Source organism: Marinomonas sp. SBI8L, from assembly GCF_001624705.1.
Lineage (GTDB): Bacteria > Pseudomonadota > Gammaproteobacteria > Pseudomonadales > Marinomonadaceae > Marinomonas.
On record NZ_JSEO01000009.1, the window covers coordinates 115,343 to 222,613 of the forward strand.

General features: G+C 42.1%; 93 protein-coding genes, 2 tRNA genes and 1 riboswitch. Of the genes, 48 read left to right on the forward strand and 47 right to left on the reverse strand.

Annotated elements, in window-relative coordinates:
- Positions 1-62 precede the first annotated feature (62 nt).
- Positions 63-959, forward strand: coding sequence for a LysR family transcriptional regulator (locus tag OA91_RS14670; RefSeq protein WP_063339032.1), 897 nt, complete (start codon positions 63-65; stop codon positions 957-959).
- Between the two features lie 9 nt (positions 960-968).
- Here OA91_RS14670 and OA91_RS14675 read toward each other — a convergent pair whose 3' ends face one another.
- Complete coding sequence (locus OA91_RS14675; protein ID WP_063339033.1) at positions 969-1,850, reverse strand: DMT family transporter; 882 nt, start codon at positions 1,848-1,850, stop codon at positions 969-971.
- Between the two features lie 138 nt (positions 1,851-1,988).
- On the opposite strand from OA91_RS14675, the gene OA91_RS14680 reads away from it, so the two are divergent.
- Complete coding sequence (locus OA91_RS14680) at positions 1,989-2,852, forward strand: LysR family transcriptional regulator (RefSeq protein WP_063339034.1); 864 nt, start codon at positions 1,989-1,991, stop codon at positions 2,850-2,852.
- A gap of 79 nt (positions 2,853-2,931) precedes the next feature.
- On the opposite strand, the gene OA91_RS14685 is transcribed toward OA91_RS14680, so the two are convergent.
- The 8 genes from OA91_RS14685 to OA91_RS14720 all read right to left on the reverse strand — a co-directional run bounded on the left by OA91_RS14685 (position 2,932) and on the right by OA91_RS14720 (position 11,943).
- Positions 2,932-4,905: a TonB-dependent receptor domain-containing protein gene (locus OA91_RS14685; RefSeq protein WP_063339035.1), complete on the reverse strand. Its 1,974-nt coding sequence runs from the start codon at positions 4,903-4,905 to the stop codon at positions 2,932-2,934.
- A 101-nt stretch (positions 4,906-5,006) separates the two neighbouring features.
- A complete protein-coding gene (locus OA91_RS14690) occupies positions 5,007-5,966 on the reverse strand; it encodes a LysR family transcriptional regulator (RefSeq protein WP_063339036.1) in 960 nt (319 codons plus the stop codon).
- Positions 5,967-6,181: 215 nt separating this feature from the next.
- A complete protein-coding gene (locus OA91_RS14695) occupies positions 6,182-7,027 on the reverse strand; it encodes an SDR family oxidoreductase (RefSeq protein WP_063339037.1) in 846 nt (281 codons plus the stop codon).
- A 122-nt stretch (positions 7,028-7,149) separates the two neighbouring features.
- On the reverse strand, positions 7,150-7,914 hold the full coding sequence (locus OA91_RS14700) for an iron ABC transporter ATP-binding protein (RefSeq protein WP_063339038.1): 765 nt from the start codon (positions 7,912-7,914) through the stop codon (positions 7,150-7,152).
- A 12-nt stretch (positions 7,915-7,926) separates the two neighbouring features.
- A complete protein-coding gene (locus OA91_RS14705; protein WP_063339039.1) occupies positions 7,927-8,877 on the reverse strand; it encodes an iron chelate uptake ABC transporter family permease subunit in 951 nt (316 codons plus the stop codon).
- Positions 8,870-9,820, reverse strand: coding sequence for an ABC transporter permease (locus OA91_RS14710; protein WP_063339040.1), 951 nt, complete (start codon positions 9,818-9,820; stop codon positions 8,870-8,872). Before OA91_RS14710 ends, OA91_RS14705 begins: the two co-directional genes overlap by 8 nt.
- Positions 9,821-9,866: 46 nt before the next feature.
- Complete coding sequence (locus OA91_RS14715; protein ID WP_063339041.1) at positions 9,867-10,787, reverse strand: siderophore ABC transporter substrate-binding protein; 921 nt, start codon at positions 10,785-10,787, stop codon at positions 9,867-9,869.
- A gap of 244 nt (positions 10,788-11,031) precedes the next feature.
- On the reverse strand, positions 11,032-11,943 hold the full coding sequence (locus OA91_RS14720) for a LysR family transcriptional regulator (RefSeq protein ID WP_063339042.1): 912 nt from the start codon (positions 11,941-11,943) through the stop codon (positions 11,032-11,034).
- 97 nt (positions 11,944-12,040) lie between these two features.
- On the opposite strand from OA91_RS14720, the gene OA91_RS14725 reads away from it, so the two are divergent.
- The 4 genes from OA91_RS14725 (at position 12,041) to OA91_RS14740 (ending at position 14,885) form a co-directional block, all read left to right on the forward strand.
- On the forward strand, positions 12,041-12,547 hold the full coding sequence (locus OA91_RS14725) for a nuclear transport factor 2 family protein (RefSeq protein ID WP_082827959.1): 507 nt from the start codon (positions 12,041-12,043) through the stop codon (positions 12,545-12,547).
- A 133-nt stretch (positions 12,548-12,680) separates the two neighbouring features.
- The gene (locus tag OA91_RS14730) at positions 12,681-13,064 is read left to right on the forward strand and encodes a hypothetical protein (RefSeq protein WP_063339043.1); all 384 of its coding nucleotides are present in this window, start codon (positions 12,681-12,683) and stop codon (positions 13,062-13,064) included.
- Between the two features lie 268 nt (positions 13,065-13,332).
- Positions 13,333-13,638: a helix-turn-helix domain-containing protein gene (locus OA91_RS14735; RefSeq protein WP_063339044.1), complete on the forward strand. Its 306-nt coding sequence runs from the start codon at positions 13,333-13,335 to the stop codon at positions 13,636-13,638.
- Positions 13,635-14,885 carry a type II toxin-antitoxin system HipA family toxin gene (locus OA91_RS14740; protein WP_063339045.1) on the forward strand — a complete coding sequence of 417 codons (1,251 nt, stop codon included), beginning with the start codon at positions 13,635-13,637 and terminating at the stop codon, positions 14,883-14,885. Before OA91_RS14735 ends, OA91_RS14740 begins: the two co-directional genes overlap by 4 nt.
- 139 nt (positions 14,886-15,024) lie before the next feature.
- On the opposite strand, the gene OA91_RS14745 is transcribed toward OA91_RS14740, so the two are convergent.
- Entirely contained in the window at positions 15,025-15,891 is an 867-nt protein-coding gene (locus OA91_RS14745) for a YicC/YloC family endoribonuclease (RefSeq protein ID WP_063339046.1), read from the reverse strand.
- A gap of 215 nt (positions 15,892-16,106) precedes the next feature.
- Here OA91_RS14745 and rph point away from each other — a divergent pair, with 215 nt between their 5' ends.
- The 4 genes from rph to OA91_RS14765 all read left to right on the forward strand — a co-directional run bounded on the left by rph (position 16,107) and on the right by OA91_RS14765 (position 20,027).
- Positions 16,107-16,826 (forward strand): ribonuclease PH, encoded by a 720-nt coding sequence (gene rph, locus OA91_RS14750; RefSeq protein WP_063339047.1) that lies wholly within the window; start codon positions 16,107-16,109, stop codon positions 16,824-16,826.
- A 391-nt stretch (positions 16,827-17,217) separates the two neighbouring features.
- The gene (locus tag OA91_RS14755) at positions 17,218-18,396 is read left to right on the forward strand and encodes an acetyl-CoA C-acetyltransferase (protein ID WP_046015325.1); all 1,179 of its coding nucleotides are present in this window, start codon (positions 17,218-17,220) and stop codon (positions 18,394-18,396) included.
- Between the two features lie 268 nt (positions 18,397-18,664).
- Positions 18,665-19,177 carry a hypothetical protein gene (locus tag OA91_RS14760; protein ID WP_046015324.1) on the forward strand — a complete coding sequence of 171 codons (513 nt, stop codon included), beginning with the start codon at positions 18,665-18,667 and terminating at the stop codon, positions 19,175-19,177.
- Positions 19,178-19,514: 337 nt separating this feature from the next.
- Positions 19,515-20,027, forward strand: a complete 513-nt coding sequence (locus OA91_RS14765) for a hypothetical protein (RefSeq protein ID WP_046015323.1) — start codon at positions 19,515-19,517, stop codon at positions 20,025-20,027.
- Positions 20,028-20,196: 169 nt separating this feature from the next.
- Here the strand turns inward: OA91_RS14765 and ushA are convergent, their stop codons facing one another.
- From ushA to OA91_RS14800, 7 genes are all read right to left on the reverse strand, one after another.
- Positions 20,197-21,804 carry a bifunctional UDP-sugar hydrolase/5'-nucleotidase UshA gene (gene ushA / locus OA91_RS14770; RefSeq protein WP_063339048.1) on the reverse strand — a complete coding sequence of 536 codons (1,608 nt, stop codon included), beginning with the start codon at positions 21,802-21,804 and terminating at the stop codon, positions 20,197-20,199.
- Between the two features lie 278 nt (positions 21,805-22,082).
- Positions 22,083-23,192, reverse strand: coding sequence for an ABC transporter ATP-binding protein (locus tag OA91_RS14775; RefSeq protein WP_063339049.1), 1,110 nt, complete (start codon positions 23,190-23,192; stop codon positions 22,083-22,085).
- Positions 23,193-23,284: 92 nt separating this feature from the next.
- Positions 23,285-24,187 carry a carbohydrate ABC transporter permease gene (locus tag OA91_RS14780; RefSeq protein WP_442919128.1) on the reverse strand — a complete coding sequence of 301 codons (903 nt, stop codon included), beginning with the start codon at positions 24,185-24,187 and terminating at the stop codon, positions 23,285-23,287.
- The gene (locus OA91_RS14785; protein WP_046015320.1) at positions 24,180-25,109 is read right to left on the reverse strand and encodes a carbohydrate ABC transporter permease; all 930 of its coding nucleotides are present in this window, start codon (positions 25,107-25,109) and stop codon (positions 24,180-24,182) included. The genes OA91_RS14780 and OA91_RS14785 overlap by 8 nt, the downstream gene beginning before the upstream one ends.
- 216 nt (positions 25,110-25,325) lie before the next feature.
- The gene (locus OA91_RS14790; RefSeq protein WP_063339050.1) at positions 25,326-26,573 is read right to left on the reverse strand and encodes an ABC transporter substrate-binding protein; all 1,248 of its coding nucleotides are present in this window, start codon (positions 26,571-26,573) and stop codon (positions 25,326-25,328) included.
- Between the two features lie 609 nt (positions 26,574-27,182).
- On the reverse strand, positions 27,183-28,046 hold the full coding sequence (locus OA91_RS14795) for an urea carboxylase-associated family protein (RefSeq protein WP_157203848.1): 864 nt from the start codon (positions 28,044-28,046) through the stop codon (positions 27,183-27,185).
- Between the two features lie 74 nt (positions 28,047-28,120).
- Positions 28,121-28,555, reverse strand: a complete 435-nt coding sequence (locus tag OA91_RS14800; RefSeq protein WP_063339051.1) for a VOC family protein — start codon at positions 28,553-28,555, stop codon at positions 28,121-28,123.
- Between the two features lie 367 nt (positions 28,556-28,922).
- Between OA91_RS14800 and OA91_RS14805 the strand changes: the two genes are divergently transcribed.
- The 10 genes from OA91_RS14805 (at position 28,923) to OA91_RS14850 (ending at position 37,680) form a co-directional block, all read left to right on the forward strand.
- Positions 28,923-29,891, forward strand: coding sequence for a TRAP transporter substrate-binding protein (locus tag OA91_RS14805; protein ID WP_046015317.1), 969 nt, complete (start codon positions 28,923-28,925; stop codon positions 29,889-29,891).
- 70 nt (positions 29,892-29,961) lie between these two features.
- Positions 29,962-30,498 carry a TRAP transporter small permease gene (locus OA91_RS14810; RefSeq protein ID WP_046015316.1) on the forward strand — a complete coding sequence of 179 codons (537 nt, stop codon included), beginning with the start codon at positions 29,962-29,964 and terminating at the stop codon, positions 30,496-30,498.
- Positions 30,498-31,805: a TRAP transporter large permease gene (locus tag OA91_RS14815; protein ID WP_046015315.1), complete on the forward strand. Its 1,308-nt coding sequence runs from the start codon at positions 30,498-30,500 to the stop codon at positions 31,803-31,805. Before OA91_RS14810 ends, OA91_RS14815 begins: the two co-directional genes overlap by 1 nt.
- A gap of 3 nt (positions 31,806-31,808) precedes the next feature.
- Entirely contained in the window at positions 31,809-32,315 is a 507-nt protein-coding gene (locus tag OA91_RS14820; protein ID WP_046015314.1) for a winged helix DNA-binding protein, read from the forward strand.
- Positions 32,316-32,616: 301 nt separating this feature from the next.
- Positions 32,617-33,411 carry a putative hydro-lyase gene (locus OA91_RS14825; RefSeq protein WP_063339052.1) on the forward strand — a complete coding sequence of 265 codons (795 nt, stop codon included), beginning with the start codon at positions 32,617-32,619 and terminating at the stop codon, positions 33,409-33,411.
- 7 nt (positions 33,412-33,418) lie between these two features.
- Positions 33,419-34,147 (forward strand): 5-oxoprolinase subunit PxpA, encoded by a 729-nt coding sequence (locus OA91_RS14830; protein WP_082827960.1) that lies wholly within the window; start codon positions 33,419-33,421, stop codon positions 34,145-34,147.
- On the forward strand, positions 34,147-34,884 hold the full coding sequence (pxpB, locus tag OA91_RS14835; protein WP_082827961.1) for a 5-oxoprolinase subunit PxpB: 738 nt from the start codon (positions 34,147-34,149) through the stop codon (positions 34,882-34,884). Before OA91_RS14830 ends, pxpB begins: the two co-directional genes overlap by 1 nt.
- Entirely contained in the window at positions 34,881-35,834 is a 954-nt protein-coding gene (locus tag OA91_RS14840) for a biotin-dependent carboxyltransferase family protein (protein WP_063339054.1), read from the forward strand. Before pxpB ends, OA91_RS14840 begins: the two co-directional genes overlap by 4 nt.
- A gap of 2 nt (positions 35,835-35,836) precedes the next feature.
- On the forward strand, positions 35,837-36,763 hold the full coding sequence (locus OA91_RS14845; protein ID WP_082827962.1) for a glutamate cyclase domain-containing protein: 927 nt from the start codon (positions 35,837-35,839) through the stop codon (positions 36,761-36,763).
- A gap of 59 nt (positions 36,764-36,822) precedes the next feature.
- Positions 36,823-37,680, forward strand: a complete 858-nt coding sequence (locus OA91_RS14850; protein ID WP_063339056.1) for a D-amino acid aminotransferase — start codon at positions 36,823-36,825, stop codon at positions 37,678-37,680.
- A 101-nt stretch (positions 37,681-37,781) separates the two neighbouring features.
- Here OA91_RS14850 and OA91_RS14855 read toward each other — a convergent pair whose 3' ends face one another.
- Positions 37,782-39,656, reverse strand: coding sequence for a methyl-accepting chemotaxis protein (locus tag OA91_RS14855; protein WP_063339057.1), 1,875 nt, complete (start codon positions 39,654-39,656; stop codon positions 37,782-37,784).
- Positions 39,657-39,885: 229 nt separating this feature from the next.
- Between OA91_RS14855 and OA91_RS14860 the strand changes: the two genes are divergently transcribed.
- Complete coding sequence (locus OA91_RS14860; RefSeq protein WP_063339058.1) at positions 39,886-41,541, forward strand: Ig-like domain-containing protein; 1,656 nt, start codon at positions 39,886-39,888, stop codon at positions 41,539-41,541.
- Between the two features lie 90 nt (positions 41,542-41,631).
- Here OA91_RS14860 and OA91_RS14865 read toward each other — a convergent pair whose 3' ends face one another.
- The 8 genes from OA91_RS14865 to OA91_RS14900 form a co-directional block, all read right to left on the reverse strand.
- Positions 41,632-42,435: a transporter substrate-binding domain-containing protein gene (locus OA91_RS14865; RefSeq protein WP_063339059.1), complete on the reverse strand. Its 804-nt coding sequence runs from the start codon at positions 42,433-42,435 to the stop codon at positions 41,632-41,634.
- Positions 42,436-42,554: 119 nt separating this feature from the next.
- On the reverse strand, positions 42,555-43,820 hold the full coding sequence (locus tag OA91_RS14870; protein WP_046015304.1) for a dicarboxylate/amino acid:cation symporter: 1,266 nt from the start codon (positions 43,818-43,820) through the stop codon (positions 42,555-42,557).
- A 76-nt stretch (positions 43,821-43,896) separates the two neighbouring features.
- Positions 43,897-45,336 carry an aspartate ammonia-lyase gene (locus OA91_RS14875; RefSeq protein WP_063339060.1) on the reverse strand — a complete coding sequence of 480 codons (1,440 nt, stop codon included), beginning with the start codon at positions 45,334-45,336 and terminating at the stop codon, positions 43,897-43,899.
- Between the two features lie 280 nt (positions 45,337-45,616).
- Positions 45,617-47,038 (reverse strand): sigma-54-dependent transcriptional regulator, encoded by a 1,422-nt coding sequence (locus OA91_RS14880; protein ID WP_063339061.1) that lies wholly within the window; start codon positions 47,036-47,038, stop codon positions 45,617-45,619.
- Positions 47,035-48,825: a transporter substrate-binding domain-containing protein gene (locus OA91_RS14885; protein ID WP_231870379.1), complete on the reverse strand. Its 1,791-nt coding sequence runs from the start codon at positions 48,823-48,825 to the stop codon at positions 47,035-47,037. Before OA91_RS14885 ends, OA91_RS14880 begins: the two co-directional genes overlap by 4 nt.
- Positions 48,826-48,976: 151 nt before the next feature.
- The gene (locus OA91_RS14890) at positions 48,977-49,549 is read right to left on the reverse strand and encodes a hypothetical protein (protein ID WP_063339062.1); all 573 of its coding nucleotides are present in this window, start codon (positions 49,547-49,549) and stop codon (positions 48,977-48,979) included.
- Between the two features lie 87 nt (positions 49,550-49,636).
- Positions 49,637-51,130 (reverse strand): ATP-binding protein, encoded by a 1,494-nt coding sequence (locus OA91_RS14895; RefSeq protein ID WP_082827963.1) that lies wholly within the window; start codon positions 51,128-51,130, stop codon positions 49,637-49,639.
- Positions 51,108-51,899 carry a response regulator gene (locus tag OA91_RS14900; RefSeq protein WP_063339063.1) on the reverse strand — a complete coding sequence of 264 codons (792 nt, stop codon included), beginning with the start codon at positions 51,897-51,899 and terminating at the stop codon, positions 51,108-51,110. The genes OA91_RS14895 and OA91_RS14900 overlap by 23 nt, the downstream gene beginning before the upstream one ends.
- Before the next feature lie 209 nt (positions 51,900-52,108).
- On the opposite strand from OA91_RS14900, the gene OA91_RS14905 reads away from it, so the two are divergent.
- The 7 genes from OA91_RS14905 (at position 52,109) to OA91_RS14935 (ending at position 61,180) form a co-directional block, all read left to right on the forward strand.
- On the forward strand, positions 52,109-53,077 hold the full coding sequence (locus tag OA91_RS14905; RefSeq protein WP_063339064.1) for a carbohydrate kinase family protein: 969 nt from the start codon (positions 52,109-52,111) through the stop codon (positions 53,075-53,077).
- Positions 53,078-53,515: 438 nt separating this feature from the next.
- On the forward strand, positions 53,516-54,874 hold the full coding sequence (locus OA91_RS14910; RefSeq protein ID WP_063339065.1) for an ABC transporter substrate-binding protein: 1,359 nt from the start codon (positions 53,516-53,518) through the stop codon (positions 54,872-54,874).
- Between the two features lie 122 nt (positions 54,875-54,996).
- A complete protein-coding gene (locus OA91_RS14915) occupies positions 54,997-56,007 on the forward strand; it encodes a carbohydrate ABC transporter permease (RefSeq protein WP_063339066.1) in 1,011 nt (336 codons plus the stop codon).
- A 1-nt stretch (position 56,008) separates the two neighbouring features.
- Positions 56,009-57,154 carry a carbohydrate ABC transporter permease gene (locus tag OA91_RS14920; protein ID WP_063339067.1) on the forward strand — a complete coding sequence of 382 codons (1,146 nt, stop codon included), beginning with the start codon at positions 56,009-56,011 and terminating at the stop codon, positions 57,152-57,154.
- 104 nt (positions 57,155-57,258) lie between these two features.
- The gene (locus OA91_RS14925) at positions 57,259-58,359 is read left to right on the forward strand and encodes an ABC transporter ATP-binding protein (RefSeq protein ID WP_063339068.1); all 1,101 of its coding nucleotides are present in this window, start codon (positions 57,259-57,261) and stop codon (positions 58,357-58,359) included.
- 45 nt (positions 58,360-58,404) lie between these two features.
- Positions 58,405-60,024 (forward strand): alpha-glucosidase family protein, encoded by a 1,620-nt coding sequence (locus tag OA91_RS14930; protein WP_063339069.1) that lies wholly within the window; start codon positions 58,405-58,407, stop codon positions 60,022-60,024.
- A gap of 100 nt (positions 60,025-60,124) precedes the next feature.
- Entirely contained in the window at positions 60,125-61,180 is a 1,056-nt protein-coding gene (locus tag OA91_RS14935; protein WP_046015293.1) for a LacI family DNA-binding transcriptional regulator, read from the forward strand.
- Between the two features lie 83 nt (positions 61,181-61,263).
- Here OA91_RS14935 and exaC read toward each other — a convergent pair whose 3' ends face one another.
- Complete coding sequence (exaC, locus tag OA91_RS14940) at positions 61,264-62,784, reverse strand: acetaldehyde dehydrogenase ExaC (RefSeq protein WP_063339070.1); 1,521 nt, start codon at positions 62,782-62,784, stop codon at positions 61,264-61,266.
- A gap of 251 nt (positions 62,785-63,035) precedes the next feature.
- Here exaC and OA91_RS14945 point away from each other — a divergent pair, with 251 nt between their 5' ends.
- Positions 63,036-63,983, forward strand: coding sequence for an AraC family transcriptional regulator N-terminal domain-containing protein (locus tag OA91_RS14945; RefSeq protein WP_046015861.1), 948 nt, complete (start codon positions 63,036-63,038; stop codon positions 63,981-63,983).
- On the opposite strand, the gene OA91_RS14950 is transcribed toward OA91_RS14945, so the two are convergent.
- The 12 genes from OA91_RS14950 to OA91_RS15005 all read right to left on the reverse strand — a co-directional run bounded on the left by OA91_RS14950 (position 63,969) and on the right by OA91_RS15005 (position 75,046).
- The gene (locus OA91_RS14950) at positions 63,969-65,027 is read right to left on the reverse strand and encodes a patatin-like phospholipase family protein (protein ID WP_063339071.1); all 1,059 of its coding nucleotides are present in this window, start codon (positions 65,025-65,027) and stop codon (positions 63,969-63,971) included. The two genes, OA91_RS14945 and OA91_RS14950, sit on opposite strands and share 15 nt — an antisense overlap.
- 27 nt (positions 65,028-65,054) lie before the next feature.
- Positions 65,055-65,624 carry a TMEM165/GDT1 family protein gene (locus OA91_RS14955; protein ID WP_063339072.1) on the reverse strand — a complete coding sequence of 190 codons (570 nt, stop codon included), beginning with the start codon at positions 65,622-65,624 and terminating at the stop codon, positions 65,055-65,057.
- 5 nt (positions 65,625-65,629) lie between these two features.
- Positions 65,630-65,820, reverse strand: a riboswitch (yybP-ykoY riboswitch).
- Positions 65,821-65,853: 33 nt separating this feature from the next.
- On the reverse strand, positions 65,854-66,723 hold the full coding sequence (locus OA91_RS14960; RefSeq protein WP_063339073.1) for a hypothetical protein: 870 nt from the start codon (positions 66,721-66,723) through the stop codon (positions 65,854-65,856).
- A gap of 27 nt (positions 66,724-66,750) precedes the next feature.
- On the reverse strand, positions 66,751-67,917 hold the full coding sequence (gene hemW / locus OA91_RS14965) for a radical SAM family heme chaperone HemW (protein WP_063339074.1): 1,167 nt from the start codon (positions 67,915-67,917) through the stop codon (positions 66,751-66,753).
- Positions 67,918-67,922: 5 nt separating this feature from the next.
- On the reverse strand, positions 67,923-68,525 hold the full coding sequence (gene rdgB / locus OA91_RS14970) for an RdgB/HAM1 family non-canonical purine NTP pyrophosphatase (protein WP_063339075.1): 603 nt from the start codon (positions 68,523-68,525) through the stop codon (positions 67,923-67,925).
- 15 nt (positions 68,526-68,540) lie between these two features.
- Positions 68,541-68,975 carry a DUF4426 domain-containing protein gene (locus OA91_RS14975; protein WP_046015286.1) on the reverse strand — a complete coding sequence of 145 codons (435 nt, stop codon included), beginning with the start codon at positions 68,973-68,975 and terminating at the stop codon, positions 68,541-68,543.
- 9 nt (positions 68,976-68,984) lie between these two features.
- Positions 68,985-69,575 (reverse strand): methionine biosynthesis protein MetW, encoded by a 591-nt coding sequence (gene metW / locus OA91_RS14980; RefSeq protein ID WP_046015285.1) that lies wholly within the window; start codon positions 69,573-69,575, stop codon positions 68,985-68,987.
- Positions 69,575-70,744: a homoserine O-succinyltransferase MetX gene (gene metX, locus OA91_RS14985; protein ID WP_046015284.1), complete on the reverse strand. Its 1,170-nt coding sequence runs from the start codon at positions 70,742-70,744 to the stop codon at positions 69,575-69,577. Before metX ends, metW begins: the two co-directional genes overlap by 1 nt.
- Before the next feature lie 241 nt (positions 70,745-70,985).
- Positions 70,986-72,443: a PepSY-associated TM helix domain-containing protein gene (locus OA91_RS14990; RefSeq protein WP_063339076.1), complete on the reverse strand. Its 1,458-nt coding sequence runs from the start codon at positions 72,441-72,443 to the stop codon at positions 70,986-70,988.
- Between the two features lie 134 nt (positions 72,444-72,577).
- Positions 72,578-72,964: a hypothetical protein gene (locus tag OA91_RS14995; protein ID WP_063339077.1), complete on the reverse strand. Its 387-nt coding sequence runs from the start codon at positions 72,962-72,964 to the stop codon at positions 72,578-72,580.
- Between the two features lie 82 nt (positions 72,965-73,046).
- Positions 73,047-73,688 carry a 16S rRNA (guanine(966)-N(2))-methyltransferase RsmD gene (gene rsmD / locus OA91_RS15000; protein WP_063339078.1) on the reverse strand — a complete coding sequence of 214 codons (642 nt, stop codon included), beginning with the start codon at positions 73,686-73,688 and terminating at the stop codon, positions 73,047-73,049.
- Positions 73,689-73,765: 77 nt separating this feature from the next.
- The gene (locus OA91_RS15005) at positions 73,766-75,046 is read right to left on the reverse strand and encodes a hypothetical protein (RefSeq protein WP_063339079.1); all 1,281 of its coding nucleotides are present in this window, start codon (positions 75,044-75,046) and stop codon (positions 73,766-73,768) included.
- A gap of 285 nt (positions 75,047-75,331) precedes the next feature.
- Between OA91_RS15005 and ftsY the strand changes: the two genes are divergently transcribed.
- From ftsY to rpoH, 4 genes are all read left to right on the forward strand, one after another.
- Positions 75,332-76,630 carry a signal recognition particle-docking protein FtsY gene (gene ftsY, locus OA91_RS15010; RefSeq protein ID WP_063339080.1) on the forward strand — a complete coding sequence of 433 codons (1,299 nt, stop codon included), beginning with the start codon at positions 75,332-75,334 and terminating at the stop codon, positions 76,628-76,630.
- Positions 76,631-76,707: 77 nt separating this feature from the next.
- A complete protein-coding gene (gene ftsE / locus OA91_RS15015; RefSeq protein WP_046015278.1) occupies positions 76,708-77,379 on the forward strand; it encodes a cell division ATP-binding protein FtsE in 672 nt (223 codons plus the stop codon).
- Positions 77,379-78,413: a permease-like cell division protein FtsX gene (gene ftsX, locus OA91_RS15020; protein ID WP_063339081.1), complete on the forward strand. Its 1,035-nt coding sequence runs from the start codon at positions 77,379-77,381 to the stop codon at positions 78,411-78,413. The genes ftsE and ftsX overlap by 1 nt, the downstream gene beginning before the upstream one ends.
- A 152-nt stretch (positions 78,414-78,565) precedes the next feature.
- On the forward strand, positions 78,566-79,432 hold the full coding sequence (gene rpoH / locus OA91_RS15025) for an RNA polymerase sigma factor RpoH (RefSeq protein ID WP_046015276.1): 867 nt from the start codon (positions 78,566-78,568) through the stop codon (positions 79,430-79,432).
- 79 nt (positions 79,433-79,511) lie between these two features.
- On the opposite strand, the gene OA91_RS15030 is transcribed toward rpoH, so the two are convergent.
- From OA91_RS15030 to metK, 6 genes are all read right to left on the reverse strand, one after another.
- Positions 79,512-80,375 carry an energy transducer TonB gene (locus tag OA91_RS15030; RefSeq protein WP_046015275.1) on the reverse strand — a complete coding sequence of 288 codons (864 nt, stop codon included), beginning with the start codon at positions 80,373-80,375 and terminating at the stop codon, positions 79,512-79,514.
- A 10-nt stretch (positions 80,376-80,385) separates the two neighbouring features.
- Positions 80,386-81,333 carry a glutathione synthase gene (gene gshB, locus OA91_RS15035; protein ID WP_063339082.1) on the reverse strand — a complete coding sequence of 316 codons (948 nt, stop codon included), beginning with the start codon at positions 81,331-81,333 and terminating at the stop codon, positions 80,386-80,388.
- Positions 81,334-81,474: 141 nt separating this feature from the next.
- On the reverse strand, positions 81,475-82,080 hold the full coding sequence (locus OA91_RS15040; RefSeq protein ID WP_046015273.1) for an OmpA family protein: 606 nt from the start codon (positions 82,078-82,080) through the stop codon (positions 81,475-81,477).
- 3 nt (positions 82,081-82,083) lie between these two features.
- Entirely contained in the window at positions 82,084-83,568 is a 1,485-nt protein-coding gene (locus OA91_RS15045; RefSeq protein ID WP_046015272.1) for a TolC family outer membrane protein, read from the reverse strand.
- 129 nt (positions 83,569-83,697) lie between these two features.
- The gene (locus tag OA91_RS15050; RefSeq protein WP_063339083.1) at positions 83,698-84,432 is read right to left on the reverse strand and encodes a 16S rRNA (uracil(1498)-N(3))-methyltransferase; all 735 of its coding nucleotides are present in this window, start codon (positions 84,430-84,432) and stop codon (positions 83,698-83,700) included.
- A 146-nt stretch (positions 84,433-84,578) separates the two neighbouring features.
- Complete coding sequence (metK, locus tag OA91_RS15055) at positions 84,579-85,742, reverse strand: methionine adenosyltransferase (protein ID WP_063339084.1); 1,164 nt, start codon at positions 85,740-85,742, stop codon at positions 84,579-84,581.
- Between the two features lie 374 nt (positions 85,743-86,116).
- Here metK and tkt point away from each other — a divergent pair, with 374 nt between their 5' ends.
- The 10 genes from tkt to trmA all read left to right on the forward strand — a co-directional run bounded on the left by tkt (position 86,117) and on the right by trmA (position 98,329).
- The gene (gene tkt / locus OA91_RS15060; RefSeq protein ID WP_063339085.1) at positions 86,117-88,117 is read left to right on the forward strand and encodes a transketolase; all 2,001 of its coding nucleotides are present in this window, start codon (positions 86,117-86,119) and stop codon (positions 88,115-88,117) included.
- Positions 88,118-88,177: 60 nt separating this feature from the next.
- Positions 88,178-89,200, forward strand: a complete 1,023-nt coding sequence (locus OA91_RS15065) for a type I glyceraldehyde-3-phosphate dehydrogenase (protein ID WP_046015268.1) — start codon at positions 88,178-88,180, stop codon at positions 89,198-89,200.
- 84 nt (positions 89,201-89,284) lie between these two features.
- Positions 89,285-90,442: a phosphoglycerate kinase gene (locus OA91_RS15070; protein ID WP_063339086.1), complete on the forward strand. Its 1,158-nt coding sequence runs from the start codon at positions 89,285-89,287 to the stop codon at positions 90,440-90,442.
- Between the two features lie 190 nt (positions 90,443-90,632).
- Positions 90,633-91,700, forward strand: a complete 1,068-nt coding sequence (gene fba, locus OA91_RS15075; RefSeq protein ID WP_046015266.1) for a class II fructose-bisphosphate aldolase — start codon at positions 90,633-90,635, stop codon at positions 91,698-91,700.
- Between the two features lie 118 nt (positions 91,701-91,818).
- A tRNA-Leu gene (locus OA91_RS15080) sits at positions 91,819-91,903 on the forward strand.
- 324 nt (positions 91,904-92,227) lie between these two features.
- Positions 92,228-92,312 (forward strand) — tRNA-Leu (locus OA91_RS15085).
- Positions 92,313-92,782: 470 nt separating this feature from the next.
- Positions 92,783-93,823 carry a substrate-binding domain-containing protein gene (locus OA91_RS15090; protein WP_063339087.1) on the forward strand — a complete coding sequence of 347 codons (1,041 nt, stop codon included), beginning with the start codon at positions 92,783-92,785 and terminating at the stop codon, positions 93,821-93,823.
- A 15-nt stretch (positions 93,824-93,838) separates the two neighbouring features.
- Positions 93,839-96,421 carry a hypothetical protein gene (locus OA91_RS15095; protein WP_157203849.1) on the forward strand — a complete coding sequence of 861 codons (2,583 nt, stop codon included), beginning with the start codon at positions 93,839-93,841 and terminating at the stop codon, positions 96,419-96,421.
- A 3-nt stretch (positions 96,422-96,424) separates the two neighbouring features.
- Complete coding sequence (gene mtnN / locus OA91_RS15100; RefSeq protein ID WP_063339089.1) at positions 96,425-97,123, forward strand: 5'-methylthioadenosine/S-adenosylhomocysteine nucleosidase; 699 nt, start codon at positions 96,425-96,427, stop codon at positions 97,121-97,123.
- Between the two features lie 108 nt (positions 97,124-97,231).
- Positions 97,232-98,329, forward strand: a complete 1,098-nt coding sequence (gene trmA, locus OA91_RS15105) for a tRNA (uridine(54)-C5)-methyltransferase TrmA (RefSeq protein ID WP_063339090.1) — start codon at positions 97,232-97,234, stop codon at positions 98,327-98,329.
- 59 nt (positions 98,330-98,388) lie between these two features.
- Here trmA and OA91_RS24440 read toward each other — a convergent pair whose 3' ends face one another.
- Entirely contained in the window at positions 98,389-98,994 is a 606-nt protein-coding gene (locus tag OA91_RS24440; protein WP_063339091.1) for a hypothetical protein, read from the reverse strand.
- Between the two features lie 204 nt (positions 98,995-99,198).
- Here OA91_RS24440 and serA point away from each other — a divergent pair, with 204 nt between their 5' ends.
- Positions 99,199-100,428, forward strand: coding sequence for a phosphoglycerate dehydrogenase (serA, locus tag OA91_RS15115; protein ID WP_046018267.1), 1,230 nt, complete (start codon positions 99,199-99,201; stop codon positions 100,426-100,428).
- 63 nt (positions 100,429-100,491) lie between these two features.
- Here the strand turns inward: serA and OA91_RS15120 are convergent, their stop codons facing one another.
- Positions 100,492-102,453, reverse strand: a complete 1,962-nt coding sequence (locus tag OA91_RS15120; protein ID WP_063339092.1) for a methyl-accepting chemotaxis protein — start codon at positions 102,451-102,453, stop codon at positions 100,492-100,494.
- A gap of 418 nt (positions 102,454-102,871) precedes the next feature.
- Between OA91_RS15120 and OA91_RS15125 the strand changes: the two genes are divergently transcribed.
- The 4 genes from OA91_RS15125 (at position 102,872) to OA91_RS15140 (ending at position 106,889) form a co-directional block, all read left to right on the forward strand.
- Complete coding sequence (locus tag OA91_RS15125; protein ID WP_063339093.1) at positions 102,872-103,984, forward strand: extracellular solute-binding protein; 1,113 nt, start codon at positions 102,872-102,874, stop codon at positions 103,982-103,984.
- Between the two features lie 121 nt (positions 103,985-104,105).
- On the forward strand, positions 104,106-105,194 hold the full coding sequence (locus tag OA91_RS15130; protein ID WP_046018270.1) for an ABC transporter ATP-binding protein: 1,089 nt from the start codon (positions 104,106-104,108) through the stop codon (positions 105,192-105,194).
- On the forward strand, positions 105,187-106,074 hold the full coding sequence (locus OA91_RS15135; RefSeq protein ID WP_046018271.1) for an ABC transporter permease: 888 nt from the start codon (positions 105,187-105,189) through the stop codon (positions 106,072-106,074). The genes OA91_RS15130 and OA91_RS15135 overlap by 8 nt, the downstream gene beginning before the upstream one ends.
- The gene (locus OA91_RS15140) at positions 106,071-106,889 is read left to right on the forward strand and encodes an ABC transporter permease (protein ID WP_063339094.1); all 819 of its coding nucleotides are present in this window, start codon (positions 106,071-106,073) and stop codon (positions 106,887-106,889) included. The genes OA91_RS15135 and OA91_RS15140 overlap by 4 nt, the downstream gene beginning before the upstream one ends.
- Positions 106,890-107,271: the final 382 nt, after the last annotated feature.

Consider the following 107,271-nt stretch of genomic DNA (forward strand, 5'->3'; position numbering starts at 1 on the left):
GTGATTTGGGTATAGAAATTCACTAACATGCACTTTATCTAAAGCGAGAGGGTAAGACTTGTATGGACCAACTAAATGCGATGCGCACCTTTGTTCGTGTGATTCAGACAGGTAGTTTTTCGGCGGCAGGTAGAGAGCAAGGTGTTTCTCAAGCCAGCATAAGTAAGAAGGTCGCAGCATTAGAAAAGCAGCTAGGCGTTAAGTTACTCTCTCGTACTAGTAGAGAGCAGGCGTTAACCCAAGCAGGTGCTGAGTACTATGAGCACTGTCTTGTTATGCTGGCCGAGCTTGATGAGGTGGAAGCCAAGGTAAGGTCCAAAGTCAGCTCTCCCTCAGGTGTATTGCGTATCGCTTCGTCTGTGTCTTTAGGAAAGTTAATTCTAGCGCCTTTAATCGTAGAATTTCTTCAGGAGTATCCAGATATTGAAATCGATATGCTGCTGGAAGAGCGCCATATCGACCTTATTGTTGAGGGTGTTGATATTGCTATCCGTGCACGTAAGTTAGAAGACTCTAGTCTTATTGCATTGCCGCTTTTTGATAACCCTTTAATCCTTGTTGCTGCGCCTGAATATCTTGCTTTACAGGGTGAACCACAAGTACCAGAAGATTTAAAACAACATAACTGCATTACCTTCACTCTTAGAAAAACGTTGAATAATTGGCATTTCCACTATGCAGGAAAAGATATTGCCATACCGGTTTCCGGTTCTTTTCGAAGTAACAGTGGTGATACTAATTTAACCTTAGCGCTTGCTGGGGCTGGGATTACGCAAGTGCCAATCTGGATGGTGGAAAAACATCTCAAAACAGGGAGATTAATAAAGGTCCTGCCTAAGTATACGAGTGATAGTATTCCCCTTAATATGATTTATCCTCAAAGTCGTTATGTGCCTTTAAAAGTCAGGTGTTTTATTGATTTTGTTAAGGCGAGATTAGGTGCAAGTATCATCGGCTAGCTTTAATCTTTAGGCTTTCCGCAAAGCCCATAATGCATAGGCAATAAGCATTACACCGACCCATTGCATGAAACTTAATGCATGATCATAAACAGCCCAATCAATCAGTATAGCGGTACCAGGATAAACGAATTGTAATACGGCAATTCGGCTGGTGGATAAGCGGCTGATACCTTGGTAAATCAAGGTGAAGGCAAGGCCGCTGTGAATTACTCCGATACCGATTAACCACGCCCAAGCAGAAACTTCAAGCGGCCAGCCTTTTAAAAACGGTACCCAAGCCGTGATTAAAACACCAACAGCACATTGCCACCATGTTAGGGATAAAGAAGAAATACCAGTATTGAGTTTGGCAATTAAGGTTGTCACAGCGTAGAAAAATGAACCTAAAATACATATGCCTATGCCTTTTAAAAAGGCACTTGAAAGGCCAAACCCTGCGCTACTGCCATTTAATAAACCTGTGCTTAAGGCAAGCCCTAAGAGAGCTAAAGTGAGGATAAAGCAGGATCTTAGGGTGATCTTCTCCTTAAAGAAAACGGCGCCTAAAATCAGTACCCAAAACGCCTGAATATGGAATACCAAGGTCGAAATTCCTATGGGGATTAGGCGTAAGGAATAGAAATAAAGGCTCCAAATAATCACCATAAAGACACCGATGATACTGACGTATTTAATCTGCTTCTTAGAGAGTTTTAATTCATTTATCTTGCCTGAGAAATAAGCCCAAGCAAGTAGGGCGAGGCAACCAAAAAGGCAGCGATAGAAGACAATGGCTAATGGAGATTGTCCTGTATTGGCAACAAAAATGCCTATGGTACCTAATAACAAACCGCCTGATGCCATTAGCAAGGTAGCTTGATTTGATTGGTATGCTTGATGTTCTGACATAAGGGGCTTCTATCTACTTCTCATTCGGTATGAACTGGGTTGATAAACTATAAGTAGGTCTTTAGGATTATAAAAACGAATAATTTACCTAGTAAAAATTCGATTTTCGAATAGATGAAATGATTAGAGTGAATGATTATGGCAATGCAGGATTTACAGATTGATTGGCTAAAAGCTTTTGTGGCTGCCGTTGATGCTGGCACGTTATCCGGGGCTGCACGGCAAGTTCATAGATCCCAGTCAGCCGTTAGCATGCAGATTAAAAAGTTAGAAAATGTGATTGGTAAACCCGTATTAGAGCGTAATGCGAGAAGTTTAACGCTGACACCAACAGGAAAAGACTTAATTGGCTATGCCCGTAAAATGCTGGAAATACAATCACAGGCACTAGAGCTTACCCGAGGAGAAGGGGTAAGAGGTCGTATCCATTTGGGTGTTCCAGATGACTATGCTAATGCGTATCTTGCGCCTGTATTAAGGGCTTTTGCCATTCGCCACCCTAGTGCTGAGATTACCTTAACCTGTGAGCACACAGGTGCCTTAATACCTAAGGTTGAAGCCGGTGAGATAGACATCGCCCTTGTCACAAGAGATAAGGTGACTCGTGGAGAATTACTCTTTTTAGAAGAGGTGTATTGGGTCGCTGCAGAAGAATATAAAGTGTGGGAGAAAGACCCTTTGCCGTTAGCAACTCACGAAGAAAGTAGCCATATCAGAGAAACCGTATTAGCGCGTTTAGAGAGCCAAAATACGCCGTATCGAATTGTGTATCAAAGCCCGAGTACCTCAGGACAAGTGGCTGTTGCCTTAAGTGGAATCGCGGTTGCTGTGCTCACCAAATGCAGTCTAACGCCTAAATTAAAAGTCTTGGGTAGCCAAAATGGATTGCCTCAATTACCGACAATGGAAGTTGAGTTAGTACGCAGTAAAAAGTCTAAATCCTCAACGGCTGTGGATGCCATGTACGAAGAGATTATTCATGCGTTAAAACGAGAGCTCTAATACGAGTGAAAGGCCTGAGAGCTGTTTGAAAACACTCTCAGACCTTTCTATTCTGCGTTTAGATTAACGGGGATCTAAATTACAGACTGTATGCTGCTGTTAACTTGAAATTACGACCTGATTCATAGTCGATCCCAAATTCAGGATCTGAGTAAGAAGCATGAGAGAAGTAACGTTCATCAAACATGTTTTCTATACCAGCAGTGACTGTTAGACCTTCAGCATTAGCGGGAATCCATTGCAAAGAAATATTGTGGACTGAGTAACCGTCTTTATCTAAGTCTTCAGCATTATCCGCATCTAAATCTAGCGTTACCATGCTAGTCCAGTTTGCTGTTAAATCCATGTGAGGTATTGCATAGCCAATGTTCAAAGAAATGCTATCACCCGCACTGTCTTCAAGGGATTCACCTAATACCGCAGCACTGGTTCGGTTACGGGCCACAAAGTCTTCATTTACATCTGTGTATTCAGAATCTGTGTGCGTATAGGTTAGACGGCTTGAAACATTACCAAGGCGGCCATTCATAGAGACCTCGACACCTTGAATCTCAACGTCTCCCTTGTTCTGAATACCTGATTTTCCGGTTTCGGTATCATCGATGTAATCATTGATTTGGGTTTGAAACAGGGTGACAGAGAAGCCGAAAGAATCTAACCCAGCAAATTGCTGATCTTCAAAAGAGGCGCCAACTTCATAGTTGATACCTGTTTCTGCTTTTAAGTTTTCTGTCTTAACATCTGGCGTTTGGATAAAAGAACCTGGCACTTGAGGGCCTTTAAATAACTCAGTAGCACTGGCACGCACAGTCCATTGATCTGTCATCACATACTTAGATGCTAGGGCAAAACTGGTTTCTGTGAAGGTGTCATCCGATGAGTTGGTATCCATTTCATGGTGATCATAGCGCACACCAGGGGTCAGGAAGAAACCTTCTACTAATTCCATTTCATCTTCTAGATAAAGGGAATAAGTGGTCGTTTTCTCGTTATAGCCTGAACGGTGCTGATCGTTTTGATACGCATCGGACTCTTGATCAATGCCTTCAATACCATAACGTGCAACATGGAAGATATCGCCCGTTTCAAAGTCTGTTTCCGCGAGTACCTTAAGACCTAGATTATCTGTAATTGCCTCGTTATCGACGCCATCCATGATAGGGTTGTAGTTCATCTCATTACTATAAAAGGTAGAGTGAACCTCTGTATTGGTGAGAGATAGCTCATGGGTAAGAGAGAGGGTTTCGCGGCTATAGCTAATGGGATAAACAACGTGAGCATCGTAATCAACACCAAGGTTAGATTTTAGCCTGTAGTCACCTTCATCTTCGTAATAGTCGTAGCTTAGTACTAGGCGATTGGAGTCATTAATATCCCAACCTGTTTTAAACAAATAATTCTGTAATTTACCTTCTTGTCCTATTTGCTTAACACCACCACCGTCTTCAAAATTGTCACGGTCCATTACACTGTAGTAAGCCATGAAATCGAGTTCATCAACCTGAGAGTAAACTGTCCCTGAGTAGTTGTGATAGTCATTACTGGCGATACCACCAAATAGGCGAGCGCCGAAGTTACTGCCTTCTTTTAGTAGATCTTTGGCATCCTTAGTTTCAAATGCAATGCCACCGCCAAGGCCACCATTGATAACAGAGTTATTACCCACCTGAAGGTCGACAGCTTTAATAATATCTGGGTTTAAAAGTAGATTCCCCACATGGTGGAAAACATTGTTACTTTGGTTTACGCCATCTATAGAAATGTTGAGGTCTAGTTCACTCACACCGCGAATGGAAACAGACTGGTTGAGAGGGTGGGAGCCACCAATATCGACACCGGGTTGATCTCTAAGTAGGTCGCTCATGTGGTCGGCTTGTTTTGTTTCAATATCTTCAGTTAGCAATGAGGTAGCGCTGCTAATTTTAGTCCCCCAAACCTGAATCGTATCAAGGTTATTAACATCATCGGCGAAGGTTGAAAGAGAGAAGCTAGATAAAAGTGTGCTGATAATTATTGCTAAGGGTTTACGTTCGAAGGGTAGTGCGTGTGACATAGTTTAACCATTCAATCTCGTTGTTAAGAATGGTTATCATTAGATGTTTGTACGGTGCAAAGTTCAATTTATTCGCCATGACAGATGCGAATTATTATTATTTACATATGTAATGATGTCTCTGTTGAACCAACCCAAGTGGATGCAATATCCTTAATTAAAGATCGTACCCAGCGACACATAGGGTCATTATTATGGCGTTTATGCCAGTATAAATAAGTGTCTAGATAAGTTTGATTTTTGAGCGCATCTGGTACTTCACGAGCAATAAGGTCATGCTTTTCACACATGGCTTTTGCATAATTAGTAGGCAAGTGAAAGATAGTGTCGGTCACTTCTGCAATGGCAGCAGCAGATGAGAAACTGTTTAAGCGAATAGGAGCTGAAAGCTTCTTTTGTCCATCAAGAATACCTAGGTTTTTAAAACGTGGTTCAATGGTGAGTTGCTTGTCCCCTTGAAGGGAAATTTGACCAAAATGGCATTCCACCAAATTCTCTGGTGTTAGCTCTTGATTAGCTAGCGGGTGTTTTTTGCTCATGATGAGCCTGAACTCTTGGCTATAAAGGCGTGACATATAGATGTCTTGTTCTGAAGATGGAGGCTTAAGCGGGGATATTACAAAATGAACATCACCTGAAATCAGAGTCGAAAAGTGAGGCTTGGGAATACAATCTAAATCAATCTCCATATTAGGGGCTTCATGACGAATACGTTCGACAATCTTGGTGCCAAAGGTTTCCATTTGAGGAGGTAAAGCGAAAAGCTTGACCGTTTTCTTGCTACTTTCGGCCTCAAAATCTTGCCCATTAATGAGGTTATCTAAATGGCCAAGCAGCTTATTCAGTTCTTGCTTAATAAACTCTGCTTTGGGTGTCAGCTCATACCCCGTTGTTGTTCTAACCAGTAATGGATCATCAAACAGCTTGCGTAGCTTATAAAGAGATCGGCTGACAGTAGGCTGACTAATATTTAGAGTAAGGGCGGTATTAGTCACATGTTTCTCTTCCAATAGCTGTTTCAGTACCAGAAGTGAATTGAGGTCAAGTTGGTTCAGGTTCATTGAATAGACAACTGCTTTAGGCTTTCTCTTTGATTATATGCATAATAACGTATATGCGTATAATAATCATTTGTATTAATGAACTATAATTCACTTAATTATAGAAAGTTTACCCATTTCGAAAAAACGACGCTTTTTAAAAAGCCTTTGTCTGTTGTGTTCAATCAAGCTACCTAGGCTAAACCAGGTTTATCCTAGGTAAAGTGCGAGTGAGTTTATGAGACGAATGTTGAGAAGTAATCATCCCAACTTTGGTGCTTGCGACCTGCTGCCTGTTCAAACTGGCTAGGGTTATCTGATTTACCTTCTTTGATACCTTGGTAAATGCCAGCAATAACATTGCCAATAAAATCACCCAATTCCGCCATTCTTTCTTGGCGAAACTCATCAAATGAAACTGCATGATAAGCAAGCTTAGTATCAAATGCTTTATTCATGTATTCAGCAAGTTGTTGTTGAGTGAGGGACTGACCATGCAAATTGTATGTTTGCCCATTGTGCTTATCCTCCGTCAACATACGCGCATAGGCATAGCCTAACTCCGCACGGTTGGTATAGCCGCATTTGCCTTCACCAGCACAGTTATAAATACCTCCTGCTTGCTTATAGCTCTCTATGTATTCAACATCTGGTTCGATATAGATACCGTTACGACCAATGACCCATTCAAGCCCACTCTCACGTATATCTTGTTCTGTTTGTCGATTGCTCTGAATAACAGGAGAGAAAGCAGTACCTTCTTCAGCACCTTGCACACTGGTATAGACAATCTTCTTTACCCCAGCTTTCTTAGCCGCCTCAATAATATTCCTGTGCTGATGAATACGCTCATCCGGTGCATCCATACCAGATACCAATAGCAGCACATCGATAGATACAAGTGACTGGGCGAGCTCATCGGGTTTACTGTAATCCCCAGGGCGAACTTCTACGCCAAGATGCTTAGCTTTTTCAACTGTTCGTGCAAGGCCAACAATATGCTTACTTGAAAGCAACTCAACACAGGCTTCTACGATAGCTGCCCCTAATTGTCCGCTGGCTGCAGTAACGGCTATTTTCATGGTTTCTATTCCTGTTTAGTGATTAGAATTCAGTGACCCTAGTGCTTAAATAATACTTAACTTGCCATTTACCTATAGGTAAATCTGAGCGAATGAGTGGTAATTATCTAACCCCTAAACGATTAGTTTGAACGGTAGTAAAGTGCAGTTAAATTCCCATCTATTTTCTGAACATTAAAGGGGATACCGTAAATGCCTTCTAATATGTCTGGTTTGATAACCTCTTCAACACGGCCGCTTTTAATGATTTCTCCCTGCTTCATAGCAAGAATATTGTCTGAATAGGCTGAGGCGAAATTGATATCATGAATGACAATGACGACAGCTTTATTATGTTTCTCAGCAAGCTTTCTAAGAATCGACATAATGTCCACTGAATGTTTTATATCCAGATTGTTTAATGGCTCATCTAAGAAGATATAGTCAGTATCTTGGGCAACTACCATAGCGATAAACGCCATTTGTCTTTGGCCTCCTGATAACTGATCAATATACCTATCTTGCAAATGAGTGATCTCAAGATGATGTAATGCCCTGTCTATCAATTCATTATCTTTAGGGGTTAAGCGGCCTTTAGAGTGAGGGAAGCGGCCAAATGAAACTAGCTCTCTCACGGTAAAGCGCATATTGATATTATTAGACTGACGCAGCACCGCCAGTTTTTTGGCAAGTGCTTCACTGCTCCATTGCTCTAGTGCTTTATCTGCAATCACGACATTACCGGCATCAGATTCGGTTAATCGACTGGCCATAGAAAGGAGTGTGCTTTTCCCTGCGCCATTAGGACCAATAACACTGGTCACTTTACTTAGGGGGAAAAGGGCGGATGCATTTTTTACCACATACTTTTCATTATATTTTTTACTTAAACCACTAATACGTATCATGAGAGGCTTACCTTAATTTAACTTCTGTTTCATCAGTAACAATAAAAAGTAACTGCCACCGAAGAAGTTGATGATGACACTGATGGTCGTTTCAAAGTTTAAGAGGTGCTCGACTATCCATTGCCCGCCAACGAGAACAATGATTGAGATAACAGATCCGGCTAGCATGAGAAAACTGTGTTGATAGCGAGTAAAAACTTGTCGAGTTAGGGCAACGACGACCAAGCCAAAAAAGAGAATAGGGCCAATAAGTGCGGTAGCAATCGATACCATTAGGGTGACAAGAAAAATCACCTGCATAGTTAGTTTGTGAGTGTTTACTCCCAAACTCGTTGCATTGTCTGCGCCTAACCAAAGGACATCGAGTTTATGGGCAAGGCGAAATAAGCAGGCGCCACAGATGAGCAATGGCATGATGCACCAGTAGACCAAGTCTTTATTTACATTATTAAAACTTGCGAACATGGAATCCTGTATGTAAGCGAACTCATTTGGATCAATGATCATGGTGAAAAAGCTTGTAACACTTTGGAAGAGACTTCCAAGCACTATGCCGATTAAGAGTAGGGTGAAAATGTTTCTTTTGTGCTTTTTAAAATAAAAGCCAAAGAGGGTCATCGCACTAACGAGCATAATGCTTGTTGCTAACAGAAAATTCATTTCACTATTGATAACAAAGACACTGCTGCCGCCAAATATCACGATTAAAAGCACTTGAATCATCACATAGAGAGAGTCAAAACCTAAAATTGAAGGTGTCAAAATACGGTTATTAGTGATGGTCTGAAACACTATGGAGGATGACGCAATCGCCATAGCGGCTAACAGAATCGCAATTAGCTTGGGGATCCGACGTGATAGAAAAAACTGATAGTTTTCTGGTGTTAGTCCTTTTCCAATAAACAGCGAGCTTAGAAGCAAGGCTACGACAGCAAGAGCCAGTAATTTTGCCGAATCATGCATTGGATTTATCCTTTAAAATCAGATGAATAAAGACTGCTCCGCCAAATATACTAATGATAATTGAGATTGGAATTTCATAAGGGAAAACGATGATTCTCCCTAATATGTCGCAGATCAGCACCAGAATGACACCGGTAAAAGCAACCCAAGGTAGGTTACGGCGCATATTGTCACCGATAAAAAGAGACACCAGATTAGGGACAATAAGGCCAAGGAAGGGCAGCATGCCCACTATCATGACGACAGAAGAAGAGAGTATGGCTACCAACACTACACCGATCAGCACTACTTTTTGATAGTTGATACCTATGTTCTTAGCAAAGCTTTCCCCTACACTGGCCGCACTAAATTTATGAGCATATAAATAGGCAAGGATAGACACAGGTAAAGCTAGGTATAGAAACTCATAATTGCCTTTTAACACAGAAGCGAAGTTTGCGACTGTCCAGGATCCTAGTGTTTGTACCAAGTCATACTTGTAGGCAATAAAGGTTGTCATTGAAGACACAAGGTTGCCGTACATAATGCCAATTAAGGGAACTAAGACGGTATTTTTGAATTTTAGATGCTGTAGGAAGCGTACAAAAATAACGGTTCCCACTAGGGAAAAGGTAAAAATGCTGGCGAGGTGAACCCAGTTAGCACTGCCTGCAAAGAGAATTAGCGCCACAATATAACCAAACATGGCCCAGTCAATCGTGCCTGTGGTGGAAGGGGCCGCAAAACGGTTTTGTACAACCTGCTGCATGATTAAGCCTGCAATGCTGAGCCCAGCGCCTGCAAGGATAATGGCTAACAATCTAGGTATACGACTGGTAAAAAGGATATCTAAGCTGTGTGGGTCACTAAGGTTAGCAAAAGAGAGCTCTGCCACACCGATAAATAATGAAGCACAAGCAAGGCTTAATAACAGGCCAATGGTGAGAATATGAGGGACTTTCATAGCATAAGAGTTGGCATAGCAATCTGGCTATGCCAACTGAGGTAACCTACTTGTTTATTGCTTTAGTAAGATCATTAATCATGGTCAATGTTGATTCATAACCACCTGGTGCTAAATACCAAGCCGCTGGATCCAAGTAGATGATTTGACCATTTTTAGCCGCAGGGGTTGCGTTAACCAAATTATTGTTAAATAAGGTTTTTGCTTTACCTGTGCTCATACCTATTGCTTGTTCGCGATCCATAATCAGCAAGACTTCTGGTTTAGCATCAGCAATATATTCAAATGAAATTAAATCACCGTGTCGACGTGGTTTAGATGACACCTTTTGTGATTTGCTGGCTTTAAAACCTGCTTCTTGATAGATAAAAGAAAAGCGGCTGACAGGTCCAAACATGGATACATTATTACCACTATTCATCACAGTCAGAGCCTTAACACTCTGTTGAGATACTTGAGCATTTAAATGCTCAATACGCTTTTCTACATTGTTAATTAGCTGGCTCGCTTCTTGTTCTTTATCCAGAATATCACCCAAGGTTTGCCAGTGCTGTTTGGTGCTAGCCCAGTAATCTTTCGTGTCGATATCTAACATATAGGTAGGCGCGATTTCAGTAAGGTCTTTATAGCTTTTACCTAGGCGAGCCTCAGCAATAATCAAGTCAGGTTTTAGTTCAAACAAGGTCTCGTAATTTACTTCCTTTAGGCCACCTGTGTTGGCGTATTTATCAGAAGCATATTGACTTAAGTAAGGCGGAATATTTTGCTTAGGAAGGCCAACAGGTGCGACACCAAGCGTATTGAGGTAATCCAGACTTGAAAATCCCAGTACAACGATTCGTTCAGGAGTATTATCTAGCGTTACTTTACCCATGTCGTGTTGGTAGGTTTTAGCAAGGACACTGGAGGAGCCAATTGCAAGCAGGATAGAGGTTGCAGCGGTTAGCAGCTTGGTTGTTAATGTCATAGTGTTTTCCGTTGGCTCAATGGAGGCAAAAAGGTTACGAATAAGAATTATTCTCGATTCGAGGGAGGTTAACACAGGCATAACCTTGCGCAATTTAATCTGGAGATAATGGTTATTTAGAATTTAAATAATGTTTTTGACAGGCTAAATAGTTTTTTGTCAGACAGGCGTCTGTTTCCTCTTAGACAATCAGATAGATACATTTTAGCCCGGCCGGATTCGCTCTTTTTATTGGGGGCAAAAGTTAAAGCTTGGTTTTAGATTTATTCAGGCCGGCTAAGCGATTATGGTCTGATTTAATCTCTTCTTCCATAAAGTCAAAGAAGGCTTTAACCCTAGCTGAGTGCTCAAGGTCGCTATGTGTCATCATCCATAAATCAGTGCCCTTGTGTTCCATTTCTATATCTACCTTTTGTAGTTTTTGAGATGAATCCCCGATGAAACAAGGCATATAGGCCAGCCCTATACCTTGCTCCGCAGCAATCATAAGTGGCTCGTAAGAGTCCGCTTTGAGAATAATTTGTTCTTTAGGAATGGCTTCAGAAATGATGTGATTTGCGCTTCTTTGGATTATGGCGGGTGTTCTGCCTAACCATTGAGCGGATTTCAATGGCTGTTTGCCTTGGAGGCTATTGAGGTAGTTAGGGTCGCCATAAACACCAAAAGCAATCTTGCATAACTTGGTGGCTTTAACCGACTCGGGCAAGGTATTGGCAGGTCTAATTGCAACATCGGCATCTAGATGTGACAGATCTAATAAGCGTGAGGTGACATTAAGCTCTAACTGTATTTTAGGATATAACCTATGAAAACTCGCTAGGTGTTTGGCTAAAACCAACCTTAGCAGCGCATCTGTGGTGGTTAACCTGATGACGCCTTCCAACTTCATTTCTTGACCGAAGATTTTACGCTCTAAGGCCTTCACTGTTGTTTCTATTGAGAGGGCAGAATCAAGTAACTCTTGCCCTTCTGCTGTCAGCTTATAGCCATTTGGCAACTTATGAAAAAGCTGTAATTTGTGCCTGTATTCGAATGCATTGATTCGGCGAAGTACTGTGCTGTGGTTAACGCCCAATGACCTTGCCGCCGCAGCGACAGAACCTTCATTGGCAACGGTCAGAACATATTGTAAATCGCCCCATCTAATGCTGTGCATTCATGCATATCCAATGTGTTTAATTGATGAATTTATATAAAAATTAGCACAGGTATAGTAATTACAACAACCACGAAAGCTCATTTGGAGACACACCATGTTTAACAAACAGACGTTTATTGCGCTATTCAGCCTGCTTGCCTTTTTTCAGGTTTCATCAGCCTCAGCGGGCTCTGATACTTATAAAAAAGCAGATTCTGCTAAGACACTGGAAACGGCTCAGGCATTTTTATGGGCTGCAGGGTCAGGTGATATGAAAAAGCTAGATGCTCTTATGACAGATGATTTTGTTTGGCATAACGAAGGTGACTCAAGTATCCCTTGGATTGGTAATTGGGAAGGTAAAAACATTGTATTTGATTCCTTCCTTCCTCACTTTGGCGCAGGCTTAAAAGTAACAAGTTGGTCGACGGATTATAGTTTTGCTAATGGTGATCAAGCTGTCTTTATGGGCACCATGAGTGCTATTGCTAACGAATCTGGCAAAGATACTGGCAAGTTTAGCTGGGCAGTACGAGTACAGGTCGAAGATGGCAAGGTGAAGAATTGGAACTGGTTCGAAGATAGTTATGCCGTGTCTAAAGCCTTCCACGGTGAAAACTAAAACCAAGTGATTCAGATATATCATTAAAAGATATATACCTGATAAAAGCCGTAAAACAAGCACGCAGAATGGGGTCATCCTTCATTCTGCGTCTTTGTTTGGTAAGTCGTTACTTTGATTATAGGAAGATAGGATGCTATTCGCGCGTTTAGCCACAATTACTTATGTTATTTGGGGGCTGTTGCACCTTTTTGCTGCTTACGAAGTTTATTCGCTAGGTAAAACCCTTGAAGAGAGTGTGATACAAGGCCGTATTCTACAAGATGCTTGGAACATACTTTTCTTTGCATGCTTCGGAACGTTTGTTGGCGTTAAGTACATTTGGAACAACCAAAGAATAGGGCACTGGCTCAATTGGGTGGTAGTAAGTGCTGGTGATATTGGCTTTATCCTCACCATGCTAGTACCTGGCTATATTTCACTTGTTCCTGGTGGGTTAGGCCCCTTGTTCTGGCTCTTAGCTGCAGGTCTATCTATGTTAGCCATGATAGATAAAAGGCAAGAAAAGCAGGTTTAGGAGCCGCTCTTTCAGGCGCTTCTTATTTAGGAAAAGTGGGGTGGGAATGACAAGGTCGTAATGACAAAAGTGAAATCTTTGAAGTTCATTTATGCTAACAATCACTCAATATTCTGAATGTGCTTATGTAGGATATTAATCCTATTTTACTTTCAATAATGGGAATATAGTTCCATATTCAACTTATTGGAGTTGCTTGAGATTCAAGGTTGGACTATATTCCCATCAATGGTTCAATAATGGGAATATAGTCCCTTTGGTTGGTAATATGGCTAAGCGTAACTTACACAATGTACTGTTTCCAAAGCAGCGCAAAATCCTGACGCATTTTGGTGAAGACTTGCTGTTGGCGATGAAACGACGTGGTTTTACAAAAAAGCTGCTGTGTGAACGTACTGGTTTTGATCATAAAACCGTGAACAAAGTCTTCGCAGGTGATCCGGGCGTTGCCATAGGCACTTACTTAAAAGTGATGGCCGTTCTTGGCATGGAAAGCAACTTTACAGAAATGGCTGCTCATGATGAAGTGGGTATCAAGCTGCAAAACATAAAATTGCTGGAAGGTTCAAGATGAGCCGTGAAATCGTCGAAGTCTATGCCGACTGGCAGCCAATTGAGGCACCTTTGCTAATTGGACAGCTTGCTTACAGTGATTCAAGTCGAGGTGGAGTGTTTAGTTTTGCCTACGATAAAGCATTTTTAACTTCTAGATATCGCTTGCAAATCGATCCTATGCTGACACTTCACTCAGGAGATCTCTACAACGACGAAGCCGATAAAAACTTTCGTGCATTTCTTGATTCATCGCCTGATAGATGGGGACGTATTTTAATGCAGCGGCGTGCGGCGATTGAGGCGCGCAAAGGCATTCGAGCAACAAGTCGATTAAACGAGCTGGATTACCTGCTGGGCGTACACGACTCTTACCGGATGGGTGGTATTCGATTTAAGCGAGCAGGCTCGGCTGAGTTCTTAGATGATAACGCTGAGTTTGCTGCGCCGCCAATGGCTTCTTTGCGAGAGCTAGAGCACGCAGCAATGCAGATTGAAAAAGACGATAACATCGACAGTGACGAGTATTACCGCTGGTTGAAAATGCTGATTTCCCCTGGCTCATCACTAGGCGGTGCAAGACCCAAGGCTTGTGTGACAGATGAACAAGGCCACTTGTGGATCGCTAAATTTCCCAATTTAAACGATACCCACGATGTGGGAGCATGGGAGATGGTTTGCTATAAATTGGCTTTGGCTGCAGGTGTTGATATGTTTCCTAGTGAAATTAGGCTGTTTTCATCACAGCATCATACTTTTTTAACAAAACGCTTTGACCGACAAGGAATGCAGCGGCTGCATTTTTCGTCTGCTATGACTCAACTCCAATACTACGATGGAGAGCAATCCCAAGGTGCTAGCTATTTGGAAATCGCTGAATTTCTTTCCACTCAAGGGGCGCAAACAGAAACGGATTTAGCACAACTATGGCGTCGTATCCTGTTTAATATTGCGGTGTCCAACACGGATGATCACCTGCGTAACCATGGTTTTTTATTGACCAAAAATGGCTGGAAGTTATCACCAGCTTATGACTTAAACCCTATTGTTGGTAAGCACGGTCTACATCTGAATATTACAGATGCAGACAATGCCTTAGACTACCAGCTAGCCTTTGATGTGAAAGACTTCTTTCGGCTTTCTCAAACTCAAGCCACGCAAATTTACGATGAAGTATTAATTGCGGTTAAGCAATGGCAAGTTGTCGCTCAGCAGCTAGGGATCAGCCGAACCGAGCAAATCTTAAAAGAATCGGCGTTTAATGTTTAATACGTAAGTAAAACTATATTTTTAATTTTTCTTTAGATAAAGAAGGGATAGTTTTACTTTCAGTCTTTGCCTCACATTTCGCTTTTTATAACACGTCGCTCAACTGTTAGTTTTAACGGGTAACTTTCTACCTAGGAAACTATTCGATGTTTTGAATCTGCTCACGCATTTGTTCGATCAGAACCTTAAGTTCTACCGCGCTTTGGGTGGTTTCGATGACAATAGATTTAGAAGAAAGGGTATTGGCTTCGCGATTAAGTTCTTGCATCAAGAAGTCGAGACGACGGCCTATTGGGCCTTTTTGTTTAAGTTGACGGCGTACTTCTTTGGTGTGAGCAGCAAGGCGGTCGAGTTCTTCGGCCACATCGGCTTTTTGCGCCACAATGACAATCTCTTGTTCAACGCGTGTTGGCTCAAGTTCTAGTTTAGCGTCGGCCATTTTATCCAATAGATTTTGCTTTTGCGCGGCGATGATTTCAGGCAATTTCGCCTGAACTTCTACGACGATGGCATCGATAGCATCTAAGCGCTGGTGGATCATTTCTTCTAAGGCTTTACCTTCACGCAAACGAACTTGGATTAGATCTTTTACCCCAGCGGAGAAAAGCGCCAATACTTCTTTTTTCATGGTATCAAAGTCGTTACCTGAGTCTGCCAATATGCCCGGGTACTGTAATACGTCCAGTGCCGTTGGTTGGGCAAGGTTAGGCATATGTTGCGCCAGAGCTTGTAATGCTTGTGCTAGGCTCTGGGCATTATCCGCGTTGATGTTTAAGCCAGAAGAAGCTTTATCTATTGCTTGGAATCTCAGTTGGCACTCAACTTTACCGCGAGTAAGCTGCTTTCTTAGTTGATCCCTTAGATTGAATTCCAGCTCACGAAAGCCTTCTGGCATGCGAAAGTGCGGCTCAAGATAACGTTGATTTACCGAGCGAATTTCCCAGCTTATTGTGCCCCAGTCGAAAACGGCTTCCTGACGGGAGAAGGCGGTCATGCTTGCTGTCATAATCTCATCCATTGCAATTGTTTTAAGTCGATTCAATATTGTGCCTAAGTGTAACTCAGGCCTGATTCTAGGAACAGCTAAGAGAGGGGTTAGAATCGTGCATAAAAAGGTGTTTTATTCTGCTTATTTGATACTTTATTTGTTGGCTTAGATGAGTACATTCCATGTGAGCTTAGTTATAATTAGCCTTTTCCAAATTGAAGTGAGAGATGAGTATGCGTCCAAGTGGCCGAGCTGTAGATCAGTTACGTGATCTAAAAATTACCCGCAATTTTACTAAGCACGCGGAAGGCTCCGTATTAATTGAATGTGGCGATACTAAGGTGATTTGTACAGCGACCTTGGTGCCTGGCGTACCTCGTTTCTTAAAAGGTAAGGGTCAAGGTTGGATAACAGCAGAATACGGCATGCTGCCACGTTCTACCCATAGTCGTGTTGATCGTGAAGCGGCACGTGGTAAACAGACTGGCCGTACAGTAGAAATCCAACGTCTTATTGGCCGCTCTTTGCGTGCTGCGGTTGACCTTAAAAAGCTAGGCGAACATACCATCACAATCGACTGCGATGTGATTCAAGCAGATGGTGGTACACGTACTGCCTCTATCACAGGTGGTTTTGTTGCTTTAGCGGACGCGGTTAAAAAATTAGTTGAGAAAAAGAAAATCAAGGAAAATCCGATTGTCTCTCAAATTGCAGCTATCTCTGTGGGTGTCTACAAAGGTGAGGCTGTACTGGATTTAGATTATCCAGAAGATTCAAATGCTGAAACTGATATGAATGTGATCATGAATGATAAAGGTGGCTTTATCGAAATTCAGGGCACAGCAGAAGGGGAAGCCTTCTCTGATGAGCACATGATGGGCATGCTAAAAGTTGCACGTAAAGGGATCAATGAAATCCTACAAGCACAGCGTGACGCCTTGTTTGAAAAATAGCCTTAATTAGGCTTTATAAGACGCTCGCTTTCTTATGGTCAGCGGGCGTTTTTTGTTTTCTTTTGCTAAACAAACTGAACCCGACTTTATTTTTTCCACTCCCCTCTAATTAAGAAAAATCGCGCATTTGACGATTTTAGCGGCTTTTTTGTTACCTTTTCTGCTTTTTATCACCATTATTATTCGCTTTCTAGTGTGCTAAAACATGACCCATGACGTTTCTCTCGGCTTTTTAAGAGGCAAATTCAAAGTTTCATAAATTTGCCTTGATTACTGTGCTACAAAGAAATGGCTTAGCAAGATGAGTGTTTTTTGATCACTCAGTTATTTCTTGGTTTAGGCATAGAAGTAATCAGAAAGTCGTACTTTTGAATTAATGAAGGAGCAAAATATGAAGCTTGTTATAGTTGCAGCAGGACGTACACCCGTAGGCGCATTTGGTGGTGGATTAGCGAGTCTTTCAGCCGTTGATCTAGGCAGCCAATTACTGACAGGCTTATTAGATAAAGTACCTGCCGCTAAAGATCAGATTGATGAAGTGATACTTGGACAAGTGTTAACGGCGGGTTGTGGTCAAAATACGGCACGTCAAACTGCGCTTAAATCTGGCCTATCTGAATCTGTCTCTGCCATGACAATTAATAAGGTCTGTGGTTCTGGCTTGAAAGCAGTACAACTTGCAGCGCAGGCGATTTTGGCGGGTGATGCAGAGCTTGTAGTTGCCGGTGGCCAAGAAAGCATGAGCAACGCACCTCATGTGTTACCTAATAGTCGTAATGGTAGCAAAATGGGCAACTGGGCCATGGAAGACAGCATGGTGAAAGATGGCCTTTGGGATGCCTTTAACGATTACCACATGGGAGTGACAGCGGAGAATATTGCTAAAAAGTATGACATTTCTCGTGCTGATCAAGATGCCTTTGCCGTGGCATCACAGCAAAAAGCAGGTGCGGCAATGGAAGTGAATCGATTTGCGGAGGAAATACTGCCTATTTCTGTTCCTCAGCGTAAAAAAGATCCAATTATCGTTTCTCTTGATGAACAGCCTAAACCGAATACTAAACTGGAAAAACTAGCCAGCTTAAGAGCGGCCTTTGATAAAGAAGGTACAGTAACGGCGGGTAATGCCTCTAGCCTTAATGATGGTGCGGCTATGGTGATTGTTGCCAGTGAAGAAAAAGCTAAAGCGCTGGGTTTACCTATCCTAGCGGAAATTTCTGGTTATGCGAATACGGGTATTTCACCAGAAATTATGGGCACAGGGCCAATCACTGCGACCCGTAAATGCCTTGAGAAAGCCCAATGGCAAATTGAAGATCTGGACCTAATCGAAGCAAACGAAGCTTTTGCCGTGCAAGCTATTAGCGTTAACCGTGAGTTAGGTTGGGATACAGATAAGGTCAACGTAAATGGTGGCGCGATTGCTCTTGGTCACCCAATTGGTGCCTCAGGTTGTCGTATCTTAGTGACCTTGATTCATGAAATGCATAAGCGTGAAGTGGATAAAGGTCTAGCGACATTGTGTATTGGTGGTGGAATGGGAACAGCACTTGCTGTGACTCGTCGCTAATGCATTATTGTTATTAAGCTAAAAAATAGCCTTTTAAGCCCTCTATATAGAGGGCTTTTTTATATCCGCTTGTTACTGCCTTTGGTTACTTTATGTGTAAATAGGGTTAGATATTCATGATATTTGTTTTTGTTATGTAAAATCAAAGTGATATTGCTTTATTGTAATAACATGGTGTTTACTTAAAGGCATGAATTGAATGTGCTTAGGGGCATGGAAATTCATATAAACCCAAATAACTTAAACAAAAATAAAAAAAGGGAATATCGTGAAAAAGCCTATTTTACCTGCTGTCATGCTAGCGTCTGTTATTTCTATGCCAACCATGGCAGAAGTGCCATTGTCTGGGGTGTGGACCTTGCAGGACAGCAACAATACTCAGGAAACCTTGGATTCAGCCATCGAGGGCGTGGTACAAGAAATGAACTTTTTGTTCCGTGCTATTGGTCGAACAGTACTTAAACGTGAAACCCATGTTTGCCACTCTTGGATGCTAGCCACCACAGATGAAAGCTTCCTTTGGCAATGTGATGAAATTCCAGCTAATGAACTCGCGTTAACGGCTAATCAAACAGAAACCATGAGTGATGATGGTCGTTTGATTACTGGATCATATAAAGAAGGGGATAGATATGTTGCTACTATCTTGGAGTCGGAGCGTGGTAAGCGAACTAACTTGTGGCGTATGGTGAGTGAAAATGAGCTTGAATATACCACTACGCTTGAGTCCGATAAGATTCCGAAGCCGTTAACATGGAAGCTCACATACACACGTAATTAAGCTTTCTATTTAGCTTTGCCAAGGTGATTTTATTCATCGAGTATTTGCTAAAATTCATCAAAAATCAGACATAATTAATCAATATGTCGATAAAAAGCGCGAATTGTGAAGAGTTTGCGCTTTTTTTGTATCTTCCTTTTTTCCTTTGATCTGTTGTGAGAGAGTCGAATTAGGGATAAAAATATATAAACATATCTCATATTAGTTATATCACTTAGGTTTTTGTTGCTTTTGGGTTATATCATGTTGTTTACTAGGGTAGAACTTAGCGTATTAGCTTCTAGCATGACGTTAGCAATAACCTTAAAACCAACAAAAACAATAAAAGGGGAAAGATGTGAAAAAAACGATTTTACCAGCCTTGATTATCGGCTCTAGTTTATCCATGTCTGCGTCTGCAGAAATGATCGAAGGTGTTTGGCAAGTACAGGGTGCTGAAAACACACAAGCTACTTTAGATACGGCAGTAGAAGAAGTGGTACAAGAAATGAACTTCTTTATTCGTAAAATTGCCCGTTCCAAACTCAAGGAACAAGCGCAAGTCTGTAATACATGGAACTTTGCGGCTTTAAACAATAACTTTTCTTGGCAGTGTAACCAAGATGAAGTTTTCGAACTTGCAGCAAGCGCAAAAGACCAGCCTGTGACTAAACAAGATGGTTCTACTTTTACTGGCACTATTAACCGTGGCGATGACTTTATTGCAACTGTCTTGACCAGTGACAAGGGTGTTCGCACTAATATGTGGAAGATGGTGAGTGAAAATGAAATGCTGTACACAGCAACAATAGAGTCTGAAAAACTACCTCAGCCTCTGACTTGGACCTTGAGCTATAAACTAGCTCAATAAGTTCATTGTGGTAACAAGGTCCCCAGCCTAGATGCTGTGACGTTAGGCTTTTCTGAACAGCATCAAAAAAACCGTTATCGATCACTCGATAACGGTTTTTTTATGTCTTCATACTTAACCTTAAGTGGGATGACCTAAGGTTAAGCGAGTTCTCTGTTAACTTGATCTACTAACGAGACACTGCACCGCTTGGTGCTAGCGTGTTAGTGAGTACAGGAGAGTTCTCTTTGAAGTATTCAACCAATACGTCTGCATCTACATAACCTGAGTTATTGTAGTTAGCATGATCAGTCATTTTAGGGTAACCGTCACCACCTGTAGCCACATAGCTGTTGATAGCAATACGGTAAGTTTGGTCATCTTTGATTGGCTCACCGGCAACCTTGATGTTAGTTGCAGTACCGTTTCTCAAAGCAAAAGATACACCGTCGAATTGAGCGAATGCACCAGAACCCGCTTGCTTGCTACCGACAGCCGTTAGGTAGTCAGTTAGTTCAGCAGCAGATAGGTCGACAGAAGACACCATGTTACCGAAAGGTTGTACTTTTAGTACGCTCTTATAAGTAACTACGCCAGCTTCCATATTGTCACGAATACCGCCAGAGTTCATGATACCAACATCAGCACCTACTTTTTCGCGCATTGCTTTAGCGATCAAGTTACCTAGGTTAGTTTCTTGCTTACGAACAACAGAACGATCACCAACAAGTAAGTCATCAACAAAACCAACTTCTACTAGTAACTCTTCTTGACCTTTTTCTTGGTAAGGACGAAGCATAGCTAGCATTGCTGGATCTTGTGCAATCTCTTGTTCGATGAATACGCGTTTCTTAGTTCCGTCAGCTTGAACAACTTTTTTCTTCAAGTTAACTGGAATTAGACGGTAATCAGAAGAGACGATATCGCCATTTTTGATAACGAGATCTAGACGACCAACATATTTACCCCATTCTTGTGCTTGCACAATAAGAGTACCGTTTTGCTCATCTGGTTTTTCTAGTTTGTTTTGAGAGTGACCACCCACAATAACGTCGATACCAGGTACACTACGAGCCAGTGTTACATCACCAGGAGCGTTACCACCGTAATTACCATTGCTGTAGTGACCCATGTGAGTCGTTGCCACAACTAGGTCTGCTTTTTTGTTTAGTTCAGGGATCAAATCTGTTGCAACCTCAACAGGTGTTTTAATCTCTAGACCTTCTAGGTACTCAGGGTTACCCAGTTTTACGGTATCGTCAGTGGTAAAACCAACAACAGCAACACGTAGGTCATTTACCTCAAAAATTTTATAAGCGTCAAACAGCGGATCGCCAGTTTCTACGTCAATCACGTTAGCAGATAGGAATGGGAAACCAGCCCATTTTTGCTGTTGGATCAAGACTTCACGAGAGTTATCAAACTCGTGGTTACCTAATGCCATAGCATCATATTGCAGCATGTTCATGCCTTTGAAATCAGGCTCGGCATCTTGTAGGTCAGATTCTGGAATCCCTGTGTTAATGTCACCACCAGATAATAGTAGAGAAGCACCGCCTTCCAGCGCAATTTCTTCACGTAGGTTATCGATAAGGGTTTTACGAGCAGCCATGCCGTATTCACCGTTACGGTTTTCCCAGAAACGACCATGGTGATCGTTAGTGTGAAGGATAGTAAGTTTATATTCTTGATCTGCTTCCCATGTAGGAGCCTGTTGGCCTACAGACGCACAACCTGCAATAGCAAGTGCAACACCTGAAATGGCGAAATGCGAGATATAACGCTTCATTGAGCTCATTGATTGTTCCCTTTTAGTTTTATACTTTTCTGTTATAGGGTTGTGCTTATGAAATTATCTTTAATTATTATATTTTTTAAACACAGCGTTAGACGATAAAACATTCGGATAAATATATCGATACTTAGTGAGTGGAAATTGACCATTTGTGCAGGAAAAAGAGAAAAAAAGAGGAAAAAATCTATATTGAGGACAGTATATTAGTAAGTATTAATTAAAAAAACGCACTGGACGAGGCTGCCCAGCGCGTAAAAAAATGACCCATAAAAAGTGCAATATTAGGCGTCGATACGCTCCCCAGAATTCTTATCAAATGCCACGGCTTTTGAGGTATCAAACATCAATTCGATGTCACTACCAGGCGCCGCTGGATATGCCGGATGACAACGGCAATTGATCTCACTGTCATTAATACGGGTAATGACCATGGTATCAGCACCCATAGGCTCAGTGACTTCAACATTTACTTGCGATTTAACCACAAACTCCAAGCCTTCTTTGTGGTGCTGAGGTTCAGTGATCATTTCTGGTCTTAGCCCCAACAATATTTCCTTGCCTAGGTACGCATTAAGCGCTTCTTTTTTCGGGAAAGGTAAGAGTGTTGGTGTTTTAGTTGCTAGCTCAAGCATGATGCCATTATCTGTTGATACAACGGTCGCAGGGATAAAGTTCATGGCGGGAGAGCCCATGAAACCTGCCACAAACAAGTTGGCTGGATTGTCATAAATCTCTTGTGGTGAACCTAGCTGCTGTACTTCACCATCTTTCATCACGGCAATACGATCCGCGAGTGTCATGGCTTCGATTTGGTCGTGGGTTACATAAACGATAGTCGTGCCCAATTTTTGGTGTAGCTTTTTAATTTCTGTACGCATTTCAACACGTAGCTTAGCGTCTAGGTTAGATAGCGGCTCATCAAACAGATATAGCTGAGGGCGACGCGCTAGGGCACGACCCATGGCAACACGTTGACGCTGACCACCTGAAAGGTGAGCGGGTTTTCGGCTTAAAAGGTGGTCAATTTGTAGCATCTCAGACACACGTTTAACTTCCACATCGCGCTCTTCTTTTGGTACTTTACGCATCTCAAGACCAAAGGAGATATTCTCTTCTACCGTCATGTTTGGGTAGAGCGCATAAGACTGGAATACCATGGCTATGTCACGGTCTTTAGGATCTGCATAAGTCACATCTCTATCCGCTATCATGATGCGGCCTTCACTTACATCATCAAGACCTGCAATCGCATTCATTAGGGTTGATTTACCACACCCTGATGGGCCAACGAGTATTAGGAATTCACCTGCCTTAATAGAAATATCAATACCTTTTAAGACTTCAGTTGATCCATAGCGTTTTTTTACTTGTTCAATTATTAAATTTGCCATCTTGCTGCTCCGCAATATTATTAAGGGGACTGGAAGACACTGGGCGTACAGCGTTTTATACGCCCATTCCAATCAATCACTAGGTTGTTTGTTTAGCCTTTTACTGCACCAGCAGTTAGGCCACGTACAAAGTATTTACCGGCTAAAACATAAACCAGCAGGGTCGGTAGGGCAGCTAGAATGGCTGCAGCCATATCGACGTTATATTCCTTACCACCAAAGCTGGTATTCACTAGGTTGTTCAAAGCCACAGTGACAGGCTGAGTATCAAAGCCTGAGAAAGCCACACCAAACAGGAAGTCATTCCAAATTTGGGTGAACTGCCAAATGATGGTTACCACAATAATTGGGGTTGAGATTGGCAAAATAATGCGACGGAATATGGTAAAGAAACCTGCGCCATCTAGTCTTGCTGCTTTAATCAAATCACTTGGGATTCCTTGATAAAAGTTACGGAAGAAGAGAGTGGTAAAGGCCACACCATACACCACGTGTACAAAGACTAAACCGGTTGTTGTGTTTGCTATTCCTAACCAACCTAATGTACGTGCCATAGGCAACAAGATAACTTGGAATGGAATAAAGCAACCGATCAAAAGAGCACCGAAGAAGATATCGCTGCCTTTGAATTTCCACATGGAAATTACATAGCCGTTAAGTGCACCTATGATGGTTGAGATCAATACCGCAGGGATAACGATCTGAAACGAGTTCATGAAGTAAGGTGCGATGCCATTACAGCTACTACCCGTACAGGCGCCGCCCCAAGCTTTACCCCAAGCATCAAAATTAAGGCTACCTGGTAGTGATAACAAAGTACCTGAACGTATTTCTTCAACATCTTTTAGTGAGGTTAAGAACATCACTAAAAAAGGCATTAGGTAGACAGCCGCCATGCCTAATAGACAGATATAAAGTGCGACTCTTAATATGTGTTCTAAAGGCGTCTTTTGACGACGACTTGAGCTTGAGTTCATAGTGTTTGCGCTAGTCATGACGCTCTCCTCTTAGTTCTGAATAAAGATAAGGAATCAAAATAGCCAAGACACATCCCAGCATAACCATGGCAGAGGCAGAACCTAGACCAATTTGGCTACGAGTAAAGGTATGGGCATACATAAAGTTCGCTGGTAAATCAGATGAGTAACCTGGGCCACCATTGGTTAAGGCTGCGACTAAGTCGAAACTCTTAATGGCAATGTGAGATAGGATCACAACGGCACTAAAGAAAACCGGTTTTAGTGAGGGTAAAATGATACGGCGATAAGTCGTAAAGATATTGGCGCCATCTAGGTTTGCCGCTTTAATTAAGTCACCATCAACACCACGAAGGCCCGCGAGGAAAAGTGCCATCACAAAGCCAGAAGCCTGCCAAACAGCGGCAATAACTAAGCAATAAACCACCTTGTCTGGGTTAACTAGCCAGTCGAAGGTAAAGCTTTCAAAGCCCCAATCAACCATCATTTTTTCAAGGCCGTTAGTTGGGTTTAGTAGCCATTTCCAAGCCGTACCTGTCACTATGAAAGAAATCGCCATAGGGTAGAGGTAAATCGTACGGATAGCGCCTTCGTTACGAATCTTCTGATCAAGGAAAATGGCTAGCATCACCCCAAGAAACAAGCAGATCAAAATAAATAAAGCACCGAAAATCCCTAGGTTTGTTAGGGCGACTATCCATCTGTCATTTTCAAATAAACGCTCATATTGGCGTAAACCAACAAAGTCATAAGAAGGAAGCATGCGCGAATTGGTCATAGAAAGGACTGCTGTCCATATCATATAACCATACATGCAGATAATAGTGACCACTATGGTCGGTGCCATCACTAGCTTAGGGATGAAATCCGCTAGTGAGAAGGACTTTGCTTGGGCCGCAGGTGTGGCTTTCGACTCAAGAGAGGAGGCTTTGATAGTCATAATAATGAGCTTCCGTAGAGCATCTAGTTAAAACCTTTGCAGTCGACAGTGCTTATTGGTGTTATCCATGGATGACATGAACTAGACCCACAGCAGGCTGCAAAGGTTTCGTAATTATAAACGTGAACTAAATCAGGTATTTGCGCGTCTCGTACTGGTTAAAAAGTGCGAGATAACAGCTGGGACATTATCTGTCCCAGCTGTTCAAACAGAGTCTTATAGGCTTGCTTTTACTGCACGCGCTAGTTTGTCGACTGCTTGTTCTGCTGTCATAGAATCATCATTGAAGAAGTTGGTTACTACGTCATAGATAGCGCCTTGCACCATAGATGAAGTAGACATACCGTGAGCCATACTTGGCGTTAGGTTACCTGTTGTTGAACTTGCTAGGAATGAATCCATAGAAGCGTGAGCACAAGTATCAAACTTCTCACGAGGCATGTTCAAACGTGCTGGGATAGAACCCTTGTTTAGGTTGAATGTTTCTTGGAACTCAGGCTCAAGGATCAAGCGTGCTAGGTCTTGCTGTGCTGCTTGGTTGTCTTTACCGTCAACCTTGAACATAGCTAGGCTATCAATGTTAAAGGTGAAAGAATCACTTGTACCTGGTGCTGGTAGGCAAACATAGTCGATACCGGCTTTTTTGTTTGCTGCAGTGAACTCACCTTTCGCCCAGTCACCCATGATTTGCATTGCGGCTTCGCCATTGATAACCATAGAAGTAGCAACGTTCCAGTCACGACCAGAGAAACCTACATCAACATACTTTCTGACTTGCTTGAAAGTATTGAAAACATCGATCATGTCTTGGCTACGTAGCGTTTTGTCAGAGTGAGCGATGAAAGCTTTGTTGTAGAAGTTAACACCTTTTTCAAGCGCAATGGCTTCGAACAAGGTTGCGTCTTGCCAAGCTTGACCTCCATGAGCAAGTGGTGTGTAACCAGCTGCTTTGATTTTTTCTGCTTCGACTAGAAATTGATCCCAAGACGTTGGCAGTTCAGCGCCAGACTTACGGAATACTTCTGGGTTAGCCCACATCCAGTTTACACGGTGAACGTTGACAGGAGCAGCTACATAGTGACCTTCGTATTTCATTACATCACTAACAACTTGAGGTAGAACCACATCCCATTCACCTTGTGCTGCAACTTCATCAAGGTTAGTTAGGAAACCTAGGCTACCCCATTCTTGGATAGTTGGTCCTTTGATTTGAGCACTGGCTGGTGGGTTGCCTGAAATGGCACGTGATTTAAGCACAGTCATTGCGGATTCGCCTGCACCACCTGCAACTGCGAAATCTTTCCAAGTGTGGCCTTCTTCAACCATCAAGCCTTTTAATACATTGATAGAAGCGGCTTCACCACCTGATGTCCACCAATGAAGTACTTCAACTTCTCCGGCATAAGAATTGGCTGCACCGACAGTTAGAGCGGCAGCAGTTAGAGCGAATGCAAACTTTTTCATGATAGTAACCCTTGTTATTTTTATTTCGGTATCTAGTACCAACTTAAGGTCTCTCATTGAGAGGGTCAAAATTGTGTATGAGTTGTATTTGAATTAGACCGAAAAGCAAATGGCTAATTTATGATTGATAACTCATAGTCATTCAATTTAGCAAAGTCTTTTAGAGCAAGGGGTAAAGTAGAGCAACCTATTGTAACTTAGTCTTGCAAGATGCAACTTAGTCTTAATATTGTCTTAACGAAAAAGCTAACACACTGATTTATTTGGTTAAAAATATAAAAAAATAAAAGCAATGTGTTAGGGAACCTGCTGATTAAGTCACCTCTTCTCAGTCTTTACAGAAAAAATATCACACAAGGCGTTACTTTGACGTAATGTAGGTACCTTTCGAGAAGTGACAACACAGGGTGTTACTTTTTCTGAAATGCCGTTTAGGTATTATTCAAAGACCCGAAGGGCGTGGTCTAAAAGCCCTATCTTTATATTGAGAACCTTATCAATAAAATCACTATTAAGTTGCGCTCCTTGCCATAAATCTAGCTGCTTTTATCCACACGCTGAGGCGGGAGGACTTATTCGCAGGTTCCCTAGCAAAAACAAAGAGAAAATTTAATCTAGGCCGTGCTTGCCTTGATAACCACTGGTTAAAAAGGGCTTTTTCTCAACCTTGTTTGTCTGTGTTGGTTTATAAATTTCTACCAATAAAGGGTAACAAGCTGTGTCATCATTTGAGTGACTGCTACCACAATCACCTCCTGGGCAGGCTGATAAAGCACCTAATAAATCAATCTCAGCATAGAACTCGATAAAATCCCCCGGCCTTACTGGGCTGGCTTTCATGAAATATTGGTGAGTATCTCGGGTAAAGCCAGTACACATAAAGACGTTCATAACATCATGAACATGGGGTTCGGCTTGCTCGGCACTCAGTTGCTGAGATTCAGCGAGCGCGCGAGTCAGGTTCGAATGGCAGCAATAATTGTAATCCACTTCTTTAAGCATATGGTTGGTGTAAGGATCACAACGTGTCCCTATAACATCATGCACACCAGCGCCATCATCATCCCAGCCATACCAATCTAGCGTATCCTGAGTAATGGTTGCCATAGGTCTAAGGTACGGTATATTGCTCCAGAGTCTATCACCTGTGTTGAGATGGCTGGCATGGAGTTGGCGAGTTTTACCGCTAAAAAAACGTTCATTTATATTGTTGGCATTCCATAAGTTGAGGTCGCCTACTTGTGGCCCTTCAACACTGACAATACGAAAGAAATGTCCAGCAGGGACTTTGAAACTCTTGCCATCTCTGGGTGGAATTAAGACTTGCGATACCTTTTCCTTGTTCTCTTTTGCTTGTTGGTAAAAAGCCTCATCAAAAGGAGGAAGACTCTCAACTTGGTAACACACTATGGGTTTTTTCGAGCGTCTAGCCTCTTTATCAGATGGGTGTTTCATATCCTTATCACTGATCATGTCTTTCTCCATTTCTATGAGTCTTAAATGTATCCCTATTTCAGTGCTTTCTTATCTTAATTTAAATCTTTATCTCACTTGGCAAAAAGTTCGCTTTCGATATCTCTAAAAGCTTTAAATTCCAAGGCATTACCCGAAGGGTCGCAGAAGAACATGGTGCCTTGTTCACCTACTTGGCCTTCGAATCTAACATAGGGCTCAATGAGAAACTCATCGATAAAGCCTCTGACTTTGTTAGCCAGTTTCTGCCATTCGTCAAATTCCAGTACAACACCAAAGTGAGGGACGGGAACACCATGCCCATCAACATGATTATGAATACTTTGTACTTTGCCATCTTTCCCTATGTTGGGGTTAAGGTGGGTAACGACTTGATGACCAAATATATTAAAGTCGATCCATTCGTTGGTACTACGGCCCTCGGAAAAGCCCATTTTAGTGCCATAAAAGTCTCTGGCTTCGTCTATGTCTCGAACAGGAATTGCTAGATGGAATGGGGTTAATTTCATAAATTTCTCCTATGCTGAATCTTGCCGGCGACCTTGCTGACCTCTCTTGCACTCGCAATACAGTGTGCTTGTAAACCAGTATGGGAGTAAACCCAGTAAAAGTGAATTTCACTCTAGAGAATTGAAAATAGGTTATAAAAACTTTGTATTAAAGTCGTCTGATATTAATGGTACTGAATTAGATTTAATTACCAGAATAAAAAACTACTAAATGTATTTTTTAAAGTTTTATTAACTAAATAACTATTATGTTTTTTGGGTGTAATGCAGGCAAAACGTTGGCGAATTGTAATTGTTTATGTCTTAATCAATTTCATGAGAGGTGAAAAACTCGCCTGATCATAAATTATAATAACGGAGAAACAAGATGCTTAAAAAAACCTTGCTGACGACATCCATTGTATTTGGTGGCTTACTATCTACTGTGAATGCAGCGCAATGGCACATGCCAACCCCTTACGGCGATGCTAATCTTCCGACAAAACTTGCTTATCAATTCGCTGAAGAAGTTAAACAAAAAACAGAGGGTGATTTAAACATCACAGTTCACTCTGGTGCGTCCTTGGTCAAGCACACCGAAATTCCTCGTGCGGTTAAAACCGGTCAGGTACAAATGGGTGAAATCTTCATTGGAATCATGGGTAATACTCACCCTGTATTCAAACATGACAACATTCCTTTCTTAGCAACAAACTTTGATGATGCTGAAAAACTTTGGCAAGCAGCGAAACCAGAAATGGAAAAGCAGCTGAAGAAAGAAGGTATGAAGTTGCTTTATACCGTTGCTTGGCCTGCGCAGGGTTTATATACCAAGAAAGCGATTAATAGCTTAGCGGATATTGAAGGTTCAAGAATGCGTGCTTATAGCCCATCTACTTCACGTCTTGCTGATTTGATGGATACCACGCCTACGACGATTCAGGTTCCTGAAATTCCACAAGCTTTCAGCACAGGCATTATCGATGCCATGATCACCTCACCAACAACAGGTGTAAATGGTCAAGCATGGGACTACCTAAGCCATTACAACGATATCCAAGCTTGGATTCCAAAAAATATGGTGGTTGTGAACATGCGTTCTTTCAAACGTCTTGATAAAGACGTGCAGAAAATCATCATGGCAGCCGCTGCTAATGTTGAAAAGCAAGGTTGGGAACAAGTGCGTATCAATGCTAAGCAAGACACAGATAGCCTAGCCGCTAACGGTATTGCCGTATCGACTCCAACAGCTAAGTTAGCAGGCGAGTTTAATAAAATTGGTGAAACTATGACGCAAGAGTGGCTTGATGAGTCTGGCCCAGAAATCAAAGCTTTGTTAGAAAACTATCAGCAGTAATTTTAGTTTTTATAGACCTCTTTACCTTACCCTCCCTGAGGTTTAGAGGTCGTTTTTGAAGGTTTTGGTTATGCGTAAATTATTAAATAATATCTATCTAGCATCGGGCTATTTATCTGGACTTAGCATCCTGATGATTACCCTTTTGATAGTGGCGCAAGTGGTAGGCCGATTATTCGGTTTTATCGTGCCGTCGGCCGAAGACTTTGCTGTCTATAGTTTAGCAGCAGCAACATTTTTTGGTTTAGCTTACACCTTTCATGAAGGTGGTCATATTCGAGTAACACTCGCCATTAAAGTTTTACCCCCTAAGATACGTCGTTTGCAAGAAGGCTTTATTTTGATTCTTGCTACCTTGCTTGCTTTCTACATGGCGTATTACATGGTGCATCTAGCTTGGGAATCTTATGACTTTGAAGAGGTTTCTTACGGATACATTCCTATTCCTCTTTGGATGCCACAAGTACCTGTTGCCCTAGGGTCTATTATGTTTGCCCTTGCGATCGCAGATGATTTGGTGTGCATGTTGATGGGTAAAACCCCTAAGTACATGCGACATGAAGAGGAAGAACTGAGTTTGGATAATGATTTAGGAGGTGAGGTCTAATGGATACGATTACTTTATCTATCACCCTTGCCGCCGCTATGTTGTTGATGCTGGCTTGCGGTATTTGGGTGGCACTGTCTCTCATTGGTGTGGGTGTTTTGGGTTTATTGCTTTCGGGTAATGACCAAATAGGTTTGCTTTATGCAACTTCAAGCTGGGGTGCAACAACGTCTTGGTCGTTAACGGCTCTGCCTCTGTTTATTTGGATGGGTGAAATTCTGTTTCGGACCCGCCTATCGGAAGATTTATTTAAAGGATTATCCCCATTATTAAATGGGTTGCCGGGCAAACTATTACATGTCAATGTCTTGAGTTGCGGTATTTTTGCGGCGGTTTCAGGGTCTTCTGCGGCAACAGCGGCGACCATTGGTCGTATGACATTACCTGAACTTAAAGAGCGTGGTTACAGTGAACGTATGGCAATTGGTACCTTAGCGGGTTCCGGTACCTTAGGTTTGTTGATTCCACCTTCTATCATTTTGATTGTTTATGGTGTGGCAGCGGAAGTTTCCATTGGTCGCTTATTCATTGCAGGCGCGTTACCTGGCCTTCTATTAGTAAGCATGTTCATGGGTTATACCGTGATCTGGGCCAAGCTAAATCGTAACGAACTACCTGCTCACGATGGGGCTAAGATTCCTTGGGCAGAAAAAATTATTGCTCTGCGTAAACTTTTGCCAATCGTTGCTCTCATAGTATTTGTATTAGGGTCGATTTACGGCGGTGTAACCACACCTTCTGAGGCTGCAGCCTTAGGTGTCGTGGGAGCCTTGTTCTTAGCCGTGCTATCAAAAGCGCTAAATCGTAAAAGCTTTGTCGATAGTCTGTTAGGCGCTGTAAAAAGCTCTTGTATGATAGGTTTGATCTTAGCTGGCGCGCACTTTCTTACCTTAGCGATGGGCTTTTTAGGTATTCCTAAGTCCTTGGCTTTGTGGATTTCTGCGATGACATTATCACCAACTGAGCTGTTAATTTACTTAACTGTTTTGTTTGTGATTTTAGGTTGCTTCTTAGATGGTATCTCTGTGGTTGTTTTAACAACGGCTGTGGTATTACCTATGGTACAACAAGCGGGTATTGACCTACTTTGGTTTGGTATCTATATCGTCTTGGTGGTCGAGATGTCTCAGATAACCCCGCCGGTGGGCTTTAATCTCTTTGTCATACAAGCATTAACAGGGAAAAACATATTATATGTGGCGCGTGCGTCATTACCTTTCTTCTTGTTAATTTTATTGGCTGTAGTTTTGATAACATGGTTCCCTGAAATCGTTACCTTCTTACCTACTAACATGAGCGGAAAATAAAACATGTCTGATAAACGTATTGTCTCTTCTTCACATTTAGCTTCTGAGAAAGGAGCGTCATTAAGTGAATATGAATTCGGACTGATTATTGCCAATAGTGCTTTTAATCGTTGGATGCAGCATTGTGCTAAGAGTGCGGGGGCCGTTGACCTGACACCGCTTGATATCTTAGTTGTGCATCATGTGAATCATAGAGAAAGAGCCAAGCGTTTAGCGGATATCTGCTTTGTACTGAATGTAGAAGATGCACATACGGTGAACTATTCACTGAAGAAACTACTTAAACGGGATTTAGTCCAAGGAGAAAAAATAGGCAAGGAAATGTTTTACCGTACTAGCGAAGAGGGACGCATTTTTTGTGAAACCTATCGTGATGTACGCGAAGACTGCCTTACAGACTCACTAAAGAATTTTAATTTTTCACCAGAAAAATTATCTGAAATGGCAGAGCACTTACGTGCTTTGTCGAGTCTTTATGATCAAGCCTCCAGAGCGGCAGCCTCTCTATAGGCTTACTAAAAAGTGTTCATTAAGACTTAACTTTGACTGTTATTTTACAGCCATAAAAAAGGCTGCCAGGCTTGCCTGCCAGCCTTTTTTATATCTCTATGTTTATAGTTGACTAAACTGTCAAACATTAAAAGGTAGGTATTAATATCTTTAAAAATAAACTTTAAAAGTAATAAAAACTTTAAAGATTAATTTTTGAAGTGTTATTCACTATTAAAAAAATCTTGTTTGACAGCGTGTCTTTCTTGTAAGAATGTTGGCCTAAATCAACATTCGCTCATCACAATTTTAAGGTGTTTGTATGTCACTGAATGCACTATCAACCCCTGCTCAAGTTCGTGATCAAATTCGATCAGGACAATGGGGGAAAAACACATCAGGTTTAGCCTCAGGCTATGTACAGGGAAATATTGTTATTCTGCCAAAAGCGTGGGCAGATGATTTCTTAAAGTTCGCCACACTAAACCCTAAGGCTTGCCCAATTGTGGGTATGTCAGAAAACCCAGGTGATTTCTTATTACCTAACGTGGGTGAAAATGTTGATATTCGCAGTGATGTATCAAGCTATAAAATCTTTCGTGATGGGGAATTCAAGCAAGAAGTCAGTGATATCACAGAGTTTTGGCAAGATGACCTTGTGACCTTTGTGCTGGGTTGCTCTTTCTCATTTGAAGAGCCATTAATCGCAGATGGTTTAGAAGTAAGAAATATCACGGAAAATGTTAACGTGCCTATGTATCGCACTAACATTGAATGCCAATCTGCTGGGCCTTTTTCTGGCACAACCGTAGTGAGTATGCGTCCTATGGTGCCTAAAGATGCCATTCGTGCGATTCAAATTTGTAGCCGCTTTCCTTCTGTTCATGGTGCGCCTTTACACTTTGGTCAGCCAGAGATGATAGGTATTAAAGACATTAATACGCCTGATTTTGGTGATGCTGTCACGATTAAAGAAGGTGAAGTGCCTGTGTTCTGGGCTTGTGGTGTGACACCTCAAGTTGCATTAGAACAAGCTAAACCACCATTTTGCATCACCCATAGTCCGGGTTGCATGTTGGTAACTGATATTCGTAACAGCTCTTTGTCCATTCTTTAAGGAGACCATGATGAAATTAAACTGTGATTTAGGTGAAAGTTTTGGTTCTTGGAAAATGGGGTTAGACGAGCAGGTTATGCCGTTTTTAGATCAAGCAAATATTGCTTGCGGTTTCCATGCTGGCGACCCAGTTTGGATGACTAAGACGCTAGCATTAGCGGTTGCTAATGGGGTTGAAGTGGGTGCACATCCTGGCTATCCAGACCTTGTTGGTTTTGGCCGTCGTAGTATGAACTGCTCCCATGATGAAATTGTGGGTTTAATGCATTATCAAATGGCTGCCTTAGACGGTATGGCTCAAAGCCAAGGCTCTGTTATGACCTATGTAAAACCTCATGGTGCTTTATATAACGACATGATGAGTAAAGACAGTGTGCGTGCGTCTATTATGCAGGCTGTCGCAAGTTTTTATAAACCTGTGCGCTTGGTGCTTCAAGCAACACCAGAAAGTGCAAAACACAGAGAAGAGGCACAAGCAGCTGGCCTAGAAGTGAGTTTCGAAGCCTTTGCTGACCGTTGTTATGACGATAATGGTCGTTTGTTATCTCGTGCTAAAGCAGGTGCAGTACATAATCGTGAGCGCATGCTAGCGCAAGTTCAACAGCTAGTGAGCGAAGGGACTGTGACCAGTGTAAGTGGCCATACTTTAACACTGGATGCCGATACTTTATGTGTACATGGTGACAATGAGGAAGGTGTACGCGCTATCGCTGCCATCCGGGAGCTGATTGTCTAATGAATACTGTCACAACACCAAAAGTTTCAGCGCAGATGCTTCCGCATTTGCGTCTGAAAGTCGCTGGTGAGCAAGCGTTTATTTTATATTTTGCAGAACAAACGAGTACCCAAGTTGCAGCCCAAATTCAGGCTGCAACCCAAGCTTTAGTTGAGCTAGTTGGTCATAGTTTGATTGATCTAGTGCCTTCTTATGCGTCTTTACTGGTCGTTTTTGATGATAATCAACTCGAGTTTTATCAAGCCCGCCAACTTGTGCTGGAACGCATTCGTCAAGCGGCTATGCAAGCTGAAGAGGAAGCGTCACAAGCGGGTAATCAGATTATTCTACCTGTTTATTACGATGTGGAGTCTGGCCCAGATTTAGAAGATCTGGCGCGTGCGAAAGCGCTGACAACCGATGAAATTATCAAGCTGCATTATGAGCAAGAGTATCGCGTTTATGCCATAGGCTTTGCACCTGGTTTTGCTTATTTAGGTGAGCTTGATGAGCGCCTTGCTGCGCCAAGACTGGCAACGCCAAGAAAGGCGGTACCAAAAGGTGCAGTCGCGATTGCCGATAGACAAACAGCGGTTTATCCGTCTGTTTCTCCTGGTGGTTGGAACCTGATTGGTTTATGTCCTGTGCCTATGTTTGATGTGACGAAAACACCAAGTATGCCCATGACAACCGGAGACAGAATTAAGTTCGAGCCGATTTCAAAAGCAGATTTTATCGCCATGGGAGGTGAGCTATGAACACCTTTAAAGTGATTAACCCTGGGGTAATGTCCTTATTACAAGATGCAGGCCGTTTTGGTCAGCATAATATTGGCCTGACAGTCGGTGGTCCTATGGACCCTTTTGCTTTCACTTGGGCTAATCGTCTTTGTCAAAATGAGGTAGGTGCTACCTCAATAGAAATAACCATTGGTGGCTTACAACTAGAAGCCATGACAGATACGCAAATTGCCATCACAGGTGCTGAAACTCAGGTTAAAGTGAACAACCAAGAGCTGCCAATGTGGCAAACATTGAATATTAAAGCCGGTGATAAGATCAAGCTGGGCTTTGCTAGCCAAGGCGCGCGTATTTATTTAGCTGTTGCGGGTGGCTTTGATGTCGAAGCGCAATTTGGTAGTACAGCAACCGTTGTGCGTGAAGGTATTGGTGGTTTAACGGGAGCAGCGTCAAGCGGTAAAGGGCTTGCAAAAGAAGACATACTAGCGAGCCATGATGTGACAACTATTAGCCCTTTGGCTATGCCGAAGTTAGCGATACCTAATTATGATGCTGAGTGCGTTTTACATACGGTTTTAGGCTATCAAGAAGCCAGCTTTAGTCGTGTGGATAAAGCGTCTTTTTTTAGTTGTGAATATACAGTGAGTGAAAGGGCTGACCGCATGGGCTATCGCATGTTAGGGCCAGCAATTCATTCAAGCACAAACGCTATGTTGTCTGAGGGTATTTGTCATGGAGCGATTCAGGTACCTGCTGATGGCCAACCTATTGTCCTTCTAAATGACAGGCAAACCATAGGTGGCTACCCAAAAATTGGCTCAGTTATGGCGCGAGATACGGCAAAACTAGCTCAATTGACCCAAGGTAAAAAGCTACGTTTTGAACCTGTTTCGATTGAAGATGCCCATGGCATAAACCAGATTCAAAAATATAAAGAGTCACAAATTACACTAGTTAAAGTGGTCTAGCCGTGAGAAAGTCAAGCCGAGCATTTGATTTAACCACAGGTAGCCATGTCTTTGATTTAAAAGAGTTAGGAGACCGGACAATGGGGTCGATTGAAGAAACAAGTTATGCCTTAGAAGCGCTGTTAGTTGAGCGTAATTTAAGAGGTATGGCTGAGGTGAAACCTGCGCTTAAACCTGGTTATAGCTTAAGAGCGGCTTGTCTTTTAGCGGATGTAGCAACAACCCAAGGTTGCGTTTTTATTGGTACAGGCTTTCCTGTTACAGATACCTTTGAAACCGACGGTCCTGTGGGTGCGATTGCTTTATATGAAGCTTTGGAAAAATTGGGTGCTAAGCCTGTCATCGTATGTGGCCCTCCATTATCTGATGCGATTGCAAAAGAGTATCGCGTTGAACCACTTAAACTGGGGACAGCACACGATAGAGTAGCAGAAGCCAAAGCGGCGTTAGCTAAGTGGCAGCCTCAACTATTATTATCAATTGAGCGCCCTGGTATGGCTGCCGATGGTGGTTACTACAATATGCGTGGTGAAGATATCAGTCCACGTACTGCTTGTTTTGATAGCTTTATGCTTGAGTGCGAATGCCCAACCATTGCGATTGGTGATGGTGGCAATGAAATTGGCATGGGGAATGTGACCTCAGCCTTAGAGAGCTTAAACATAGTGCCAGCTTCTACCAAGTGTGATGAGCTTGTTATTGCTGATGTTTCCAATTGGGGCGGCTATGGTTTGATTGCGCTACTTGGGCAAATGGAAGAAAGGGATCTATTAGGTGAAATACACCCGATTAAAATTCTGCAATACCTATCTAATTTAGGCAGTGTAGACGGGGTAACTCGCTTAAATCAATTAACGGAAGATGGATTGGAAGCGAGTGCTGGTGATGAACTTATTGTTAAGTTACGCCAACTCACAGGCTTTGCCTGAAACCGCTGTAAATCGATAAAAATTAGACATTAAAGACAGAGATTATAGAGGATACAAAAATGAGCATTGTTTATCTTAATGGTCAGTTTATGCCAATTGAAGAGGCGAAAATTTCGCCATTAGATCGCGGCTTTTTGTTTGGCGACGGCATTTATGAAGTCATCCCAGCTTATGATGGTAAAACAGTGGGTCTTGAGCCTCATATGCAGCGTATGTTTGATGGCATGGCGGCAATTGGTATCAAGTCTGAGTTAAGCCTAGATGATTGGAAAGAAATCATTGAAGGTGTGATGGAGAAAAATGGCGGCGGTAACCAAGGTATTTATCTACAAATCAGCCGTGGCGCTGATGTGAAACGCTACCATGCTTTCCCAGAAGGTGTGACGCCAACTATTTTTGCTATGGCTAACCCAATTAAACCTGCGGTTGAAGCCAATGCTGCTACGGCAAAAGGTTTCTCTGTAGCTACGACTCAAGATTTACGCTGGCAGCGTTGCCAAATTAAATCGACCGCTTTGTTAGGTAATGTGCTGCATTTCCAGCAAGGTTATGAAGGTGGTAACGATGAGATCTTGCTTTATAACGATCAAAACAATCTAACTGAAGCGAGCTCTTCAAATGCTTTTATTGTTAAAGATGGCAAGGTAATTACACCGATTCAGGATAACCAAATCCTACCGGGTATCACTCGTAACATTATCTTATCTATCCTTGAAAAAGATGGCTCTATTCCTGTTGAAGAACGTGATATTTCAATGGAAGAAGTACGTAATGCTGATGAAATTTGGGTTACTAGCTCATCTAAAGAGCTTGCTCCTGTGACAACCATCGATGGCCAAGCTGTTGGTAATGGTAAAGTAGGCCCTGTTTGGGAAGCTGCTTTTAAATTGTACACAGCAAGCAAGTTCGAATACTAAACGCTTAACTCCCCTTAAGTGTTCTAGTGAAGAAAAAACGCAGCCTCGGCTGCGTTTTTTATTGCTTTACACTTGCTATATTAAGCTTTAATAGTACTGATCTAACTGGTTTTAAACTGAGTCGCTATGCTTTGCAAATCAACCGCTAACTCAGCCAAGTTATTGCTTGTTTCAGCGATCGACATAGAGCTCATAGTTGACTCTTTTGCTGTTTGAGCAATCTGCATAACATCTTTACTGACAACATCTGATACCTGTTTTTGATGCTTTGAAGCCGTTTCTATGTCTTGATTCATCAAGGTGATTTTCTCAACCGCGTCAATAATACTGGAGAGGGCGGTTGTGACCTCATTTGTTTCAGTGACACTGCTTTGAGTTTTACTATGATTCTCATGAATAAGGGCAACAGCATCTTGAGAAGCGGCTTGTAATGACTGGGTCATTTCTTGAATCTCTTCAGTTGATACCTGAGTACGGCCAGCTAAGGTCCTAACTTCATCTGCCACTACTGCAAAGCCTCTACCTTGTTCACCCGCTCGGGCCGCTTCTATTGCTGCATTTAACGCCAGTAAGTTGGTTTGTTCTGCAATATCTCGAATCACGTCTAATACCGAGCCTATACGGTTCGAATCAGTTTCTACCTTGTCTATTGTGCCTGCTGTATTTTCGACACTATTCGCTAATGTCATCATGGTATCACTGGCATTTTTAACAATACCTTTGCCTTTTTCGCACTCATGATTCACCTCATGAACAATGGTCGCTGCACTGGCAACATTGTCATGGGTTTGATAAATCATGGATTTCATTGATTGCATTTCCTCACTTAAATGCTGGATTTTAGTTTCTTGTTGTTGGCTGCTGAGATTACTTTGCAAGGCAGTGGAAGACATCTCTTCTGTAGCCGCTGATACATTGCTTGCTGCCCCTGATATTTTGATTATGATGCCTTGGAACTGCTCCATCATGGCATTAAAGGTTGTGGCTGCACTGCCTATTTCATCATTAGAATGAACATTAATCCTCATGGTTAAATCGTTTTCTTCTTTGGCTTTGGTGATAGTGCTGGATAGCTGTTTAAGTGGCAGCAAAATGCTTCTTACAATCCAAGCCATGGCACTGAGTAATAACGCAGAAATCACAAAAGCAATAATGCGAGTGGTCAGTATTAGGTTATCTATACTGCCTACCTCTTTAGCAATATTGCTTTCTAACTGGGTGCTGAGCTGGGTAATAGCCTCTTCTGTGGCATGTACAGCCGCCCGCATGTCACCACGAATACCGCTCTCTTCGTTTAACCCTTTTCTTATCATCATTTGGGATGCTTGCTGAAACTTAAGGGCATAATCTTGCATGCTAGAACGTATGCTTTGCTGCGCACTTATGTTTAAAGTACTTGCTTCAAGTATGCTGATAAAGCCTTGGTAATTTTGGGTGAAGGTATCTAGGTATTTAGGATCCAAGCGTAATAAGAAATCTTTCTCATTACGACGCAACTGTAACAATTGGGCTAATAGTTGGGATGACTTTGTGTTGGCAAGTGACTCTTCTGCTCTGTGTACTGAATCACGTAGATTGCCATAAAGGCCATCTTTTGGCGTTAAACCAATTTGCTTTTGAGTATTCACCAAGTGATTAAATAGGGCGTGATATTGTTTAAACTCTTGAGTGAGAGTAGTGATGCCATCCGTTTTAATTGCGGCCTTTGTAACGGCTTGCTCAAGCTCAGAGAGCTTACTTTGAGTGACCTCAAACTCTTGGTTAAATTTATCTAAGTACTTTAAATTCTGACGTGACAAAAAGTCCTTTTCGCTACGACGTAACTCAAGGGTGCTAATTTTGACTTGATCTAATGTTATTTGAACTTGGTTAAAGATGCTGATTTTATTAATTTTGTAAAAATCTAAACCTAGCAAAATCAAAACAGCGAGGACGATCAGGATACAGATGAGGAGACATTTTTGCTTAATACTCATAATTCTTCCCTTCCTTGAGATGATGAATCACATAAGCTTAGTTGATATTTCTCATAGTGGCAGTGCTAAAGTGCTTTGTTACAAAACTTAGCTAGGGCTTAAACGGCAAGAAGGAAGCGAAAAAACAGAGCTATTTTATTCTTATGTAAAGGATATTTAATATGCTCCATACTAATAAAATAGGTTTCATGATATAAACAGCTCAGGTTTTTTATTAGAGGGAGTTAGAATGTTGAGGTCGTTTTTATTACTGATTATGGGCACTGTGCTTTTATCGGGATGTGATTTTAAAAGTAACTCGTCTTCAAGTGCTACTTCTACTGCAGATACAACAGCACCGACAGTGTCTTCAACAACACCCGCGTCAAGTGCGACTAATATTGACGTGGATGCCGCGATCACCATTACCTTCAGTGAGGGTATGTTAGATTCAACCATTAATACCACTAACATTACTATGGTGGATAGTTCTTCGGCTGCTGTGACAGGCACAGTGACTATAGATTCTGATAGTTTAGTTGCGACCTTTACGCCGTCTGCTTCTTTATCCTATACCGAAACCTACACAGTCTCTCTGTCTACTAGCATCACAGATGATTCGAATAATGCGCTAGCCTCAATCTACTCTTGGAGTTTTACAACACACTCTGGTACTGGTGCTTGGAATACGGCTACGGATCAAGTTTCCAGTAGTTCCATTGTTTATCAGCCTTATGATGTGAGTTTGGTAATGGACTCAAACGGTAATGGTATGGCTATCTGGTCTCAAGGAGATGGCACCGCCAATTCAAGTGTGTTTGCTAACTACTACACAGAAAGCACTGCCTCTTGGGGTACTGCAACTGAGATAGATTTAAACGATACGACAGATGCCACTAAGCCAGATATAGGCATTGATGGATCTGGTAATGTGATGGCTGTATGGCAGCAAAGTGATGGTACGGCTGAAAGTATCTATTACAACATCTACACCAAATCGACTTCCTCTTGGGGCACAGCCGCTTTAATCGATAGCACTAATAACCCTGCTTCTGTTCCTAAAGTGGTGATGAATACCAGTGGTAATGCAGTTGCTGTATGGCGACAAAGTGACGGTACTTATCAAAGCATTTACTCGAGTACCTATACAGGTACTTGGAGTGCACAGGCGACGTTAGAGGCGGCAAACTTTACCGCGTTTGAACCAAGTCTCGCTATGAATGGTGATGGTGATGCTGTTGCAACTTGGCGTCAAGGGGATGGTACTAGCTCAAATATTTATGCGGCTGTTTATGCTGCAAGCACTTGGGGAGCTGCCACTGCGATTGATGGCGTTGCCACAGATGCATCCGATTCGGTTCCACAAGTGGCAATCAATAACACAGGTAATGCAGTTGTATTATGGCGTCAAAATGATGGTACAACTGAAAGCATGTATGCCAATAGATACACCAACTCATCAACCTCTTGGGGAACGGCTGCTTTAGTAGAAAGCAGTGCAAATATTGCTCTTGATGACTTTAGTGTGGCCATAGACTCAAACAGTAATGCCATTGCTTTGTGGCTTCAAAGTGATGGGACTGCCGTTAGTACTTATGCAAACCGTTATACAACGTCTTGGGGAACGGCTGAAACTATCGATACAGGTAATAATGCAACTACCGCACCTCATGTTGCTATTTTGCCTTCGAATGATGCGGTTGCTGTATGGGAGCAATCAGACGGTACGGCAGAGAGTATTTACTCCAGTGTTTATAATGGTAGCTGGTCAACAGCGGCAACCATAGAATCAAGTACCTTTAGCTCGACAGATCCTTTCGTGGTAACTGATCGTACGGGCACTAAAGAAAGTGCGTTAGCAGCATGGCTTAGAACCGTAGGCAGCGTGCATTCTAATCTGTACTAATTGTTAGATATAAAAAAAGCCGATGTATCTATCAGTACATCGGCTTTTTTGTGTCTAGATTTTTTTAGATGATTATCGCGCTAGCTAGCATTATTTATACAAGCCATTCATGCCCAAAGCAAAAGGGGTGTTTTTAAGGCCGTATTTGCTTTCTAAATCTAATATGAAGCCTGTTTTGTGCCACTCTATAATGGTGCTATTCATAAAACTATGGAATCTATCTTCACCTAATCTGACGGCTAATCCCCAAGGATTATCATTGATGGTTGGGAGAGGCATTTCATAGTCCTGTGCCCATTCTGCGTCTTTAAGCTTACCAGCAATAAAAGAGTCATCGTAGACAAACGCGCTGCATTTACCTTGTTTTAACGCTTCTAGAGACTCTTCAGAACTGCCGAAAGGCACTATCGTCGCACCAAAGGTATTTTCTGTTTCTTGATTATAAAAAGCGCCTTTGATACCGCAGACTTTTTGCCCGTTTAAATCACCCCAACTGGTATATTGGCTAGATTTGTTGGCAATGATATTACTGCCAGAAGAGTAATAAGCTTGGTCTGCAATATAAACAAGTTCGCGGCGCTCAGGCTTGTCACTCATGGTGGCAATGAGTAAATCCACCTTGCCATCAATCAAGAATTCCATACGGTTACTGCTTTGCGCTGGTACCAGCTCAAGTGAGACACCTAATCTATCCGCTACGTCTTGAGCAAGGTCTATCTCTAATCCCACAATGTCATTTTGCTCATTACGATAACCATAGGGTTTATAGTCGGCTTTCACCGCAACAACTAGCGTGCCTTTGGCTTTAATATCATCCAAATCGTCCGCATTGGCGGCAGAGGAGAAGCCAAGTAGGCTGATTAGAATCGAACTTAGGGTCGTTATTTTCTTCATAGTACTTTCCTGCGGTTTGATGAATAAAAAAAGGGCAACCTAACGGTGGCTTGCTAGATTGCCCAAAAGCTTAAATTGACGAATAAAAGCTTGCTGAAATTGTGAATTCTTTCCTGTGTTTAGGCTTGCTGATTAGCAAGGTTCTCTTTGTTATAGATAGCCTTGTCTAGTTCGCCTTCACTCTTACCCACTATGGTTGATACCATCATGTCGCCACATACGTTCACACTAGTACGTGCCATATCTAGAATACGGTCGATACCCGCAACAATGGCTAGACCTTCAATTGGTAGACCAACAGTAGTTAAAACAAGAGACAACATGATCAAACCCGCACCTGGAACACCGGCTGTACCGATAGAGGCTAAGGTTGATGTCATAATGATAAGTAAGTAATCAGAGGTGGTTAGATCAATACCGAATGCTTGGGCAATGAAGAGAGCACATACACCTTGGTAAAGGGCTGTACCGTCCATATTGATAGTGGCACCTAGCGGAAGAACAAAACTAGAAATACCTTTAGATACACCAAGCTCTTCACGGGCTGCCTTGATAGTGGCTGGTAAAGTACCAGAGCTACTTGTTGTGGTAAAAGCAACCGCAGCTGGGTTAAGCACACCTTTTAAGTAGCGAACTGGGCTTAGGCCACCAATAGTGGTGATAATGCCTGAGTACACGACAACAACATGCAAGATACAGCCAATGTAAACCAGTGCAACTAGCTTGATTAGAGGCAGTAGAATCTCAAGACCATATTTACCTGCAACCCAAGCCATAAGACCAAATACACCGTATGGCGCTAGTTTCATAACCATTTCAGTAAGCTTGTACATAGCTTCTGCAAGGCTGTCGAATACAGCAATAGCTGGTTTCGCTTTCTCACCAACGAGTGTTAGCGCAATACCTAAACCAATCGCAAAAGCGATGATCTGTAGAATGTTGCCAGACGCTAATGCATTGATTGGGTTTTTAGGGATGATATTCAGTAAGGTTTGCACTAACGGTGGTGCATCTTTACCTACCGCAGCACCTGCTTCAACCGTCATGTTAAGACCTGCACCAGGCATGAAAACAGCAGCCAGTGTTAAACCTATAGTAATGGCAACGGCTGTTGTACCTAGGTAAAGGGCAACAGATTTCATACCAATGCGGCCCATTTTGCGTGTGTCTTCTAATGACGTTACACCAACAACCAAAGAACAGAAGATCAATGGCACAATCAGCATTTTGATTGCATTAATGAAGAGGGTTCCTATCGGTTTTAATACTTCGGCGTTAGGGCCTAAGATAGCCCCAGCGATGACGCCAAGAACCATACCGATAAGAATTTTATGCCATAAGGCTAGACCTGGCTTAGCAGGGCTTTGTGCTTGAGATATAGACATGTGATTACCTTTTTATAATTAGATTTACGCCTACTAATAGGCTTGGACATATTTAAGTTATTGTTATATTTCGGTTTTAAGAGGCTTGTGCTTCCCTATGTTGAGGTTTAACCATGTTCTTTGGTTGTAAGCAGGTTTTAAGCTCTTTTTCATCCATGAGGTTTTCATCTAACACCAGATCTAACACACTGCGACCAGTGGCTAGAGCCTGTTTAGCAACACGGGTTGCTGTTTCATAACCCAGAGTTGGCGCTATGGCTGTGATAATGCCAATGCTGTTATTTACCAACTCTTGGCATCTATCTTTATTGGCTGTAATCCCTTGAATACAGCGTGTTTCTAGCATGCCCATGGACTTAGTCAGTAGACGAATAGACTCAAGTACCTTGTAGGCAATTAAGGGTTCCATGGCATTGAGTTGAAGTTGGCCCGCTTCTGCAGCAAAGGTAATCGCAAGATCATTCCCCATGACTTGATAAGCCACCTGATTCATGGCTTCTGGGATCACAGGGTTAATCTTGCCTGGCATGATTGAGCTACCTGGTTGTGCTGCAGGCAGTTGGATTTCAGCTAAACCACAGCGAGGGCCCATGCTTAAAAGGCGTAAGTCGTTGGATATTTTCGATAGCTTGACGGCTAAGCGTTTCAACATACTAGAGAAAAGAACAAAGGCGCCCATGTCAGAGCTTGCTTCGATTAGATCTGTAGCAAGAATAAAATCTATGCCTGTTAGGTTTGCTAACTCTTGTACGGCTAGTGGCGCATAATCTGAGTGGGTATTAATGCCTGTGCCAATTGCTGTGCCACCCAGATTTACTTCTTTAAGTAACTGGGACAGGTCAGCAATTCGTTGAATATCTTCGTTTAGCGTACTGGCAAAAGACTGGAACTCTTGCCCTAGAGTCATGGGTACTGCATCTTGTAGCTGAGTACGGCCCATCTTGATAATGTCGTTAAACTCTAACGCTTTATTGCTAAAGGTATCGCGCAAAGAGGTCAGGGCTTCAACCAGTTGGCTATGCAGTAAAATAATGGAAAGGCGAACGGCAGTTGGATAAACATCATTGGTGGATTGGGATTTATTGATGTCATTATTTGGGTGAAGGTGAGTATAGTGTCCCTTCTCCTTACCCATAAGTTCTAGGCCAATATTAGCGATAACTTCATTGGCATTCATATTGGTGGACGTACCTGCCCCACCTTGAATCATGTCGACAACAAAGTCTTCATGGTGATAGCCCTGTAGAACTTTATTGGCCGCAGCCTCTATGATTTGTGTTTTGTGATCGGACAATTGCCCCAGCTGATTATTGGTTTTGGCGCAGGCAAGTTTCACATAAGCTAGCGCATTAACAAGCTCAGGAAAGTGATTGATAGGTATGCCTGATAAATCAAAGTTGTGGCATGCGCGGCGGGTTTGAATACCATAATAAGCACTTTTAGGCACATCAAGTTCGCCTAATAAGTCTTTCTCTTTGCGCATGGATTGCAATGTGTCAGTCGCTGGTGTGTGCATCTTGTTCTCATTCTTATCATAATTATTTCAAGCAATTTCAGGCTTAAAGCCTGTGCTTGATTAGTGAACTAGATTGCAATTCGGGGGCCAGTTTTTTATATATGCTTAACTGATTGAAATATAAGGAAAAAATATAATATCGAAGAGGGTGAAGGGGTATAACTCAGGGAATAGGGATAAATGACTTTTGATAAAACCCTTATTTATCAGTTGGTTAGCTTGCTAACCTAGGTTATAGAATTAACCTAGGTTATAGGGGTTAAATTAGGGTAGGAAGCCGTTACTGGCTATTCGCCTTTTTAATGCGTTTACTTAAAGCTGGTTGAGAGATTCCCACAAGGCGGGACGCAATAGACTGGTTACCTTTGGCTCTTAACATGGCTTCTTCTATCAGTAGATCACCAATTTCAGTTAGGGAGGGTAAGCTTTGTTCTGGGTTAAAGCTGATACAAGCTTGTTCTTCTGTGCTATCAGTCCAAGCTTGAGATAAGTCTTTAGGGCTGATGAGATCTTTAAATGAATCCATAGATAACATCTTGCTACGATGTAACCCCATTGCTTTAAATGCTAGCGCTCTTAGCTCTCGTACATTGCCAGGAAAGGCATAATTAGATAATAAAACAGGCAGTTCTTTTGGAATAGCTGGCTTAGTTTTATTCAACTCGGTTGCGGCTTCTTCAAGAAAAAGGTCGAGCAGAATGGCGATGTCACCACGGCGTTGGCGCAGTGGCGGGATACTGACTTGATGGGTTTGTAAGCGATAATAAAGGTCTTTTCTAAACTCGCCTGCTTCTTGTTTTTGCGTTAAATCCTGATGAGTAGCGACCACGACTCTGGCATTAAGGCGTTTAGGGTGGTCACTGCCAAGTGGATAGTATTCACCTTCTTGCAATAAGCGCAGTAATTTCACCTGAGACATCAGGCTCAAATCACCTATTTCATCTAAAAATAAGGTACCACCATTGGCTTGTTCTATCATGCCTGCTCGAGCTTTTTCGGCTCCTGAAAAAGCCCCTCGGCTATGACCAAATAGGGTATCGGAGAACATATTATCATCCAGCCCAGCCACGTTAACACTGACAATGGGGCCAGACTTGTGACTCAGTTTGTGAATCGCTTGGGCGATGAGCTCTTTACCCACACCGCTTTCACCATTAATCATAATTGGCTGGTTACTGGCAGCAATCGCTTCTAAATACTGGAAAATAGAACGCATGTTTTTGTCTAGGGTGAGAATGCTTTCGAACACTTCTGGGTGTTCTAAGGTGTCATTCAAAAACCGAGACCTTAATTTGTCATTCTCAGAGCGCATTTCGATACTGCGAATGGTGCGCTTGATACCTTCGATTAAGTGTACTTCGTCTGTGGTTTTGACAAAGTAATCCAAGGCCCCCAAACGTATGCATTGCATGGCAATCTCGATTTGATTGAGACCACTGATAATAATGACCTTTACATGAGGGTGCGTTTCTAGAATTTGCTCAAGCAGCGACATGCCCGTCACATTGGGCATGTTGAGGTCTAGCAGCACAAGCTCAATCGGGTGTTGCTCTAACATATCTAGCACATTACGACTGTCATTGGTTTGGAACAGGTGATTAATACCGCCACGACGTTTGAGTGTCATGGTTAAACTGCGTAAGAATGAATCTTCATCGTCGACTAATAAAATGCCAAAGTCTGGGTAAAGGTTGTTACTCATGCATGTGCCTTTTGGTTAGCTTTTAGATTAAATATAGGGAGAGTCAGAGTGACAGTGGTGCCCTTTTTCAAAACGGATTCAAAGCTGAGTTGCCCGCCATGCTCACTGACAATATTGGACGAAATAGACAGGCCTAACCCTGTTCCGCCTTGGTCCCTTTTAGTGGTGAAGAAAGGGTCTTCTAATCGTTTGAGGTTTTCAATGGCGATACCACAACCCTCATCTTTAATTTCTAATACCAGCAAACCTTTGCTTCTATCCATATAGGTTCTGATATCGATGCTTTTCTCTCTTGAGGTGAGCGATTGCGCAGCATTAAGGATGAGATTGATGATGACCTGCTCAATGCGTTGTGCACTGCCTAAAAAGGTCGGTAATTTATCTTCAAATTTAATGCTGACATTGTCACTGTAATTTCTGACGGTTTGCTCTATTAATCGATAGGAGGTAGAAACCAACTGATTAATATCCACATGCTCTGTCAGTTCAATATTTTCTTGGCGACCAAAATCCCTAAGATCATCAACGATACGGCTAATACGCTGACTGCCTGCCATCATGTCATTAAGCATCTTAGGTAATTCATCTCGCATGAGGGAGTATTCAATGCCAGCCAGATAAAACTCACCTTCTTTTTGATAATGATCCTCAAGAATTTCTTCGAGATCTCGGTGTACTTCTTGAATGGCGGGAATGTTAAGTAGCATCAGGCTACAAGGGTTATTAATTTCGTGAGCAACCCCTGAAACCAGCACCCCTAAGGAAGCCATTTTGTCCGCTTGAATTAATTGCTGTTGTTGTAACTCAAGCCTTTGGGTTCGTTTGAGCACTTCTTTGGAAAGCATACGGTTCCAAATGAGTGATCCTCCTAAAAAGAGCAATAGTAAGGACGAGACGATAAGGGTGAATTGGCCAATAAGCTTCCAATCTGGCCCTTGATTACTTAAAGGCCCTAACCATTTGTCATAGATTTCTTGTTGGCGTCCGGTATTTTTTAAGATGGCCATACCTTCACTAAATTTAGCGATTAGGTTTTCATTTTTTTGTAGCGCGGCGTAACCATACCTTTGGGTGCCATAGGGTTGAGTAATGGACCTTAAATTAGAAAGTGCGAGTTCTTTCCCTAAATACAGGCCAGGTAAGTTAGCTACTAAGGCATAATCATTCGCCCCCGACGCGACTAAGCGCAGGGCATCTGCATGGGTCTTAACCAGTACTAGCTCGGCGTTTACCTTATTTTCAACCAGATAATCGTGCATGATGCCTTGATCTTGTACGACTAATCCTTGGCCTTCAAAGTGATTCAAATTGCTAATTAAAGGTAAACCCTTTCGAGTGAAAATAGATTGATTAATCAAGGCGTGGGAAGGGGAAAAGGATAAGGTCTTGGCGCGAGAATCTGAATAGACCATACCCTGTAAAATATCGATTTCTTGGTTATCTAATTGCTGGCGGACACTGCTCCAGCTATCAAAAACAAATTCAACCTTCATGCCCATGACTTCAGCAATTGCCAAGGTCAGCTCCGTATTATAACCGTCAGGTTCTCCTTGGCTGTTAAGGAATTCATAGGGCGGGTAATTAACATCACCACCGATACGAATCACCTGATCTTGGGCGAAAAGGGACAGGGAAAATAGCAAACTAGCCACTAACAAGAGACCATTTAATAGGACTTTATTCGTGAAAATCGCCTCTTTAAGCTTTAAAAAGGTTAGCTGTAAAGTCTTTAGACTAAGGCCTGCTTTAGCTTGGTTATGGGTGTGTTTTTTTCGAGAGTCAGACATCTTATTCCAACAAGTGTTAGCAATTTTGCGCGAATGGATAAATTCATCTTAAATGAAATTCATCCTTTGAATCTATTACTTATTTCGCCAGACACAAAGAATGTCTAAATTCTAAAAAGAGGGTATTTAATGACTAAAACGTGCAATCACACTATTTCTTAGTTTGCTCTGGAAAGGTTTCTCTCAGTTTCTTTTTAACTTCACTGGCGGCACCTTTAGGGCTATCTCCTTGCCATGACCAAGACTCAGTATGAAACTGATATGCCTTGTAGTTCTGGCTTTTAGCTTCACCTTTAACAAAATGGCTGAGACAGAGCACTGTGACAAGCGGTTTGTCTTGATGCCAAAAAAAAGCGGCATTTGAATTGAATAAGCGCCACTCATGACATAATTCGAACTCTAGTTTCAATAGGGATAAATGCTTTGAAAAGACTGGCATTTCAGTTTTTGAATAATCAAGAGAGATTTCTGATTTTGATTCATCTAATATTGATTCTTCCTCCTCGGTCGAAGAGTGGGCTATATCTTCTTGGTGCGTACTAGGGTGTTCTGGGTGAACAACGTCTGTGACGACTGAGTGGATTTGCATCTTCTTTTCTTGAGGCTGGGTTGGCTCGTTAGAGCGGCTATCTCTAGCTTGTCTCTCTTGTTCTTCTTGGTGCTCTTTTCTTTTTACTAAAATAAAAATGATGATAAATAGACTTATCGCAAATAATAACCACATGATGCGGACCCAACTTAAGTGTATTGCTTAAGTATAGACGGGCTTGGGAAGAAGTAAGCTGGGGTCGCACATAGCTTATAACCCGTTTTAGTGTAGCGGCAGAATGAGTTTCGCTTCTAGGCCGCCTTCTGGACGGTTAATCAGATGAACTTCGCCCCCATGGGCGCGTGCAATATTACGGGCAATACTTAAACCAAGGCCCATGCCACTTGGGTGATTAGCATGTTTAATTGTTAGTCGAGTATAAGGTTGAAAGACCTTTTCCATTTTTTCAGTTGGAATCCCTGGCCCTTCATCTAGTATGCGAATTGTTACCAGCTCATCATCATTATCTAACTCAACTTTTACCCTTTCACCGTAATACAAGCCATTATCTATCAGGTTAGTTAAACAGCGTTTTATAGCGAGAGGTTTACCGATATAAGGCTGATCAAGTTCACCACTTAATTGCATGTTTCTTTGGGCTAATTGAGCGCTATTTTGCAAATCCTTGAGCATTTTTAAGATGTTTATTTCGACACGGTTTTCATGGATATCTGTCTCTTTCACACTTTGCAGAGCACCTTTTACCAGCATATCCAGATCTTCTAAATCACGTACCATGGCTTCTCGGGTGCCTTCTTCGTCTACCATTTCGGCCCTAAGCCTTAATCGAGTAATGGGGGTTTTTAAATCATGGGAAATAGACGCGAAGAGGCGTTCTCTGTCATCAAGGTAACGTTGAATACGGGTTTGCATTGCATTAAAAGCATGTGCGGTATTACGTATCTCTTCACTGCCCACTTCTTCGACAGGTTGATAATCTCCCTGACCGAAAGACTCCGCAGCTCTCGCTAATTTGGCTAAAGGTTTAGTCACGCGACGAATAATCAAGAAGCTTAATAACAGCACTGTCATGATAGAAATGGCGAGAGAAAATAGTCTGTCATTAGAGATGGGAGATGAGCCATCCAGAAAATAAGGATCAGGCATCAAGGTGGCTAAATAGAGCCAATCTTTTTCGTTGATCGGGATTTGTATCACCAAAATAGGGGGCGTTAAAGGTTTTACTAATAAACTGTGATGACCCCATCTTTCAGGTAAATCTGACAGGCGAGTGTGGTTATTAATGACATGCAAATCATCAGGGCTAGAAAAGGCTATTTTAGGGTTAGTAATGCCCAGCTGTTTTGCCAAGGTGTTGCGAAACTCTTCAATCACCACATTTTGTAGCGGCGATTCTTCAAGTTCATTAATGAGTATCTCTTCATTATTGACCGTAACAAAGAAACGAGTTCCCCCCATCTCCTGCAATTGGTCTATGACGATATGGCGATAGTTCTGGGGCAAAGAGGAAAAGTAGCTAATAGTGGAAGCAACACGAAAGGCCATGGGTTGGGCCACTTCTCTGACGTTTTGCTCCGCATCAGCAGCAAGCTGCTTAAGCCAAATTGTAGAACTCACCAATTGGGCGATCGTCACCCCTAAGGCGAGAATAATAAGAATCTGTCCGGTTAAGGAACTGGGTAAGCGGCGAAACTTGCTAATGGCATGTTTCACCTTGTGCTTAAGGGATGAATTAGATGGCGACTGAGTTGGCATCTTGGCAGTCCACATCGACAGTCAGTATATAGCCTTCACCACGTATGGTTTTGATGAGCTGAGGATGTCTTGCATCTTCATGCAAGCGCTGGCGCAAGCGGCTGATATGCACATCAATAAATCTATCCAGTGGGGCACTGTCTCGACCGCGTGTATTCTCAGCGATAAAGTCTCGACTAAGCACTGTGCCAGGATGGTTTAAAAACAGCATAAGCAGGTTGTAATCAGCGCCTGATAACGCTGCTACAGAGCCATCTTCATGGCTTAGTTCTCTAGACAGAGTGTCTAAACAGAAGTCAGCAAAACGGAAATGCTTTTGAATGCAGGGGGTAGATTTTGCACCATTGCTCTCGTTTGGAATATCCGCCTGGGTATCAAGGTTGCTTGTTGATATCTGCTCGATACGGCGAAATATCGCCTTCATTCTGGCCAAGAGTTCTCTTGGGTTGAATGGCTTGGCGAGGTAATCGTCTGCCCCAATTTCTAATCCTATAATTCGATCCATCTCATCTGAGTTCGCCGTGAGCATAATCACAGGTACAAGAGACTTCATTCGTAGGGAGCGGCAAACAGAAAAGCCATCTTCTCCAGGAAGCATAATATCGAGGATGATAAGGTCAGCAGCTGAATCTTGTTCAAAATCTGCTAAAAAAGATTCACCTGAATCGGCAGTGCGAACATTAAATTGATGCTTTTCTAAATATGTTTTCAGTAGATTGCGAATTTCTGCATCGTCATCGACGACAAATACCGTTTTAGATCGAGTCATACATCTCTTCTATTTATATTGATGATCGTCTGCTGATATAGGAATAGCGGCATCTTTTGAGTTTAACAAGAATTGAATGGATAACCAATTTGTCTCTAATTAAATAAATTAAGTTGATTTAATTAAGCTTAACTTTCATACTCAAGCCATAAGGTTAAATTCGTACAGATTTTAATCAGAACTTCTAGTTATCCCATGTGAGAGAGCCCATGCAAAACACAAAACTCATCGCCTTTGGTGAAGCCTTAATCGATTTCTTATCAAGTAAAACAGCTAATGAAGGCCAGGAGGAATCCTTTGTAAAGTATCCAGGTGGTGCGCCTGCTAATGTGGCGGTTGCTGCTGCTAAGCTAGGCGTGAATAGCCATTTTGTGGGGCAAGTGGGGGACGATAGCTTTGGTCACTTCTTGGCAGATTGCTTAGCAGGTTATGGCGTACAAATTGAGAATATGCGTTTTAGTAAAGAGGCGAAGACTGCGCTAGCTTTTGTCAGTCTGGATAATGAGGGTGAACGTACCTTTGAGTTTTATCGACAAGCCTCAGCAGATATTCTATATCGCGCTGAATATTTTAACGCTGATTGGTTTAAGGAGAGTCAGGGGGTTTTCCATACCTGCTCTAATACCTTAACAGACGAGAATATTACTCAGGCTACTTTAGCTGGCATGGCAATGGCTGAAGAGGCTGGCTGGTTAATCTCTTGTGATGTGAACTTGCGCAGTAACCTGTGGCCAGACCATAAGCCTAATACGCAAAGAGTCATTGACTGGATGATGCAGGCTCATGTTATTAAGGCGAGCTTAGAAGAGCTGGCTGAATTAACTCAAGATCCAATGGATCTGATTAAGCAAACCTTAACAAATCAGACTCAAATTTTTGTGTTAACTGATGGGGCCAAAAGCGTGCGTTACTTTACTCGCTCGCATACCGGTGAAGTTGCAACACCTAAAGTCGAGGTAAAGGATACAACCGCAGCGGGTGATGCATTTGTCGGTGGTTTATTAGCGCAACTTATTCGTCTTGCTCCTAGTGTTCAAGCTTGTGCAGAATTAGCTGAACAAGACTGGCAAAGTATTATTCAATATGCCGTTGCTTCAGGTGCCTGTGCGGTAACAGAGTTTGGTGCTTATCCAGCATTACCGAACCAAGAACAAGTAAATGCTATCTTGATAAATTAAGTACTTCTTAAAACGATTAAGAATAAAAAATGATCAGTTTTAAACAAAAAGTAGTTAAAAACCTCAAGAAAAGAAAAAAGTTAAATCTTAAGAAAGCTGCTTAAATTTTAAGCAGCTTTAATCTGAACCTGATTACACCTCTCCAAAAAAATACAAAGCCTCAAAATTAGAGTTTTTAAGATATTGATCTATAATGTCTTTATTTTCTATTCTTAAAATGAATAAATCCCTCACTTTCTTACTAATCTTTTTCTATCTTTACTTAACTTTAAATTAAGACAAATTTAAGTGCTAAGTTAACTTGAAAGCCCAAACCTCATTGTTAATAATTTACGAATCTTCTTAATCCTTATAGAAGATTAAAAAAGCAAAATTTGTTTAAGCATAATAAAAATAAAGGTCAGTTAGTTTTATCTAATAGGCCATGAAGGAGTGACAATGAAGAAGTCTCTGTTATCCGCCACAATTGCCCTAGCAATAGGTGCTGTATCTGCTCAAACCTCTGCACAATCTCTTATTTTTAAACCTAATGAAGATTCCCGTTTTAACTGGGCCTCTTACGAAGCGCTTAAATCCACAGACCTATCTGGTGAAACTGTGACAGTTTTTGGCCCTTGGTTAGGTGATGAAAAAGCCTCATTTGAAAGTGTTATCGCATACTTTGAAGAGGCAACCGGAGCAAAAGTAAATTATGCTGGCTCTGACTCTTTTGAGCAGCAAATTGTTATTGATACACAGGCGGGTAGTGCGCCAAACATTTCTATTTTCCCTCAGCCTGGATTAGCCGCTGACCTTGCTTCTAAAAACCTTTTAACACCGCTTGATAACAAGACGGGTGACTGGGTCAAAGAAAACTATGCTGCTGGACAATCTTGGGTTGATCTTGCGACCTTTAAAAACAAGCAAAACGAAGAAAACCTATACGGTGTTTTCTACCGTGCTGACTTGAAGTCTCTTGTTTGGTACTCACCAGAAAACTTCGCGGATGCTGATTATGAGATCCCTGAAACCATGGAAGAGTTAAAAGAATTAACTCAAGAGATTGTTGCCGACGGCGGCACACCTTGGTGTATCGGTCTGGGTTCAGGTGCAGCGACTGGCTGGCCAGCAACTGACTGGGTAGAAGATCTATTATTACGTACTCAATCACCAAGTGTTTATGACCAGTGGGTGAGTAATGAAATCAAGTTTAATGATCCTCGTGTGGTTGAAGCAATTGAAGACTTTGGTTGGTTTATCCGTAACGATGACCATGTTGATGGCGGTAGCCGAGCAGTCGCTGCGACTGATTTCCGTGATAGCCCTAAAGGTCTATTTGCATCACCACCAAAATGTTACATGCACAGACAAGCGTCTTTCATTCCTGCTTTCTTCCCAGAAGATACGGTTTTGGGTCTAGATGCTGACTTCTTCTACTTCCCTTCTTATGAATCTAAAGGTCTAGGTAACCCAGTATTGGGTGGCGGTACTATGCTGAGTATCACTAAAGATTCTAAAGGCGCTCGTGCTTTCATGGACTTTATCCGCACACCGATTGCTCATGAAATCTGGATGGCTCAGAAGAGTTTCTTGACTGCTCATAAAGGCGTCAATATTGATTTGTATTCTTCTGAATCAGCGAAAAAACAAGGTGAGATCTTACGTTACTCAACCACTTTCCGTTTTGATGGCTCTGACCTGATGCCAGGTAAAATTGGTGCGGGCTCTTTCTGGACTGGCATGGTCGATTATGCCGGCGGTAAAGATGCAAAAACCGTAGCAACAGAGATCCAAAATAACTGGGATACCTTGAAGTAACCCTAGCAATACCCTTAGTTCATAAACAGACTCCTAGTACCCCTATGCTCTAGGGGTCTGTTATCGTCTCACCTTTGAATGACTGGTTTTACGACTGGTTGTTTCTTCGGAATGGAGGTCCCATGGGACAACTCATTTCTGCTTTGTTTGTCATGTCTATCGGTGTTTTAGGCTGTGCTGTTTATTTTTATGGCTCAAACCTATTACTCGATTTTTGCTTTCCAACAAAGAATCGCCCTCATTTAGTGATAGCTAGAAACCTACGCATTACCAACACTATTCGACCATGGTTGTTTATTGGACCGGCGTTATTAGCACTTGGCTTTTATCTCATTTTTCCTGTATTTGACTCTTTACGTTTGTCTTTCTTAGATAGAACCGGTGAAAACTTTATTGGTTTTGATAACTATCGCTGGCTTTTTTCGAGCGCCGAATTCTTTGAATCATTTAAAAACAACATGCTATGGCTGATTGTTGTGCCAACAGCCGCAACCTTTTTAGGTTTAGTGATAGCAACCATGACGGACCGTATTTGGTGGGGCAATATTGCTAAGAGTTTGATCTTTATGCCGATGGCCATTTCCTTTATTGGTGCTTCGGTTATTTGGAAATTTATTTATGATTTTCGCAGTGGAGACGATGCGCAAATCGGTCTATTAAATGCCATAGTGGTTTTCTTTGGTGGCGAGCCTCAAGCTTGGATCACCATGCCTTTTTGGAACAACTTCTTCCTGATGGCTATCCTGATTTGGATTCAGACAGGTTTTGCCATGGTTATTCTATCTGCTGCACTACGTGGTATTTCAGAAGAGACCATTGAAGCTGCCGTGCTAGATGGTGCCAACGGTGTGCAGATTTTCTTCCGCATTATGGTGCCACAAATCTGGGGCACAATCGCAGTAGTGTGGACCACGATTACCATCTTGGTACTTAAGGTCTTTGATATCGTACTCGCCATGACAAATGGTCAATGGAATACCCAAGTATTGGCTAACCAGATGTTTGATTGGATGTTTAGGGGCGGCGGTGACTCAGGCCGTGGCGCTGTTATCGCTATTATCATCATGGTCCTTGTAATTCCTATCATGGTTTGGAATATCCGCCGTGCCAATGCTGAAATGGAGGGCCGTTAATATGGTTTCATCTGCAAATACTCGTTCCCCATTAACATTTGTTGTGCACCTTACGGTTCTTTTCCTTGTGGTGATGTGGACAATTCCTACTGCTGGCCTGTTTATCTCTTCGATTCGAGATAAGGATCAGCTATCTGTTTCTGGCTGGTGGACTGCATTATCTGCTTCAGAGCAGCGTTTGGTAACACGGATTGAGATACCTAAAGATCAAACCATGGAAAATGGTGTTTATGTGATCCGTGGTAATGTTTTCACCCAAGCTGGCGACAGCAGTGTTCAGCAGTTTGGTTATAGCTCACTTAAGCCACAAGCCTTTGAAGCCGGCACGAAAGCACAAATGAAAAGAGGTAAAACTCTCATAGTGCAAGCCAATGGTGACTATGTGATTACGTCACCTAAAGCCTTTAAAGGGCGAGGTCAGCGTGTTTTCTACACAGCCGAAGTACCGCCTCGATTTACCTTAGATAACTATCGTGAAGTACTGACATCAGAAGGTTTGGGTAAGTCCTTTATTAACTCTCTTACTGTGACTATCCCTGCAACCATCATCCCCATACTGATGGCCGCATTTGCAGCTTATGCCTTAGCTTGGATGAAGTTTCCTGGACGCGCCTTAATGGTTGCTGCTGTGGTGGGACTCTTAGTTGTACCTCTGCAAATGTCTCTAATTCCCTTATTGCGTTCTTATAATGTGATTGGTGAATTTTTAGGTACAGGGTCGAAAACCTATGTGGGAATTTGGTTAGCGCACACGGCTTTTGGTTTGCCTTTAGCTATCTATCTATTGCGTAACTATATTGCTGGATTACCCCGAGAAATTATTGAATCGGCACGTGTTGATGGTGCTTCTGAATTCGATATCTTCAGAAAAATTATTTTGCCTTTGTCGTTTCCTGCATTGGCATCCTTCTCCATTTTCCAATTCTTATGGGTATGGAATGACTTATTAATCGCGATGGTTTTCCTTGGTAACAATGAAGAACAACTGGTGTTAACTGGCCGTCTGCGTGAATTATTAGGGTCACGAGGAGGTAATTGGGAAATCCTAACTGCATCCGCCTTTATCACTATTATAGTGCCATTGTGCGTGTTTATTGGTTTGCAGCGATTCCTTGTAAGAGGTTTGTTATCGGGTTCAGTGAAATAGATTTTGACCAAATTAACCGGTCCACTGAAAGATAAATTACGACTAACAATTTTTAGAATTTAAGACGTTAGCCGACTAAGGCTAAGCGGATAAAGAGGCAACAAATGGCAGATTTAAAACTAACGAATGTGAAAAAAATCTACGATAACAACGTAGAAGTCATGCGCGATATTAATCTAGACATCAAGCAAGGTGAGTTCATCGTGTTTGTTGGGCCATCAGGCTGCGGTAAGTCCACCTTGCTACGTATGATCTCTGGACTAGAAAGCATTTCAGGCGGTACTTTGGAGATTGATGGGGATGTCGTAAATGACATTCCACCTGCCTTACGCGGTATCGCCATGGTATTCCAAAGTTACGCTTTGTACCCGCATATGACAGTGTACGACAACATGGCGTTTAGCTTACAAATTGCCAAGGTAAACAAAGAAGAGATAGATAAGCAGGTACGTAAAGCCGCTGATATGTTGCAGCTTACTAGCTATTTAGACCGTCTACCTAAAGCGCTTTCTGGTGGACAACGCCAACGTGTGGCGATTGGTCGTGCCATTGTTCGCCAGCCTAAAGTTTTCTTGTTTGATGAACCGCTTTCTAACCTAGATGCTGCCCTTCGCGTGGCGACTCGTATGGAAATCGCCAATCTAAAAGAAAGCATGCCTGAATCTACCATGATTTACGTAACTCATGATCAGGTTGAGGCGATGACCTTAGCTGACCGTATCGTGCTTTTATCTGCGGGTAACATAGAACAAGTTGGTGCACCGCTGGATCTTTATGAAAACCCTGCCAATGTTTTTGTGGCGAAATTTATAGGCTCTCCAGCCATGAATATCATGCCTGCCACTATTACTAATTCAGAAAATGACGCTGAGCTTACTTTGAATACAGGTCACCTTGTGCAAATGCCGATTCGTTTGAACTCAAGTGAGAAAGGGCTTTTAGCACAATTTGGTGTGCGTCCTGAAGATTTAACAGTTTGTCAATCTGAGGCTGATACTGTTGTGGTTGAAGGGGATGTGTCCTTTGTGGAATCCCTAGGTGAGGCCACACTTTTATATGTAAAAACCCAAGAAGGAGCGGAACTTGTAGTCGCTAAGTTGGCAGGCACATTGCAATACAAACGAGGCGATAAGGTTTCCTTAACAGCTAAACCCGAAAAAATGCATTTGTTTAATGCGGCAGGCGATAACTATCGTCGGCTGTAAAACAAACTTAACTAATAACGACTGATTTACTTATTGGAGCGTCTAATGACAACCAACTTAAACTGGTGGAAGGGCGGTATCATCTACCAAATATATCCACGTAGTTTTATGGACTTAAATGGTGATGGTGTGGGCGATATCGCTGGCATCACAACTAAACTGGATTATGTAGCCTCTCTAGGCGTGGATGCAATTTGGTTGTCACCTGTGTTCACCTCGCCAATGAAGGACTTTGGCTATGATGTGTCAAACTATCGTGATATTGACCCTTTGTTTGGCTCGTTAGACGACTTCAAAAAAATGATAGCTCGTGCCCATGAATTAAATCTAAAGGTAATGGTAGATCAGGTGTTGAGCCATTCTGCTGAGTCTCACCCTTGGTTTGAAGAAAGTCGCCAGGACAAAACCAATGATAAAGCTGATTGGTATGTTTGGGCTGATCCTAAGCCAGACGGCTCACCACCAAATAACTGGTTATCTATCTTTGGTGGCAGTGCTTGGCAATGGGACAGCCGCCGTTTGCAGTACTATTTGCATAACTTCTTAACCAGTCAGCCGGATATTAACTTCCATTGTGCTGCTGCGCGCCAAGCTCAGCTAGATAATATGCGCTTTTGGCTAGAACTAGGTGTAGATGGTTTCCGTCTAGATACTGTGAACTTCTACTACCATAGTGAAGGCTTAGAAGATAACCCACCAGTGCCGGAAGGTGAGCCAAAAACCATGGGCGCACCACATGATAATCCTTACACATATCAACGACATGTGTATGATATCAGCCGTCCAGAAAACCTCGGCTTCTTGCAAGATCTACGTAGCCTGATGGATGAGTTCCCAGGCAGCACTACGGTAGGTGAGCTAGGGGATGATTTTCCGCTAGAGCGCATGGCAGAATACACTTCTGGTGGTGATAAGTTACATATGGCTTATACCTTTGATTTGCTAAATACGCCACATTCACCGACTTACATTCGTGATGTCCTGAAGAATATGCAAGACATAGTGGGTGATGGTTGGCCTTGTTGGGCGCTTTCTAACCATGATGTTGTGCGTTCGGCAACACGTTGGGGTGAAGGTGAAGATGCGATTGCTTATCCTTTGGTCGCGCTTGCTTTGATTACCTCTTTACGTGGTAGTGTCTGCCTTTATCAAGGTGAAGAGCTAGGTTTACCAGAAGCGGATGTGCCTTTTGAGCGTATTCAAGATCCTTACGGTATTCCTCTTTGGCCTGTGTTTAAAGGCCGTGATGGCTGTCGTACACCTATGGTATGGAATAAAGAAGAACAAGGCGGTTTCTCTACGACTGAGCCTTGGTTACCTGTTGATGACAGACACCTTGCTTTGTCTGTGGCAGAGCAAGAAGCTAACCCTGCTTCCTTGTTACATAAGGTTCGCCAACTTATTAAATGGCGTCAGGCTCAGCCTGAGTTATTAAATGGTGAATTGACACAAGTTGAAGTAAACAACCAAGACTTGATTGCTTACGTACGTGAGTATGAAGGCCAAAAAGTTCTGGTTGTAATTAACATGACAAAAGACGCGCAAACGGCAGACTTGTCTATGCCTGTGACTGATGTATTAGAAGGTCATGGCTTTACAGCAAGTTTGGATGAGCAAGTGCTAAGTTTACCTGCTTACCAAGCATTTTATGCGCGTATTGATTAATAAGCCTGAAAAGGTTTATTAAAACAGCTTTTAGTCTGTTAGTAGGAAGCCAGTGACATGTCACTGGCTTCTCGTCTTCCACTAATAATAAGAAGATATTATGAAAGCTAACTTACCTAGACGATTAACCCTTAAAGATGTTGCTGCTAGATTAAAGGTCTCTACCGCGACAATTTCAAATGCCTTTAACCGCCCTGATCAACTTTCGGCTGAACTTAGAACCAGCATTTTGAAAGAGTGTGAAGACATAGGTTATTTTGGCCCTAACGCGGCAGCACGCAGTTTACGTACGGGTCGTACGGGTATTGTTGGCATAGTTTTGTCCGACAAACTGAGTTATAGCATGTCAGACCCTGTTGCCAGCCAATTTTTACGTGGTATGGCAGAAGTGCTAGACGCCCATGATTATAATATGTTGCTCCTCTCATCCCATGATGCCGAGCAAGATGTTCAAACCCGTATGCAATCTTCCATGGTGGATGGTTTTATTGTGTATGGTCATAAACCCCAGCAATTTGCTAATGCCCCTTGGTCACTTCCTAATAAACATACGATAGCGGTAGACAGTTTTATCCCTGGTTGTGCTTCGGTAAACGTTGAAAACTATGAAGGGGCAAAAGAGATCACCCTACACGCCCTTAAGCGTCAACCTAAAGGGGTGGCTGTTCTTGGTCTAGCGCTATTAGATACTAACCGAGTGTGTCGTATTCGTGATGATGAATTACTCGATGCAGCGGCTTCGATTTCGATTCGTCGCTTGCATGGTTACATGGATGCCTTAAAAGAGTGTGATTATGAAATCAGCTCTGAAAACATTTGGAATATTCCAGAGAGCAGTCACAAGCTAGCTCATCAAGCGGCACGTGAAGCACTGGGTATGATAGATAGACCCGAACTTATTATCTGTATGAGTGACATTATTGCGATTGCCACAGTCCAAGTTGCTCAGCAAATGGGTTTGAAAGTGCCAGAAGATGTGAATGTTGTTGGCTTTGATGGCATCCCTGAAAGTGCCAGTATTCATCCAACTATCACCACAGTGCATCAACAAAATGAAGAAAAAGGCCGAGTCGCAGCAGAGCTCTTTTTAGGCTTAAGAGAAGCGAAAGACGAAGTACTGCAAACCGAACTTGTAGTACGAGAAAGCTGCCCATAAAAAAGCACGCCTAAGTGATGACTTAGGCGTGCTTCGTTTTATTAACCTTGGCTTTTTAAATCAGCCAAGGTTATGTTGATATCTTAGAAGAAACCAAGTGGGTTAGTGTCATAACTCACGAGTAGGTTTTTTGTCTGTTGGTAATGCTCAAGGGCGAGTTTATGGGTTTCACGGCCAATGCCTGATTTTTTATAGCCACCAAATGCCGCATGTGCTGGATAAGCATGGTAGCAGTTAGTCCAAATACGGCCTGCTTGAATACCTCGGCCCATTCTATAAGCGCGATTCATGTCACGAGTCCAGACACCAGCCCCCAAACCAAACTCAGTATCATTGGCGATACGTAGAGCTTCAGCTTCGTCTTTAAAGGTGGTAACACCCACAACAGGTCCAAAAATTTCTTCTTGGAAAATGCGCATATCATTGCTCCCTTTCATTAGGGTTGGTTGCACATAATATCCATTAGAGAAGTTACCGGATAAGCGTTCTGCATTACCACCAATGAGGAATTCCGCCCCTTCTTCGCGGCCAATATCCATGTAGCCCATGATTTTCTCAAACTGCTCTTGAGAGGCTTGAGCACCCACTTGTGTTTCTGTGTCTAACGGGTTACCACGTACGATAGATTGAGTACGTTTTACGACCATCTCGATAAACTCTGGGTAGATGCTTTCTTGGATCAAGGCTCTAGAAGGACAAGTACAGACTTCTCCTTGGTTGAAGAAGGCAAGTACTAGGCCTTCAACCGCTTTACTGACAAACTCATCTTCATGCTGCATCACATCTTCAAAATAGATGTTCGGTGACTTACCACCTAGCTCAACCGTAGAAGGGATAAGGTTCTCAGCGGCACAACGTAATATTTCTTGGCCAACAGGCGTTGAGCCAGTAAAGGCAATTTTTGCGATACGTGTGTTGGTGGATAGGGCACGACCCGCCTCAGCGCCATAACCATTAATCACGTTAATCACACCTGCTGGAACGAGATCAGAAATCAATTCCATCAAGACTAGAATAGTCGCAGGTGTTTGCTCAGCAGGTTTAAGTACGACACAGTTACCAGCTGCTAATGCTGGAGCAAGCTTCCAGGCCGCCATTAAAATAGGGAAGTTCCATGGGATGATTTGGCCAACGACACCTAGCGGTTCGTGTACATGGTAAGCCACTGTATTGCCATCAAGCTCAGCCATTGAACCTTCTTGAGAACGTAAGCAACCTGCGAAATAACGAAAGTGATCTGCAGCTAATGGAATATCTGCTGCAAGGGTTTCTCGTACCGCTTTACCATTATCCCAAGTTTCAGCGACAGCGAGTTTTTCGAGGTTCGCTTCGATGCGATCTGCAATTTTAAGTAACAGGTTAGAGCGCTCTGTCACAGATTGAGAGCCAAAAGCGTCTTTTGCTCTATGGGCTGCATCAAGTGCTAGTTCGACATCTTCTGCACTTGAACGTGGAATCTGGCAAAAGGCCTCGCCCGTCACTGGGCTGACATTGTCAAAGTATTGGCCTTTGACAGGAGCAACCCATTCGCCGCCAATGAAGTTGGCATATTTTTCTTTAAATTGAATAGGGGATTCTGGGTGACCAGGTGGTTGATAAATCATCTTCTAACTCCGTCTTTTTATTTTTGTTTAAGTGTGTATCTGCTACTTATGGCTAGTCGTAATCTTTCTCATCTCTGTCAAAATGATTGACGATGTTTTTGACTTGCTTTAAAACATCTTATGCTTGTTTTTCAAAAACCATTGCTCTGACAGTCCTAACCTTTGTTGTCTCAGTCCAAACTGAATACTTGAGTAAAAACCAAGGAAGGCTTGTAAGCTTAAAAATAATAAAAAGATGGCGAGGCGAATTGATGGCAGATTTAGCAGCACGATCTGTTTTAAAAGAGGCGAATAGCAATATCAGTAGGGCCAGATCTAATCCATTAAAAATGGTCGAGAATCGTATTGGCTTTGCTGGGCTAGAGTCTGAATTGAGTATTTATGATACCTACGAAAGTGCGAATAGAGTCGGACTAGATTCGGACGGTATTACCCTATGCGGCATGTTAACGGGAAAGAAGGTGGTGCATTGTGATGATGTGGCGTTCGATTTTTTGCCGCAACAATCCTTTGTCATGTCGCCTAATCAACATATTGATATCGATTTTCCCTTGGCGAAGGAGCAAGACCCAACGACTTGCTTAACGATCAATTTAAGCCAAGCTCGGATTCAGCAAATCTGTGATCAGCTTAACCTGAAGAATAAACCCATAGCCGAGATTGGTGAGTGGCGCTATCGTGACTCGGATAATCTGCATATGGATTTATCTCAACCGACTCAGTCCTTGCTAGAAAGGCTGGTTGCGCTTTATTCAGAAAACAGTGATGAGCGAGATCTCATGATAGAGCTTGGGATCTCCGAATTGACTGTGCGTATGTTACAGCAACAAGCCCGTAACTTTTTACTTAAGCAATTAGATTACGATCCCGAACTGACTGGCTTACATCGGGCCTTGCAACATATAGAAGATTACTTGGACTTGCCTTTAGATATGGAGCAATTGCAAAAACTTGCGTGCATGAGCCGCTCTAAGTTCTTCCAGCGTTTTAAACAACAGCTAGGTTGTACTCCTGGCGAGTATCAAATTCAAAGGCGTATTGAAGTCGCAGCAACCAAGTTGAAACAAGGGATGAGCGTGACGCAAGCCAGTATTGAAAGCGGCTTTCTTAATGTGTCTCATTTTAGCCGCCGTTTTTATTTAAGGTATGGTAAATCACCGACTGAATTTAAGCGTCTTGATAATCTAGACCAGAACTAGTGGCTTAATCCGGCTGATATCCTGTTTCTGAATCAGGTCATCTAGCTCTTCGGCTAATACCTGTGTCATTCTCATGACTTTTTGCCAGTAAGGGATGCGCTCTTCATCAGTCAGGTTTTTAAAATCATTACGATCTGGAATTTTTTGAAAAGGAAAAGATTCGATAAATTCAGCAGAAGGGCAAAGGATCACTGCCTTATCATAATGACTTGCCTGTGGTGTTCTGCTTAGGGACTTATCAAACCAACCCGCTTTGGGCTTAGCATCATAGTGAGGGTAGAGGATAAGCCCTTGATTATGAAAGTCTAAGTCAAAGTGGTAATCAATCAAGCCGCCATCTCGATACATGCCTTTAGGAGCCCCTGCTATATTGGCAATACCTTCCATGACAAGGGGAATTGAACCAGAAGCCAATAGGGCATCTTTAATATTTTCTTGAGTGAGTGTGATCTGTTGGGTGGGAATTTTAAACGGGTCACTGACTTGCAGCTTGCTATGGGCAGGCTGGAAAATAAAACGTTTAGACTGACTTGCAAGGTGTTGACGACCCAAGCGGTTTTTTACATAGCTTGAAAACATACCTGCTAGTTGTAAGCCTGTCTGTTCACTTGCGCTTAAACCTTGGCATTTGGCCACCACAAAATGAGCCTGATAGAGGGTGTTGTTGATAATTTCTTCTGCCCCTTTTTCGGCAAAAAGTTCATCGATAAGATCCCGTGTTTGTTGAGTGATTTGCTTAGCATCGGCCCCTTTTGCGTAACAGGTCTGAGAATAGATTCGGGCTAAATTCTCTAAGGCGTCTACTGGGTCTTTACGGGCAAAGCATGAGGCGCGAAATGCACCGGCACTAGAACCAATGAAATGTAAGGGTGTTTCTCTTTTATGGAAAAATTCGGCGATTAAATAGCTATCCAAAGCATAATGAGAAAACCATTTAGGGCCGCCGCTGGCACCTAAAAAGTGGCTAAATAGATGGCTCTGAAAACCTTCTTGCTGCAGCTGTGTTAATGCCTCTGGGCCAGCATGAATTTCTAATTTAGGCATTTCCCTATCCTTATCAATAACCTTTGATTATATCTTTAACATAGGTAAGCCTATGGTGGCGAGTCCTAAGAGTAAAAATAAAGCGCAAGCGAGACGGCGAGACTTATCTAAATTAATACGTTGCATCAGATAATTACCTGCATAAATCATAGGCAAATTAGCGAGCAGCATGCCCAGAGTCGAGCCAATCACAACTTGTAAGGTTTGTGGAAAGTTTGCGCCTAGAATGACAGTAGCGACCTGAGTCTTGTCGCCGATTTCAGCCAATGAAAACAGGATAAAGCTGGTAATGAAGGCTCCGTATTTAAAAAGCTTATTTTCATCGTCACCCTCTTTGTCTGGGATCAGTAACCAAAAGCCGACCGCAATGAAGCTCAAGCCAATTAACCAGGTTTGCCCATTGGCAGGTAATAAAGAGCTTAACCAGAGGCCAAAATACGCACTGATACCATGGTTGATTAAGGTGGCTAATAGAATCGCCATTATGATGGCATTTTTGGAGGCAAAACGCGTTGCAAGAAAGAGGGTCAGTAACTGAGTTTTATCGCCGATTTCAGCCAGAGTGACTGAGCTTAGAGATGCGATTAAGGCTTGCATATAAAGGTTCCTAATGTGGGCTAACTGACAATAAGACAAAACCCCGTCGCCCACATTGGAACAGGAATTTGTCTTAAGTCTCATTAATCCCAGTAGGACTTCTTTACCACGAACTTGAGGTTCGATTATGTTGATAAAGAACCTTGTCAGCTTTAATGTGCCACTGGCAAGGAAATTACTCCCTTAAGAGGGTCGAGATTCTAACACTATTTATGGACTAGTTTCGAGCCTAAAATGCATAATTTATTCTGGCACTTGGTCCATGGGTGATGCGCTTTAAACTTGAGAGTGATAACTCGTTATTGGTCGAATCAAATAGATCGAAGGGCCTTGCACTGAGCAGAATGTCACTTTGAACTTGGTAGCCAATATTCACTGCCAGTGAGTAGTTTTCATTTTTAAAACCGTAAAAGTAACCCAGTTCGTAGTTTCCTTGGGCACCATACAATAACCAGCTTTCACCATTCACTCCTTTGTTGCTTAAGGCATTGGCATTACTGGCTGTGGCTTGCGATAAACCTAAAACAGCAGAGGTAGAGAAGTACCAGTCCTTTCTCTCACCTTGTTCATCCGAATGAATATAGTGATAAATAGGATCATTATAGATACCAACGCCAAAGGTCGTGATTTTAAGGGCATCGTCTTGCAGGGTTTGATTGCTGTATTTAAATAGGTGTGGCACTTCACTGGTTCGATAGCCTGTTCCTAGCATCACACTTGAGTCTTTAAAGCGCTTTTTCAATATAAGCAGTTGCTTGTAGGTATTAAAAAAAGTGCCATCAGCGTTATCTGCATTCCCACTTGTGGTGCCGGCAATGACACCTTGATCAATCTGGAAAAAGTGCTCTTGCCAGACATAACTGATGGAAAATTCGCGTACTTCCTCTTCTTTATCTAGGCTAATATCCACTAAAACCGCAGGTTTGATCGGGCCTGAATAACCGTATTGAAAGGTTTGATACTGACTGTGATCTAACGCGTACTTTTGCTCGTCTGATTGCTTAAGCCAGCTATTCTCTTTAAGGCCAAACGAAAAGTATTGTTGGGCGTGGCTAACGGAAGCTAAGCCTAGGCTAAGTAATAGAAAAAACTTTGTCATATCCTTCCTTAGGTTCCCTAGCTGATGTTATAAAAACATTTCTAATAACTCGTTTAAAAAGAGTTTGCCTTTTTCTGTGGTGCAAATACGCTTTTGTTGCCAATCCTGAGCTTCTAATAAGCCTTTATCAACGGCTTCTTGTAGCTGCTTTAACAAGCTTTCAGGTGGTTGGTGTTGGCAAAACTGCTGATACTCTGCCAGATCGAAAGCTTCAAACAACCTTAACCTATTCATCATAAACTCAAACGGCATATCGTCTTTTTCAACGCTCTCTTTGATGCAAAGTGCTGCTGGTAAGTTTCCCAGATAATGGTTTGGATGGCGGGTTTTACGAGTACGAAAAATTTGACCATCGGCTAAGGTGATTTTACCGTGAGCACCGGCCCCTATGCCAAGGTAATCCCCGAAACGCCAGTAGTTTAAATTGTGTTTGGCTTGTCTGTTTACTTGCGAGTTGGCTGATACTTCATATTGCGCATAACCTTGTTTAGTTAACAGGGCTTGCCCTATATCTTGAATATGCCAAAGGGTATTATCTTCAGGAAGTTCAGGTGGACGACGGTAAAATTCAGTATTCGGTTCAATTGTTAATTGATACCAAGACAGGTGCTCTGGGGCTAATTTGATGGCAATTTCTAGATCTTCCATGGCCTGTTCGAGGGATTGATCAGGTAAGCCATGCATCAAATCAATATTGATATTATCAAAGCCGGCTTGGCGAGACTTATCCACAGCAGCTATCGCTTCTTCCCGATTGTGGATTCTTCCTAGGGTTTTCAACAGGTTTGGCTGAAAACTTTGAATGCCAATGGAGAGTCTATTGATGCCAGCTTTACGAAAATGAGTGAACTTCTCTTGCTCAAACGTACCAGGATTCGCTTCCATGGTAATTTCAGCATCAGACACAAAATCTAATCTTTGTTTTAAGCCTGACATCAATTGATAGTAGAAGTCAGCGCTCATTAAACTTGGCGTGCCGCCACCAATAAACATACTTTGAATTTGACGACCTTGCACATAGGCAAGGTCAACTTCTAGGTCTGCAAATAATTGCTTGAGGTACGCCGCTTCTGGTAGCTTGCCTTCCTCTTCAAAGCGGTCTGCCTGATGTGAATTGAAATCACAATAAGGGCACTTTCGAACACACCAAGGTAGGTGTACATAAAGGCTTAATGGCGGTAATAAATCTGGCATTGAAACTAGGCTTGGGCCTGCTCAAATGCAGCAAGTAGTTGCTGTAGAGCTATGGCTCTGTGACTAATGCGATTCTTCTCATCTTTGGTGAGCATAGCTGCGCTACAGTCTCGATTAGGCACATAAAAAACAGGATCATAACCAAAACCGTGTTTACCTTGAACTTCGGTCAAGATTGAACCTTCCCATACACCGTGGAAAACCAAAGGTGTTGGGTCATCTTTATGTTTCATGTAGGCAAGAACACAATGAAAGCGTGCGGTACGCTCTTCTTCTGGCACACCTTCAAGCTTTTCTAGCAAAAGCGCATTATTGGCTTTGCTATTACCGTGTTCGCCAGCAAAACGTGCTGAGTAGATGCCTGGGGCACCATTTAAGTAATCTACTTCAATACCTGAGTCATCAGCAATTGCAGGTAACCCTGTTTGAGCGCAGGCATTACGGGCCTTTAAAATGGCATTTTCGATAAAGCTTAAGCCATTCTCTTCGGCTTCCTCTACATTGAATTCACCTTGAGGTTTAACCTCAAATCCCAAGTTAGACAGCATGTCATTGAATTCATTGATTTTGCCCGTATTGTTACTGGCTAATACAAGGGTCTTACTCATGCAAATGATCCTTTGTTATCGGTCAACATAGAGGTGTTTTTTAAATTTAACAGTCATGGGTGCGCTGTTAGCGTCGAGTTTTGCATCGACTTGAAAGCGCAGAATCTCATCGTCTGTTTTTGTGAAGGCGGCAATATAATAAATCGCGTTGCCTTCGTCTATGGTTACAAAGTCTAGTTTTACGATTTGGCCAATTAAGTTAGTCACTTTACCTGTCACTATGGCAGGTAAAGTTTGTGGAAGCTCTGATTTACTTGGCTTGATAACCGCAACATTTAGCAGGCCACGACCCTTACTTCTAATAAAACCATATTGTTGCGCAATTTTAGGGGTAAGAAAGGTGGATTCAAAGGTGTTGAAATGTACTTCTAACTCGCCAAAGCTTTGTTTCTGCTCGGCATACGTCAGGCTACTAAAAATAAAGCAAAAGAAAATAATGATGTGTTTCATGGAACCTTCCTAACGGCTAACGTGAAAAATCGCGGTTTCACTGAATAAGTTTGGCATAGCTTTAATCCACCACCTGTCTCTCAATTGCCCATCAACTGCCGCTGATCGTAAAATTTTGATGCCTTTTTCTTGGCAAAGGGTTTCAAAATCCTTGAAAGTACAAAAGTGAATGTTGGGCGTATCATACCAATTATAAGGTAAGAACTCGGAAACGGGCATGTGACCTTTTAATCCAAGATGGATACGGTTACGCCAATGACCAAAGTTAGGAAAGGTGATTATGCATTCTTTACCTACCCTTAGCATTTCGTCCAAGAGTAAGTCAGGACGACGAAACTGCTGTAACGCATGCGTCATGACAACAAGGTCAAAACTCTCGTTATCAAAGTTATCCAACCCTTTATCAAGATCATGCTCTAGTACCGGCACACCATTTTCAATACATTGGTTAATGTGCGCGGCATCAATTTCAAGGCCGTAACCCTGTACCTCTTTATTGCCAATAATATGGCTTAATAACTCACCTTCGCCACAACCTAAGTCAAGAACACGGCTTTTGGGTTGAACCCACTCATTGATAATGTCTAAATCAGCGCGCATTAGTTTGCTCCCTTATTAGTACTAGCAAGCAGCTTGTTGTGGGTTCGGTTTAAAAAGCCTGTTAACGCCGCCATGTATCTAGGCAGAGGGAAAAGGAAAGCATCGTGCCCTTGGCTAGCTTCAACTCTGGCGTAACTGACGTGCTTACCGGCTTTCACTAGGGCATCGACTATTTCTTCGCTGCGCTCAGGTGAAAAGCGCCAGTCAGTAGAGAAGGACACTAATAAGAAATCACATTTAGCAACGGAAAGTACTTTTGATAAGTCGCCGTCAGCTTTGGCTGCTGGGTCAAAATAATCCAGTGCTTTGGTCATCAGCATATAAGTGTTGGCATCAAAGCGTTTTGTGAAAGCTTCGCCTTGATAACGCAAATAACTTTCTACTTCAAAATCAATATCATAGTTGTACTGATACTCATCATGACGCATGGTGCGGCCGAACTTTTCACCTAATGAATCTGTTGATAAATAGGTAATATGACCAAGCATGCGAGCTAACCCTAAGCCATTTCTTGGTAAGGTTTGCTTGGCATGATAATCACCCTGATGGAATTCTGGGTCACGGCTAATGGATTGTCGTGCGACCTCATTAAAAGCAATATTTTGCGTCGAGAGCTTAGGTGCTGAAGCAATAATGACAGCCGACTTTAAGCGCTCAGGGTAACGTATGCTCCATTGTAGAACTTGCATGCCGCCTAGACTGCCACCCACAATAGCAGCAAAGGTATCTATGCCTAGCTTATCGGCAAGACGTGCTTGGCTTTCTACCCAGTCTTCTACTGTGACAATAGGGAAGTCTGCCCCCCAGACTTGGTTGGTCTCAGGGTTAACGGTTGTGGGTCCAGTACTGCCACCGCAACCACCAAGATTATTCAAGCAGATAACATAAAAGCGTGAAGTGTCGATTGGTTTGCCAGGTCCTATCGCGTTATCCCACCAACCTGGTTTTTTATCATCCATTGCATGATAGCCCGCCGCATGATGATCACCACTGAGTGCGTGGCAAATCAAGATAGCATTTGAGCGTTCGGCATTAAGTGAGCCGTATGTCTCATAGATTAGGTCATATTGGGCTAACTCAGTGCCGCAACTTAGGCTTAAAGCCTGATCGAAGTGCGCAACTTGAGGGACCACAATACCAACGGAATCGGCTGGGATATTGTCCGGCATACGAATAGATTTCCTGGTTTGAATGGGTGACTCGAAAAGCGAAATTAGCCAGTGTTTTAAGACCTTTAAGCTGTCTAATATTTGGCTATAATGGACACAGTCTATCCTGTGTGCATAAGGCCTTCAAGTGATCTAGTCCATTAAGCGTTTCATAAGATAGATAAGAAGTGAATAAGCCTTGATAAAGGAGCAAAACATACTGTTTTGCTCCTTATTAGTGCTTGTTTTCTAGGTTCTTTGGTTATTGATAAACACGCTTGATACTTGGCATAAAACGGACAAGTATCGCATCGATAATAATCAAGCTAACTAGACAAATAGCGGCTAGGGGGAAGAATAAAGATAAGAAAAGCATGAGTATGCTGGCATTTTTCCAACGTCCTAGATTTTGTGGTAAAGGTGGAGCGCTTAAACCACGGCTCTGGCTTGGACGACGTAACCACCAGATATAGAGTCCGCTGACACTTAGTAATATGATCATGGCGCAAGCCACAGTATTTAGAATGAGGTTCCAAAGGCTGTAGTTAGCTTGGTGAAGCGCAATGCCTACCGCCATCGATTTAGCCACCAAGTTGTAATCAGCATAGCCGATATCTGCTAATACCTTGCCGGTATACTGGTCCAAATGCAGGGTTCTATCTTGAGTCGCGTCTTGAATGTCACCACTCATAGTATTTGCTGAAATGGTATAAACCCCAGTATCGTTACTTGGCAAGCTAACAGTAAAGTGAGTGAATCCAACTTTGAGGGCGAAAGCTGATACGGAATCAAGGTCAACACCCACACCTTGTTCTATGCCCTTTGAACCTGAGTTAGTCCCAGATTCTGGTAAAGGGCTAAGCTCTAGATTCCATGGCATAGTTTCAATCACACCTGTATTTAAGCTTTTATGGTTAGCGTGAATATCGTCTGGGTCTGTGATTGGGTTAGAGTTGAAATTGGATGCTCTTTTGTCCGTTGGAAAGCTGCTCCAAGCTTGTACAAACTGCCCTCCCCAGATACCACTCCAAGCTAAACCAGAGAGAGAGAAAAAGACCAAAAAGACAAGTGATGCTAGGCCTGTGATGGAATGCAGGTCACGCCAGAACATCCTTTTACCATTTTGTTTTCTGATCTTCAGGGCTTGGATAAAACGATTGCTAGTCTGCTTTTTAGCGGGACTTCTTGGCCACCATAAATAACTTCCTGTGATTGCCAATAGTATGGTAAAACTCGCCGCTAGCTCCATTAATCTGTCACCAATATCGCCAATCAGTAAGCTACCGTGTATGTCATTACTTAATGCATAGAGGCCATTATCTAGGTTGATATCACCCAGTATTTGGCCTGTATAAGGGTTGGTAAAGACTTTGAGGTTAATGCCTTCAGACGTTTTAACGATAAATTGATTGCTCTGGTTAGGCGCTTTGCCCTGAATAAACTTTCTAATAGTGCCTGAATAGGCAAGATCTAGGGTTTCTTTTTGAGATTCAAACGTCATTTTTGAATCTCCAACCTCGACAAAATACTTGTCTTGATAAAGCTGTGGTTCTAGAACTGGTTGATACAGCATGATGAGGCCAGTGACAGATAGGATAATTAAAAAAGGCACAACAAATAGCCCTGCATAGAAATGCCAACGCCAAATGGAGTGATAAAACTGTCGTGAGGCGGGTTTAGATTTTTGTTTAGATTCTTGATTGGAAAGTGGAATAGACATGGGAAACCTTTATTTTTATGCCAATGGGGAATTGGCAAACTAAATAGATAAAAAAGGTGCGCACACACGCACTAAAGCACTGCTTAAAATTAAGCAGTGCTCAGCTAGTACTCTTACAAGTAGCAATCAGGTGTTCAGGCTGATTGCAGAAGGTAAAACTCGGTACGGCTTGGTGGTGCTCTGGGATGGGCAAGCGAATAAGGTCTCTTTAATGAGACTTGGCTTGCATAATGAACTAGGGGTGTTGAAGTTAAATTAGAAGGTGATAAAAACTCAGGAAAGCTTAGGGCGATGACATCCTGAACACAGGGGCATTGAGTGGTTTGATGCTGCTTTGAATCACTTGCGGATGATTCTATTTTAACGAGTTCAATCCCTGCTGTGGTACACAGAGAAACCCAATAACCACTGACTTGGCCTTGGGCATTTATTGCAGGCAGAGCAAAAAAACAGCACCAGCAAAGTAATTGCAGTACTAAGAGTTTTTTAGACGCTGTGTAAGTCGAGCTTAACGTGCGCATCCTGCTCCGTTTTGCCTAGGGTTAAAATGAAGAATCATAGTTTAATCTGATTCAGTTTTATCTGATAGGGGTCAAACTGTGATTAATCTTTATAGACTTGAAATAAACGATAGGTGAGTTGCCCTGCTGTCTTTTCTTTTAGTAAGTCCCAAGATTGAGTAATACTAGGTAAAGGTGTCTCTTTTTCCATTTCTAAATATACGAGAGCGCCTTCTGCTAACCAACCTTGCTCTAATAATGGCAAGATGTTTTCAACCCAGCCTTTACGAAAAGGTGGATCAATAAAGACTAAATCAAAAGGGGCTTTATCAGCTAAGTTTGGTTGAGCTTCTATCGGCAGCTTCAATAGACTTAGCGCATCTTGATTAAGGGTTAACGCGTCCTTACAGCCAAGGGTTGCTAAGTTTTGCTGCATTTGTTGGGTAACGACACGAGAGGCATCGACAAATACACAGCTCTTCGCTGAACGTGAAAGCGCTTCTAATCCTAAAGCACCCGAGCCACAAAATAAATCCGCACATTTAGCGCCAGGTACATAAGCGTTAATCCAATTGAAGAGGGTTTCTCTCACTCTATCCGGTGTTGGCCTAAGTCCTTCTAGCTCTGGGATAGGTAACATGCGTGAACGCCATTGGCCGCTGATAATTCTAAGTTTTGCTCTTTGCTGTTTAGACTTATTAGTCGCGTGATCAAGTTTTTTAGGGGCGCGTGAGCGGGCGTTCATGGCTAATCTTCCAACTGGTAGGGCTTTTAAGGTTGGCTATTTTAAAGGCTCAACCCTGATTAAGAAAGCCCTAATAACTACTGTCTTTGCTGAAGCTCTTGTAGACTCGATGTCATGATCAAGCGGCGAATATTGGCATTAAACTCTTTAAAACTGAGGTCTTTAACGGCTTCACCATAGGTTTCATTCCACTGCCCGACAGTTAGTCCCTCTTGCTCTTCTAAGGCTAGGGTTTCTTGACTTGCCATACGCGCCCACCAACTTGGAGACTGGGTATAATTAGCTAGCTTCTCTTGATAGCGGGTTAATGATTGTTCGAAAGCATCTTGGCTAAAGCTTGTGATTGACTCATCTAATACGCTTCGCGAAAAGTACTCATCTTGTCGATATTTAGCTTCTGGTTTAGAGGCATCCAAAAGTGGGCTTTGTTCATGTTGAATGCTCCACCAGGCCCATTTTTGCTGAGGTGAAGATTCAAAATGTAGTTGCACATAGCTGGGCGCACTGGCTTGTTTAAGCTGAGACAGATAATAAGGTAGCCACAATTGCAAACTGATCCATTCTTTAGCGTTGTTAACTTGGTTGAAGGCAAAAGCACCATGGCTTTGCAATAGCTGCGGACCAACTTGGGTCTGTAGCCCTATTCTTGACGCAATATTCATTGGCGCAGGCGTTTCTGAGTAGGCTGCGTTCTTTGTTAGTTGAGCGAGATAAGTCTGCATCTCCTGCACACCATTGATATTACCTGCCAAAGTAATTTTATCTATCTGCCCAAGTAGCGTTTGATAATGTTGCTGAATGTCTTGCAGAGTTAAGCTGTATTCGTCTAATACTCCATCTAAAGGCAAATTATTTGCTTGAGGGAAGAGCTTTTGCTCTAACTGAGCCTTATTAGAGAGATAATAGGGGATATGACCTTGTTGCCAATTATGAAAGGTACGATTTTTGAAGTCAGGATTGTTGAACCAAGGTATGAGTATTTCCATACTGGCAGATAAAAAGTTTGGTTCACTATTAAGTGTAATGGCGAGTTCACTTTCCTCATTACTAACATGGTAGGTGAGCTGCGTTGTTACATCTGATAAGCGCTGGTTGATAGAACTAGTGCTTAAAGGGAGAGTATCTAGCATTAATAATGAAAAAACAGCATCGGTTAAGCCAAGTTTACTATCGTCTTTACGCCCATGATTAAAGCGGATACGTAGTTCGAGTTTATTCGTACCTTGCCAGGTGTTTTGATAAACCCAAGTAATAGGAATCTGCTTATCTGTTTGCCAATACTCTATGTGTGCTTCAGGGTATTTGGAAGGCGGTGCAGTAAGATTAAGAACCAGAACCATAAGACTAATGAAGATCATTAATCCTGCTAAGACGGGTTTACTAAATAATGGCTTGTCGGATTTTTTCATAAGGCTAATGGTTAATTACCGAATACTTAATGATTTACTTAAAAAGGGAGATATTCCCCGAAAGAATTCAATTAGACACTAAATTTCATTCCAATGGGCCTGTTTGCTAACAGGAATAATGTTAAAATTGATTGTTTTCTGTGCCTTTTTACCACAGGTCATCAAATTATTTTATTCAATTCGCTGAAACATCGTGACTAAATTCGATTTTTAGCCCAGTAAGAGATCCACTGAATGGAATTTGTTAATAGCATTATTGCGTTTTTTACACCTTATTTTGGGGAATATGCCCAATATGCACCTATCGTTATTGGTGCTTTGCTCGCTATCTTGGCGTATGCAATTAAACCTCGTGTCATTAAAAAAATGGGTGCAGAGGCAAGTGAGCCAGATAAAAAAGATACAGAGCAATTAGATACGCTTGATTCAAAACAAGATTCGACGGTTTCTCAGGTAAAAGAACAAACGTCTCAAGTAGAAGCCCAAGCAGAAACCTTAGATGTCGAAGCTCAAGAGCCAAAAGCAGCTGAGACAACAACTAGTGAATTGGAATCAGCACCCGTTGCAGAGCCTCAAGTAGAGGAAGCTGACTCAGGCCTTACTTGGGCGCAAAGAGTTAAAGCCGGCTTAAGCCGTACTCGTAACGGTCTTGGTAATGGGCTTGCGAATCTGATTGTTGGTAGCAAGCAAATTGATGATGACTTGCTAGAAGAATTAGAAACTCAGTTATTGATGGCAGATGTAGGTGTTGAAGCCACGCAAAGTCTAATCGCAACTTTAACTGAAAAAATGAATCGTAAAGAGTTAAAAGATGCTGATGCTTTAATGGCATCTTTAAAACATGAATTAAGAGAAATGTTAGCTGGCTCTGCTGAACCTCTTGAGGTGACTGAGCCAGAGGTGGAAGGTAAAAAAGCGCCTTATGTTATCTTGATGGTAGGTGTAAATGGTGTGGGTAAAACCACAACCATAGGTAAATTGACGAAGAAGTTTCAAGCACAAGGCAAAAAAGTCATTTTGGCGGCTGGCGATACCTTTAGGGCGGCTGCGGTTGAGCAATTACAGGTATGGGGTGAACGCAATCAGGTTCCTGTGGTCGCACAACAGACAGGTTCTGATTCAGCTTCTGTTATTTTTGACGCCATTGATTCAGCAACAGCAAAAGGTTTTGATGTTGTCATAGCTGATACTGCGGGCCGTCTACAAAATAAAAGTAACCTAATGAACGAACTGTCAAAAGTGGTTCGTGTGATGAAGAAACTTGATCAGAATGCACCGCATGAAGTGATGTTAGTACTGGACGCAGGTACAGGGCAAAATGCCATTAGCCAAGCCAAGCTCTTTAGTGAAGCAGTAGGTGTATCTGGTATTACGCTAACTAAGCTAGATGGTACTGCCAAAGGCGGTATTATTTTTGCGATAGCGAAAGAATTTGAAATCCCAATCCGATTTATCGGTGTGGGTGAGCAAGTTGACGACTTAAGAGACTTTGATGCCGAAGTTTTTGTAGATGCCTTGTTCGAACAGGACTAGCAGCTACCGTTTTAGTAGATGATTAATTTAAGCTGTTAGCGTTTAAGCTTGCAGAGATAGACCAATAGGATTGGCTTGTGGAAATCGAATTTCAAAGAGTTGGAAAGAAGTATGACAGTGGTCAGGAAGCCCTGAGCCAAGTTAGCTTTCATTTACAGCAGGGTGAAATGGCATTTTTAACAGGCCATTCTGGTGCCGGTAAAAGTACCTTACTAAAACTTATGATGATGATTGAGCGTCAGAGCTCCGGCAATATTTTGGTTGATGGCGGGGACTTAAGAAACCTGTCAAAAAAAATGGTGCCTGAACATAGACGCCGAGTAGGGGTGGTGTTTCAAAACCACCAACTGCTGTTTGACCGCAGTGTTTTTCATAATGTTGCCTTACCCCTTCAAGTTTCTGGTGCAGATCATGCTCAAATTGGTAAGCGTGTGCGTGCGGCATTAGATAAGGTGGGTTTACTTGGTAAAGAAAAGTACAACCCTATGGCCTTGTCTGGTGGTGAGCAACAGCGCATTGGCATCGCAAGAGCCGTGGTTAATAAACCGCAACTACTTTTAGCAGATGAGCCTACTGGTAACCTTGATCCAAAGCTTTCTGCAGAAATCATGAATCTGTTTCAAGAGTTTAATCATGTTGGTGTTACTGTGCTGGTGGCCAGTCACGATTTAGCCTTAGTTGCACGCATGAGGCACAGAGTCTTGACGCTGAATCAGGGTCGCATGGTAAATGACGGAGGCTTTAGTTAATGAGCGCTCGTCCTAATACCAACAAAGCACCTCAAAGAGGGGCGACACGCCAAGCGAATCAGCCCGTTAATACTCAAAAGCCTAACCAAAAAGCGAAGCGTCAACCTTTCAATCTAAGTCAGCATTTACGTCAGCATCAGGCTGTCTTGATGGAAAGTGTGGTTCGTTTAATGAATTACCCTATGGCGAGCTTTATGACCCTTATGGTGATTGCGATAGCTTTGTCATTGCCAGGTGGTCTTTATGTGATGTTGAAAAACGTCCAGTCCGTGACTGATCAATGGGAGCAGCAGTCAGTCATCAGCCTTTATCTTTTTTCTGAGTTAGAAGATACCCAAGCACTGGCATTATCTCATCAGATTTCTGCTCGAGACGATGTGCGTTCTGTGTCTTACGTCTCGAAAGAAGAAGGCTTAAGGTATTTTGAGCAAGTCAGTGGTTACGAACAAATTCTATCTTCACTCCCTGAGAATCCTCTACCGATTGTTTTACAAGTGATTCCAATGGAAACAGTGCAGCTGGATACCTTAGATATTTTAGAATCTTTAAGGATTGAATTAGAAGAACAAGAGCAAGTTGAATATGCTGAATTGGATGCCCAATGGCTACAACGTCTTGCTAGCTTTCTAAGTTTTGGCGAAAGGTTTGTCTACGCGCTTTCTAGTCTTTTGGTAATCGCAGTACTACTGATAGTAGGTAATACAATTCGAATGGCAGTGGAAAGTCGCCGCGATGAAGTCTTGGTAATGAAACTTGTTGGCGCAACAGATGCTTATATACGCAGGCCTTTTTTATACATGGGATTCTGGTTTGGGGTGCTAGGTGGTTTATGTGCCTGCATCTGTATATTAGCGGTCAGTTTTTGGGTCAGTGGACCTGCTATGCAATTAATAGACTTGTACCATAGTGATTTTCAACTAACCTCATTTAGTGCCAGTGAAGTGGTCGTTTGTTTAACAATAAGTGCCATTATCGGCACACTTGGGGCCTGGATAGCGGTTAATAAGCACATTAGCGATATAGAATTGCAATAAAAGCTTGCAAGCTCGCGTATTTTTTAGTGTTATTGAATCGAATTTTTAAAGTTGCTATTTGTATACACTTTCTTTTCACATTTTTTTGGCAACTTTGTTGATAGTATCTAGTCATAGAGATAACGAAATTAATTTTAGAGGTAAAGATAGAGATGGGTAAAGCTCTGCAACCAGTTGACATGATGACACCGGGTCAAAACCTCGAGTCATACATTCAGGGAGTAAGCACGATTCCAATTTTGTCAGCAGAAGATGAAAATAAGCTGGCAGAACGTCTTTATTATGATGGTGACTTAGAAGCTGCGAGACAGCTTGTCATGTCCCATTTACGCTTTGTGGTTCATATTGCCAAAAGCTATTCAGGTTATGGATTGAACCAAGGTGACCTTATTCAAGAAGGTAACGTTGGTTTGATGAAAGCCGTAAAACGTTTTAACCCAGAAGTGGGTGTTCGCCTAGTCTCCTTTGCTGTGCACTGGATTAAAGCGGAGATTCATGAGTTCATTCTGAAAAACTGGCGTATCGTTAAAGTTGCGACAACAAAAGCGCAACGTAAAATGTTTTTTAACCTTCGCAGTGCTAAGAAAACGCTGTCTTGGTTTAGTAATGATGAAGTTGAATCTGTTGCAGGTGAGCTAGGTGTTAGCCCAGATGTAGTACGTCAGATGGAAGGCCGTATGAGCTCATCTGATACTACTTTTGATGCCTCTTCTGATGATGACGATGATAGCGCATACCAAGCACCAGCAAACTACCTTGAAGACCATAGATATGATCCAGCGTCTTTGATGGAAAATGGTAACTGGGAAGAAGATTCTAATCGCCGTTTACAAGAAGCTATGGCTGAACTAGATGGTCGTAGCCGTAATATCTTAGTACAACGTTGGTTGTCTGATACTAAGTCAACATTGCATGACTTGGCTGATGAATATGGCGTGTCGGCAGAGCGTATCCGACAATTGGAAAAGAATGCTATGGCGAAAATTAGACAGTCTATGGGTGAAGGTCAGTTTGCATAAAGCAAGCTGATTGAATTCGAAAAAAAGCCTCGTATGAGGCTTTTTTTATGTCTGTAGAATGTGTTTGATTGCTTCTAAATTATTGGCGGCTTTGTAATTTGTGCCCTGGAATGAATTGCCAAGTCCGAATAATTTCTAACTTATCCACTTCGGCAGCAAGCTCGCTTGGGAAGCTAGTAAAAGGCTCTGCTAAGCGTACGATGCGCATGGCAGCGTCATCTAGAATAAGAATACCTGAGCTTTGCAGTATTTCGATGTTTTCAACATAGCCGTTAGGTTGAATCATGACGGCTAAACGCAGTTGCCCATAAAGCTTGTCTCTTTTAGCTTCAGAAGGGTAGTGAATGTTACCAATCCTTTCGATACGTCGACGCCAATCATCTAAATATTGAGCATCAATAGCTGCTTTGGCCGATACGCTTGTCAGTCTGCGAATACGAGGTCGCTTAGCATAAGCTTGTCTTTGTTTATCTAATAACGCCTCAAGTGTTGCGATATCTGTTGTTAGGTGGCTTGGAATCTGGGTTTCACCTAAAAACTGTTCTGCTAAAGTCTTGGCTTCATTACTTGCTTCATCAATAACTTTAAATACGGCGTCAGAGTTTTTTGTACTGATTGTTCTGTTATCAACTTTAGGTTGGCTAGAGGCTAATTGGGGTTGTACTGGCGGTGTGATTTCATAAATGTCATCGGCAATAAAGCGAGCATCTTCTGTGGTTGTGAGCTTTTGTTTACGCAGCTCGGTACCACTGCCTAGTTGATTAGCTTGCGCAATAAAGTCAGCTTCTTCGGATTTTTCGGTTTTATGCTGAACTAGTGTTATTTCTAAGGTTTTCGCTTTGGGAGTAGGAAGTTCGAAATCAAAGCCGACAAACATCACCAAGAGTACATGTACGCTAATAGCGAAAAATAGTGCAATTGAGAATCTGTCGGCAATATTCATTCAAAACAATCTAGTTTAATTTCTTTTCAATGGCATCCATGAGATCCATGGCAATGTTTAAATCATAAGTATCGTTGAGTTCACGAATGCAGGTAGGGCTAGTGACGTTTATCTCTGTTAAATAGTCACCAATAACATCGAGTCCTACAAACATAAGTCCTTTTTCCTTCAGGGTTGGAATCACCTGCTGGCAAATCCATAAATCTCGCTCTGATAGTTCGCGTCCTTCACCACGGCCGCCGGCAGCTAGGTTACCGCGGGTTTCGCCATCAGCTGGAATGCGTGCCAAAGCATAAGGAACTGGCTCGCCATCCACTATCAAGATACGCTTATCACCTTGTTTGATTTCAGGGATAAACTTTTGCGCCATGATTTGCTCTGTGCCCATCTTGGTCAAAGTTTCGATAATTACGCTAACATTGGGATCATCTTGGCGTAAGCGGAAGATAGAGCTACCACCCATGCCGTCTAATGGTTTAAAAATAACATCCCCATGCTCTTTATGGAATTCTTTTAACAAATCAGCACGACGAGTGACTAATACAGCAGGACAGCATTGCGGAAACTGAGTCGCGAATAACTTTTCGTTACAATCCCTCAGGCTTGCGGGGTTATTTACAACCATAGCCCCATCACGCTCGGCTTGTTCTAAAATCATGGTGCTGTACACAAATTCGCTATCAAACGGAGGATCTTTACGCATCAAGATAACATCAAGGTCGCCTAGCGCAATTTTCTCACTTTCGCCTAAAGCATAGAAATTATCTGGATCTTTGAACACTTCTAAAGGCTTGGCAACAGCGCATGCCTTGCCAGAATCTAGGTAAAGGTCTTCTTGTTCCATATAAGTAAGCTGCCAGCCTTTTTCAGCGGCTGCCCATAACATGGCTAATGAACTGTCTTTTTTGAAATTAATGTTAGCAATGGGATCCATTACTATGCCTAGCTTAATGGTCATGAGCGACATCCTAGCGTAAAGGGTTAATAAACCGCTGACATTGATTCTATGAAAGAGGCTGACTAAACGAATAAATAAGTTTTGATGCTATAGAAATATAAGGGCGCAGAGAAGAATTAATAGGGCAAATAAAAAGAAAATTTAATTGCGTCTATCGACACTGTAGATGTTCCATTTGTTGATATCGACTGTGCTATGAGCAAAGACTTCAGCAACTACTCGTCGGTTCTGGCGCTTTCCTTGTTCTGTCTCGTTACTCGCGATCGGGCGTGACTCACCATATCCCACTGCTTTTACGCGGGACTTATCTATTTTGAAAGTATTAATCAGTATGGCAGCGATAGCTTCAGATCGATTCTTTGAAAGGGTTTGATTGAGTGTGTCATTGCCCACATTATCGGTATGGCCTTCAATGACAACACTACTACCTGGATTATCTTTCATAAAATCAGCAAGTTTTTTGACTTCGCCATAATATCTGGGTCTGACTTCATAGCGGTTAGAAACAAACAATATGTTAAGTTCAACAGATAGGAGTTTAGAGTTACTTTTGTGACAGCCATAATGATCAACGGCGGCTTCTCTTGGGGTGCCTGCACATTTATCACGAATGTTAATGACACCATCCTTGTCATCATCCTTTAGATGGTGCTGAGCCCTTTTATTACCATAAAGTGATTCAGCTAGAGAGAACCCAGAAAAAGAGCAAAGGCATACCAATAAGAGCGCAAAGATATGCCAGCGCATCTTTTACCATCCGCCTTCTAAGGTATCTGGATCAACATTAAAGATGTCTTCTGATACTTCAGTATCATTTGGCTGAGAGCCATCTAGTGTTCCATTTTCTGTCACTGGAATAGGTAATTCAGACTCAGCAGCTTCAAGTTCTTCAATGGCGCTTGGCCCAGTAGGGATATAAGAGTCATCTTCAAACTCATCATCAAAACCGAGTAAGGTAGGGCGATATATTCTGAAGGCGCGCATTAGTTCTCCTTTCGCATTAAATAAGCGAAATTCTGAAAAAAGCTCATCATAGTCAGCGTTGACATAATCTTGGCGCGATTGAAATAACTCATTTTCACTGTCTAATACGTCTAACAAAGTACGTCTGCCAAGACGGAACTGCTTTTCATAAGCAATTTGCGACTCTTTTGTCGCGATAACGTGGGTTCTGATATGCTCTTTCTGCTCTCTTGTTGCTATATAAGCAGCCCAAGCAAGTCGGACTGTTAGCTCTGTTCCACGTAAAGTATTACGTCTAATTTCTGTCGCTTGTAGATTCTGATAAACCGCGACGTTTTCTTCTTCTTTACTGGCCCCACCATTGTATAAATTATAGTCCAACCGAATCATGGCTAATAAATCTTCGGACGGGCCTTCTGAACCATCTAGGTTATTGTCCCAGGTGCGTTCAAGTACAAATTCAACCTTTGGATATTTATAGGACTTAGAAGCTTCCCGAAAACTTTCGGTCGCTTTAACATCCCAATTTGCACCCTCTATGGCTGGGTTTTTTGTCATTGCTTGATCTATCGCATCTTCCAGAGAGATTGGGAGTAAGTCTCTGTCTGGTACAGGATAAATCATCTCCTCAGGGGGCAATTCACCAACGACAAAGTTATATTGGCTGTTTGCGTCCTGTAAGTTGTTAACGGCCGCTAAACGGTTTGCATGAGCTTTTGCTAGTCGTGCTGTGATTTGGCTCAAGTCCGATTGGCGTCCTACACCCGCGTCACTTTTTAATTTAATCTGACTATAAATTCTGTCGTGTGTATCTAAGTTGATCTCAGCAAGCTGAACAAGTTCCCTTTGGCGCAAAACATTTGCGTAAGCTTCAGCCACTTCTAACGCGGTATTTTCAACCGCAATGAGCGCTTCCCAGCGGCCAGCTTCTGTTTCTGCTGTGTTTCGTTCAACTTCTAATTCAGTTTCATAACCATCAAATAAAGGTTGAGTGAAGGTGAGAGCGGTTTCTCTTCGGTTTAAGGAGGTGTCGGTATCGTATGTTATCTCACGGCCCAGGCCGACTTTTAAATCTAAGCTAGGGTAGTATTTATCATGGGCTAGTTCCGTTTTGGCCCCACGCTCACGATAGCTTGCAATCGTTCTATGAACTTCTGGGTTATTTTCAATTGCAATATAGGTCGCTTCTTCTAATGTGATGGCAAAAGCTGAATTGGCAAACAAAAAGCTTGTTGCCAGTAACATAGAAGGTTTGCGTAATAATCTAACCATAGCCGCGTCCAAGTTGATTTATTCTATTTAACAATAATAAGAGTTTATAGTTTTAGAATATGTAGTTGTTCTGTTAGGTATGTTTATTGATTATGAGTGCTTAAGTATATGAAATAATAGGCGAGTATATTATTTAATATCGCCCCAAATTAAATTAATGCAGGTTAAAATTACAATGGGTGCCGTTTCGGTTCTTAATACTCTAGGGCCAAGTGCGACAGGCTGAAAGCCTTGTTTTATAGAGGTTTCAACTTCGTCTTCTGTGAGTCCGCCTTCAGGGCCGATTAATACTGAAATACTTTTGCTTGTAGGCTCAGGCATATCTTTCATCGGCTTGGCACTATGGTGATGCATGGTGATTTTTAACATATCCTTACAATCGACGACCCAGTCGAGAAGATTTACAGGCTCTTTGATAAGGGGAACATGCCCTCGACCGCTTTGTTCTGCGGCACTTATTGCAATTTGTTGCCAATGTTGGCGCTTCTTATCAAGACGTTCAGAATTCAGTTTTACTTCACAGCGCTCACTAAATAATGGCTGGATTGCATAGACGCCGGCTTCCACTGCTTTTTGAATGGCATAATCCATGCGTTCACCACGAGAAAGCGTTTGACCCAGAGTTACTTTAATCGGTGACTCATTATCTAGTGTTTCAAAACTAAGCACTTCAACTTGAGCTGAGCGCTTTTCTACATTAATAAGCTTTGCCTGATACTGTCCGCCTTCACCATTAAATAGGATAAGGGAATAGTCATTTTTGAGCCTTAGCACCTTGCATACATGTTGAAATGAAGCCTGAGGTAAATCAAAAATGCTGTTTTCTTTTAACGGCAGGTCAACATAAATTCGAGGTATACGCATAAGGGTCTCTAAGTCTGTTTCTATAGTTGTAAGCTAACTAGCTTAAAAGTGGGCATAGTGACATAAAAAAGCCCCCTGTTAAAAGGGGGCTTGGCATTACAAAGTTGAAACTGACCGTTTAACGATAAGCTTAACTTTTTATCTGCTTATAGACCTGCTGCTTGGCGTAATGCTGCGGCTTTGTCTGTTTTTTCCCATGTGAAGTCATCGCCTTCACGACCAAAGTGGCCATAAGCCGCAGTTGGTAGGTAAATAGGGCGTTTCAGATCAAGCATTTTTACTAGGCCAGCTGGACGTAATTCGAAATGTTCGCGAACAAGTTGGCTGATTACTGCATCACTGATTTTACCTGTGCCAAAGGTGTTGATACTGATAGATGTTGGTTCTGCAACACCAATAGCGTAAGACACTTGGATTTCACATTTATCAGCAAGACCAGCAGCAACAATATTTTTCGCTACATAGCGACCTGCGTAAGCTGCTGAACGGTCAACTTTTGATGGGTCCTTACCAGAGAAAGCACCACCACCATGACGAGCCATGCCGCCATAAGTATCAACGATAATTTTACGACCTGTTAAACCACAGTCACCCACTGGGCCACCGATAATGAATTGACCGGTTGGGTTGATGAAGTATTTAGTGTCACTTGATAACCATTCTTCTGGTAATACAGGTTTAATGATTTCTTCAAGAACCGCTTCACGTAGGTCAGACTGAGTGACTTTTGCGTCGTGCTGAGTAGAAAGAACAACTGCATCAATCGCGCAAGGCTTGCCTTGTTCGTCATAACGGAAAGTAACTTGGCTTTTTGCGTCTGGGCGTAAGAAGTCTAAAGTACCATTTTTACGTACTTCAGCTTGACGCTGAACGAGGCGGTGAGCATACGTAATAGGGGCAGGCATAAGCACATCAGTTTCGTTGGTTGCAAAACCAAACATTAGACCTTGGTCGCCTGCACCTTGTTCGTGGCCTTCTGCTTCATCGACACCAACAGCGATATCGGCAGATTGTTTACCGATTGCATTCATGACAGCGCAAGATTCCCAGTCAAATCCCATTTCCGAGGAGTTATAACCTATGTCACGAACGACATTACGAGTGATTTCTTCAATGTCTACCCAAGAATTAGTACGAACTTCACCAGCAACGAGAACCATACCTGTTTTAACTAAGGTTTCGCAGGCTACACGTGCTTCTGGGTCTTCAGTTAGGATGGCATCAAGGATGGCATCGGATACCTGGTCTGCCACTTTGTCTGGGTGACCTTCTGAAACGGATTCCGATGTAAATAAAGAATATTCGGACATTTAAGTGCTCCTCTTTAGCTGAGTAATGGCTAAATGGGCACAAAAAAGCCCATTCAGCATTTATTAGGGTGCTAAACAGGCGACTGCTTCATCTGTTTAGCTGAATTTATATAGCGTCCGCAAGCCGAGACAAATCGACGCTTAGTAATCGGCCGAGATAATGTACTAATTTAGATCAAAAATCAAGCGCCTGCAGAGTATTTCATAAGGTGAAATACATGATAATTTTGTAGCAGATTCATCTTTTTTTTGCATTTTATGCGGTAAATATGGGCGTTTCCCCCTGAATGAGATTGCAAGCCGAGTCGAATGAGGTGAAAATGGGCGACCGTATTTTTAATGTAACCATTTATTGTTATCTGGAGCTGAATTAGATGCCTTCTCGTAAAGACCTCGCAAATGCTATCCGTGCTTTGAGTATGGATGCCGTGCAAAAGGCCAATTCTGGTCACCCTGGCGCCCCTATGGGTATGGCGGATATCGCTGAAGTACTTTGGAATGATTTTCTAAAGCATAACCCAAGCAACCCACAATGGGCTGACCGCGACCGTTTTATTTTATCCAATGGCCATGGATCTATGTTGATCTATTCACTGCTGCATTTGTCTGGTTATGCCTTGCCAATCGAAGAACTACAACAGTTCCGTCAATTGCATTCTAAAACACCAGGTCACCCTGAATATGGTTACACAGAAGGCGTTGAAACAACGACAGGTCCTTTAGGTGCAGGTATCAGTAATGCTGTTGGTATGGCAATTGCTGAACGTACATTGGCTGCTCAGTTTAACCGTGAAGGACACGATCTAGTTGATCACTTTACTTACTGCTTCCTAGGTGATGGCTGCCTAATGGAAGGTATCTCTCATGAAGCTTGTTCTCTAGCCGGTACTTTGGGTCTAGGTAAACTGGTTGCTTTCTGGGATGACAATGGTATTTCCATTGATGGTCACGTAGAAGGTTGGTTTACAGATAACACACCTAAGCGTTTTGAATCTTATGGTTGGCACGTTATTGCTGATGTTGATGGTCATGATCCAGTAGCAATCAAAGCGGCTATCGAAGAAGCTCAATCTGTGACAGATAAGCCATCTATGATTTGCTGTAAAACAGTGATCGGCTTTGGTTCGCCTAACAAATCTGGTAGCCATGACTGTCACGGTGCTCCATTAGGTGATGCTGAAATCGCAGCTGCACGTGAGTTCCTAAACTGGGAACACGCACCATTCGAAATTCCAGCTGATGTTTATCAAGGTTGGGATGCTAAAGAAGATGGTGCAGCGGCTGAATCTGCATGGAATGATAAATTTGCTGCTTACCAAGCGGCTCACCCTGAATTAGCAGCTGAATACGAGCGTCGTGTTATCAAGGGTGAATTGCCAGCAGATTTCGAAGCAAAAGCGAATGCATATATTCAAGAGTGCCAAGAAAAAGCAGAAAATATTGCGAGTCGTAAAGCGTCTCAAAATGCAATCGGTGCCTTCGGCGCAGCGCTACCAGAACTACTCGGTGGTTCTGCTGACCTTGCCGGCTCTAACTTGACTCTATGGTCTGGTTCTAAAGGTATTCAAGATGATGCTGCTGGTAACTACATCTACTACGGTGTACGTGAATTTGGCATGAGCGGCATCATGAACGGTGTCTCTCTACACGGCGGTTTCATTAATTACGGTGCGACTTTCATGATGTTCATGGAATACGCACGTAATGCTGTACGTATGTCTGCTTTGATGGGTATTCAGAACGTTTTTGTTTACACTCATGACTCTATCGGTCAAGGTGAAGACGGCCCAACTCACCAGCCAGTTGAGCAACTAGCTAACCTACGTATGACACCAAACATGTCTGTATGGCGTCCATGTGATGCTGCTGAAACAGCCGTTGCTTGGAAAGCCTCTATCGAACGTCGTGATGGTCCAACGTCATTAGTATTTTCTCGTCAAGGCCTGAAAGCACAAGCGCGTACAGCTGCTCAACTAGCTGATGTTGCTAAAGGTGCGTATGTACTATCTGACTGTGAAGGCACTGCAGATCTTATTTTGATCGCGACAGGTTCTGAAGTTCAATTAGCTTTAGACTCTGCTGCTGCGCTAACAGAACAAGGTAAGAAAGTACGTGTTGTTTCTATGCCTTCAACAACTACTTTTGATGCTCAAGATGCTGCTTATAAAGAGTCTGTATTGCCTCGCGCTATTACTAAGCGTGTTGCGATCGAAGCGTCTCATGTTGACTTCTGGTTCAAGTATGTTGGTTTTGATGGTGCGACTGTTGGTATGACTACTTTCGGTGAATCAGCACCTGGTGGCGTACTACTTAAACACTTTGGGTTTAGTGTTGAAAATGTTGTGGCGACGGCTGAAAAAGTCTTGTCTGCTTAAACAGCTCAAAAGGGGCTTCGGCCCCTTTTTTGTACAACCAATATAAAAGTTAACGAGAATATGCTTAGAGTTGCAATCAATGGTTATGGACGTATAGGGCGCTCAGTACTAAGGGCACTATATGAAGGTGGGTATCGAGATCAAATACAAGTTGTCGCTATTAATGAGCTGTCTGACTTGGAAACGATCAGCTATCTAACTCGCTACGATACTACCCATGGTCGCTTTCCAGAGACGGTAACGACTGAACAAGGAAGCTTGATTGTAGCAGATGATAATATTCAGGTTTTAGCCCATGAAAACCCTAACGATATTGACTGGCAAGCTTTAAATATTGATTTGCTGTTGGAGTGTTCAGGTAGCTTTTCTACAGTAGATAAGGCTCAAGCTTTTATTGATGCGGGTGTACCTAGACTCTTGTTATCGCAACCTGCTGACGCTGATGCCCAATCAACAATTGTTTATGGCTTTAACCATAAGCATATCGAACCTGAGCAGAAGATTATCTCCGCAGCTTCGTGTACGACTAATTGTCTCATCCCTGTATTAGATGCTTTGAGTTCTTTAGTTGGTGTGGAGCATGGCACCACACAGACTATTCACTCAGCAATGAATGACCAGCCCGTTATTGATGCTTATCATACTAAAGACTTGCGCTTAACTCGTGCGGCGTTAAGCTCCATCATTCCAGTCGATACAGGATTAGCGAAAGGAATTAGTCGTATGCTGCCGGAATTAGGCGGCAAGATTGCCTGTAATGCAGTGCGCGTACCGACTCTCAACGTTTCTGTGATTGATATGGTAGTGAGAACGCATAAGCCTGTCACAGTTGAACGCGTTAACGAGTATTTTAAATTACTTTCGCAAACCAAATATGCTGGCATATTAGGCTATTCGGAAGAAGCGCATGCATCGGTTGATTTTAACCACGATGCAAGATCCGTCATCATTGACGCAACTCAAACCAAGGTCGTTGATGGCCGATTAGTGAAGCTATTATGTTGGTTTGATAACGAGTGGGCATATGCCAACCGTATGTTAGATGTCGCCAGTTATTGGGCGCAGAAATTGCAAGAAAAGTAAGGCAGAAAGTCGCCTTGCTTATTGATCGTTATTTATCATGATAACGACAACGTAAAGATAACTTACTTTTTACTAGGAGCAACAATGACAGTCATAAAAATGTTAGATCTTGATTTAAGCGGAAAAAAAGTTCTAATACGTGAAGATTTAAATGTGCCAGTAAAAGATGGTGTTGTAACCAGTGATGCACGTATTCGTGCTGCGTTACCTACTATTAAGCATGCTTTAGAAGCTGGTGCTAAAGTGATTGTTATGTCTCATCTAGGTAGACCAACAGAAGGTGAGTACGAAGAAGCTTATTCTATGCAACCTGTTGCGAACCACTTATCTAAGTTACTAGGACAAGATGTTCCTCTGCAAAAAGACTGGTTAGACGGTGTTGAAGTGGAAGCAGGGCAAATTGTTTTGGTTGAAAACGTTCGCTTTAATTCAGGTGAAAAGAAAGACAATGATGCTTTAGCGCAAAAAATGGCAGCATTATGTGATGTCTTTGTGATGGATGCATTTGGTACTGCTCACAGAGCGCAAGCTTCTACTCATGGTGTTGCTAAATATGCTGCTGTTGCGTGTGCTGGCCCATTATTGGCGGCTGAATTGGATGCACTAGAAAAAGCTTTGGCTCAACCTCAGCGTCCTATGGCTGCTATTGTAGGGGGATCTAAGGTATCAACTAAACTGACTGTGCTTGAATCTTTATCTGATAAAGTTGATCAGCTTATTGTTGGTGGTGGTATTGCGAATACTTTCCTAGCGGCAGCAGGTTTCCCAGTGGGTAAATCTTTATATGAAAAAGATTTAATCCCACAAGCGAAAGCACTGATGGCAAAAACATCCATTCCGATCCCTGAAGATGTTGTGGTTGCAAAAGAGTTTTCTGCAAGTGCAGAAGCAACAGTTAAAAATGTTGCAGATGTTGCCGAAGATGACATGATTTTGGATATTGGTCCAAAAACTGCAGCAACATTGGCTGGGCTTTTAGGCGATGCTCAAACCATTATTTGGAATGGTCCTGTAGGTGTATTTGAAATTGACCAGTTTGGAGAAGGCACTAAAACCTTGTCCATGGCAATTGCGAATAGCACAGGTTTCTCTATCGCTGGCGGTGGTGATACTTTGGCTGCCGTTGATAAGTATGAAATTCAAGACCAGGTTTCATATATTTCTACTGGTGGTGGCGCTTTCTTAGAGTTTGTTGAAGGTAAGGTCTTACCGGCAGTTGCTATGCTTGAGTCTCGCGCTTAAGCTTGCTCTAATTACAGAAATTATGCTGCTATCTCATTGAACTGATGGTAGCAGCAAGAGTTACAATTATAAGGCGAAAGCCAACTTTATGTGGCAACGTATCATATAAAGCTAGAAACACTAGAGAGTCATAAAATTAAACTTAGCTCATTATTAATGTCTTACGGACGTATTGTCAGAGGAAACTTTTATGCCACTAATTAGTATGCGCCAGTTGTTGGACCATGCAGCAGAACACAGCTATGGTCTACCCGCGTTTAACGTGAACAACATGGAACAAGTTAAAGCAATCATGGAAGCCGCAGATGAAGTAAATTCACCTGTTATCATGCAAGCATCTGCTGGTGCTCGTAAATATGCTGGCTCTCACTTCTTACGTCACCTTATTGCTGCTGCAATTGAAGATTACCCACACATTCCTGTTGTTATGCACCAGGATCACGGTACTTCTCCTGCAATCTGCCAGCGTTCAATTCAGCTTGGCTTTTCATCTGTTATGATGGACGGCTCTCTATTAGCTAACGGTAAAACACCTTCTAGCTACGAGTACAATGTTGATGTAACACGTCGTACAGTTGAATTTGCTCATGCATGTGGTGTTTCTGTAGAAGGTGAACTAGGTTGCCTAGGTTCACTAGAAACAGGTCAAGCTGGTGAAGAAGATGGTGTCGGTGCTGAAGGTACTCTATCTCACTCTCAAATGCTGACAGACCCTGCTGAAGCGGTTGAATTTGTTAATGCAACAGGTATTGATGCTTTGGCTGTGGCAATCGGTACTAGCCATGGTGCTTATAAGTTCACACGTCCGCCTACAGGTGACATTCTTGATATCGAACGTATCAGTAAAATTGTTGAGCTATTACCAAATACGCATATCGTATTGCACGGTTCGTCTTCTGTGCCACAAGACTGGTTAGAAATCATCAATGAATACGGTGGTGATATTCCAGAAACCTATGGTGTGCCAGTTGAAGAAATTGTTAAAGCAATTCGCTACGGTGTACGTAAAGTCAATATTGATACTGATTTACGTCTAGCGGCAACAGGTGCGATTCGTCGTAGTCTTGCTGAGCACAAGGGTAACTTTGACCCGCGTAAATATTTAACGGAAAGTATTAAAGCGATGAAGACGGTTTGTATTGATCGTTATGAAGCTTTTGGTTGTGCAGGCCAAGCATCTCGTATTCGTACTATCGATCTTGAAGAGATGGCTGTTCGTTATGAGCGCGGTGAATACGCGAGTGCTCGTAAGTTCTAAATCTTGATGTATGGCGTTAGTATTCGCTAAGTAAGAACTTTTTTGAGTGTTTTTTCATTTAATTTGCAAAAAACAGTTGACGAAGAATCTGACTTGCATATAATGCTCGCCATTCCTTGCGGGAGTGGTGGAATTGGTAGACACGCTGGTTTTAGGTACCAGTGCTTTACGGCGTGAGAGTTCGAGTCTCTCCTTCCGCACCAAGAATTCGAAAAAACCGATACTTTATAAGTGTCGGTTTTTTTTCGTCTGTAGAAAATAGATTTGATTTGGGGGTTGGTTTTAAATATCAGTGCTTTACGGCGTGGCTTTTTATGGAAGAGAAGTCGAGCCTTCCTTACAATGCCAAGCCATTACCTTTTAAAGGGCAAAGAAACCGATACTTTTTAAGTGTCAGTTTTTCTTTAAAAGAGAGGGGAGGAGGTTACTGAATTATAAGGCTTTGAGTAGTTTGGAAAATAATTAAACTATTTTTCACAAAAGGCTTGACTGAAATTCAAACTAACCTATAATCTCGCCCACTCTTTGCGGGAGTGGTGGAATTGGTAGACACGCTGGTTTTAGGTACCAGTGCTTTACGGCGTGAGAGTTCGAGTCTCTCCTTCCGCACCAAGAATTCAAAAAAACCGATACTTTTTAAGTATCGGTTTTTTTTCGTCTGTAGAAAATGAATTCAGTAGATTTGGTGTCGTTGCTTTTAGATGTAAGTGGTTTTAGGTATCAGCACTTTACGGCGTGGCTTTTTAGGTATGACAAGTCGAGCCACTCCTTCCGCACCAAGTCATTACCTTTTAAAGAGCAAAGAAGCCGATACTTTTTAAGTGTCGGTTTTCTTGTCTAAAAGAAGAGGTTACTTTCTTATTTTAGAATCCTTTCTAATACCGATCTTTTCGCTTTATTCTGGTCTAATTTTGTTGGCTTTTAGTCAGTATGAGATTGATTATCCCTAGGTGTTAGCTTGCCCTGCTTACCAAGAGGGTATTCACTTGTTATTATGGTTCGCTCTAATGGAATTTATATTTAATCTAGGGTGCTCCAACAGGCAGGAGCTTTGATCTTGTGAGGATAAGATTATCTTTATATTGCGCTTATTAGTTGTCTTTTGTTTGTTTGCTCAGGCGGCTAAGGCTTTTCCTCAAAGTACCGATTCAGCTGTGTTGACTAATCAGGCTTTTTTTACTCAGTTTCCCTATCAGTGGCCTTTGATGGAACAGCTATCGCTTAAGGTAAAGGCGAGTCCAACCCCAAACTCTGTTGTTCAAGAAAGAAGTATTCGAGTTATGTGGGTTATTTCTAATGCTTTCCAGGCAAGAAAGGCCTTTCCTGCTATCGAATTATTCAAACAAAGAATGAAGGCTCTGAAGCTAGATTATCAATTGATGGTGATTCAGCATGATGAGGGTACAAGTTACCAAGAGTACATTCAACGCTTTAAGCAAGGCTTGGCATTTCAGCCTGATTATCTGATTTCCTCATTAACCTCATCAGTAAACCGTAAACTCATCGAGCAAGTACTGATAAAAGGGCAGACGAAAGTCATCGTATTTGATGCAGCGACACCTGTGATTTCTTGGCTAAATTCCCCTCCTTTAATGTATGTTGGCTTAGACGATAGGGCGATTGCGCGTCGATTTGCACAATACATCGATTCTATTTACCCCTTAGAAACTAAGATATCCGCTATTATGTTACCAGCAGGTTATGTTAACCAAACTCGCTGTGATGCTTTTATTGACGCCATGCATTCACGTGGTCGTAAGCTTTCTAAAATTTTCTACTCTGATGCAACCGAGTTAGATGCTTATCAGTATGTGGTTAAAACCTTTTCTAAGAGTGACAAAACTGAGTTTATTTTTAGCTGTTCATCAGCGATTGCTGCTGGTGTTATGAAGGCGGTTAAGGATGACGGTCTTAAACTTTCGACAAATAGTTGGCGCTATACTCCCCAAGAGCAAAAAGCGCTTGATAAAGGGACCTTGGTTGTCACCTTAGAGAAAGATGTAAAAGAGTTTAGTTTCGTGATAGCAGAAACGATTCAATCGGATTTAACTGGGCATGATTTGCCTAAACTTTATATTCCTTCATCCGCATTAATTTCTGCGGTATCGCCACTGACTCGTTAAAGGGATTATTAAATTATGGCAATGGATAAGGTTGCAGTAAGTCTAAGAAAGCGACATAGGATGCAAATTGCTCTTGTACTTATGTCTGTTTATATTTTAGTGGCTATTGTGCTTTTGTTTGTTACCAAGGATCAAATTGAGCGTGATAATCAAGCAGATCTTGCGGTTCGACATTTTACGGTTTCACAGGCTTTACATGGTTTTTTGTTAAGTGCTGAGTATGAGTTAAGCAGTACAGTACAAGTCTTGCTAAATACAAAAAAACAAATGGACCTAGATTTGGGGCGTTTATTTGATCGCCATGATGAGTTCTTGTTCGGCAGTTTAGACTTCTTTTATGTAGAGTGGGCTGAGCAAGGAAGCATATTAGACCCAAGAACCCATTTGTTTACTCAAGACTCAATAGATAGGCTTATTGCTAAGTCTAAATTGGGTCGCTGGACTTTGCAGCAAACCCAAGATGGTGCAAGCATTCTGATTAACAAGAAAAAAATTGTGAACCTAGATGGTGACTGGAAAGGTTATCTATATGGTTTTATATCGCTTAACAATAATGTCACCTTAGCAAATCGATTACTAAAGAGTGCTGAAATAGATGAGATAAAACTCTTATCTCCTGAACAAGATATCCTGTTGTCTGAGCGTCATTTATCTTTACCAGAAAACTTAGCATTAAACTTCTATCGCGCAGATTTACAGATAGTAAAAGAAGGCTTAGCTTTCGATCTACAAATAGCCAAACAGGTGGCTAGTTCCAGCACTGTCTGGCAAAGATACCTATATTGGATGGTTTTCTTTAGCATAGGTTTGTTCCTCTTGTACTTTGTGCTTGTGCAGTTATCTCAGCGTTTATTTAACCATGCGCTGCATATGTTTGAATTGGGGCTTGATTCTGATGATGAGTCAGAGTTTATCGAGCTAAGGCACTTACAGCGTAAAATGAATGATAAAAGTGCTCAGGTGAGTAATCAGTTAAGCCGATTCAATTTATTAATGGATGCTTCAAATGCAGCCATTATTTTTTGTGATGATGTGGCCTTGGTGCAAAACATTAATCATAAAGCCAGTACCTTATTCTCCGAAAGTAACCGTGGCCGAACTGTATTTGATTTCATGCCTGTTGCTTGTCATCAAGCATTACAAAAAGCCTTAAAGGGTGAAGTCGGAATAGAGTTTGAGCTGACGATTCCAAATGTAAATAGTATTTATCAGTGGCAGCTCATTCCTTATATGACAGATAGCCATTACCGAGGCGTGGCATTAATTGGGCATGATGTTACTCATATTCAACAGTTAGAATGGCAATTGAATGAGCTAAAAGTGGAAAGCTATGGACCATCAAGCTCGGTTGAAATAGATCTCATATTAAATGAGATTAATCATCAAATCGTTTTCTTTGATACCGAGTCTTTTGTTGAAGCTAGAAATTGGCAAAAGGCGATAGTCACCTGTTTAAGTGAGCTTCTTAATGAGCCCTCTAGCATGGATCAAATTACATTAGGTGATTTGTTGCAACAGCGCCTTTTACTGACGCCTTGTGACTTAGGTAGGTTTGGCTATCTTAAAATTGAGTGTGATCTAGCGTCTGCTTTGGTGCAAAGTCGCTGGAGTACGGATTTAGGTTTATTAATTAATGCCTTGGTTTTGTCTGTACATGCTAGTGAGTTAATTGAAGAAAAGCGGCTTTCAATTTGTGTAACAGAAAATCAATTACGTTTTGAAGTGGTTGGTATCAGTGATACTCGACCTATTTTTGCTTGGTTAAATAAAACTATTTGTGGACGTTTAGGGATAGAAGCAAAACGGGTTAAGACGAATCAGATCTCCATTGTATATCCTTTAGGAGAAACACCTCTCGGCCGTATTAACTTGCCTGATAATATTAAAGTTGCTTGGTTGGCAAATGATTATGCTATGGCCAATCAGGTTGAAGCTGTGCTGAAGAAACTAAACTGCTCTGTACATGCATTTTCTTCCGCTGAAAGCTTTTTTACAGAAGTGGGTAGTACGGACGAGATAGATATCCTATTAATCGCTTATGACGAATTACAGCCTGAGTGGCGAGAGCTGCCTGCTATTTTGCAAACTCGATTGGCACGCCAAAGAATTCCTGTCGCTTGGGTAGGTAATCAAGATAAGCATGAGATAGATGGCTACCCTAATTTCTCTGCTTGTGCACATGAGTACAGTCTCGCAAGATTTATTGAACCAATTTTAAGTTTGGATAGCATCGCCTTACAGGACTGTTTGGCAGATGATGATGCTTGGTTAGTTGTGGGTGGTTCAAGTATCAGTCGTGCGATATTGTATGAAGAGCTTACCCAGCTTAAAATATCCCCTTATTTGGTACCTTCATTAGAAGGTCATTTATCACTATTTAGCCATCAAAAAGTTAAAGCCGTACTCTTGTTAGATGATGTGGATAATGAGCATATTATTTGGCTAAGAAAAGAGCACGCTAATCTGATGATAGTGTCTTTGAGTTCAGCTCCCAGTTCTGGGGTTAATCAATATCAAATGAAAAAACCTTATCGTAAAGAGCAAGTGAAATCCCTAGTTGAATTTGTTCATAATAAAATCGCCCTGTTTGAGGAGTAATATATGAGTTTGGTCGCTATTATTGGCGCAATGGAAGAAGAAGTCGCCCTAATAAAAGGCTGGATGACAAACCTTGAGACCCAGTCAATTGCGGGTTGTGAGTTTTATCAAGGGCAGCTAGACGGGAAAGACGTGGTATTGCTGCAATCTGGTATTGGTAAAGTAAACGCCGCCGTTTCTACTACCTTGCTTTTATCAAAATTTGCGCCGTCTAAAGTGATTAATATTGGTTCTGCTGGTGGTTATGCTCAAAGCTTAAACGTAGGTGATGTGGTTATTTCTGATCAAGTTTGTCATCACGATGTTGATGTTACTGTGTTTGGTTACAGCATGGGTCAAGTGCCAGGTATGCCTGCAACTTATGCTGCGGATGACGCTTTAATTGCAGAGGCGAAAGCGGCTGTAGCAAGACTTGATCTAGTTAAGGCTGAAGTGGGTCTTATCGGAACAGGCGACAGCTTTATGCAAGACCCAGTAAGAGTTGAGAAGGTAAGAGCGGACTTTCCTGCTTTACTTGCTGTGGAAATGGAAGCGGCTGCAGTTGCGCAAGTATGTGTTAAGTTTGAAACGCCTTTTGTGGTTGTTCGTGCTTTATCTGATATTGCGGGTAAAGAGTCGTCACAAAGCTTTGAAGAGTTTCTAATTGTTGCTGCTAAAAACTCGTCAGCCATGGTACGTGAAATGCTAAGTGCACTTAATTAACCTTCCTTAATCTTTTCATAACGGGTTCCCTTAACTAGATTCGCATTGTCTTTAGGGAACTCGTATAATCCCGCGCCTAATCACATCATCTGACGAGTTGGAACACGCATGAGACCGGATCAAATTCAAATCGATCAATATCAGCCGCAATTGGCCGAAAAAATCAGTCACCTTGACGAACTTATGGCGACCTTGGATTTGCCGGCTGCTGAAGTTTTTGAAAGTGAAGCAAGTCATTATCGTATGCGTGCAGAGTTCCGTATCTGGCATGACGGTGATGATATGTATTACGCCATGTTTGATTCGAAAGATCCAAGAACACCCATTCGCGTTGATCAGTTTCCCGTTGCGTCATTAATGATAAATGAATTGATGCCTGCTTTGTTAGAGGCTGTTAAGACAGTTACCATATTGCGTCATAAACTGTTTCAGGTTGATTTCTTAACCACTCAGACGGGTGAAGCACTTATTAGTATGCTTTATCACAAACCAATTGATGACGAGTGGTTTGCTGCTGCGCAAACCTTGAATGAGGCCTTCCCTCATTGTCATTTTATTGGCCGTAGTCGTAAGAAAAAAATGATATTAACCCGTGACTTTGTTATGGAGACCTTGACCGTAAATGGCAAGAAGTATCATTACCAGCAGGTTGAAAATAGCTTCACACAACCGAATGCTGGCATTAACGAATCTATGTTGAGCTGGGCGCTGGATGTAACGCAAAATGAATCTGGCGATCTGTTAGAGATGTATTGTGGTAATGGTAACTTCTCGATTCCATTGGCGCGTCGCTTTGATCGTGTTGTCGCAACCGAAATTTCTAAAGTGTCAGTCAATTCAGCTCAGTTGAATATTGCAATTAATGGTATGTCGAATGTACAAGTCGTGAAGATGGCGAGTGAAGATGTGTCCGCTGCATTAAATGGCCAAACTGAATTACCAAAACAGCTGGTTCAAGCAGGAATGGAAAGCTTAGAGCCAAGCGTGGTTTTGGTTGACCCTCCAAGAGCCGGGTTAGATTCAGATACGGTTGAATTGATTCGTAAGGTCGATAAGATCCTTTATATTTCTTGTAACCCTGAAACACTTAAAGCAAATTTAGAAGCGCTAGCAGATACCCATGACGTTAAGCGATACGCTGTATTCGATCAATTTCCTTATACTCATCATATTGAAACAGGTGTGTATTTGGTGCGTCGATCTTAGGGTTAAGGTGATCAATAAAAAAGCGGCTATGGACCGCTTTTTTGTGTCTGTGATTCGAGTTAAGCTCGAGTACTAATTGACTGACCTAATGCTGATTCAGGGCTTATATTGTATTGAGTTACCACACTAGCACTACGGCTGGTGTTATTTGGACTCGATTGAATCGGTGGGGGAGAGCTTTCAGCAGTACGACTTTCACTTGGTTCAGGCTCTTCTCTTCTGGGCTCTTGTCTTGGTGTTTCTTCAGGTGCTTGGGCTCTTGCTTGTCCAGATTCAAGTCTTAACTCTTCTTGTGTACCTATATTTAAGGTTTGGTCATTATCAGTTTGTGAATCGCTAAACTCTGCATTACCTGCGTTAGCGTATCTTTCTTCGCTAATCTCAATGGTTCTAAAGCTTTGGGTTATACTTCTCTCAGTTTGTGAAATCTCTGCCCTAAATGCTTCACTTTGTTGGGTGCTCTGTACTGTTTCTCTCTCTAGTGTTTCTTGGGCTAGCTGTCTGCCGGCGGCAGAAAGGTCTACTCTAACATCTGGACTAGAGATTGCAGTTGAAGGAGAAGAGAGGTTGGTGCTGGAATTTGGCGTGCCGACATTAAGCGAGTCTAAGCTTTGCGGACTCGCAAGCGTCGATCTATCAGCTATAGGTAAGATGCCAGTTTCCATGGGAATGCCATTTTGTACAATTTATGATCAATAAGTTTACTCTAATTTGGCCATGTCTGCCAAATTAGTTTTGCTGAATAGTCAGTATTAATTATTTTCTTATCATAATGAAATACATTTGAGTATCTTGTCTGCGACATACATTGTTGTGTGTTAACATGTTTGTGATTTTTCCCCACACCACGAAGAGAAGTTAAACAAGTCATGAGTACCACCTCACTAGATAAAGCTAAGATTAAGATTTTACTGCTAGAAGGCGTGCATCAATCTGCATTGGATGCGCTTAATGAAGCAGGTTATACCAATATAGAATTTCATAAAACTGCGTTAGCTGAAGATGAGCTAATCGAAAAAATCGAAGAAGCGCACTTTATTGGTATTCGTTCCCGTACTCAGTTGAATGAGAAAGTGCTTTCCCACGCGAATAAGCTAATGGCTATTGGTTGTTTCTGCATAGGAACTAACCAAGTTAATTTGGAAGCAGCGAGCGCGAAAGGTATTGCAGTCTTTAATGCGCCTTTCTCAAATACTCGAAGTGTTGCTGAATTAGTCATAGGCCAACTGATTCTATTATTGCGCGGCATTCCTGAAAAAAGTGCGGTTTGTCACCGTGGTGGATGGATGAAATCAGCTGTAGGTTCCTACGAAGCTCGCGGTAAACGTCTGGGTATCATAGGCTACGGTAGCATAGGAACACAGTTGAGTGTTTTAGCTGAGTCACTGGGTATGGAAGTTTACTTCTATGACATTGTGACCAAACTACCTTTGGGTAATGCTCGCCAAATAAAAAGCCTGAACAAGCTTTTGTCCACCTGTGATGTAATTAGTTTGCATGTGCCAGAAACAGCATCAACCAAGCTTATGATTGGTGCTGAAGAGATTGCTCGTATGAAAGATGAAGCTATCTTTATGAACGCATCTCGCGGAACCGTTGTAGATCTTGATGCCTTGGCAGCAGCCATGAGAGAAGGGCGCTTAAACGGTGCCGCAATTGATGTATTCCCTGTTGAGCCTAAAGGTAATGCTGACGAGTTCGTTTCACCTCTTCGTGGTTTGGATAATGTTATCCTGACACCTCATGTAGGTGGTAGCACAATGGAAGCGCAAGAAAATATCGGTGTTGAAGTAGCTGAAAAGCTAATTAAGTACTCTGATGTAGGTACAACGATTGCGTCTGTTAACTTCCCTGAAGTTGCTCTACCAGCACAAGATGGCAACCACCGTCTATTGCACATCCATGAGAACCGTCCTGGTATCTTGACTAAGATTAACGGCATCTTCTCTGATAACAACATTAACATCACAGGCCAATACCTAAGAACCAGCGAAAACATTGGTTATATGGTGATGGATGTTGATGCTTCAAATAGCGACTTAGCTTTGGAAAAAGTGAAGGAAGTTGAAGGTACAGTACGCGCACGTATCTTATTCTAGCCGTCAGCGTTACCAATAAAAAAGGGCGATCTTATATCGCCCTTTTTTTGTATCTTTGAAAGTCTAAATACCTAGGCTGACAGAAATTTCATTGACGCGTTTGGTGATGGTCGCAGAAACCTTACCTAAAAACTGCTCTGACTCATGAGCCTTATCTTTCACCTGAGACATGGCGTGATTAAGGGACTGCATTTCGGTTTTTTGCTCTGCAGCATAGCGAGTTGCCTTTTGCGCTAATTCAGTGGATTGCTTAGATTTTTCACTGACTTCAAAAGCTGAATCACCAAGTTGTGCAGTTAGGCTTATCTGGGTGTCACTGGCCGACTCTATTTTGTCTAGAGACTGGCTTAAGTTCTGAGTTGAGGAAGTAAGACGGCTTAGAATTGAGGTGATTTCGCCCAAAGAGTCTTGGGTTTTGCTGGATAAAGTGCGTACTTCAGTAGCAACGACAGCGAAGCCTCTTCCGTGTTCGCCAGCTCGCGCTGCTTCAATTGCAGCATTTAAAGCCAGCAGGTTAGTTTGCTCAGATATGTCTCGAATAGAGGAGACAATAGAAGAAGCGTCATTGACTGAATCTTCTAAACCATTAAGTGATTGGCGGCTTTGAGTGAGCGTTTGCATCGCTATTTGATTTGCCTGTTTTAAGCTTTGCGCCTGTTCCACACTGCTTTGCATCGCAAGGCTAGTTTCGCTCGCATACCCTTCTACTTCTTGTGCTCTGACTTCTGCTTTGTTGGCAAGAATGTTGACTTGTTCAGTAATACTCGTGGTTTTGCTTAGTTCGTGGTTTGATTCTTGATTAAGCTTGTTGATGTCATCAAAAGCATTGAGGACTTTGTTTAAGGAGTCGGATATCTTGGCAAGCTCCTTATCCCGTTTTTGTTTTTGTGTCTCAACATAAGCTAGGTATTGATTAAAATAATGCGCAGTTTCTGATAGTTCGTTTTTCTGCTTGCCAACATTAATAGGCTCTGAGCTTTGCGTCTCAACAAGAGAGGTGACAGCAGATAAAAGGTTCTTAGCGCTTTTAACAACAATACGGGAAAGGAATAAGTGAGTAAGAGCGCTGACAATCACCATCAAGAGAATAAACAAAGTAAAAGCGAAAATGATTTTTTCTTGAGTTTGCTCTGATTGAGTCGAAATAGCTTGGGTGCCTAGTTCAAGCTTTGCTTGCAGCCCACTTACTTGAGCGCGTAAATCCGCTTGGGCATTTTGCATATGAGTAATACCGCTAAGGCTGTTATTCACATCTTTCATGTATCTATTAACCCAAGAGCTAAGCTCAGACTGCATTTCGGTGATCGGACTTTCGCTTTCCTCTTGCTCTTCTTCTGCCCAACCCATTAAGGCGCTTAAATCATCCGTTTCTTCTACTTCTTCTTGGCTTGAAAAGTTATTTGGTAACGCAGACATAGCGCTAACCGTTTTGTAAAAGGTGTCTGCTTCAGAAGCTAAAGCGGCTTTGTTCTTTACTGTATTGGCTTGTAGGAATTGCTCGGTATTATCGCTAAGACTAATAAAGTGCTTTTTAAGTTTTGCATCCATTTCTAAAAGCATGACTTTGTCCGACAAACTTAGGTTTGTATGGGGCTGATTAATAAAGTCAGAATAAGTATCGATAGCTTGTGACATTTGGCGCTGATTGTTGCGTATTAGTGCAAAGGTATCACCTGATAATTTGCCGGCCGCTCGGATATCACCATCTAGTTTTAAACTAATGCTTTCCAAAAGAGGGCTGATATCGGTTTGAATTTGGCTTGGTAACTCAGTTAATTGTTGTTTGATATCTGTATTAATGAGGTTGATCGACTCTTGTAACTTGGTGGCTTCACCAAAGCTTAAGTAACTTTCAATTTTATCTTTTAGGGACACACTCGCCAGAGTTAATAGTTGGTTATATTGATCTGTCGTTGCCATCGTCTGACGAAATTGCAGGATGCTCCAAGTGAGAGTTAAGGCAAGTAAACTAGTGATTAAAAGATAGGTGAAAGTCGTAATTTTAGTAACACGAGAAATTGTCAAAATTCTTACCCTTTGTTTACGTATGTTACAAAACATTAAGATATTGTGAAGTAATGTATAAAAACTAGATGTCAGTTTTGTTACATTGATCCGCAAAATAAGAAGAAGAGTAGAATTTTTTTAAAATAAAGATTAGTGAAGAGAAATGAACATAAGATCTTCAAAATAGAAGAAAAAATGTCGAATATCGCAAATTCATAAAGGGTTTTTATAACTTCAATTTATGCTTTTTTTCACTTTTATATCAAAATTGACTTCCAAATTCATCGCAGTGTCATTATCGTGTTGTAGTTTCTTTTATAATTAAATGAATGTTTAAAGATAAAGAAACGTTCAGTTAATGTTTAAAAGACCTAGATACACAGAATGATTTAAGTCTAATCCCATATTAATAATAAAGATTTAGCGGAGTAAGAACATGACCCTTTCACGTCGTAATTTTGTTAAAAGTGCGACCGCAGCAGGCGCGGTTGCAGCAACACCTTTTAGTATTAGTAAAGCGGTTGCAGCAAATAAGGAACTACGTATTTATGCGTGGGCCGGCTATATCACAGATGAAATGCTTGCAGACTTTAAAGCAAAAACAGGTATTAATGCTACTTTCACTCCTTATGGTACTAATGATGAGTTGATGAACTCATTACGTGCTACCGACGGTACTGGTTTCGACATCATTATGCCGACAGTGGACCGTGTACCTGGTTATGTTGATTTTGATCTAGTACAACCACTAGATACGTCTCGTGTTAACTGGGAAGGCTGCCTTGAGAGTGCTGTAAAAGGCTCTGAAGTAGGTGGTATTGTTGATGGTAAACGTTACTTTGCACCTTCTGATTGGGGTACAGAGGCGATTGCTTTTAACACAGATTACGCAAAAATTGATCGTAACAATTTAAGCTATGGTGACCTTTGGAAACCAGAGCATGCTGGTGGTGTTACCGTACGTGGACACTCAGCATTGGTAGGTATTGGTTTATGGCTTGAAAGCATGGGCAAACTACCTTACCCACTACTTGATTCTTATAAGAATGAAAAGGCAATGCGTGCTAACTTTGACGTCATCTTGAAAACGGCTACTGAGCACAAAGCAGCAATTGCTCAGTACTGGTCTACAGAAAACGAAGCACAAGGTGCATTCCGTACGAATGGCGCCATCATTGGTCAAACTTGGGACAGCACTGCATTCAAACTTAAGCAAGAAGGTGAGCCTATTGCTTATGCAGCACCAAAAGAAGGTGCTCTTGCTTGGATGGAAGGCTTTGTTATTCCTAAAAATGCTAACAATGTTGACTCTGCTTACGAATTTATCAACTGGTACTACACACCAGAAGCAGGTGCAATGTTCGTAGAATCGACAGGTTATAACTCTACTTCGAAAGGATCTGATGCGCTTCTACCAGAAGCAACTAAACAGTTCTTCCAAGAGTCTTACACTGAGAAAGAACTGAAAAATCTATGGTGGTGGCCTATCCAAGAACCTTGGTATGTGGCTTTGCGTAACGAATACCAAGATCGTTACCTATCTGCATAGAACCTCCTAAATAAAGCTCCTAGCCCAACATTTGGGGTGGGGGCTTTTTTTGTCCCTTATTATTTACCTGCAAAGCTTAATGTTTGTGGCAGGTTAGCGTATATGAAAGTAGAGAGAAAAAATGGATAGCAGTGTTCACCTAGATAATGTTGTTATGAATTTTGGCGATTTCACTGCCGTTCAGAAAACAGATTTAAAAATAGAATCAGGCGAATTTTTTAGTTTTCTTGGTCCATCTGGTTGCGGTAAAACAACCATACTTAACATGATTAGTGGCTTTCTAGATCCTAGTGAAGGGGATGTTAGAATTGGCGGAAAAGCCATGCGTGGCGTACCTGCTAACAAGCGCCCTACATCAATGATTTTCCAAAACCTTGCTTTGTTTCCGCTTATGACAGTGGCGGAGAATATCGAGTTTGGTCTTGAGGTGCGTGGCGTATCTAAAGCAGAGCGTAAAAAGACCTCAGATAGATTATTAGAATTAGTTGCATTAGATGGTAGTGGTACTAAACAAGTATCAGAGCTATCTGGTGGACAAAAGCAGCGTATCGCGATTGCACGTGCTTTAGCAGTAGAGCCTCAAGTTCTTTTGCTAGATGAGCCATTATCCGCTTTGGACTTAAAACTACGTCAACATATGCGTACTGAGTTAAAAGAAATTCAGCGTAAAACTGGCATTACCTTCATCTATATTACTCACGACCAAGGTGAAGCATTAACCATGTCGGATCGAGTGGGTGTTATGTCTGCGGGTAAACTTCAGCAAGTTGCCGACCCAATTACTCTATATCGTGAACCTAAAACAGAATTTGTTGCCTCCTTCGTGGGTGAGAACAATGCTATTGCAGGTTCAGTTGAAGGTGTTGAAGGTAATAATGTAACAGTTAATTGCGCTGGATTAGGTCTACTAACCGGTCGTGGTATTGGTGCAATTACAAAAGGTCAGCAGGCTAACTTATTTATACGCCCTGAGCTTATCCGTGTGGGTCAAGCGGCTGATGCTGGCTGTGATGTTAGATTTGAAGCCAATATTACAGAAATTAACTTCGAAGGGTCTTACCTAACACTCAATACACAAATTGGAGCGCAAAACATTGCCGTTCAAATTGGTGCTGAGCAATATACCGCAGACCTTGTTGCTGGAGCCAAAGTGAAACTGGGCTTTATTAGCCAAGATGCAGTGGTAATTGCAAGGGGGGAGAATGTTTAGCCAATTAAAAGCAAGATTTGGTGGTGGCATGGCGCTGGGTATCCTCGCCATGATTGCCCTATGGTTACTTGTGCTTGTGATCCTACCTCAGTTCTTAATGGTAGATTACTCTTTTAGACCTAACCTACTTCCTAAAGAAGTGGGCGGACCTAAAGATACTTACTCTCTGATTAACTATGAGACCCTGTTTGGTAACCAGATTCACCTAGCCATCTTTGCCAAAACAATTTGGTCGAGTGTTTTGGTTACCTTACTAACCTTATTGGTTAGTTACCCTTTAGCGTTTTACCTCGCTAAAGTCGCAACACCAAGACAGGCGGCATTATGTATTCTTCTCTTAATTATTCCTTTTTGGATTAATGAGATCCTAAGAACCTTTTCTTGGTACATCATACTTGCATACAAGGGTCCACTAAATGCATTGCTATTAGCGTTAGGCTTTATCGATAGACCGATTCGATTCTTGTCTGGCGATACTGGTGTCATGATAGGTATGGTTTATGCCTATATTCTGTTCATGATCTTCCCTATCTATAATGCGATTGAAAGCTTGGATATGAACCAGATCAAAGCGGCTAGAAACCTTGGTGCTGGTTGGATAAGAACTCACTACAGAGTCATTATTCCTCACGCCAAGCCTGGTATTGCAACTGGTTGTATCATGACATTTATGTTGGCGGCGGGTAGTTATGCTGTGCCAGCATTACTTGGCTCACCTGGTAGTCGTTGGTTTACTCAGATAATTTATAACTGGTTCTTCGAAGGCGGTAACTGGAACCAAGGTGCAGCATATGCCTTCTTGCTATTAATTATCTGTATCGGTTTCATTGCATTAGTGATGCGTGTCTTTAAAGTTGGTCTAGGAGATATCGCACGATGAAATCCGAAACTATTTTACGCTGGGGAATTCGCTTCTATATAGGTGTGTTTTTCACTTACTTATTTATCCCTCTCATTATCATGGGGGCAGCTACTTTCAATGACAGTCGTTTTCCAACGGTTTCTCCTTGGAAGGGGGCTACGTTAAAGTGGTTTGAAGCCTTGGCTCAAGATGGTGCCATGTGGCAAGCCCTTTGGACGAGTATCATAGTTGCAGCGGGAGTTCTTGTTGTCGCTGTGCCGATTGGTATTTGCTGTGCTTTATTCTTGTCTACTTATCACGGAAAGGGAAAAACCTTTCTTTACTCCTTGATGATGTCTCCTCTTTTAACACCTGGTGTTATCGTAGGTATCTCAACACTTATTTTCTGGAAAGGAATGGGTGTGAGTGGTGGGGTGATGCTGACAGTCATTGCACAAACAACCTTTATCGCTGCCTATGTCATGTTAATGGTGCTTGCGAGGTTACAGCGTTTTGATAGAACGCTTGAGAATGCTGCTTTAAGTTTAGGTGCAAACCAATGGCAAACTTTCCGCCGTATTCTTTTGCCTTATTTAAAGCCAGCCATTATCTCTGCTGCCGCAATTGCTTTCTTACAGTCGTTTGAAAACTACAATACGACCTTGTTTGTGAAAGGCTATGATACAACCTTAACGGTTTATATCGCTTCTAAAGTAAGAACCGGTCTAACTCCTGCAGTTAATGCCTTGGGTCTTATCATGATTTTAACCACAATCGCGATTGCGGTAATTTACGAACTTAAGCGTCGTAAAGAAGCTGCACAAGCGGCTAAGTTGGTGTCGGCTGAAGACTAGTTAGCTAGGTATTTAGAAATAAACTTTAAAAAAGCGAGTTTTGCGAATAGATGGAAGCAAAACTCGCTTTTTTTGTATAAAAACTGGCCAAATCTGAAACCCCTGCTAGGCTATTCATCACTTTTGAGATTAATTGATAAATATTCGAGAAAGTACTTGCCATAAAAAATGAGATGCGTATTATACGCATCCACTGACACGGGGTAGCAAAAAAAGCTTACACCGACAGCTTACCAAGTAAGCGACTACAAACAGAACATTGTTTAGTAAGTCAGACGCTCTTTAAAATAGTTAATCAGATAATTTGTGTGGGCACTCGCTAGAGACTTCAGCAAGTTGTTCGAGTTGTTAATTGTTTATTCAATTGATGTTCGAATGACTA

What these genes read in the sequence shown, in the direction of transcription:
- OA91_RS14670 (WP_063339032.1), top strand. Translation starts at nt 63, where the DNA reads ATGGACCAACTAAATGCGATGCGCACCTTTGTTCGTGTGATTCAGACA.
- OA91_RS14675 (WP_063339033.1), bottom strand. Translation starts at nt 1,850, where the DNA reads ATGTCAGAACATCAAGCATACCAATCAAATCAAGCTACCTTGCTAATG.
- OA91_RS14680 (WP_063339034.1), top strand. Translation starts at nt 1,989, where the DNA reads ATGGCAATGCAGGATTTACAGATTGATTGGCTAAAAGCTTTTGTGGCT.
- OA91_RS14685 (WP_063339035.1), bottom strand. Translation starts at nt 4,905, where the DNA reads ATGTCACACGCACTACCCTTCGAACGTAAACCCTTAGCAATAATTATC.
- OA91_RS14690 (WP_063339036.1), bottom strand. Translation starts at nt 5,966, where the DNA reads ATGAACCTGAACCAACTTGACCTCAATTCACTTCTGGTACTGAAACAG.
- OA91_RS14695 (WP_063339037.1), bottom strand. Translation starts at nt 7,027, where the DNA reads ATGAAAATAGCCGTTACTGCAGCCAGCGGACAATTAGGGGCAGCTATC.
- OA91_RS14700 (WP_063339038.1), bottom strand. Translation starts at nt 7,914, where the DNA reads ATGATACGTATTAGTGGTTTAAGTAAAAAATATAATGAAAAGTATGTG.
- OA91_RS14705 (WP_063339039.1), bottom strand. Translation starts at nt 8,877, where the DNA reads ATGCATGATTCGGCAAAATTACTGGCTCTTGCTGTCGTAGCCTTGCTT.
- OA91_RS14710 (WP_063339040.1), bottom strand. Translation starts at nt 9,820, where the DNA reads ATGAAAGTCCCTCATATTCTCACCATTGGCCTGTTATTAAGCCTTGCT.
- OA91_RS14715 (WP_063339041.1), bottom strand. Translation starts at nt 10,787, where the DNA reads ATGACATTAACAACCAAGCTGCTAACCGCTGCAACCTCTATCCTGCTT.
- OA91_RS14720 (WP_063339042.1), bottom strand. Translation starts at nt 11,943, where the DNA reads ATGCACAGCATTAGATGGGGCGATTTACAATATGTTCTGACCGTTGCC.
- OA91_RS14725 (WP_082827959.1), top strand. Translation starts at nt 12,041, where the DNA reads ATGTTTAACAAACAGACGTTTATTGCGCTATTCAGCCTGCTTGCCTTT.
- OA91_RS14730 (WP_063339043.1), top strand. Translation starts at nt 12,681, where the DNA reads ATGCTATTCGCGCGTTTAGCCACAATTACTTATGTTATTTGGGGGCTG.
- OA91_RS14735 (WP_063339044.1), top strand. Translation starts at nt 13,333, where the DNA reads ATGGCTAAGCGTAACTTACACAATGTACTGTTTCCAAAGCAGCGCAAA.
- OA91_RS14740 (WP_063339045.1), top strand. Translation starts at nt 13,635, where the DNA reads ATGAGCCGTGAAATCGTCGAAGTCTATGCCGACTGGCAGCCAATTGAG.
- OA91_RS14745 (WP_063339046.1), bottom strand. Translation starts at nt 15,891, where the DNA reads ATGACAGCAAGCATGACCGCCTTCTCCCGTCAGGAAGCCGTTTTCGAC.
- rph (WP_063339047.1), top strand. Translation starts at nt 16,107, where the DNA reads ATGCGTCCAAGTGGCCGAGCTGTAGATCAGTTACGTGATCTAAAAATT.
- OA91_RS14755 (WP_046015325.1), top strand. Translation starts at nt 17,218, where the DNA reads ATGAAGCTTGTTATAGTTGCAGCAGGACGTACACCCGTAGGCGCATTT.
- ushA (WP_063339048.1), bottom strand. Translation starts at nt 21,804, where the DNA reads ATGAGCTCAATGAAGCGTTATATCTCGCATTTCGCCATTTCAGGTGTT.
- OA91_RS14775 (WP_063339049.1), bottom strand. Translation starts at nt 23,192, where the DNA reads ATGGCAAATTTAATAATTGAACAAGTAAAAAAACGCTATGGATCAACT.
- OA91_RS14780 (WP_442919128.1), bottom strand. Translation starts at nt 24,187, where the DNA reads ATGACTAGCGCAAACACTATGAACTCAAGCTCAAGTCGTCGTCAAAAG.
- OA91_RS14785 (WP_046015320.1), bottom strand. Translation starts at nt 25,109, where the DNA reads ATGACTATCAAAGCCTCCTCTCTTGAGTCGAAAGCCACACCTGCGGCC.
- OA91_RS14790 (WP_063339050.1), bottom strand. Translation starts at nt 26,573, where the DNA reads ATGAAAAAGTTTGCATTCGCTCTAACTGCTGCCGCTCTAACTGTCGGT.
- OA91_RS14795 (WP_157203848.1), bottom strand. Translation starts at nt 28,046, where the DNA reads ATGATCAGTGATAAGGATATGAAACACCCATCTGATAAAGAGGCTAGA.
- OA91_RS14800 (WP_063339051.1), bottom strand. Translation starts at nt 28,555, where the DNA reads ATGAAATTAACCCCATTCCATCTAGCAATTCCTGTTCGAGACATAGAC.
- OA91_RS14805 (WP_046015317.1), top strand. Translation starts at nt 28,923, where the DNA reads ATGCTTAAAAAAACCTTGCTGACGACATCCATTGTATTTGGTGGCTTA.
- OA91_RS14810 (WP_046015316.1), top strand. Translation starts at nt 29,962, where the DNA reads ATGCGTAAATTATTAAATAATATCTATCTAGCATCGGGCTATTTATCT.
- OA91_RS14815 (WP_046015315.1), top strand. Translation starts at nt 30,498, where the DNA reads ATGGATACGATTACTTTATCTATCACCCTTGCCGCCGCTATGTTGTTG.
- OA91_RS14820 (WP_046015314.1), top strand. Translation starts at nt 31,809, where the DNA reads ATGTCTGATAAACGTATTGTCTCTTCTTCACATTTAGCTTCTGAGAAA.
- OA91_RS14825 (WP_063339052.1), top strand. Translation starts at nt 32,617, where the DNA reads ATGTCACTGAATGCACTATCAACCCCTGCTCAAGTTCGTGATCAAATT.
- OA91_RS14830 (WP_082827960.1), top strand. Translation starts at nt 33,419, where the DNA reads ATGATGAAATTAAACTGTGATTTAGGTGAAAGTTTTGGTTCTTGGAAA.
- pxpB (WP_082827961.1), top strand. Translation starts at nt 34,147, where the DNA reads ATGAATACTGTCACAACACCAAAAGTTTCAGCGCAGATGCTTCCGCAT.
- OA91_RS14840 (WP_063339054.1), top strand. Translation starts at nt 34,881, where the DNA reads ATGAACACCTTTAAAGTGATTAACCCTGGGGTAATGTCCTTATTACAA.
- OA91_RS14850 (WP_063339056.1), top strand. Translation starts at nt 36,823, where the DNA reads ATGAGCATTGTTTATCTTAATGGTCAGTTTATGCCAATTGAAGAGGCG.
- OA91_RS14855 (WP_063339057.1), bottom strand. Translation starts at nt 39,656, where the DNA reads ATGAGTATTAAGCAAAAATGTCTCCTCATCTGTATCCTGATCGTCCTC.
- OA91_RS14860 (WP_063339058.1), top strand. Translation starts at nt 39,886, where the DNA reads ATGTTGAGGTCGTTTTTATTACTGATTATGGGCACTGTGCTTTTATCG.
- OA91_RS14865 (WP_063339059.1), bottom strand. Translation starts at nt 42,435, where the DNA reads ATGAAGAAAATAACGACCCTAAGTTCGATTCTAATCAGCCTACTTGGC.
- OA91_RS14870 (WP_046015304.1), bottom strand. Translation starts at nt 43,820, where the DNA reads ATGTCTATATCTCAAGCACAAAGCCCTGCTAAGCCAGGTCTAGCCTTA.
- OA91_RS14875 (WP_063339060.1), bottom strand. Translation starts at nt 45,336, where the DNA reads ATGCACACACCAGCGACTGACACATTGCAATCCATGCGCAAAGAGAAA.
- OA91_RS14880 (WP_063339061.1), bottom strand. Translation starts at nt 47,038, where the DNA reads ATGAGTAACAACCTTTACCCAGACTTTGGCATTTTATTAGTCGACGAT.
- OA91_RS14885 (WP_231870379.1), bottom strand. Translation starts at nt 48,825, where the DNA reads ATGTCTGACTCTCGAAAAAAACACACCCATAACCAAGCTAAAGCAGGC.
- OA91_RS14890 (WP_063339062.1), bottom strand. Translation starts at nt 49,549, where the DNA reads ATGTGGTTATTATTTGCGATAAGTCTATTTATCATCATTTTTATTTTA.
- OA91_RS14895 (WP_082827963.1), bottom strand. Translation starts at nt 51,130, where the DNA reads ATGCCAACTCAGTCGCCATCTAATTCATCCCTTAAGCACAAGGTGAAA.
- OA91_RS14900 (WP_063339063.1), bottom strand. Translation starts at nt 51,899, where the DNA reads ATGACTCGATCTAAAACGGTATTTGTCGTCGATGACGATGCAGAAATT.
- OA91_RS14905 (WP_063339064.1), top strand. Translation starts at nt 52,109, where the DNA reads ATGCAAAACACAAAACTCATCGCCTTTGGTGAAGCCTTAATCGATTTC.
- OA91_RS14910 (WP_063339065.1), top strand. Translation starts at nt 53,516, where the DNA reads ATGAAGAAGTCTCTGTTATCCGCCACAATTGCCCTAGCAATAGGTGCT.
- OA91_RS14915 (WP_063339066.1), top strand. Translation starts at nt 54,997, where the DNA reads ATGGGACAACTCATTTCTGCTTTGTTTGTCATGTCTATCGGTGTTTTA.
- OA91_RS14920 (WP_063339067.1), top strand. Translation starts at nt 56,009, where the DNA reads ATGGTTTCATCTGCAAATACTCGTTCCCCATTAACATTTGTTGTGCAC.
- OA91_RS14925 (WP_063339068.1), top strand. Translation starts at nt 57,259, where the DNA reads ATGGCAGATTTAAAACTAACGAATGTGAAAAAAATCTACGATAACAAC.
- OA91_RS14930 (WP_063339069.1), top strand. Translation starts at nt 58,405, where the DNA reads ATGACAACCAACTTAAACTGGTGGAAGGGCGGTATCATCTACCAAATA.
- OA91_RS14935 (WP_046015293.1), top strand. Translation starts at nt 60,125, where the DNA reads ATGAAAGCTAACTTACCTAGACGATTAACCCTTAAAGATGTTGCTGCT.
- exaC (WP_063339070.1), bottom strand. Translation starts at nt 62,784, where the DNA reads ATGATTTATCAACCACCTGGTCACCCAGAATCCCCTATTCAATTTAAA.
- OA91_RS14945 (WP_046015861.1), top strand. Translation starts at nt 63,036, where the DNA reads ATGGCAGATTTAGCAGCACGATCTGTTTTAAAAGAGGCGAATAGCAAT.
- OA91_RS14950 (WP_063339071.1), bottom strand. Translation starts at nt 65,027, where the DNA reads ATGCCTAAATTAGAAATTCATGCTGGCCCAGAGGCATTAACACAGCTG.
- OA91_RS14955 (WP_063339072.1), bottom strand. Translation starts at nt 65,624, where the DNA reads ATGCAAGCCTTAATCGCATCTCTAAGCTCAGTCACTCTGGCTGAAATC.
- OA91_RS14960 (WP_063339073.1), bottom strand. Translation starts at nt 66,723, where the DNA reads ATGACAAAGTTTTTTCTATTACTTAGCCTAGGCTTAGCTTCCGTTAGC.
- hemW (WP_063339074.1), bottom strand. Translation starts at nt 67,917, where the DNA reads ATGCCAGATTTATTACCGCCATTAAGCCTTTATGTACACCTACCTTGG.
- rdgB (WP_063339075.1), bottom strand. Translation starts at nt 68,525, where the DNA reads ATGAGTAAGACCCTTGTATTAGCCAGTAACAATACGGGCAAAATCAAT.
- OA91_RS14975 (WP_046015286.1), bottom strand. Translation starts at nt 68,975, where the DNA reads ATGAAACACATCATTATTTTCTTTTGCTTTATTTTTAGTAGCCTGACG.
- metW (WP_046015285.1), bottom strand. Translation starts at nt 69,575, where the DNA reads ATGCGCGCTGATTTAGACATTATCAATGAGTGGGTTCAACCCAAAAGC.
- metX (WP_046015284.1), bottom strand. Translation starts at nt 70,744, where the DNA reads ATGCCGGACAATATCCCAGCCGATTCCGTTGGTATTGTGGTCCCTCAA.
- OA91_RS14990 (WP_063339076.1), bottom strand. Translation starts at nt 72,443, where the DNA reads ATGTCTATTCCACTTTCCAATCAAGAATCTAAACAAAAATCTAAACCC.
- OA91_RS14995 (WP_063339077.1), bottom strand. Translation starts at nt 72,964, where the DNA reads ATGCGCACGTTAAGCTCGACTTACACAGCGTCTAAAAAACTCTTAGTA.
- rsmD (WP_063339078.1), bottom strand. Translation starts at nt 73,688, where the DNA reads ATGAACGCCCGCTCACGCGCCCCTAAAAAACTTGATCACGCGACTAAT.
- OA91_RS15005 (WP_063339079.1), bottom strand. Translation starts at nt 75,046, where the DNA reads ATGATCTTCATTAGTCTTATGGTTCTGGTTCTTAATCTTACTGCACCG.
- ftsY (WP_063339080.1), top strand. Translation starts at nt 75,332, where the DNA reads ATGGAATTTGTTAATAGCATTATTGCGTTTTTTACACCTTATTTTGGG.
- ftsX (WP_063339081.1), top strand. Translation starts at nt 77,379, where the DNA reads ATGAGCGCTCGTCCTAATACCAACAAAGCACCTCAAAGAGGGGCGACA.
- rpoH (WP_046015276.1), top strand. Translation starts at nt 78,566, where the DNA reads ATGGGTAAAGCTCTGCAACCAGTTGACATGATGACACCGGGTCAAAAC.
- OA91_RS15030 (WP_046015275.1), bottom strand. Translation starts at nt 80,375, where the DNA reads ATGAATATTGCCGACAGATTCTCAATTGCACTATTTTTCGCTATTAGC.
- gshB (WP_063339082.1), bottom strand. Translation starts at nt 81,333, where the DNA reads ATGACCATTAAGCTAGGCATAGTAATGGATCCCATTGCTAACATTAAT.
- OA91_RS15040 (WP_046015273.1), bottom strand. Translation starts at nt 82,080, where the DNA reads ATGCGCTGGCATATCTTTGCGCTCTTATTGGTATGCCTTTGCTCTTTT.
- OA91_RS15045 (WP_046015272.1), bottom strand. Translation starts at nt 83,568, where the DNA reads ATGGTTAGATTATTACGCAAACCTTCTATGTTACTGGCAACAAGCTTT.
- OA91_RS15050 (WP_063339083.1), bottom strand. Translation starts at nt 84,432, where the DNA reads ATGCGTATACCTCGAATTTATGTTGACCTGCCGTTAAAAGAAAACAGC.
- metK (WP_063339084.1), bottom strand. Translation starts at nt 85,742, where the DNA reads ATGTCCGAATATTCTTTATTTACATCGGAATCCGTTTCAGAAGGTCAC.
- tkt (WP_063339085.1), top strand. Translation starts at nt 86,117, where the DNA reads ATGCCTTCTCGTAAAGACCTCGCAAATGCTATCCGTGCTTTGAGTATG.
- OA91_RS15065 (WP_046015268.1), top strand. Translation starts at nt 88,178, where the DNA reads ATGCTTAGAGTTGCAATCAATGGTTATGGACGTATAGGGCGCTCAGTA.
- OA91_RS15070 (WP_063339086.1), top strand. Translation starts at nt 89,285, where the DNA reads ATGACAGTCATAAAAATGTTAGATCTTGATTTAAGCGGAAAAAAAGTT.
- fba (WP_046015266.1), top strand. Translation starts at nt 90,633, where the DNA reads ATGCCACTAATTAGTATGCGCCAGTTGTTGGACCATGCAGCAGAACAC.
- OA91_RS15095 (WP_157203849.1), top strand. Translation starts at nt 93,839, where the DNA reads ATGGCAATGGATAAGGTTGCAGTAAGTCTAAGAAAGCGACATAGGATG.
- mtnN (WP_063339089.1), top strand. Translation starts at nt 96,425, where the DNA reads ATGAGTTTGGTCGCTATTATTGGCGCAATGGAAGAAGAAGTCGCCCTA.
- trmA (WP_063339090.1), top strand. Translation starts at nt 97,232, where the DNA reads ATGAGACCGGATCAAATTCAAATCGATCAATATCAGCCGCAATTGGCC.
- OA91_RS24440 (WP_063339091.1), bottom strand. Translation starts at nt 98,994, where the DNA reads ATGGAAACTGGCATCTTACCTATAGCTGATAGATCGACGCTTGCGAGT.
- serA (WP_046018267.1), top strand. Translation starts at nt 99,199, where the DNA reads ATGAGTACCACCTCACTAGATAAAGCTAAGATTAAGATTTTACTGCTA.
- OA91_RS15125 (WP_063339093.1), top strand. Translation starts at nt 102,872, where the DNA reads ATGACCCTTTCACGTCGTAATTTTGTTAAAAGTGCGACCGCAGCAGGC.
- OA91_RS15130 (WP_046018270.1), top strand. Translation starts at nt 104,106, where the DNA reads ATGGATAGCAGTGTTCACCTAGATAATGTTGTTATGAATTTTGGCGAT.
- OA91_RS15135 (WP_046018271.1), top strand. Translation starts at nt 105,187, where the DNA reads ATGTTTAGCCAATTAAAAGCAAGATTTGGTGGTGGCATGGCGCTGGGT.
- OA91_RS15140 (WP_063339094.1), top strand. Translation starts at nt 106,071, where the DNA reads ATGAAATCCGAAACTATTTTACGCTGGGGAATTCGCTTCTATATAGGT.